The following is a 114,879-nucleotide window of genomic DNA, read 5'->3' on the forward strand; positions in this document are numbered from 1 at the left end:
CGATGGTACTGCAGGGGGGACCCTGTGGGAGAGTAGGACGCCGCCGAACAATCATTCACGAAGAACCCCCGCCGGGATATCCGGCGGGGGTTCTTCGCGTTTCCCGGACGGTTTCCCGGGCACCTGCGCCCGCTCCCCGGCGAGGGGCCGGGCGCCGTCAATATGCCGCTAAAACCGCGTGATCAGTGCACGGATCAGCGGAAATCCGCCGCTCACGCCGTAGTCTCGCAGGGAGGGGAACAGGTGTCCGGGGGTGGCTGCCGGGCAGGTCCGGATCAAGAATGGTGCTCATGGGACGAGGCAGGCTGCGCATCTACCTCGGGGCTGCCCCCGGGGTCGGCAAGACGTACGCCATGCTCGCCGAGGCGCACCGGCGCCGGCAGCGTGGCACGGACGTCGTGGTCGCCTTCGTGGAGGACCACGGCAGGCTGCGGACCGCGGAGCTCGTGGACGGGCTGGAGGTCGTGCCGCGGCGGCAGGTGGCGCACCGCGGGGCCGTGTTCACGGAGATGGACGTGGACGCCGTGCTGGCCCGCCGTCCGCAGGTGGCGCTGGTGGACGAGCTGCCGCACACCAACGTCCCCGGCTGCCGCCACGCGAAGCGCTGGCAGGACGTGGAGGAGCTGCTGGCGGCCGGCATCGACGTGATCTCCACCGTCAACATCCAGCACCTGGAGTCGCTGGGCGACGCCGTCGAGGGCATCACCGGGGTGCGCCAGCGGGAGACCGTGCCGGACGAGGTGGTCCGCCGGGCCGACCAGATCGAGCTGGTCGACATGTCCCCGCAGGCGCTGCGGCGCAGGCTGGCGCACGGCAACGTGTACGCGCCGGAGAAGATCGACGCCGCCCTGGCGAACTACTTCCGCCCCGGGAACCTGACCGCGCTGCGCGAACTGGCGCTGCTGTGGACGGCCGACCGGGTGGACGAGTACCTGCAGAAGTACCGGGCCGAGCAGGGCATCGAGGGGACCTGGCAGGCGCGGGAGCGGATCGTGGTCGGCCTGACCGGCGGTCCGGAGGGTGCGACGCTGATCCGCCGCGCGGCCCGGATCGCGGCGAGGGTCTCCGGGGGCGAGCTGCTCGCGGTCCACATCTCACGTTCGGACGGGCTCTCCGGGTCCGGGTCTCCGCAGGCGCTGATCGAGCAGCGGGCGCTGGTGGAGAGCCTCGGCGGGACGTTCCACGCGGTGCTGGGCGACGATCCGGCCGGCGGGCTGCTGGACTTCGCCCGGGGGGTGAACGCGACCCAGATCGTGCTGGGCACCAGCCGCCGGCCGGCCTGGCAGTACCTCTACGGGCCGGGCGTGGGCACCACGGTGACCCGGGAGGCCGGCGACATCGACGTCCACATGGTCACCCACGAGCACGCCGGGCACGGGCGCGGCCGGGTGCCGGTGCGCCGGATCACCGACCTGGGGCGGTCCCGGACGATCGCAGGCTGGCTGATCGGGCTCGCCGGCCCGCCGGTGCTGGCCCTGGTGCTGAACGCCGTCGGCGGGCTGGGCCTCTCCACCGACATGCTGCTGTTCCTGGCCCTGACGGTGTGCGCGGCGCTGGTCGGCGGGCTGCTGCCGGCGATCGCCTCGGCACTGGTCGGCTCGTCGGTGCTGAACTACTACTTCACGCCGCCGCTGCACACCTTCACGATCAACGAGCCGCAGAACATCATGGCGGTGGCGATATTCACGGTGGTCGGCATCTCGGTCGCCTCGGTGGTGGACCTGGCGGCCCGGCGCACCCACCAGGCGGCCCGCAGCCAGACGGAGGCACAGACGCTCAGCGCCCTGGCCGGGACGGTGCTGCGCGGTGCGCCGAACGGGGACGGCGTGCTGACCGCCCTGATGGAGCAGGTGCGGGAGACCTTCGGGCAGGAGAGCGCGGCGCTGCTGGAGCGCCCGGAGCCGCTCGCCCCCTGGGCGACGGTGGCGGCCGCGGGCCCGCGGCCGCCGGAGCGGCCGGAGGAGGCCGACGTGGACGTCCCCGTCGGGGACAGCCTGGCACTGGTGCTGCGCGGCCGGGTGCTGCCGGGGGCGGACCGGCGCCTGCTGGGCGCCTTCGCGGCGCAGGCCGCCGTGGTGCTGGAGCGTCGCCGGCTGGCGAGGGAGGCCGTCGCCGCGCGCCGGGAGGCGGAGGGCAACCGGATCCGCACCGCCCTGCTGGCCGCCGTCTCGCACGATCTGCGCACCCCGCTGGCCGGCATCAAGGCCTCCGTCAGCTCGCTGCGTTCGGCCGACGTGGAGTGGGACCCGGAGGACGAGGCGGAGCTGTTGGCCGGCATCGAGGCCGGGGCCGACCGGCTCGACCACCTGATCAACAACCTGCTGGACATGAGCCGGCTGCAGACCGGTACCGTCACCCCGCTGATCCAGGAGACCGACCTGGACGAGGTGGTGCCGTTCGCGCTCGGCGGGGTGCCGCCGGAGGCCGTGCGCCTGGACGTGCCCGAGACGCTGCCGATGATCCGGGCCGACGGCGGCCTGCTGGAGCGCTCGCTGGCGAACCTGGTCGAGAACGCCGTCAAGTACAGCCCGGACGGTGTGAAGGTCCTGGTCAAGGCCGACGCCCTGCAGCAGCCGGGCGGGCCGGGCCGGGTCGAGCTGCGGATCGTCGACCGCGGCCCTGGCGTGCCCGAGGACGCCAAGGAGCGGATCTTCGCGCCGTTCCAGCGCTACGGGGACGCGCCGCGCGGCGCCGGGGTGGGCCTCGGGCTGGCGGTGGCGCGCGGCTTCGTCGAGGCGATGGACGGCACCGTCACCGCCGAGGACACCCCGGGCGGCGGCCTGACCATGGTCGTCAGCCTGCCCGCCGCCGAGCGCCCGCCGGATCCGGCGGAGGCGGTCGGCGACGGCCGGGATCCGCTCTCGCGGCTGATCACGTGACCGCCGGCGCCGCACCCCGCGGCCCCTGCGTTCCGGTGCCCCCCGGAACCTCCGCAGCGCAGTACCCCAGTACCCCAGTCCCAAGTCCGACAGCCCCGAAAGGCGGAGCCCGCACATGACCCGGGTCCTCGTCGTGGACGACGAACCGCAGATCGTCCGCGCGCTGGTGATCAACCTCAAGGCCCGCAAGTACGAGGTCGACGCGGCCCATGACGGCGCGAGCGCCCTGGAGCTGGCCGCGGCGCGCCATCCGGACGTCGTCGTGCTCGACCTCGGCCTGCCCGACATGGACGGCGTCGAGGTGATCCGCGGTCTGCGCGGCTGGACCAGGGTGCCGATCATCGTGCTGTCGGCCCGGCACGCCTCGGACGAGAAGGTCGAGGCCCTGGACGCCGGCGCCGACGACTACGTCACCAAGCCGTTCGGCATGGACGAGCTGCTGGCCCGGATGCGCGCCGCGGTGCGCCGGGCCGAGCCGGTCGCCGGCGAGGACGACTCCCTGGTGGTCACCGAGAGCTTCACCGTCGACCTCGCGGCGAAGAAGGTCAACCGGGACGGCACCGACGTCCGCCTCACTCCGACCGAGTGGCACCTGCTGGAGGTGCTGGTCCGCAACGCCGGCCGGCTGGTCAGCCAGACCCAGCTGCTGCAGGAGGTGTGGGGCCCGGCCTACCGCACGGAGACCAACTACCTGCGGGTCTACCTCGCGCAGCTGCGCCGGAAGCTGGAGCGCGACCCCTCCCACCCGCGCCACTTCATCACCGAACCGGGCATGGGGTACCGGTTCGAGGGCTGACCACGGGCTCCCCCGGCGGCCGCACGGCCTGCCGCCGGGGGCACGGAAACCGGTACCCTTCCGACATGAGTGGTGACAACAGCAGCGACCAGCCGCAGGGGCGTTTCCGCCGCATGCTCAGCCGGCTGACCTCCTCGGCCGAGGAGCTGCAGGCCGAGGAGCTGCGCCAGGAGAGCGCGGCGGAATCGGGCTGCACGCCGATCGCCGGGTGCTCGGACCGCGAGCTGGTCACCGTGGCGGGCACGCTGCGCACGGTGACCCTGCGCCCGCGGGCGGGGGTGCCGGCCCTGGAGGCCGAACTCTTCGACGGCACCGAGGCGCTGGACGTGGTCTGGCTCGGCCGCCGCTCGATCGCGGGCATAGAGCCGGGCCGCCGGCTGGTCGCCAGCGGCCGGATCAGTCACGCACGCGGGCGCCGCGTGCTGTTCAACCCCCGCTACGAGCTGCGTCCGGTCGGACACGGGAGCGAATGAGCGTGAGCAACCAGCCCGGCGGCGAGTCCGCCGCCCAGCTCGACCTGGCCGCCGCCCACCACGCGTCGACCGCGCCGCACGGCGTGGACGAGGCGGGTGCGGCCGTCCGCGAGGCCGTCGTGCTCAGCGAGGCCGAGGAGGCGGCCCGCAAGGCCGCCGCCTCCAAGGAGGCCGCCGACACCGTCCTGCAGGCCTTCGGCGGCGTGCGCGGCATGATCGACATGACGCTGCCCGGCCTGGTCTTCATCGTCACGTACAACATCACCCACCAGGTCAGCTCCGCCGCCTGGGCGGCGCTGGCCCTGTGCGCGGTGTTCGTGGTGACCAGGCTGGCCCGGCGGGAGACCGTCCAGCACGCCTTCAGCGGGGTGTTCGGCGTCGCCCTGGGCGCCTGGATCGCGATGAAGAGCGGCCGCGCCGAGGACTTCTACCTGCCCGGCCTGCTGTGGAACGTCGCCTACTGCATCGCCCTGGCGGTCTCCGCCCTGGTGCGCTGGCCGATGATCGGCGTGATGCTCGGCCCGGTCACCGGCGAGATGTTCACCTGGCGCAAGGAGAACCCGGGCCGCTTCGCCGCCTACACCAAGGCGACCTGGGCCTGGGTGGTGATCATGGGCCTCAAGCCGGTGGTCCTGTTCCCGCTGTACTTCACCCACAACGTCAACCTGCTCGGCTGGCTGAAGGTCGCCCTCGGCATCCCGCCGATGCTGCTGGCGATGTACGTCACCTGGCAGATCCTGCTGAAGGCGCCGCCGCCGATCAAGGCGCAGCTGGACGACGACGAGGAGCCGGCCGGCTAGCCGGCGACGGACGGACCGAGGGCGAGGGCCCGCACCCACCGGGGTGCGGGCCCTCGCCCTCGTCGTGGTGGCCCTACTGGGCGCCGGAGGTCGCCGAGAGCAGGTCCTCGAGCTCCTCCTCGCGCTCCTGCGCGGCCACGAAGAGCAGCTCGTCGCCGCCCTCCAGGGTGTCGTCCTTGCCCGGCACCAGCACCCGGCCCTCGCGGATGATCGTCACCAGGGCGGTGTCCTGCGGCCAGGCCACGTCGCCCACCCGGGTGCCGACCAGCTCGGTGTCGGCCGCCAGGGTCAGCTCGACCAGGTTGGCGTTGCCCTGGCTGAAGCGCATCAGGCGGACCAGGTCGCCGACGCTGACCGCCTCCTCGACCAGGGCGGACATCAGGCGCGGGGTGGACACGGCGACGTCCACGCCCCAGGACTCGTTGAAGAGCCACTCGTTCTTCGGGTTGTTCACCCGGGCGACGACCCGCGGCACCGCGTACTCGGTCTTGGCGAGCAGCGAGACGACCAGGTTCACCTTGTCGTCGCCGGTCGCGGCGATCACCACGTGGCAGCGCTGCAGGGCGGCCTCGTCCAGCGAGGTGATCTCGCAGGCGTCGGCCAGCAGCCACTCGGCCATCGGCACCCGCTCCACCGAGATGGAGTTGGGGTTCTTGTCTATCAGCAGGACCTCGTGGCCGTTCTCCAGCAGCTCGCCCGCGATCGAGCGGCCCACGGCACCGGCCCCGGCAATGGCGACCCGCATCAGTGACCCTCCTCCTTCGGCCCCTGCGCGAACGCGGCCTCGACCGCCGTCAGGTCGCCCCGGCGCAGCATCACGTGCACCAGGTCGCCTTCCTGCACCACCATCTGGGGCGTGGGCAGCACGCCCTCGCCGAGCCGGGTGACGAACGCCACCCGGGCGCCCGAGGCCTCCTCCATGAGGCCGATGCGCCGGCCCACCCAGGCCGGGTCGTAGGCGACCTCGGCCAGCTGGACGCCACCGCTCGGGTCCTGCCACAGCGGCTCGGAGCCGCTCGGCAGCAGCCGGCGCAGCATCTGGTCGGCGGTCCAGCGGACCGTCGCCACGGTCGGGATGCCCAGCCGCTGGTAGACCTCGGCACGGCGGGGGTCGTAGATCCGGGCCGCGACGTTCTCGACGCCGAAGTTCTCCCGGGCCACCCGGGCCGCGATGATGTTGGAGTTGTCGCCGCTGGAGACCGCGGCGAACGCGCCGGCCTCCTCGATGCCCGCCTCGCGCAGGGTGTCCTGGTCGAAGCCGACGCCGGTCACCCGGCGCCCGTTGAAGCCGGCGCCCAGCCGACGGAACGCGGTCGGGTCCTGGTCGACGACGGCCACCGAGTGGCCCTGTTTCTCCAGAGCTCTCGCGAGGGCCGAGCCCACGCGGCCGCAGCCCATGATGACGATGTGCACCGGCGCTACCTCACCCGTCCCGTAGGGTTCTTGACCTGCGCAAACACCGTTCATCTCCCTTTCCCGCCCGGCATCCCGGGACGAGCGTTCTCGTGGGGCGCCGACCCCGCAACGCATGTGTTGCCCGTCGGCTCGTATCCGACACGCTAGCCGGTCCGTAGTACGCAGTCGCGACGAAGGGGGGGACAAACGGCGGAGCATTGCTCGGGAGCCCCTACGATTCCTTAACGTGCCTATGCCGACTGACCTACCGAAACGCATCCTGATCGGGCGCGCCCTGCGCAGCGACAAGCTGGGCGAAACGCTTCTGCCCAAGCGGATCGCGCTGCCCGTCTTCGCCTCGGACGCGCTCTCCTCGGTCGCGTACGCCCCCGAGGAAATCCTGCTCACGCTGTCCGTGGCGGGCGCCTCGGCGATCCACTTCTCGTGGCAGATCGGCCTCGTCGTCGCCATCGTGATGCTCGCCGTGGTCGCCTCCTACCGGCAGAACGTCCACGCCTATCCGAGTGGCGGCGGCGACTACGAGGTCGCCACCGTGAACCACGGGCCCAACTCCGGCCTCGTCGTCGCGAGCGCCCTGATGGTCGACTACGTGCTCACCGTGGCCGTCTCCACCACCTCGGGCGTCGCCAACGTCGTCTCCGCCGTGCCCTCACTGCGCGGCCACGAGCTGACCCTGTCGGTCGTCGTGGTCGTGATCCTGATGGGCATGAACCTGCGCGGTGTGCGCGAGTCCGGCTCCGCCTTCGCCGTCCCGACCTACGCCTTCATGGTCGGCGTGATCGGCATGGTCGGCTACGGGGTCTTCCGGCACTTCGTGCTGGGCCAGGACATGCCCGCCGAGAGCTCCGGCTTCCACCTCGCCGCGACCCCGGGCAACGACTCGCTGGCCGGCTTCGCGATGGTGTTCCTGCTGCTCAAGTCGTTCTCCTCCGGCTGCGCCGCGCTCACCGGCGTGGAGGCGATCTCCAACGGCGTCCCGGCCTTCCGCAAGCCGAAGAGCAAGAACGCCGCCACCACGCTGCTGATGATGGCCAGCATCGCCGTCGTGATGTTCATGGGCATCATCTGGCTGGCCCGCCTCACCGGCGTCCAGATGGCCGAGAACCCGGCCGAGCAGCTCGTCGGCTCCTCGGCCGACTACCACCAGAAGACCGCGCTCGCCCAGATCAGCGAAGCCGTCTTCAACAACTTCACGCCCGGCTTCTACTTCGTCGCCGCCGTCACCGGCCTGATCCTGGTGCTCGCCGCCAACACGGCCTTCAACGGCTTCCCGGTGCTCGGCTCGATCCTCGCCCAGGACCGCTACCTGCCGCGCCAGCTGCACACCCGCGGTGACCGGCTGGCCTTCTCCAACGGCATCATCCTGCTGGCGATCGCCGCGATCCTGTTCGTCATCGCCTTCAACGCCGAACCGAACCGGCTGATCCAGCTGTACATCGTCGGCGTCTTCGTGTCCTTCAACATGAGCCAGTCCGGCATGATCCGGCACTGGACCAGGCTGCTGCGCACCGAGACCGACCCGGCCAAGCGCCGCCACATGCAGCGCAGCCGGGCGATCAACACCTTCGGCCTGGTGATGACCATGGCCGTGCTGATCGTCGTCCTGGTCACCAAGATCAGCCACGCCTGGATCGCGATCGCGGCGATGGTCGTCCTGTTCGTGATGATGAAGGGCATCCGCCGCCACTACGACCGGGTCTCCCACGAGCTCACCGCCGCGGAGGAGCCCGACGACGTGGTGCTGCCCACCCGGGTGCACGCCATCGTGCTGGTCTCCAAGCTGCACAAGCCGGCGCTGCGCGCCCTGGCCTACGCCCGGCTCGCCCGTGCGCACACCCTGGAGGCCGTCTCGGTCAACGTCGACCCGGAGGACACCGCGGCGCTGCGCCGGGAGTGGGACGAGCGCGGCATCGAGGTGCCGCTCAAGGTGCTGGACTCGCCGTTCCGAGAGATCACCGGTCCGGTCCTGGACTACGTCAAGAACCTGCGCCGCAGCAGCCCGCGCGACGTGGTGTCGGTCTACATCCCCGAGTACGTCGTCGGCCACTGGTACGAGCACCTGCTGCACAACCAGAGCGCGCTTCGGCTCAAGGGGCGCCTGCTGTTCAAGCCCGGCGTGATGGTCACCTCGGTGCCGTGGCAGCTGGAGTCCTCCGAGCGGCGCAAGCCGCAGAAGGCCTGGTCCGCGCCGGGTGCCGTCCGCCGTGGCGAGCCGCGGGCGCCGAAGGCCGTACAGTCGAAGGATTCCGTCGCCTCCGGTCCGAGCACCGGGGCCCCCTCCGACCGCAGCAAGGACTCCTCCCAGTGACCCGCAACAATCCGCCCCGTTCCTCCGGCGGCTCCGGCAAGGGCGCCCGTCGGGGCGGCACCCAGCCCGGGCAGGCAGCCCGGCCGCGCTGGGGCAAGCCGTCCCGTCCGGAGGCCACCGACCGCGACGGGTACACCGCGCGCACCGCGCCGCTCGCCCCGGGCGAGCGGACGCAGGAGCCGTCGACGGGCCGTGGCGGCTCCGCTGCGGCCCCGGCCGCGGCGGGCAAGGGCTCCCCGGCGGCCGGCAAGGGCGCCTCGCCGCAGGGCGGGGGCCGGACGGCCGCGGGCAGGGACGCTGCAGGTAAGGCCTCCGCGGGCAAGGACGCGGCGGGCCGGTCGGCCGGCAAGGGCGGGTCGGGCAAGGCCCCGCGCAAGCAGGCCGTGCGGCCGCCGAAGGCGCTGCGCACCACCGCCCGGGCGGCCCGGCCCGAGACGCCGTCCGGTGACCCGCTCGTCGGGCAGCGCTACGAGGTCGAGGTCGGCCCGGTCGCGCACGGCGGCGGTCACTGCGTGGCCCGGCACGAGGGCCGGGTGCTGTTCGTCCGGCACACGCTGCCGGGCGAGAAGGTGGTCGCGCTGGTCACCGAGGGCACCACGACGTCCCGGTTCCTGCGCGCCGACGCCGTCGAGGTCCTGGAGCCCGCCAAGGAGCGGATCGCTCCGCCGTGCCCGTTCTCCGGGCCCGGCAAGTGCGGCGGCTGCGACTGGCAGCACGTCACCCCCGGCGGGCAGCGCAAGCTCAAGGGCCAGGTGCTCACCGAGCAGCTGGCCAAGCTGGCCGGGCTCACCCCGGCCGAGGCGGGCTGGGACGGCAGCGTCGAGCCGGTCGGCGGCAAGCTCCCGGCCGGGCAGGTTCCGGCCTGGCGCACCCGGGTGCAGTACGCGGTGGACGCGGAGACCGGCAAGGTCGGCCTGCGCAAGCACCGCTCGCACGAGGTGCAGCCGGTGGACCGCTGCCTGATCGCCGCCGAGGGCGTGACCGAGCTGGGCGTCGAGGGCCGGGACTGGCCGGGCGTCGCCTCGGTCGAGGTGTTCGCCGCGACCGGCTCCTCGGACCGCCAGGTCGTGCTGACCCCGCGCCCCGGCGCCCAGCTGCCGCTGGTCGAGCTGGACAAGCCGGTCTCGATCGCCCGGGTGGACGAGCAGGGCGACGTGCACCGCGTGCACGGGCGCTCCTTCGTCCGCGAGCGGGCGGCCGGGCGGACCTGGCGGGTCAGCAACGGCGGCTTCTGGCAGATCCACCCCGAGGCGCCGGACACCCTGGTCGACGCCGTCCTGGACGGCCTGGACCCGCAGTGGGGCGAGAACGCGCTCGACCTGTACTGCGGTGTGGGCCTGTTCGCGGGCGCGCTGGCCGACCGGGTCGGCGAGGAGGGCGCGGTGCTCGGCATCGAGTCCGCCAAGCAGGCCGTGGTCGACGCCCGGCACAACCTGGCCGCGCTGGACAACGTCCAGATCGAGTGCGACCGGGTGGAGACGCTGCTGCCGCGCACCGGCATCACCGCCACCGACCTGATCGTCCTGGACCCGCCGCGCTCCGGCGCCGGGCGGGAGACCGTCGCGCACCTGGTCGGCCTGGAGGCGCGCCGCATCGCGTACGTCGCCTGCGACCCCGCGGCGCTCGCCCGGGACCTGGCGTTCTTCCGCGAGGGCGGCTACCGGCCGGTGTCCCTGCGGGCCTTCGACCTGTTCCCGATGACGCACCACTTCGAGTGCGTCGCGATCCTGGAGCCGGCCGGGCAGTGACCCGCGGTCGGCGCGGTCCGACATGACGACGAGGCGGTGCCCGGGGTCCTCCGGGTGCCGCCTCCGTCCTTGTCGGGTGCCCTGCGCGGGATGCCGTCAGGGTTCGTTGCGTTCCTCCTCGTCGGCGCTGTGCGGGAGGTCGATCCCGTGCTGGGCGGCGAGCCGGAGCAGTCCGGCGATCCGGCCCTCGTAAGCGTCGACGCCGTCGGCGTCCTCTTCGGCCCGGGCCGCCGCGAGGTCCCGGCGGGCCTGGGCGAGCTGCTCGCGCAGCTCCTGGTCGAACATCGCTGTCATTGCCGGCCTCCACACCGGTCGGTGCCGCTCCGCGGAAAGCTCAGGAGAGTTCAGAGTCCCGGAAGATGAAGGACTCTTCAAGTCTCACTCGTCCTGGTGGGGGGCGTCGGGCGGTGCGGTGCGGTGCGGGGGCCGGGGCCGGGGCCGGGGCCGGGAGTCGGGGCGGGGGTCCGTGACGGCGCGCCGTCGGCGGGGTGCCGGGGGACGTGACCGGCCGGCGGCGGGCCGGAGGCCGACCGGGGCCGGTCAGAGGCCGGTCAGGGGCCGGTCAGGGGGACGCAATGCGCGGGTAAAGGCGACTGCCGGTGCGGCCGTCCGGGCCACGGCAGGGGCTTGACGTGGCGATTCGCGCGGGGCGAAGGTGAGCGGCCGACATGTCATGTGTGCTGTTGCACTGCCGTCCGCCGGGGCGCGAGGGGGAGGGTCATGGAGCTGGAACTGCGGCACCTGCGCGTGCTGTGCGCCATCGCCGACACCGGGAGCGTCGGCCGGGCCGCCGTCCTGCTCGGTGCCTCGCAGCCGGCCACCAGTACGCAGCTGCGCCGGATCGAGCGCCACCTGGGCGCCCCGCTGTTCGAGCGCACGGCCGCCGGCGTGGCACCGACCTGCTTCGGCGTCGAGGTGGTCGCCGCCGCGCGCGACCTGCTCACCCGCGCCGACTGCCTGGGCCGCCGCCCGACGGCCCCCGACGGGCCGGTCCGCCAGGAGCTGCGGCTGGCCGCGACGATCTCGCCGATCCTGCCCGGGCTGGTCACCCGGGCCCGGCACCAGCGGCCCGAGCAGCGCTTCACGCTGAGCTCCGTCTACCGCTCCTCCGACATCGTCGAGCTGCTGGAGCAGGGCGACGCCGAGGCCGCCGTCGCCGTCGACTACCCCGGCCGGGAGCTGCGGCACTCGCCGGCCGTCGCGCACCGCGGCATCGTCACCGAGCCGGCCTTCGTGGTGCTCCCGGCCGGCCACCGGCTGCGGCACCGCACCGAGATCGCGCTGGTGGACCTGGCCGAGGAGGACTGGTTCCTCACCCCCGACGACGGGGCCGGCTGGCACGCCGTCTTCTACGGCGCCTGCGCCGCGGCGGGCTTCACCCCGGTGACCGTGCACGAGTTCCTCGGCGGTCGGCTGGAGCTGCAGGAGATGATCGCCGCCGGGCTCGGCATCTCCGTCGTCCAGGCGACCACCCGCCCGCTGGCGGAGGTGCTGGTGAAGCCGCTCGCGGGGACCCCGATCTGGGTCCGCCACCTGCTGGCCTGGCGGGCCGCGGGGGTGAGCGGGGAGGTGGTGGAGACGCTGTTCGGTGCGGCGGCCGCGGCCTACCGGGACCTGATCTCCGGTTCGCCGACCTTCCAGGCCTGGGCGGCGCGGACGTACCGGCCGGTCCGGCCGTAGGCCGTCGCGGGCCCGGCGGGGCGTGCGGGTCGGTTCCGCGGGCGGTCCGGGCGGCGGGTCCTCGTTCCGGCGTCCCCCCGAACGCCCCTGGTGGGGCGGTGTTATGCCGGACGCGCCTCATGTCATATGACCTGTGACATTGTTCTGACGCGGCGCCCGATGGCAGGATCACGTCGACTTCCCCCATGCCTCGGCAGTAGTCCAGTCACCGCCCCCACGGAGAAGGACCCCAGAGTGCGCCTTCGCATACCCCTGCCCACGCTCATGGCCGGCGTCGTCGCCGGCTGTGCCACCGCCGCGACCCTGCTGCCGGTCCCCGCGCTCGCCGCGCCCGGGCCCTCGGCCCGGCCGTCCACCGCCGCACCGGCGGCGGGCACCGGCACCGGCGCCGCCACCGCCGTTCCCCAGCCGCTGGGCGCCTTCCTCACGGCCGACCCCGCTGAGTCCGTCGCGCCCGCCGTGGCGCCCGCCGCCGCACCGCTGCCGCCCGCGCTGCTCGGCCAGGCCGTGCTGGGCCAGCCGGCCGGCACCACCGTGCAGACCGCGCCCGCCCCGGGCCGCCCGCAGGCACCCGCGGCCGCCGCCCGCCACGCGAGCGGGGAGGCCGGCGCGTTGAAGGCGGCCGCCGCCGGCGCGGGAACGGCCGCTGCCGCGCAGACCTGCACCCCGGCCGACTTCGGCAGCCGCAGCGGCTCCGACCTGGTCTCCTTCCTCGAGAGCTCGACCACGGACTGCGTCAACACGCTGTTCAACGTCACCGGCGCCGACGCGGGCCGGATCTTCAAGGAACCGCAGATGCTCACCGTGGCCAAGGCCTACCAGGGCCTGGCGGCGACCTACGCCGGGAACAACTCCGCCGGCATCCTCCAGCTCGTGCTCTTCCTGCGGGCCGGCTACTACGTGCAGTCCAACAACGCGGGCGCGGTCGGGCCCTACGACGCCGCGCTCACCGCCGCCAGCAAGGCCGGACTCGACGCCTTCTTCGCGGGGCGGCACTGGACGGACGTCACCGACGACAACGGCGCGGTGCTCGCCGAGGTGCTGGTCCTCACCGACAGCGCCAACCTGCAGGGCTCCTACCTGGGCGTCTACAAGCAGGTGCTGAACGGCTACGACGCCTCGTACAACGCCTTCCCGAAGATGCTCAAGGCCGTCAACTCCGTGCTGTCCGCGCCACTGTGGCGGGGCAACTGGAACACCGACTTCGTCCGGGCCGTCAGCGCCGACCCGAGCATCGGCACCGCCCTGGGCTCCTTCGCGATCAACCACAAGGACCTGCTGGGCACCGCCAACGCCTACCTCGACGTCAACGCCGGCAACGACCTCGGCCGGATGGCCGGCGACGGCCCCGCCGTCGAGGCCGCCGTCAAGGGCCAGGTCAAGGCGGTGCTCGACGCCTCCCGGATCACCGGCCCCACCGGCCCGCTGTACGTCCACACCGCCTACCAGGCCAACGCCTTCGACCCCGGCCAGTGCTCCTACTACGGCACCTGCGACCTGCCGGCGAAGCTCACCGCGGCCGTGCTGCCCGCCCAACTGGTCTGCGACAACCGCACCATCCAGACCGAGGCGCTGTCGCCCGCCGACCTGGCCGCCGTCTGCGCCAGCCTGCGCGGTGAGGACACCTTCTTCCACAACCTGGTGAAGGACGGCGGGCCGGTCAACCCGTACGGCAAGGACCTCACCCTCGCGGTCTTCGCCAACCAGGCCGACTACCTGACCTACTCCTGGGCGATCTTCGGCAACTCCACCAACAACGGCGGCCAGACCGTCATGGACCCGACCGACCCGAACAACCGGGCCGTGTGCGTGATGTACCAGAAGTCGTGGAACGACGGCTTCACCGCCAACGTGTGGAACCTCAACCACGAGTACACGCACTACCTCGACGGCATCTACGACATGAAGGGCAACTTCTCCACGGAGATCTCCGTGCCCGACATCTGGTGGATCGAGGGCGTCGCCGAGTACGAGTCCTACGCCTACCGCGGCACCACCGACACCCAGGCGATGGCGGAGGCCGCCAAGCACACCTACAAGCTCAGCACCGTCTTCCAGAACACCTACGACAACTCGGACACGGTGCGCACCTACCCGTGGGGCTACCTCGCCGTCCGGTACATGGTGGAGAAGCACCCGGCGGACGTCCAGGCCATGCTCGGCCGCTTCCGCACCGGCGACTACCCGGGCGGCTACGCCGTCTACAACGGGATCGGCACCGGCTACGACGCCGACTTCGACGCCTGGCTCGACGCCTGCGCCGGCGGCGCCTGCTACGCGGCCGGCCCGACCGCGCTCTTCGACCAGAGCGTCAGCGGACCCACCGTCACGCTGACCGACCGGTCCGTGCAGACCGGCCCCGGCCGGATCACCGGCTGGCACTGGACCTTCGGCGACGGCACCTCGTCCGACCAGCGGAACCCGTCGCACGGCTACGCCGCCGCGGGCACCTACACCGTCGCGCTGACCGTCACCGACGACACCGGCCGGACCGCCAGCACCCCGGCCTCCGTCACCGTCACCACCGGGACCGGCACCACCACCCCGCCGGCCTGCACCGACCAGCGCGCCGACGCGCTCGGCCAGAACTGCTCGCGCGCCGGCCGCACCGCCACCGCCGGCAACCTCGACTACCTGTACGTCTACCTGCCGGCCGGCACCAGCACGCTGAAGGTCACCACGTCCGGCGGCACCGGCACCGCGTACCTGTACTACAACGCGGACACCTGGGCCTCGCCGAACGCCTTCACCGCCTCCTCGACCAACCCGGGCACCGCGCAGAGCATCACGGTGACCAACCCGACCGCGGGGTACCGCTACGTGAGCCTGTACGCCGCCACCGACTTCAGCGGGGTGACGGTCAGCACCCAGTTCTGATCCGGGCCCGGTTCTGATCCGGTTCCGGTTCCGGCTCCGGGTTCGACTCCGGTTCCGACTCCGGGCGGCCACGGCCGCGGCTCCTCGCCGCGGGCGTGGCCGTCGCGCGTTCAGGGGGTGCTCGGGCGGCCGGGGTCTCGGGGCCTACGGGGGTGCGGGGGTGCGGGGGTGCGGGGGGCTCGTTCGGGGCGTGCGGCGTCGGTGCGCGCGCCCTTGTTGTGCTAGCACTTCGGCGCTAGCTTGGGATTCATGGGTAAGAAGCAGCTGAACGTCCGGGTGGACGCCACGACCGCCGAGATGGCCCGGGAACGGGCGGAGCAGCAGGGGATCAGCATGAACCAGTACATCGAGCGCCTGGTCCAGCAGGACATGGGCGAGGCGGGGCGGGCCTTCGTCGACGCGGCGGCCCAGTTCATGAAGGAGTACGAGACGGCCTTCCTCGCCGAGTTCGGGGAGCCGGGCGACCTGCAGGACGTGCGCCGTTGAAACTGGAGGTCGACCTCTCGTGGCTGCTCATGACCGCCGAGCAGTACACCCCCGGTGACCCGCAGGTCACCGACTACGGATCACTGCTCGCGGCCGTCACCCGGCACCAGGCGGAGATCTTCGACATCGACGTCTACCCCGAACCGCAGGACCGCGCCGCCGCCCTGATGCACCAGCTGATCCGGGTGCCGGCCCTGGAGAAGACCAACGAACTCTTCGCGACGGCCGTCGCCTACGCCTACCTGGTCGCCAGCGGCTGCACCGTCGCCACCACCGCGCGCGAGGTGCGCAGCCTCGCCCGGGCCATCCGGGAGGGCCGGCTCGGGGTGTCCGGCGTCGCCGAGCGGCTGTCGGCGTGGGTGGTGGACGAGGCCGAGGGGGAGGGTGTCAGCGGGGCGGAGGACGAGGACGACGACTGACGGCCGTCCCCGTCGCCGTCCCCGCCCCGCCCCGTCCTTCCGCCGCCGCTTCGGTCCCCGTCCCGGCCGCCCCGCGCCCGGGGCGGTACCGCCCCGCCGGCCGTCCGACCGGCCCGTGCGGCCCGATCGACCTCTGCGGCCGCCGGGGCCGGGGAGGTCAGGATCCGGACCGCTCCGGGGCCGGTTCGGCGATCAGGGCCGTCGCGAACGGGCGGAACCCCGCCCGGCGGTAGATCCGGGCGACGTCCTCGTCGGCCGCGGACAGGAACACCGTCCGCACGCCGTTCGCCCGCGCGTGCGCGACCAGGGCGGCCGTCACCGCCAGGCCCAGCCCGCGCCGCCGCGCCGACGGCAGCGTTCCCACCCCGGCCACCTCCGTGACCGCGCCGACCGGATTGTGCTGGCCCGCGCAGAGCGCCGCACCGTCCGCCAGCGCGGCGGCCAGCACGGTGGTGCCGGCGGTGATCCGACCCGCGATCCGCTCCACCGCGCCCTCCGCGACCATCCGCTCGACGGCCTCGGCCAGCTCGGCCGCACCGGCGGTGCCCACCCCGGTGCCCGGGTCGCCGAACGCCAGGTGCGGGACGGTGACGGCGGACGCCAGCTCCGGCGCGTCCGCGGCCAGGACCCGCACCCGCGTCCCCTCCGGCAGCCCGGGCAGCGGGGCCGGCTCGTCCCCGGGGCCCAGCACCAGCAGCGGGTGCTCGTGCACCACCAGCCCGGCGGCCTCCACCGCGGCGCGCAGCGCGGGGTCGTGCTCGGCCACCCACTCGAACGCCTCCGGCAGCCCCAGCTCGCGCTGACGCCCCAGTACCCGCCGGACGTCCGCGGCGGTGGCGGCCGGGCCCCGGTGGCCGAGCGTGGGGCGGGCGTAGTAAGGCCAGCCCGCGCCCTCGCGGACGAACAGGGTCAGCGGGCCGAAGTCCTCGGCCCGTGCGGCGCTGCGCGGCACGGCGTCGTAGTAGCGCTCGATCGCGTCGAGCAGGGAACGGTCGGGATCATGATCGGCAGAAGTCACGGCGTGCATCCAAGCAGGGGGCCCGCCGGGGCCGCCACCGCTTTGTCCCCGGAGCCCGCCGCCGTCCGCACGCGTCTCCCGGACCGGCACCCGCCGCCCGGGACCGGGCCGGGAGCCCGATTGTTGCCGAACGCTTACCGGCTCGCAGCGATCTTGTGTGTACACCGCGTGGCATGCTGATGCCTTCACAACTGCCGGAGGGGGACGGCGGACGTCCGCACTCGGCAAGGCAAGGGGGGAAGACAGGCCCATGAGGCTCTGCTTTCTGGTGGAGGAGCACTACCGGCAGGACGGCATGCCGCTCGACGTGGTGCGCCGGCTCACCGAGTGGGGACACCACGTGGACGTGCTGCGCCCCGGTGACTCGCTGATGGCGATCTCCGAGGCGGTCCGGGCCGGCAGCCACGACGCCTGGGTGCTCAAGACGGTGTCCGGCGGTCCCGGGCTCACCCTGCTGGAGGCGGCGGCCGCCGTCGGCCTCACCACCGTCAACGACGTCCGCTCCATCCGGAGCGTCCGCGACAAGGCGCTCGCCTCCGTGATCGCCCGCACCCGCGGCCTGCCCGTCCCCGTGACCTACGCCGCCGCCCGCTGGGAGCGGCTCGCCGAGATCCCCGCCGCCGAGTACCCGCTCGTGGTGAAGCCCGCCGACGGCAGCTCCGGGCGCGCCGTCCGGCTCGTGACCAGCCCCGACCACCTGCTCGACCTCGGCCCCGAGCTCGCCGGCGAGGGGCTGCTGATCGCCCAGCCGTACGTGCCCAACTCCGGTACCGACCTCAAGGTGTACTGCGTCGACGGGGAGCTCTTCGCGACGGAACGTTCCTCCCCGATCCACCCCGGGCAGGGCGTCCGCGAACGACAGGTGCCGCTGCCCGCCGAGGTCGCCCGGATCACGGCGCAGGTCGGCGAGGTGTTCGGACTCGACCTGTACGGCGTCGACGTGCTGCTCGGACCGGACGGGCCGGTGGTCGTGGACATCAACGACTTCCCGAGCTTCCGCAAGGTGCCCGACGCGGTGTCCAGGGTCGCCCGGGCGGTGCTGCGGCTCGCGCGCAGCGGGACGGCCGTCTCGGCGCCCGCCCCGGCGCTGGTACCGGCCGGCGGCGGGTTCGGCGGGGTGGACCTCGGCGGCGGTGAGTTCGCGGGCCGGGACTTCGGCGGCGAGTTCGGTGGTGACTTCGGCGGCCGGGACTTCGGCGGTCGGGACTTCGGCGGGGCGATATGAGGATCGGGCTGATCACCGGCGACCCCGGGCACCCGGTGCTCGCGGCGACCGCCGCACTGCTGGGGCGCCGGCACGAGGTGCTGGCCGTCGACCCCGCCGGACCGGCGGACGCGTCGGCGGACGTCTACCTGCTCAAGGCCCGCACGCCGCAGGCACTCGCGCTCGCCCGGGAGCTGGAGCGCCGCGGTGCGCCCGTCGTCAACTCGGCCGCGGCGACCGAACTCTGCCAGGACCGGGTGCGGATGGCCGAGCTCGCGCGCGGCGCCGGGCTCCCCTTCGCGGCCACCGGTGACGCCGGCCGGCTGGCCGAACTCGTCGCCCCCGCCCACCCGTTCGTGGTCAAGAGCCGGCACAGCAGGCGGCACGACCTGGTCGCCCGGGTCGACGATCCCGACCGGCTGCGCGAACTCGCCGCGCGCTGGCCCGACGAGCCCGTCGTCACCCAGCCCTTCGTCCCGGGGACCGGCTGGGACCAGAAGCTGTGGGTGGTCGACCGGCAGGTCTTCGCGGCCCGCCGGCAGTCCGAACTCGCCTCCGGCTCGGGGAAGTCGGGGCCGGCCGAGGACTGGGAGCCGCCCGCCGACCGGGCCGCGCTCGCCCTGCGCGTCGGGGAGGTGTTCGGGCTCGACGTCTACGGCGTCGACCTGCTCGACGGCCCGGCGGAGCCCGTCATCGTCGACGTCAACGCCTTCCCCGGCATCCGCGGCCGGGCCGGTGCGCCCGAGGCGCTCGCCGCGCTCGCCCTGCGCGTCGCGGCGGAGCGGGGGCGGATCCCGGTCGGGTAGCCAGTCGGGTAGCCCGGTCGGGGAGCGGTCGGGGGAGCGGTGCCACGCTGTCGTCGCCCCGGGGCCGCCGGCGCCCCGGGCAGACGGAACCGGGGCGGGCAGGTGCGAGGGCACGGCTCCGGCCCGGTCGGCCCGGAGGGCCTAGGCTGGCTGCCCAGGGCCACCGGGCCAGCAGGACCCCGGGCGTCCGGGGACCCGTGGGTCCGCGGGTGCGCGGGGCGAACGGCGAGAGAAGACGGAACGTTGCTGCAGGACATCGAGCACTACCTGGCCTGCCCCCACTGCGCGCAGGCCCTCACCCGGCACGACCGCACCCTGCGCTGCCCCGCCGGACACAGCTTCGACCTCGCCAAGCAGGGCTACGTCAGCCTCCTCGCCGGCGACGCCCACACCGGCACCGGTGACACCGCGGAGATGGTCGCCGCCCGCGCCGACTTCCTCGCCGCCGGCCACTACCGGCCCATCGCCGAGGCCCTCGCGGAGGAGGCCGGGGCCGCCGACCCCGACGGCCTCGTCGCCGACCTGGGGGCCGGCACCGGCCACTACCTGGCCCACGTGCTCGACGCCCTGCCCGACCGCGCCGGCGCCGCCCTGGACATCTCCAAGTACGCGCTGCGCCGCGCGGCCAGGGCCCACCCCCGGATCGGCGCCGTGGTCTGCGACGCCTGGCGGCCGCTGCCGCTGCGGGACGCCTCCGCCGGGCTGATGCTCAACGTCTTCGCACCCCGCAACGGGCCCGAGATCCGCCGGGTGCTGCGCCCCGGCGCCACCCTGCTGCTGGTCTCGCCCACCTCGCGCCACCTGCGCGAACTCGTCGACGCGCTGGGGCTGCTGTCGGTCGACGAGGAGAAGCAGCGGCGGATCGACGAGAAGCTCAACCCCCACCTGACCCCGGCCGGGCAGCGGCAGGTCGAGTTCACCCTGCGGCTCGGCCCGGACGAGGTCCGCACCGTCGTCGGCATGGGTCCCAGCGCCTGGCACACCGACCCCGGCCGGCTCGCCGAGGCCCTCGCCGGGCTGCCCGACCCGGTCGAGGTCACCGCCTCGGTGACGGTGGCCGCCTACCGGCGCTGAGCGGTGCGGGGCCGGGACGCCGCGGCCGAGGCCTCCGGTGACGGCGCGGCCCACGCCGTCGATGACGGCGCAGGCGCAGGCGCAGGCGCTGGCGCTGGCGGTCGGCGGCCGCCCGGCGCTGCGCGGTCGGTCACCGGACCGGGCGGGTCCGCCACGTTGGGATGAATCTGCCGAGCAGGCACGTTTCTGCCGACCGGGCTGCGGCTAACGTCCGACGGGTGAACCGCGACGCCACCCGGCCCGCCGCGCCGGCCCACCTCCGACCGGGCGCCCCGGGGCCCGATCGGCCGCCCGTAACACGCCCCACGGTCGAGGAGCTCCGGCTCACCTCGTTCAAGTCCTACCGGCGGGCCGTCCTGCCGCTCGCCCCCCTCACCGTCCTGCACGGGCCCGCGGGGGTGGGCAAGTCCAACGCCCTCGACGCCCTCGCCGTGCTCTCCCGGCTCGCCCTCGGGGAGGAGGTCGCCGGCTCCCTCGACGGACTGCCGGACCGGACCGGCCCCCTCGCCAAGCCCGTCCGGGGCGGCCTCGCCGGCTGCGTCCCGCACGGGCGGGACGCGATCATCCTCGGCTGCACCGTCCGCTCCCCGCACGGCCGGATCCGGCTCGACGTCGTCGTGCGCACCGACGGCCCGGTCCGGATCGCCCGCGAATCGCTCACCCTGGACGGCCGCACCCTCGTCGACACCGGCGAGCAGGACGTCCGCAAGCGGCGCGTCAACGTCTGCTGGCACAACGACACCCGCCAGGGCGACATCCGGGCGCCCTTCCCCAGCGGCACCATGATCAGCGCGCAGCTCCCGCTGCGCGTCGCCGGCTCCTCCCCGGGCGAACGCCTGGTCCTGGCCGCCGCGGAGGACCTGCTCACCGCCCTGCGCGAGGTCTTCCCCGTCCACCCCGTCCCCGCCCTCATGCGGGGCTGGGCCCGCCCCGACCCGCAGGCCCGGCTGCGCAGCAACGCGGCCAACGTCTCCGCCGTCATCGCCCGGCTGGCCGGCGAGTGCCCGCGGCGCTACGGGCAGCTGCTGCGCGTCGTCCAGTCCGCCGCCCCGCACCCGCTGCTCGGGCTCGCCCTCGCGCACCGCGGCGAAGGGCCGGAACGGCGCGTCCTCGCGGTCTTCGACGAGGGCGTCCTCGGGCGCACCGGTGCCGACCAGGCCTCCGACGGGATGCTGCGCCACCTCGCCTTCGCCGCCGTGCTCCTCACCGGCGCCGGCGTGCTCGACCTCGACCCGGCCGCCGAGGTGCCCTGGGCGCACCGGCAGCTCACCGTGCTCGCCGAGGACCTCGGGGCCGGGCTCTCCACCGAGCAGACCGCCTCGCTGCTGCGGCTCGCACGGGAGATGTCGGGACGCAACCAGCTGCGGGTCCTGGCCGCGCTGCAGGAACCGGCGGCGGCGCGGGAGGCGCTGGGCGCGGCCGACCTGGGCGCGGGCGCGGCCGCGCTGGTCGAGTGCCGGCGCGACCCGGACTCCGGGCACACCGTGCTGCGGTCCGGGGCGGCCCGGGTGCCGGCCCAGTGCGGGCGGGGGGACGCGGCGGGAGCGGCGGCGGATGAGGTAGACCTGGACGGGTGAACGAACGAGTGACGGGGCCGGCGGGGCCGGCCGGGGCTGCGGGGGCCGGGGCTGCTGAGGCGGCCGGGGGTGCTGCGGGATCCGCGGCGTCGCCGGGGTTGCCGGGGTCCGCTGGATCGCCGGAGCCCGCGGGATCGCCGGGGGCGCCGGCGCCCTCGGGTCCGACGATGGAGGGCCTCCGGCAGCGGCTGTCGGACTTCGCGGCGGCCAGGCGGTGGGAGCCCTTCCACACCCCGAAGAACCTGGCGGCGGCCCTGAGCGTGGAGGCCGGGGAGCTGCTGGAGATCTTCCAGTGGCTGACGCCCGAGCAGGCGGCCGCGGTGATGTCCGACCCGGAGCGCGCCCACCGGGTGCGGGACGAGGTCGCGGACGTCCTCGCGTACCTGGTGCAGTTCTGCACGGTCGTCGGGGTGGACCCGTTGGAGGCACTCGCGGCCAAGATCGAGCGCAACGAATCCCGCTTCCCGGTGCCGACCGAGCCGTCGGACGTCAACCCGGACGTGGGCGACCAACCCTTGTGAGGGACGGAAGTCATCCACAACCCCGGAGTTTTCCACAGCTTCCGCATTCCTGGATGCGGGCCCGACGGCTTCGCCGCACGCTTTCGCCGTGACCGCACGACCGCCCCTCCGGCGGCCGCCGGTCCCACGGCGACAGCGAGCGAGGGGAGTGGCCGCCATGGAGGCGTTGCGACTGATCAGGAGGGCCCGGCACGCCCTGGCCGAGGCCAGGCACGTACCGGACGTCCTGGCCGAGGCGCGGCAGGCCGCGCTGCTCACCGAGGCGGTGGGAGCCCGGCTGGCGGAGCTGGAGGACGACGGGCTCACCGGTCTGGGCCAGCAGCTGTCCGAGGCCGGCGCGCACGCGGCGGTCTGCCTGGACCGCTCGGTGGTCAGGGCCGCGGTGCTGAACGGCGGGCGGGCCGGGCGCCTCACCGAACTGGGCGACCCGGCCACGGCCCTGGGGGAGCTCGACGGGCTCCTGCGGGACGTCGGGGAGACGCTGGTGGTGCTGGCCTGCGGCGCCGACACCGAGAGCCTCTACTGGACGTGCATCGACGGCGTCGACGCGGTGTCGGAGTGCAAGGACCTCACCGGGCTGCTGCGGAAGGCGGCGAGCCGGGCCGAGGAGGCGGCGCGTGCGGCAGGGCCGGGCCGGGGGGAGGCCGCGCCGGCCGGTCGCGGTTCACCGATACTCGTGGTCCGGCTCGGCCCGCCGGGTGAGGGCGGACCGGCGGAGGGGGTTCCGGACTACCGGGCGCCCGGCGCGGTCGGAGCGGCGGAGGTGTCCGTGCCGGCGGGGTAGCCGGCCGCGGTGGCGGACTGCAGCTCGGCGATGTCCGCGGTCACCGAGGCGAGCAGTTCCTGCATCTGCTCCAGCAGGCTCTTGGGCGCGGCGGGCCCGGCCGATGCGCCGGCGCCCGAGACCGTGGAGCTGCTCGGGAGCTGCGGCGTGGCAGAGGGTTCGGACATGACGGGACCTCTTCGGATCGGTAGTGCGGTGTGAAGCGGCCGGCGGTGGCCCGGCCGCGCGGCGGGGGTGGCAGACGCCTTGCCACCGGAGGCGCACGCCCCGCCGCAGCGCCCAACGAACCGTTCCGGCGGCCGGTCACCGCGCACCACCCGATGCGGTCCAACTCCGCTGGGCCGTAAGCCTCCCGGGTGAGCCGGGGTTGCCGCCGCGGAGCAGCCTGGGCTAAAGCGCGCCCCCTGGCATGCCCAGGGCGGGGCGGCTCCGGGCCGGCACCTGCGGGCTTCCGGCCCCGCCGACCCCGCGGCCCTCGCCACCCCGCGGGCCCGCTTCGGGCCTCCGGCGTGCGGCCTCCGACGTGCGGCGTCGGGTGTGGGGCGCCGCACGACCACCGAAAACGATCACGCCTCCATCGCTGGTAGCGTCGATCGGCCTTCGCGCCAACACGGCGCATTACCACCGCACATGAGAGAGGGTCACATGGCTCCCAAGACGATTCGCCGAGCCGTCATCCCGGCCGCCGGCCTTGGTTCCCGTCTGCTGCCCATGACCAAGGCGACCCCGAAGGAGATGCTCCCCGTCGGGGACAAGCCCGTCATCGAGCACACCGTCCGTGAGCTCGTCGACTCCGGGGTCACCGACATCACCATCGTCGTCTCGGGTGACAAGAGCCTGATCCAGGAACACTTCCGCCCCAACCCCGTCCTCGTGGAGCAGCTGCGCCGCGACGGCAAGGCCGCCTTCGCGGACGCGGTGGAGGAGATCGGGGAGCTGTCCCGCAAGGGGCACATCAGCTACCTGTACCAGCACGGCCCGTACGGCAACGGCACCCCGGTCCTCAATGCCGCCCGGCACTTCGGCGACGAGCCGTTCCTGGTGCTCTGGCCGGACGACGTCTTCGTCGCCGAGGTGCCCCGGGCGCAGCAGCTCATCCGGGCGTACGAGCAGACCAACGCGCCGGTCCTCGCGCTCATGCCGATGGCGCCCGAGGACTCCTACCGCTACGGCGTGCCGGTGGTGAAGGAGGACCTCGGGAACGGCTCGCTGCGGATCGCCGGCCTGGTCGAGAAGCCGAAGCCGGTCGACGCCCCCTCCTCCTTCGCGGCCATCGGCGGGTACGTGATCACCCCCGGCATCGTCGACGAGATCCGCGACCTCACCCGCCGGTGGCACGAGAAGCCGGAGGACGAGGTCTACCTGACCGACGCCATCAACGCGTACGCGGCCCGGCGCGCCGTCTACGGGCAGGTCATCGACGGCACCTGGTACGACACCGGCAACCCCGCCGCCTACCTGCGGGCCCAGTTCGCCGCCGCCCTGACCGACCCCGCGTACGGGCCGGAGCTGAGCAGGCTGGCCGCCGAGCTCGCCCCTGCACCGAGCGGCCCCACGGGCTGAGCCCGGCGGGGTCCGGGCTGCGCCGAGCAGGTCCGGAGCGTCCCCCGCGGCGCTCCGGTCCGGCCCCCACCCCCTCCGGGGCCGGTCCGGCTCCGCACGGCCGGCCCCGGAGGGGCTCACCGACCGAGACGACACCGGGAGTTGATCCTCGTTGAAGAAGCCGTACTGGCAGCCCTACTGGTACCGGCTGCTGTTCCGCGCGGACGGCGGGTCGGGGTGGGAGGTGATGGGGCCGCCACCGGTCAGCCGGGTGCCGAACGCCGCGTTGGCGAACGGATCCCTGGAAGCGTGGGTGCAGGCCCTACTGGCGGGAGCGGTCGAGGAGTTGGACGACCTGCGCGGCGAGCTGCTCCTCGAGTGCTTCGACGGGCCGGAGCCCGCGGAGGGCGCTGAGCCGGTCCACTCGGCGAGGATACGGCTCCCCGGGTCGGCCGCCGGGCCTTCGGCGCCGCGCCGACGGGCCCGGCGCCGTCCCGGTGCGGGCCGGTCCGGGTGAGGCCCGGGAAGGGCGGCGGCCGTCGGCGCGGGCGGTGCGTCAGGCTGCGTCGGGGTGTCGCTCGGGAGGGTGATTCGGCTGCCCCTCACCGGGGTCGAGGGGCCAGACTGGGGCGATGGACGAGGAGGAGCCGCTGGCCCAGTGGGCGGCGAGGCGGGAACAACGGCGGCGGCCCGTCGGGCAGTTGCGGGCCGTGGGGCTCGGAGTCACCGAAGGCGACGGCGGCCACGGCGGTACCCGCGACGGCATCCACGACAGCAGCCGCGGCGGCGGGGACGCGGGCCGGGGGCGCGGCGCGCACGTGGCGCCGGCGCAGCCGCGGCTGATCGTGCGCTGGGACGGCTACCAGTGGCTGCCCGAGGCCGTCGCCGAGGACTATGCGGCGGCGCAGCGGATCCTGCACGGCATCGAGGGTGACGGCGTGGTGCGGTCGGCCTGGCCGGCGCAGCCGCGCCGGGCGCCGGGGCGCCACCGCAAGCCCTGACGGCGCCGGGCCACGCGGAGGGGCCCGGAGCGGTCTCGGCTCCGGGCCCCCGACGGCGTGCGCCCGCGGGTCAGTTGTGGGCGTGCAGGTCGGCGTTCAGGCCGCCCCAGGAGCCGGAGCGGGCGATGACCTCGACGGCGCCGGTCTGCGAGTTGCGGCGGAACAGCAGGTTGTCCTGACCGGACAGTTCGACGGCCTTGGCCACCGTGCCGTCCGGGGTGGTGACCCGGGTGCCGGCGGTCACGTAGAGGCCGGCCTCGACGACGCAGTCGTTGCCGAGCGAGATGCCGATGCCGGCGTTGGCGCCGAGCAGGCAGCGCTGCCCGACCGAGACGACCTGCTTGCCGCCGCCGGAGAGGGTGCCCATGATCGAGGCGCCGCCGCCGATGTCGCTGTGGTCGCCCACGACGACACCCGCGCTGATCCGGCCCTCGACCATGGAGGTGCCGAGGGTGCCGGCGTTGAAGTTGACGAAGCCCTCGTGCATCACGGTGGTGCCGGCGGCCAGGTGGGCACCGAGGCGGACGCGGTCGGCGTGGGCGATGCGCACACCGCTCGGGGCGACGTAGTCGGTCATCCGCGGGAACTTGTCGATGCCGTACACGGCGAGCTGGCCGCCCTGGGCGCGCACCGCGAGACGGGCCTGCTCGACCTGGTCCACCGGGACGGGGCCGATGCTGGTCCAGGCCACGTTGGCGAGCAGACCGAAGATGCCGTCCAGGTTCTGGCCGTGGGGCTGGACCAGACGGTGGCTGAGCAGGTGCAGACGCAGGTAGACGTCGTGGGTGTCGAGCGGCTTCTCGTCGAGCGAGGCGATGGTGGTGCGCACGGCGACCACCTCGACGCCGCGGCGCGCGTCGGCGCGCAGCGCCTCGGCCGCGCCGGCGCCGAGCTCGGCCTCGGCCTGCTCGGCGGTCAGGCGGACGGTGCCGGCCGGGCCCGGCTCGGCGGCCAGGGCCGGGGCGGGGAACCAGGTGTCGAGGACGGTGCCGTCGGCGGCGATGGTGGCCAGACCTGCGGCGACGGCGCCGTTCGGGAGGGAGGTGGATTCAGCAGTCACATCGTGCACGTTAGCCAATGCGGGCCCGGGCTGCCGAACACGCCCATCGTGCGGACACGGCGCCCGGCGGGGGTCGCGGTGGTGCCCGACCGGCCCGACGGGCCGGTCCGGAGGCCGCCGACCAGGCCGCCCGGCGGGTGAAAACCCGGGTGCCGGGCCCCCGCGCGCTCGGCGATACTCGGGCGGGTGTTCATGTCGATCTCCACCACCGGCAGCGCCGGGAGCCCCGCGACCGATCTCGGTTTCCTGCTGCACAAGCACCCGGACAAGGTCCAGCGTTTCGCGACGTCGCACGGCGAGGCGCACGTCTTCTACCCCGAGGCGGGCGACGAGGTCTGCACGGCGGCGCTGCTGCTGGACGTCGACCCGATCGCGCTGGTCCGCCGGGGCCGGGGCAAGGGCCGCGGCGGCTCGCCCGACTTCGCGCTCGCCCAGTACGTCAACGACCGCCCCTACGCGGCGTCCTCGCTGCTCGCGGTGGCGCTGCGGACGGTGTTCCGGTCGGCGATGAAGGGCGACTGTCCGGCCCGGCCCGGGCTGGCGGACCGGCCGCGCCCGCTGCGGATCGAGCTGCCCGCGGTGCCGGCGAACGGTGCGGGGGAGGGCGGCGGCCCGGAGCTGGTGGCCCGGCTGTTCGAGCCGCTGGGCTGGCGGGTCGAGGCGCGGACCGTTCCCCTGGACGAGGCCTTCCCGCAGTGGGGCGGGTCCCGGTACGTGCGGCTCGCGCTGGCCTCGGAGTCGGTGCGGCTGGCCGACGCCCTGCAGCAGCTGTACGTCCTGCTGCCGGTGCTGGACGGTGCCAAGCACTACTGGGTCGCCCCGGACGAGGTGGACAAGCTGCTCGCCGCGGGCGAGGGCTGGCTGGCGGACCACCCGGAGCGCGCCCTGATCGCCCGCCGCTACCTGTCCCGGCGCTGGTCGCTGACCCGCGCGGCAATGGAGCGCCTGGAGCTGGCCCGGCTCGCGGAGGCGGACGACCGCACCCCCGAGGAGGTCGACAACGCGGTCGACGACCGCCCGCTGGAGGAGGACCGCCCGGACAGCGGGGAGCGGCCGGGGGGCCGCTTCGGGGAGCGGCCCGGGGTGTCCGGGCCCCTCACCGGCGAGGCCGTGGACCCGACCGTGGTGCCGGACGGCCCGAAGCCGCCGTCGCTCGCCGAGCAGCGGCGTGCCGCGATCCTGCTGGCCCTGCGCGAGACGGGCGCGACCAGGGTGGCGGACCTCGGCTGTGGCCAGGGCGAGCTGGTCGGCGAGCTGCTGAAGGACGCCCGCTTCACGGCGGTCCTCGGCCTGGACGTGTCCGCGCGGGCGCTGCAGGCGGCGGCCCGCCGCCTGCGGCTGGACCGGCTGCCGGAGCGGCAGGCCGCCCGGGTGACGCTGGAACAGGGCGCCCTGACCTACACGGACGCCCGGCTGAAGGGCTTCGACGCGGCGGTGCTGTGCGAGGTGATCGAGCACCTGGACCTGCCGCGGCTGCCCGCGCTGGAGTACGCGGTGTTCGGGGCGGCCCGGCCCGGTGCGGTGGTCGTGACGACGCCGAACGTCGAGTACAACGTGCGCTGGGAGAGCCTGCCGGCGGGCGCGGTCCGGCACGCCGACCACCGCTTCGAGTGGTCCAGGGCCGAGTTCCGCGGCTGGGCCGAGCGGGTCGCGGCCACGTACGGGTACGCGGTGGAGCTGCGCCCGGTCGGCCCGGAGGACGGGGAGGTCGGTGCGCCGACCCAGCTGGCGCTCTTCCGGATCGCCCCCGGCGCCCCCGACGCTCCCGCCCTGCCCGGCACCCCCGCCCTGCCCGGCACCCCCACCACGCCCGAAGGAGGCGATCCCCGATGACCGACGAAGCCACCGACGGAAGGACCGAAGGAGCCGGAGAGGGGACGGCCGCCCGCCGTCTCCCCGTCACCGACGTCTCCCTGGTCGTCCTGATCGGCACCAGCGGCTCGGGCAAGTCGACCTTCGCCCGGCGCCACTTCCTGCCCACGCAGGTGGTCTCCTCCGACTTCTGCCGCGGTCTGGTCGCCGACGACGAGAACGACCAGTCCGCCTCCGGCGACGCCTTCGACGTCCTCCACTACGTCGTCGGCAAGCGCCTCGCGGCCGGTCGGCTGACCGTGGTGGACGCCACCAACGTGCAGCCGGAGGCGCGGCGACGGCTGGTGCAGCTCGCCCGCGACCACGACGTGCTGCCGATCGCGATCGTGCTGGACGTCCCGCCCGGGGTGTGCGCGGAACGCAACCGCAGCCGTCCGGACCGCCGGCTGGCGGCGCACGTCGTCCCCCGCCAGCACCGCGAGCTGCGCCGCTCGCTCAAGGGTCTGGAGCGCGAGGGCTTCCGCAAGGTGCACGTCCTGCGCGGTGCGGCCGAGGTGGCGTCGGCCGGGATCGAGCTGGAGAAGCGCTACAACGACCTGCGCCACCTGACCGGCCCGTTCGACATCGTCGGCGACATCCACGGCTGCCGTTCCGAGCTGGAGACCCTGCTGACCCGTCTCGGCTACACGCTGACCCGGGACGCCCGGGGCCGCCCGGTGGACGCGGTGCCCCCGGCGGGCCGCACCGCCGTGTTCGTCGGGGACCTGGTCGACCGCGGCCCGGACACGCCGGGTGTGCTGCGCCTGGTGATGGGGATGGTCGCGGCCGGGCACGCGCTCTGCGTGCCCGGAAACCACGAGAACAAGCTGGGCCGCGCGCTGGACGGCAAGAAGGTCACCGTCGCCCACGGCCTGCAGGAGTCGCTGGACCAGCTGGCCGGGGAGTCCGAGGAGTTCCGGGCCGAGGTGCGGGAGTTCATGCGCGGTCTGGTCAGCCACTACCTGCTGGACGGCGGGGCGCTGGTGGTCTGCCACGCCGGTCTGCCGGAGCGCTACCACGGCCGCAACTCCGGCCGGGTCCGCTCGCACGCGCTGTACGGGGAGACCACCGGCGAGACCGACGAGTTCGGGCTGCCGGTGCGCTACCCCTGGGCGGAGGAGTACCGCGGCCGGGCGCTGGTGGTGTACGGCCACACCCCGGTGCCGACGGCGGGTTTCGTCAACAACACCCTCTGCCTGGACACCGGCTGCGTGTTCGGCGGCAGCCTGACGGCCCTGCGCTACCCCGAGCGCGAGGTGGTGGGCGTGCCGGCCGAGCGCGAGTGGTACGCGCCGGTGCGGCCGCTGGTGAGCGACGCGCCGGGCGCCCGCGACGGCCGTCCGCTGGACCTCGCCGACGTGGCGGGCCGGCGCAGCGTCGAGACCGCGCTGCACGGGCGGGTCGCGGTGCGGGAGGAGAACGCCGCCGCGGCGCTGGAGGTGATGAGCCGATTCGCGCTGGACCCGCGGCTGCTCGCCTACCTGCCGCCGACCATGGCGCCGAGCGCGGCCTCCCGCCGGGACGGCCACCTGGAGCACCCGTACGAGGCGTTCGCCGGCTACCGCGCGGACGGCGTGCGGCACCTCGTCTGCGAGGAGAAGCACATGGGCTCGCGCGCGGTGGTGCTGGTGTCGCGGGACGACGGGGAGCTGGAGCGGAGGTTCGGCGTGGCCGGCCCGGGCGCGGTCTGGACCAGGACGGGCCGGGCGTTCCTCGCCGACGAGGAGCTGACCGTCGCGGTGCTGGGCCGGGTGCGGGAGGCCGCCGAGCGGTCGGGTCTCTTCGACGAGCTGGGCACCGGCTGGCTGCTGCTGGACGCCGAGCTGATGCCGTGGTCGCTGAAGGCCGTCGAGCTGCTGCGCCGCCAGTACGCGGCGGTCGGTGCGGCGGCGGGCGCGGCGCTGCCGGAGGCGTTGGCCGCGCTGGAGCGGGCGGCCGGCCGAGGGCTGGACGTGGCGGAGCTGACCGGCCGCCAGCGCCGGCGGGCGGCGGACGCGGAGGCGTTCACCGAGGCGTACCGGCGCTACTGCTGGCCGACCGAGGGCCTGTCGGGCGTCCGGTTGGCGCCGTTCCAGGTGCTGGCCGCGGAGGGGGCTAACCTGGCGGTGCGTCCGCACGACGAGCACCTGGCCTGGATCGACCGGCTGGTGGACGCCGACGAGGCGGCCTGCGGGGACGCGTCCCGGGTGCCGGACGCCGCTGACGGCACCCGCGCGGGGGAGGCCGGGGGCGCCCACGCCGGGGAATCCCGGGAGCCGTTGCTGCGCCGCACCGGCCGCCTGCTGGTGGACACCGCGGACGAGGCCTCGCTGGCCGCCGCCACGGCCTGGTGGGAGGAGCTGACCGCGGCGGGCGGCGAGGGCATGGTGGTCAAGCCGCTGGCCTCGCTGGTGCGCACCGCGCGGGGCGAGGGCCGTCCGGGCGGGCTGGTGCAGCCGGGCGTGAAGGTGCGCGGCCGGGAGTACCTGCGGATCGTCTACGGCCCGGACTACACGGAGTACCTGGACCGCTTGCGCGAGCGGTCGGTGGGGCACAAGCGGTCGCTGGCGCTGCGCGAGTACGCGCTGGGTCTGGAGGCGCTGGACCGGCTGGCGGCCGGTGAGCCGTTGTGGCGGGTGCACGAGCCGGTGTTCGCGGTGCTGGCACTGGAGTCCGAGCCGGTGGATCCGCGCCTGTAGTCCGCCGACGGGGCCGTCCCGGGCGCGGACCGGGCGGACCGGGCGGACTGGTACCGAGGACTGGGCAGACTGGTACGAGGGGGGAGTCCGTCCGGTCTCCCCCCTCGTTCACCCTTGCTTTGTATAGAAATTCTGAACGTCGTATACACTTGCCGCTTTCCCGTACGTCCCGTCGTCCCAGGAGCCCGGTATGGCCTTCAACCTCCGGAACAGGCACTTCCTCAAGGAGCTCGACTTCACGCCCCAGGAGTTCCGCTTCCTGGTGAACCTCGCCGCCGGGCTCAAGGCGGCCAAGTATGCGGGCACCGAGCAGCCCCGGCTGCGCGGGAAGAACATCGCGCTGATCTTCGAGAAGACCTCGACCCGCACCCGCTGCGCCTTCGAGGTGGCCGCCCACGACCAGGGCGCCTCCACCACCTACCTCGACCCGGCCAGCTCGCAGATCGGCCACAAGGAGTCCATCCGGGACACCGCCCGGGTGCTCGGCCGGATGTTCGACGGCATCGAGTACCGCGGCCACGGCCAGGAGGTCGTCGAGGAGCTGGCCGCGCACGCCGGCGTCCCGGTCTGGAACGGCCTCACCGACGAGTGGCACCCGACCCAGATGCTCGCCGACGTGCTCACCATCACCGAGCACACCACCAAGCCGCTCACCGGGGTCGCCCTCGCCTACCTCGGCGACGCCCGCTCCAACATGGGCAACTCGCTGCTGGTCACCGGCGCCCTGCTGGGGATGGACATCCGGATCGTCGCCCCGCGCGCGCTGTGGCCGGCCGAGGAGGTCCGCAAGGCGGCCGAGGCGCTGGCCGGTTCCACCGGCGCCCGGATCACGCTCACCGAGGACGTGGCCGAGGGCGTGGCCGGCGCGGACTTCCTCTACACCGACGTCTGGGTGTCGATGGGCGAGCCCAAGGAGGTCTGGGCCGAGCGGATCGAGCTGCTCAAGCCGTACCAGGTCTCGATGGACACCGTCCGGGCCACCGGCAACCCGGCCGTGAAGTTCCTGCACTGCCTGCCCGCGTTCCACGACCTCGGCACGGTGGTCGGCCGGCAGATGTACGAGGCGACCGGCATGACCGAGCTGGAGTGCACCGACGAGCTGTTCGAGTCGGCGCACTCCGTCGTCTTCGACCAGGCCGAGAACCGCCTGCACACCATCAAGGCGGTCCTGGTCGCCACCCTCGGTTCCTGACGACGCTCAACCCCGCCCCCGCCCCCGGCCCTGGATCCCGTCCCGCCCCGGCCACCCCGGCCCGCGCACGGGCCCGGGGGCTACTTCTCCAGCCTGACGCAGGCCACCCGGTCGCCCGCCGCGTGCGGGCCGGCCGGGGTGCCCGCGTGCAGCACCAGCGAGCGGGCCTGGCCCGCCCGCGGCTGCCAGGCCACCGCGGCCGAGGCGGTGGCGTCGCCCCGCTCGTCGGTGCGCAGCACGAGCCGCAGCTCGTTGCGGTCGTTGGCGTAGGCCGGGTCGGTCGACGGTTGCACCGGGTCGACGGCGTCCTGGTAGTGCGGCCCGGACGAGGCCGGGTCGGCCCCGCAGGCGCCGGTGTGCAGGTGCGCCGGGAACTCGTGTCCGGGCGCGAGCCCGGTGACGGTCACGGTGAGCACGGTGCGTCCGGGCGCCGAGCGGTCGGTGACGACGGTCGCGTGCGAGCCGTACGGCACGAGGTCGTCCGCGTAGCTGACGGCGGCGGGCGGGACGAAGGCCGTCGCCGGGTCGAAGTCGGCCTCGACGAGGGAGACCGGCGACGCGGCGGGGGCGAGCAGGGCGAGCGGCAGCAGCGCGGCGGCGAATGGAGCGGGCATCGGGGGCCTCCCACGGGCAGGACGACGGACACCCTGCTAACGCGGCCGGGCCGCCGAGGGCACCGTCAGGCCCGGTCCGCGGCCCGCCGGATCCCCCGGATCTCGCAGCGCGGCCCGCTGGCGCGCATCAGCCGCAGGTCGGCGGTGACCAGCGGCACCCCGTGGAGCTCGGCGACGGCCACGTACGCGGCGTCGTCCGGGGTGAGGTTGTCCCTGAGCTCCCAGATCCGTGCGAGCAGCGGTGCCACCTCGACCTTGCGGATCGCCAGCCCGGCCAGTTCGCGGGTGAGCTCGGCGACCCGGTCGGCGGTCAGTTCCCTGGCGAGGTAGAGGCCGCGCAGCGACTGCATCACCTCGACGACGACGTGTTCGGGGGCCGTCCAGTCGGGGTCGGCGGCGAGTTCGGCCCGGGCGGCGGCCCCGCGCTCGCCCCCGTCGGCGAGTGCCAGCACCAGTGCGGATGCGTCCACCACGATCATCGGTCGGCCCCCGGCCCGTTCCAGCGCGTCTCCGCGGCTACCTGCGGTTCGACGGCCCACCGTACCGACACCCGGCGCCGCGGGCCCTACCGCCCGAGCAGCAGCCCGGCCAGGACGGAGGCGGCGTTGGCCGTGGCGGCGGCGACCCAGGGCAGCGGGCCGCGCACCGACGTCCCGGCGAGCGGCGCCAGCAGGGCGGCCTCGACCGCGCAGACGGCGGCCTCGCCGAGCCCGAAGGCCGTCCAGTACGCTGCGGCGGGCCCGGCGGAGAAGTGCCGCAGGGAGCTCCACAGCAGCGGGTGCGTCGCCAGGTTGACCAGGACGGCGGCGGCCGCCGCCCGGCCGGGGCGGATGCCGCCGGCCCGGGTGAGGGCGGCGGTGTAGACGGGGACCTCGACCAGCAGGGTGAGGCCCAGGGCGAGGGCGTAGGGCACGGCGGGGATCGTGCCACGGGGAGGGGACCATGGCCACCGACGTCGTACCGGGTGCGGGGCCGGCCGCGGTCCCGGCCGTCTGGCCCGCGCCGGGGGCCGCCGCCCGGTTGGGTGCGGCGCCGCTGACGGGTTTCGCGCTGGCGGCCGCCGCGGCGCTGGTGCTGGCGCTGCGGGCGCCGACCGGTCTGGCGGTGCTGGGTCTCGCGGCCTTCGGGCTGCTGCACAACGTCCTGGAGCTGCGCTACGTGGCGGGCCGTTTCGCCGCGGTGCTGGCCGGTCCGCTGCTGCGGCTGCTGCTGGCCCTGGTGACCGGGATCGTGGTCTGCCGCCTGTTGCCGCCCTCGCCGCTCGCGCAGCGGGCGGAGATCCTGCTGGCCTACGGGCTGTTGGCGGCGGCCTGCCAGTACGGGCTGCGCGGCCGGCGGCTGCCGCTGGCGGCGGCCGGGCTGGTGCTGGCGGTCGCGGCCTCGGCGTCGCTGGCGTTCCCGGCGTACCACTTCGTGGTGCTGGCGCACCTGCACAACGTGGTGCCGCTGCTGTTCCTGTGGGAGTGGTCGCGCCGGCTGACCCGGGGGCGCACGGCGTTCCTGGTGCTGCAGGCGGGGTGGGTGCTGGTGGTGCCGGCGCTGCTGCTGGGCGGGGTGCTGGACCGCTGGCTGGCGCGGGGCGCCCAGGGCTGGACGGGCCGGCTGGTGGCGGCCTACACCCCGCCGGCGTGGCTGACGCCGGGGGTGGGCCTGCGCTTCCTGGCGGTGTTCGCCTTCCTGCAGACGATGCACTACGTGGTCTGGGTGTGGTTCCTGCCGCGGTACGCGCCGGAGGCGGCGGAGGGGTTCGACGCCCGGGTGCCGGCGCTGCGCGGCGGGCGGCCCTGGGCGCTGGGCGCTGCGGCGGGCGGGCTGCTGGCGGTGCTCTTCGCGGTGGACTACGCGCAGGGCCGGGCGCTGTACGCGGCGGTGGCCAGTTACCACGCCTATCTGGAGTTCCCGGTGCTGCTGATGCTGGTGCTGGGTCCGGGGACCGTCCGCGGGGGCGGCCCGGTGCGGAACGAGGAGGAGATGGCATGACGACGATCCTGCTGGCCGATGTGGCCCCGTCGCCGACCGGCGGTTCCGGTGGTGAGCTGGTGGCGGTGCTGCTGGTGGCCGCCGCGGTGGTGGCGGGACTCGTCTGGCTGATCAGGCTGGAGCGCCGCCGCCGCGGTCCGGACGGCCGCTGAGCTGCACCGACGTCCGCCCGGGCATGCCTGCGGTGGTGAAGACGGCAGCATGCACTATGGTTTATCTCGACATCGAGATAACTGCCCCTTACGATATATCTCGATATCAAGATACTTACCGAGAGGCGCTCGCCGGCACAGCAGGCAAGGTAAGCCTAAGTAAGGCTGACCTTACCATCCTGACGGCCGGATATAGCACGAAGCACCCAGAAGGAGTCAGTCGTGTCCGCGAACAGCTTCGACGCCCGCAGCTCGCTGCAGGTGGGCGACGAGTCGTACGAGATCTTCAAGCTCTCCGCCGTCGAGGGTTCCGAGCGGCTGCCGTACAGCCTCAAGGTGCTGCTGGAGAACCTGCTCCGCACGGAGGACGGCGCGAACATCACCGCCGACCACATCCGCGCGCTCGGGAACTGGGACGCCGACGCCCAGCCGAGCCAGGAGATCCAGTTCACCCCGGCCCGCGTGATCATGCAGGACTTCACCGGTGTGCCGTGCGTGGTCGACCTCGCCACCATGCGTGAGGCCGTCAAGGAGCTGGGCGGCGACCCGGCCAAGATCAACCCGCTGGCCCCGGCCGAGCTGGTCATCGACCACTCGGTCATCGCCGACAAGTTCGGCACCCCGGACGCCTTCGTCCAGAACGTCGAGATCGAGTACGGCCGCAACAAGGAGCGCTACCAGTTCCTGCGCTGGGGCCAGACCGCGTTCGACGAGTTCAAGGTCGTCCCCCCGGGCACCGGCATCGTCCACCAGGTCAACATCGAGCACCTGGCCCGCACGGTCATGGTCCGCAACGGCCAGGCCTACCCGGACACCTGCGTCGGCACCGACTCGCACACCACCATGGTCAACGGCCTGGGCGTGCTGGGCTGGGGCGTCGGCGGCATCGAGGCCGAGGCCGCGATGCTCGGCCAGCCGGTCTCCATGCTGATCCCGCGCGTGGTGGGCTTCAAGCTGAACGGCCAGCTGCCGGCCGGCACCACCGCCACCGACCTCGTGCTCACCATCACCGAGATGCTGCGCAAGCACGGTGTGGTCGGCAAGTTCGTCGAGTTCTACGGCGAGGGCGTCACCGCGATCCCGCTGGCCAACCGCGCCACCATCGGCAACATGTCGCCGGAGTTCGGCTCGACCTGTGCGATCTTCCCGATCGACGCCGAGACCATCAACTACCTGAAGCTCACCGGCCGCGACGAGCAGCAGCTCGCCCTGGTCGAGGCGTACGCCAAGGAGCAGGGCCTCTGGCACGACCCGTCGGTCGAGCCGGTCTACTCCGAGTACCTGGAGCTGGACGTCTCCACCGTCGTCCCGTCGATCTCCGGCCCGAAGCGCCCGCAGGACCGCGTGATCCTGGCCGAGGCCGCCGCCCGGTTCGCCGAGGCGCTGCCGACCTACGCCGCCGAGGCCTCGAAGCCGACCGCCGTCACCGCCCCCGACGGCTCGACCTACGAGATCGACAACGGCGCGGTCGTGATCGCCTCGATCACCTCCTGCACCAACACCTCCAACCCCTCCGTCATGCTGGGCGCCGCCCTGCTGGCGAAGAAGGCCGTGGAGAAGGGCCTGCGCGTCAAGCCCTGGGTCAAGACCACCCTGGCGCCCGGCTCCAAGGTCGTCATGGACTACTACGAGAAGGCCGGCCTGCTCCCGTACATGGAGAAGCTGGGCTTCAACCTGGTCGGCTACGGCTGCGTCACCTGCATCGGCAACTCGGGCCCGCTGCCCGAGGAGGTCTCGGCCGCCGTCAACGAGGCCGACCTCGCCGTCGTCTCGGTGCTCTCCGGCAACCGCAACTTCGAGGGCCGGATCAACCCGGACGTCAAGATGAACTACCTGGCCTCCCCGCCGCTGGTGGTCGCCTACGCCCTCGCCGGCAACATGAACGTCGACATCACCCGCGACGCCCTGGGCCAGGACGCCGACGGCAACGACGTGTTCCTCGCCGACATCTGGCCGTCCGAGCAGGAGGTCGCCGAGGTCGTCGCCGGCTCCATCGACGAGGCCATGTTCGACAAGGGCTACCAGGACGTCTTCGCCGGCGACCACCGCTGGCAGTCGCTGCCCGTCCCGACCGGCAACACCTTCGAGTGGGACGCCGAGTCCACCTACGTCCGCAAGCCCCCGTACTTCGAGGGCATGGCCAAGACCCCGAGCCCGGTGACCGACATCGCCGGTGCCCGCGTCCTGGCCAAGCTGGGCGACTCGGTCACCACCGACCACATCTCCCCGGCCGGCAACATCAAGCCGGGCACCCCGGCGGCGCAGTACCTCACCGAGCACGGTGTGGAGAAGCGTGACTTCAACTCCTACGGCTCGCGCCGTGGCAACCACGAGGTCATGATCCGCGGCACCTTCGCCAACATCCGTCTGCGCAACCAGATCGCGGAGGGCACCGAGGGCGGCTACACCCGCGACTTCACCCAGGCCGACGCGCCGGTGTCGTTCATCTACGACGCCTCGCAGAACTACCAGGCCGCCGGCATCCCGCTGGTCGTGCTGGCGGGCAAGGAGTACGGCTCCGGCTCGTCCCGCGACTGGGCGGCCAAGGGCACCGCGCTGCTCGGCGTCAAGGCCGTCATCGCCGAGTCCTACGAGCGCATCCACCGCTCGAACCTGATCGGCATGGGCGTCCTCCCGCTGCAGTTCCCGGAGGGCCAGAACGCCGACAGCCTGGGCCTGACCGGCGAGGAGACGTTCTCCTTCACCGGCGTGACCGAGCTGAACGAGGGCCGCACCCCGAAGACCGTCCGGGTCACCGCCGGCGACGTCACCTTCGACGCGGTCGTCCGCATCGACACCCCCGGTGAGGCGGACTACTACCGCAACGGCGGCATCCTGCAGTACGTGCTGCGCTCGCTGATCGGCTGAGCACCCCGCCAGGCCTGAGGGGCCGGACCGCACCACGCGGTCCGGCCCCTTCTGCATGCCGCGTCTCCCGGCCCCGCCCCTTGTGCGGTGCGCCCGTCATGGACTAAACCTCTATGCCAGCTGGTCCAGACCAATTGACGCCGATTCAGAGAACAGGTCCGGTATGCCCACTCGCGCCTCAGCCCTGCTCGCCGCCGCCACCGTCGCCGCGCTGCTCGCCGCCCCCGCCACCGCCAACGCCGCCGAAGCCCACCAGGGCCCGAAGCTGAAGGGCCAGCGCGTCGGCTACTTCACGCAGTGGGGCGCCGACAGCTCCGCCAAGCGGGTCCAGGAGTCCGGCCAGGCCGGGAAGCTCACCGTCGTCAACTACGCCTTCGGCAACGTCTCCGCCGACGGCACCTGCTACGAGACCGACGCCCCCGGCCAGGGCGACGCCCACAACGACTACCAGCGCGCCTTCTCCGCCGCCGACTCGGTGGACGGCGTGGCCGACACCCCCGGCCAGCGGCTCAAGGGCCACTTCAACCAGCTGCGCAAGCTCAAGGCGAAGAACCCGCAGCTGCGCACCGTCATCTCGCTCGGCGGCTGGAGCTGGTCCAAGTACTTCTCCGACGCGGCCGCCACCGACGCCGCCCGCAAGAAGTTCGTCTCCTCCTGCATCGACCTCTACCTCAAGGGCGACCTGCCCGTCCTGCCGGGCTCCCCGGAGGGCGGCGCCGGCGCGGCCGCGGGCGTCTTCGACGGCATCGACATCGACTGGGAGTACCCCGGTGGCGGCGGGGACCCGGGCAACGTGGTCCGCCCCGAGGACGGGCGCAACTACACCCTGCTGATGCAGGAGTTCCGCCGCCAGCTCGACGAACTCGGCGCCAGGGGCGGCAAGCACGGCAAGCACTACCTGCTGACCGCCGCCGTCGCCGCCAACGAGACCGTCGCCGACCGGCTCGAACTGCCCGCGCTGAGCGACTCCGTGGACTGGCTCAACGTGATGACCTACGACCTGCACGGCCCCTGGGAGGGCACGGGCCCGGCCAACCACCAGGCCAACCTGTACTCCGACCCGACCGACCCCGAGCCGCGCCGGCGCAGCGCCGACGCCGCCGTCGTGCACTACCAGGAGCGCGGCCTGCCGTCCGAGCAGACGGTGCTCGGCGCCCCGCTGTACGGCCACGGCTGGACGGGCGTCGCGGCCGGCGCGCGCGGCGGCCTCTACCAGAGCGCCACCGCCGCCGCCCCCGACCGCTCCTACAAGGAGGTCAACGCCCTGCCCGGCAAGGTCTACTGGGACCGCGACCACGGCGCGTCGTGGAAGTACGACGGCTCCACCTTCTACAGCTACGACACCGCCGAGGTGCTCACCCAGAAGGCCCGGTACGTCCGCCGGAACGACCTGGGCGGCGTGATGGTCTGGTCGCTGGACGGCGACGACGCCCAGGGCAGCGCCATCGCCGCCCTGGACCGCGGCCTGCGCCGCGGCTGACCACGGGCCGGGGTGCGCGCAGGGGCCCGCCGTGCGGACACGGCGGGCCCCTCGCAGCTCCGTCAGGCGCGGTCGCAGGCCTGCGCCCGCAGGGCGCGGGCCAGGTCGTCGCGGCACTCCAGGACCAGGCGGCGCAGCGCCGGAGCGGCCTGCGGGTGGCCGTCCAGCCAGGCGTCCGCCTCGGCCAGGGTCGACTCGCCGGTCTGGGCCCGCGGGAAGAATCCGGCGACGATGCGCATCGCGATCTCGATGGTCCGCTCGGACCAGACCCGCTCCAGCAGCTTGAAGTAGGGCGCCGCGTACAGCGCGGTCAGGTCGCGGTGGGCGGCCACCGAGAAGCCCGCGATGTTGGCCTCGACCAGGGCGTTCGGCAGCTCGTCCGAGTCGACGACGGCCGACCAGGCGGCCGCCTTGGCCTCCGGGGTGGGCCGGGCGGCCAGGCACTGGGTGTACTGGCGCCGCCCGCTGGCGGTGTTGTCGGCGGCCAGCTCGCCGGCCAGCTCCTCGTCCCCGGCCTGGCCGGCGGCGGCCAGGGCCAGCCAGAGCGCCCAGCGCAGCTCCTGGTCGACGCCCAGGCCGTCGATCCGGGCGCTGCCGGCCAGCAGGCCGCGGACCAGTCCGAGGTGCTCGGCGCCGCCCGCGGTCTGGGCCAGGAAGCGGGCCCAGGCCAGCTGGTGGTCGCTGCCGGGGACGGCGGCGCGCAGCTCGTGCAGGGCGCCGTCGGCCAGCCGGCGGCCGCCCTCGGCCCGCCAGGCCGGGTCGGCGTAGAGGTCGACGGCGGTCTTCGCCTGGAGGTGCAGCGACTGCAGCACGCCGATGTTGCCCTCCCGGCCGGCGAAGCGCAGCACCAGGGCGACGTAGTCGCGGGCCGGCATCAGGCCGTCCCGGGTGAGGTTCCAGACGGCGGACCAGGCGAGCGCCCGGGCCAGGTCGTCGCGGATGTCGCCGAGACCGGCGCGCAGGGTCTCCAGCGAGTCGGGGTCGAAGCGGATCTTGCAGTAGGTGAGGTCGTCGTCGTTGAGCAGGACCAGAGCCGGGCGGGGGCGGCCGACGGCCTCGGCGACGACGGTGCGCGCGCCGGTGACGTCGAGCTCGATCCGCTCCGAGCGCACCAGGGCGCCGTCCGGGTCCCGGTCGTAGAGACCGACCGCGATCCGGTGCGGGCGCAGCACGTCGCCGTCCTGGACGACGGCGAGCTCGGTGATCCGGCCCGCGGCGTCGGTGGTGAGCTGCGGGGTGAGCGAGTTGACCCCGGCGGTCTGCAGCCAGGCGGCGGCCCAGGAACGCAGGTCGCGGCCGCTGGTCTCCTCCAGCACGTCCAGCAGGTCGGTGAGCTCGGTGTTGCCGAAGGCGTGGCGCTTGAAGTAGCGGCGGGCGCCCTCGAAGAAGGCCTTGGAACCGACGTAGGCCACCAGCTGCTTGAGGACGGAGGCGCCCTTGGCGTAGGTGATGCCGTCGAAGTTGAGCTTGGCGGCCTCGAGGTCGCGGATGTCGGCGGTGATCGGGTGGGTGGTGGGCAGCTGGTCCTGCCGGTACGCCCAGGCCTTGCGCTGGTTGGCGAAGGTCACCCAGGCCGAGGAGTACCGGGTGCGGGCGCCGATCAGGCCGTAGGAGCCCATGAAGTCCGCGAAGGACTCCTTCAGCCACAGGTCGTCCCACCAGCGCATGGTGACCAGGTCGCCGAACCACATGTGCGCCATCTCGTGCAGGATGACGTTGGCGCGGCTCTCGTAGGCGGCGTCGGTGACCTTCGAGCGGAAGACGAACTCCTCCTTGAAGGTCACGCAGCCCGGGTTCTCCATGGCGCCGATGTTGTACTCGGGGACGAACACCTGGTCGTACTTGCCGAAGGGGTACGGGTAGTCGAACTCCTCGTGGAAGAAGTCGAGTCCGAGCTTGGTGACGCCGAGGATCTCGTCCGCGTCGAAGTACTGGGCGAGGGACTTGCGGCACAGCGCGGCGAGCGGGACGTCCAGGGTGGTGCCGTCGGCGAGCTCGCGGCTGTAGTGGTCGGCGGCGACGTGGTACGGGCCGGCCACGACGGCGGTCAGGTAGGTGGAGATCGGCTTGGTCGGCGCGAACTCCCAGGTCCGGGCGGCGCCTTCGGCGGTGACGGTCTCGTGGACGGCGTTGGAGCGGACGTCCCAGGCGGCGGGGGCGGTCACCGTGAAGGTGAACGGGGCCTTCAGGTCGGGCTGCTCGAAGGTCGCGAACACCCGGCGGGCGTCGGCCGGCTCGTAGTGGGTGTAGAGGTACGTCTCGCCGTCCACCGGGTCGGTGAAGCGGTGCAGGCCCTCGCCGGTGCGGCTGTAGGCGCAGTCCGCCTCGACGGTGAGGACGTTCTCGGCGGCGAGGCCGTCGACGTGCACGCGGGCGCCGTCGTAGGCGGTGGCCGGGTCGATCGTGCGGCCGTTCAGGGTGATCGAGCGGACGGCGGGCGCGAGCAGGTCGAGGAAGGTGGCGGCGCCGGGCTCGGAGCAGCGGAAGGCGACCGTGGTGGTGGAGCGGAAGACGGCGGCCGCGGGATCGGGGGCGGAGGTCACGTCCAGCCGGACCCGGTAGCCGTCCACGGCCAGGATGCTGGCCCGCTGCTGGGCTTCGTCGCGGCTCAGGTTCTTGCCCGGCACGGCGGTACTCCTTTGTCCGGCTCGCACGGTGGTGCGTCTGTGGGTGGTGCGTCTGTGGGTGGTGCGGTCTCGGCACGCGGTGTCCGCGCCCCGCAGGGGCATCCTTTCACGCCCTCCGGCGCCGGTACCATTGCACAGCCGTGGTGGCGGGCCGGAATCAGCGGCGCCCGCGGGGTGTTGGGCTGCTCGGGGTGGAACACCTCCCCGATCCACTAGCACTCACGAAGGACGACCGCAGTGACGACTGCCGCTGAGCGCAAGACCGCCGACTTCTGGTTCGACCCGGCCTGCCCGTGGGCGTGGATGACGTCCCGCTGGCTGATCGAGGTGCAGCAGCTGCGCCCGGTGGACGTGAACTGGCACGTGATGAGCCTGTCGGTGCTGAACGAGCACCGCGACCTGCCGCAGAACTACCGCGAGCTGCTGGACAACGCCTGGGGAGCGGTGCGGGTCTGCATAGCGGCCGCCCAGCAGCACGGCGACGAGGTGCTCGGCCGGCTCTACACCGAGCTCGGCCTGCGCTTCCACAACCAGGGCCTGCCGCAGAACCGGGAGACCGTCCGGGCCGCCCTGGTGGCGGCCGGCCTGCCCGCCGAGCTGGCCGACGCGGCCGACACGGAGGAGTACGACGAGGCGCTGCGGGCCTCGCACAAGGAGGGCATCACCCTGGTCGGCGAGGACGTCGGCACCCCGGTGATCGCGGTCGAGGGCGCGGACGGCGAGCGGGTCGCCTTCTTCGGCCCGGTCGTCACCCCGGCCCCCAAGGGCGAGGCGGCGGCCCGGCTGTGGGACGGCACCCTGCTGGTGGCCTCCACCCCGGGCTTCTACGAGATCAAGCGGACCCGTACGGCGGGCCCGTCCTTCGAGTAGGCGACGCCCCTGCACGCCCGGAGGCCCGGTACCGCTGGTCGGTACCGGGCCTCCGGGCGTGCGTGCGGGCTCAGCGGGCGGCGGCGTCCCGGCGCTGCTTGACCAGGCCGGCGGCGATCAGCAGGACGACCAGCACCCCGGCCGCGTACAGCTGCTCCCGGTTGCCCTCGGTGGTGGTCATCAGGCCGAGGATGCCGACCACGGCGGCCATCGCCACCCAGGTCAGGTACGGGTAGCCCCACATCTTCACGGTGAGCAGCTCGGGCGCCTCGCGCTCCAGCCGGCGGCGCATCTTCAGCTGGACGATGCAGATGAACAGCCAGACCACCAGGATGGCCACACCGGTGGTGTTCATCAGCCAGGTGAACACGGTGTCGGGCCAGAACTTGGCGGCCAGCACGGCGCCGAAGCCGAACAGGCAGGAGACCAGCACCGCCCGGCGCGGCACGCCGCCGCTCACCTTGGCCAGCGCCTTGGGGCCCTGGCCGCGGCCGACCAGCGAGTAGGCCATCCGGGAGGCGCCGTAGATGTTGGCGTTCATCGCGGAGAGCAGCGCGATCAGCACCACCACCTCCATGATCGTCCCGGCGCCGGGCACGCCCAGGTGGCGCAGCACCGTCACGTACGGGCCGTCGGCGACGACCGCCGGGTCCTTCCAGGAGACCAGGGTGACGACCAGGGCCATCGAGCCGATGTAGAAGATCGCGATCCGCCACACCGCCGTGCGCACCGCGTTGGCGACGTTCTTCTTGGGGTCGTCGGACTCGGCCGCGGCGATGGTCACCGTCTCCAGGCCGCCGTAGGCGAAGACCGAGGCCAGCAGGCCGACGATCAGTCCGCTGACGCCGGTGGGCAGGAAGCCGCCCTGGCCGGTCAGGTTGTCGGTGCCGGGGGAGCCGGGGCCGAGCACCCCGGCCACGCCGAGCCCGCCGAGGACCAGGAAGGCGATGATCGCGGCGACCTTGATGGTGGCGAACCAGAACTCGAACTCGCCGAAGTTCTTCACGGCGGTGAGGTTGCTGGCGCAGAAGAAGACCATGAACAGGCCGACCCAGACCCAGGCGGAGACGCCCGGGACCCAGCCGTTGACGATCTTCCCGGCGGCGGTGGCCTCGGCCGCGACGCCGCAGCACAGCATCACCCAGTACATCCAGCCCGCGGTGATCCCGGCCCAGGGGCCGACCTCCTTCTCGGCGTGCACCGAGAACGAGCCGGAGGCGGGCCGGGCGGCGGACATCTCGCCGAGCATCCGCATGATCAGCATGACCAGCAGGCCGGAGAGGGTGAAGGCCAGGATGATCGCGGGGCCGGCGGCCGCGATGCCCGCGCCGGAGCCGACGAACAGGCCGGCGCCGATCACCCCGCCCAGCGCGATCATCGACAGGTGGCGCTGCTTGAGGCCGTGCGAGAGCTGCTGGCCGGAGGCCGGGGGAGCGCCGGTGTCGGTGGTCCCGGGCGCTGTGGGCGCGGAGGTGGGGGCCATAGGGTTGGTTCCAGACTGTGCGGAATGCGGCATGAGTTGTCCAATATCCGGGGACACCTCGGGTCATGCCAACGTGGTCGGCGCCGGGCCCACCATGTGGTCCGGACGGTCACCGGGTGCGACCGGGTGGTCACCCGCCGTCGGTTTGGGCCGGAATGGGCCGGACCCGACAACGGTCGAGGGCGGGGCTTTGTCCGAAACCGTGGCGGTGGCGGAGTGGATCACCACGTAGGTTCACAGGTGTTCACTCACCTGAGCACCCCCCCCGGAGGAGACCCCCGATGGCCACTGCCACCACCCCGATACCGCGCCGCGCCGTCCTCGCCGACCTGCTGCCGTCCGCGACCACCCGCCTCGGCGCCCAGGCCCGCGACCTGGCTCTGGTGGCCGGCGGCGCCGCACTGACCGGTGTGGCGGCCCAGCTGTCCGTCAACGTCCCCGGCTCCCCGGTGCCCGTCACCGGCCAGACCTTCGCCGCCCTGCTGGTCGGCACCGCGCTCGGCACCCGCCGCGGCGTCGCCTCGCTCGGCCTCTACCTGCTGGCCGGCATGGCGGGCATGCCCTGGTTCGCCGAGGGCACCTCCGGCTGGGCGATGCCCTCGCTCGGCTACGTGCTCGGCTTCGTCCTCGCCGCCGGCCTGACCGGCGCGCTGGCCCGCCGCGGCGCCGACCGCACCCCGGTCAACACCGCCGTCACGATGGTTCTCGGCAGCCTCGCCGTCTACGCGGTCGGCGTCCCGTACCTGGCCCTGTCGCTGCACGTCCCGCTCGCCCGGGCGGCCGAACTCGGCCTCTACCCCTACCTCGTCGGCGACGCCCTGAAGGCCGTCCTCGCCGCCGGCGCCCTCCCGCTCGCCTGGAAGCTCCTCGGCCGCCGCTGAGGCCCTTCCCGGCGAACCGGGCGTCAGGGGCGCCGGGCGCGCCCGGCCCTGTGCGGAGCCCGGGGCCAGGCGCATGCCACACTCATGGCATGCGCGTGTACCTGGGCTCCGACCATGCCGGATACGAACTGAAGAACCACCTCGTGGAGTGGCTCAAGGAGGCCGGCCACGAGCCGGTCGACTGCGGGCCGCACATCTACGACGCCGAGGACGACTACCCGCCGTTCTGCCTGCGCGCCGCCGAGCGCACCGCCGCCGACCCGGAGGCACTGGGCGTCGTGATCGGCGGCTCGGGCAACGGCGAGGCCATCGCCGCCAACAAGGTCAAGGGCGTGCGTGCGGCGCTGGCCTGGAGCGAGCAGACCGCCTCGCTCGGCCGCGAGCACAACAACGCCAACGTGATCTCCGTCGGCGGCCGGATGCACACCCTCGCGGAGGCCACGAAGTTCGTCGAGATCTTCCTCAACACCCCCTACAGCGGCGAGCCCCGGCACACCCGCCGGATCGAGATGCTGAGCGAGTACGAGACCACCGGCGAGCTCCCGCCGATCCCGGCCCACCACCCGCAGGGCTGATCCCTCCCCGTCCACCCTCCTCCGACGGCCGGTCGCACGTTCGCGTGCGGCCGGCCGTCGTCGTTCCTGTCGCCTGTCGCCCGCCGACGCTGCCCACCGCCGCGTCCGGCGGCCCGAGCGGCCCGAGCGGTCCGCGGCCCGGCCGGCCTGTGTCATCCGACACAGGTCCCCGGGCGTGCGATCGACGCCCCGCGCGGGGCGCGTGCGCCGCCCGTGTGGTTCGTACGCCCAACCGGCGCACGCCTCCTGACGTCGCGCCCGCCGCGGCGCCGATCGGCCGAAACCGGCTGACCGGCCCGCGCCACGGCGCATTCGCCACCGTCCGAGCCGTCGACGCCGGGCGGTACCCGTGGATAGGGTCGGGCCCCATGGCTGGCAGACCGCCGGGCGCACCGCCCCAGACGACTGCGACGAGGCCCGGCGCCGCCAAGGCGTCCGCGCCCGTGACGGCCCGGTTGCGCATGGTGCTCCGCCGGGCCCGCCGAAGGCTGCGCACGGCCGGGGTCGACTACTTCCGCGGCGGGGCCGCCGACTGGCCGGTGCTCTGCGCGCTCGCCCTGCTCGTGCCGCTGCTGATCGTGCTCAACGTCTGGATGCCCGCCTGGGCCCCGCCCACGGCCCTGGTCCTGCCGATCCTGGCCGGTGCGCTGCTGCTGCGCCCCGGCAGCCTGGTGGTGCTGTACGCGCTGGCCGCGCTCGGCCTCTCCGCGGAGTCCGTGATCCACACCGGCCAGCGGGTGGCCAGCGAGAACCCCGAGGCCTACACCTACGGCGTGACCCCGGGCGCGGCCCTGGTGGTCGGCGCCGCCGGGGTGGGCGGCCTGCTGCTGGCCCAGTTCCGGGCCCGGGTCGGGGTGCCCTGGTGGGGCGGCTCGACCATGCTGTTCGACCTGCGCGAGCGGCTGCGGGTGCAGAGCCGGGTGCCCGAGCTGCCGAGCGGGTGGCACGCGGACATGGCGCTGCGCCCGGCCGGCGGGCAGTCCTTCTCCGGGGACTTCGTGGTCGCCGCCCGGACCGGTCCGGGCCAGCGGCTGCTGGAGGTGGTCCTCGCGGACGTCTCGGGCAAGGGCATGGACGCCGGCTCCCGGGCACTGCTGCTGTCCGGGGCCTTCGGCGGCCTGGTCGGCTCGCTGCCCGCGCACGACTTCCTGCCCGCCGCCAACGGCTACCTGCTGCGCCAGTCGTGGGAGGAGGGCTTCGCCACCGCGGTGCACCTGGTGCTGGACCTGGACACCGGCGAGTACGAGCTGCTGTCGGCCGGGCACCTGCCCGGGATGCAGCGGCTGGCGGGCGCCGGGCACTGGGAGGTCAAGGAGGCGGAGGGCCCGCTGCTGGGGATCTACGACGGCGCCAAGTTCGACGGCGTGCGCGGCCGGCTGAACCGCGGCGACGTGCTGATGCTCTGCACCGACGGCATGGTCGAGGAGCCTGGCCGGGACCTCTCCGAGGGGATGGACCGGCTGATGGGGGAGGCGGACCGCCTGGTTCCCGGCAGCGGGCCGGGCGCGGGTGCGGGTGCGGCGGCGGCCCTGATCGAGACGGTGGCCCGGGACATCAACGACGACCGCGCCGTCCTGCTGCTCTGGCGCGACTAGGACGGGTCCGGGACGGGTCCGGGACGCGTCCCGTGGACCACTGCCGGACCGCCGGATCCGGCCCGGCCGCGGCGGCACATGCCGGGGGCAGGTGCTGTCAAGCCGGGCAGCTGATCTTCGGCCAAATCGGACGCCCCGTCGGCTGACCGGACCTGCCGCTTCCGTTACCCGCCGCCGGCCGCTTCCCGGCCGCTCAGCGCGGCCCCGCCGACGTTTCGTCAGAACGGCTCGGCTATCGTCCCGGTCGGCGGAAACTCGTCTCGCATCGCAGGATATCGGCGTTGGGCTGACTGTCAGACCTTTACGCAATCGGCACGGTCGACCACACTGAGTCCGGGCGGGACTGTTCAGGATTCGGGGGATTGGGGGCGTCACGTGCGGCACGGCAGACAACGTTCGACCGGACCGGGCCCCTTCGCCGGCGGCGTGCCGGTCGGTCCGGGATTCCGCCTCGGGACCGTCGGACAGGCCGGGGTCCGGCTTCGCAGGTGCCGCCGGGCGGCGGCACCACGCTATGAAACGAGGAAGTGAGTCCGGGTGGCACTCTCCGTCTCCGCGCTGGTCCTGTTCGCGATCCTGTGCATCATCTTCATCCGCAACAAGCAGATGAAGATCGCGCACGGCATCGTCGCCGCCCTGTTCGGCTTCATGCTGCACGAGACCACGGTCGCGGGCTCGATCAACTCCCTGCTGGCGAACCTCGCCCACAGCATCTCGAGCATCACCGGCGGCTGACCGGGCCGGGCCGTCCGCACCCCCGCGAGGGGATCACCGGCCGGCCCGTCTGGCCTCCCGCCAGCGGGCGAACGGCCCCCGGGGGCGGACCGCCGCCGGGGCCGGAGGACGCATCGGTGCGGGTGCCTCGGCACGCGCCGGCGCGGCCTCGACCGGTGCTGCCCGCTCGGCGGTGAGCAGGACGAACAGCCGCGCCCAGCAGAGTCGTTCGCCTCGCGGCCAGTCCAGCGCGCGCAGCGCCGCCGAGGCCGCCTCGGACACCTCGCCGTCGACCCGGACCTCGGCGACGTCGTCGCCGGCCTTCCCGCCCAGGAAGAGCTTCACCCCGACCGGCCCCGGCCCGGTCAACTGCGGCCGCAGCGCGGGCGCGAGGGCCGCCATCACCCGGTGCTCGGCGAGCCAGGCCGCCAGGTGCTCGTTGCCGAAGCCGAACACCGCCGCCGGCCCCTGCACGGCGTGCCAGCCCGGGAGTTCGGGGTGGTCCGCGTGGTCGGCGTAGACGCCGCGCCCGTCGGCCAGCTCGACCAGCACCGAGGCGGTGGTGGTCGCCCACATCCGCACCGCGTTGGCGAGCTTCTCCTCCTCGGTCTTGCCGAGGCCGGCCGCGCAGTCCCAGACCACCGGCCCGTCCGCGCGGCCCAGGTGCAGCACGTAGCCGAGGTCGACGTGGCCCGAGCCGTCGCCGCCGGGGTGCTCGCGCACCGCGACCGCCGTGGTCCCGGGGCCGCGCACCACCTCGCCGTCGGCGGTGAAGACGTGCCCGAGGCGTGCCATCTCCCGCGTCACGCAGCGCTGTATGACGGCCAGTCGCTCCTGGGGACGCACCGGGACTCCTCCACCTCGGAGCGCGGCGGGTGAGCTCGCGCTCGAACTGCGCTCGAACGCCGCCGAGGCTATCGGCCCGGAACCCAACCGGGAAACCGCCGGGGCCGTTCGGCCCTCCGGTCGCGGAAATGTCCTGAATGTTCCAGTTTGGAGAGCGTTGACCCCCCGGTTCTCGGGCCGGGGGCCGCCGTCCGGCTGGAGAGCCCCATGCCCCGCACCGACCTGACGCCCCCTCGACCCGTCCCGGCCCTCGCGCCGCCGTTCCCCGCCGGGCCGGAGGGCTCCGGACTGGTCGCCGAGATCGAGGCCTACCTCGCCTCGCTGCCCGGCCCCGCGCGCCGCCCGGTGCCGTACGTCTGCCCGTACGGCACCGCGCCGCAGCCGTGGCACGCCGGGTACCCGGAGCCCCGGGCCACCGTGGTCGACCGGGTGCTGCGACGCCCCGCCCGCCCGGTGCCGGTGACCGCGGCCGACCACCTGCGGCTCGCCTCCCGCTACATCGGGGCCGTCGGCTGGCTGCAGGGCGCGATGTGGGACGCGCGCGGCCGGGTCTGCCTGCTCGGCGCCCAGGCCGCCGTCCTCGGGCACGGCTACGGCACCCCGGCCACCGTCCGCACCGCCCGGGTGCAGCTGATGGAGGTACTGCACGCGACCGGCCGCCCGGTGAGCTCCCCGGACGAGTACAACGACCGGCCGACCACCCGGGAGGCCGACGTCCACCGGCTGCTCGACCGGGCCGCCGCCCGGGCCGGCCGGCTGGGGCTCTGAGGAGGGCGGCGGGAACGGTCGAGGGGGTGGGCCCGGGGGAGGGCCGCCGCGGAAACGACACCGGCCCCGGTGCGCGCAGGCGCACCGGGGCCGGTTCGAGGAGCGGGCGACGAGAATCGAACTCGCGTGACTAGTTTGGAAGACTAGGGCTCTACCATTGAGCTACGCCCGCGCGATCCCCCGGACGTCTCCGGCCGGAAGTTCGGGGAACAGCGTACCTGGTCCGGTCGCCTCCGCGCACACCGCATTTCCCGTCCACTCGCTTCCGGGTCCTTCCGAGTCCTTCCGGAGTCCGTCCGAAGTCCTTCCGGGCCGCCCGGAACAACTCGGCGAGCCGCCAGGGCCCGGCGTGTACGCTTCCTCTCGGCACCACGGGGTGTGGCGCAGTTTGGTAGCGCGTCCGCTTTGGGAGCGGAAGGCCGTCGGTTCGAATCCGGTCACCCCGACAGTGCGGCAGGGTCTCGTCCAGGGGGCGGGGCCCTGTTCTGTGTGGGTGACGAGGTGGCGTCTGGCGTCCGCCTTTCGTGGTACCGGTAGGATGGGGCGCTGGCGGTAGTCCCTGCGGTCCCAACCCAGGTCCACCGCCCGAGGGCGAGGAGTCAACCTCACCGTCCGACCCCCGCGGGAGATGCAGCTCCAACCGCCCATCGCCCGTCTCGCCCGACCCGCTCGTACGGCCCCGGCCGGCCGCATGGGGACGGCGGAGGCAACCTGACCGCAAGCCCATAGGAGACCTAACCGTGAAGAGCGCCGTCGAGACTCTGAACCCGACCCGGGTTCGACTCACCGTCGAGGTGCCCTTCGAGGAGCTCAAGCCCAGCCTCGACGCGGCGTACAAGAAGATCAACCAGCAGGTCACGGTTCCGGGCTTCCGCAAGGGCAAGATCCCGGCTCGCGTCATCGACCAGCGTTTCGGCCGTGGCGCCGTGCTGGAGGAGGCCGTCAACGACGCCCTGCCGCGCTTCTACACGCAGGCCGTCGACGAGGGCAAGATCGAGGTCCTCGGCCAGCCCGACATCACCAACATCGAGGGTGTCGAGAAGATCGCCGACGGCGGTGACCTGAAGTTCACCGCCGAGGTGGACATCCGCCCGGAGATCACCCTCCCCGACTTCGCCTCCATCGAGGTGACCGTCGACCCGATCGCCGTCTCCGACGAGGACGTCGAGAAGTCCCTGGAGCAGCTGCGCGAGCGCTTCTCCTCGGTCAAGGACGTCGAGCGCGCCGCGGCCGCCGGCGACATCGTGGTCGTCGACCTCGAGGCCAAGGTCGACGGTGAGGTGCCGGAGGACGGCACCGCCACCGGCGTCAGCTACGAGATCGGCTCGGGCCGTCTGATCGACGGCATCGACGAGGCCGTGACCGGCCTGGAGGCCGGTGGCACCGCCACCTTCGCCACCGAGCTCAAGGGCGGCACCCAGGCGGGCAAGACCTCCGAGGTCACCGTCACCGTCACCGCCGTCCAGGAGAAGGAGCTGCCGGAGCTGGACGACGAGTTCGCCCAGCTGGCGAGCGAGTTCGACACCCTGGAGGACCTGCGCGCCGACTCCCGCAAGCGCCTGGAGCGCATGAAGGAGTACGACCAGGCCACCCAGGCCCAGGAGAAGGTGCTGGACGCGCTGCTCGGCCTGGTCGAGATCGAGTTCCCCGAGAAGCTGCTCGCGGACGAGATCCAGACCCGCAAGCACAACCTCGAGCACCACCAGCTCGAGCCGATGGGCCTGAACATCGACTCCTACCTGGAGACCCAGGGCAAGACCCGCGAGGAGTGGGACGCGGAGATCGAGGAGCAGGCGAAGAAGGGCATCAAGACCCAGTTCGTCCTGGACCAGATCGTCGCCGACGAGGAGCTGGGTGTTAACCAGGAGGAGCTGACCGAGCACCTCATCCGCCGCGCCGCCGGCTCGGGCCTCACCCCGGACCAGTTCGCGCAGCAGGTCGTCCAGGGTGGCCAGGTGCCGCTGCTGGTCGGCGAGGTCGCCCGCGGCAAGGCGCTGGCCACCGTGGTCGAGGCCGCCAAGGTCGTCGACACCGAGGGCAACGAGATCAACTTCGACGACGAGGACGAGACGGCCGAGACCGTCGAGGCCGCCGCCGAGGAGACCTCCGCCGAGGAGAAGACCGAGGCCTGATCGCCCCGGTAGCCCCTGAGGCGCGCAGTGGGCCCGGACGCCGTACGGTGTCCGGGCCCGCTGTCATTCCGCGTCATTCCGCCCGGGGCGGGGCGCGCGACCCTGCGCTCACAGCGAACAGTTCTGCGTGAGGGATTCTGCGGCCCGGCCTGCGCGTTAGGGTCCTTGGACAGCAACAATCACGACGTGATACCCGGAAGCTGTGCGACACCGTGACGGTCGCGGAGCGACCGTCCAAATCGACTGAGCAGGTGGCTAAGTGACGTTCCCGCAGATGCAGATGCCTGGCCCGATGGCGCCGCACGCCGCCTCTGGTGACGTGCTCGGCGGCCTGGGCGACCAGGTGTACAACCGGCTGCTCAACGAGCGGATCATCTTCCTCGGCCAGCAGGTCGACGACGACATCGCCAACAAGATCACCGCCCAGCTGCTGCTGCTGGCCGCGGACCCGGAAAAGGACATCTTCCTCTACATCAACTCCCCGGGCGGCTCGATCTCCGCGGGCATGGCGATCTACGACACCATGCAGTACATCAAGAACGACGTCGTCACCATCGCGATGGGCATGGCGGCCTCGATGGGCCAGTTCCTGCTGACCGCGGGCGCCAAGGGCAAGCGCTTCTCGCTGCCGAACGCCAACATCCTGATGCACCAGCCCTCCGCCGGCCTCGGCGGCTCGGCCACCGACATCCGCATCCAGGCCGAGCAGCTGCTCCGCACCAAGAAGCGGATGTCCGAGCTGATCGCCTTCCACAGCGGCCAGTCCTTCGAGCAGATCACCCGGGACTCCGACCGCGACCGCTGGTTCACGCCGGAGGAGGCCCTGGAGTACGGCCTGATCGACGCGATCATGCACAGCGCCGCGGACGTCCCCGGCGGCGGCGGCACGGGCGCCTGAGCCTCGGCCCGGCCCACGACACCACAGCCACAACGCCCCGGAGGACAAGGACCCCCATGAACATCCCCAGCCTGTCGGCCGCCCAGGCCCGCGTCGAGGACATGCGTGCCGAGGGCCGTTACATCGTCCCGCGCTTCGTCGAGCGCACCACGCAGGGCATCCGCGAGTACGACCCGTACGCGAAGCTGTTCGAGGAGCGCATCATCTTCCTCGGCTCGCAGGTCGACGACGTCTCGGCGAACGACATCATGGCGCAGCTGCTCTGCCTCGAGTCGATGGACCCGGACCGCGAGATCCAGATGTACATCAACTCGCCCGGCGGCTCGTTCACGGCCCTGACGGCCATCTACGACACGATGCAGTACGTGAAGCCGGACATCACCACGGTCTGCATGGGCCAGGCGGCCTCCGCCGCGGCCGTGCTGCTCGCCGCCGGCACCCCCGGCAAGCGGATGGCGCTGCCGAACGCCCGTATCCTGATCCACCAGCCGTACACCGAGACCGGCCGCGGCCAGGTGTCCGACCTGGAGATCCAGGCCAAGGAGATCTTCCGGATGCGCGAGCAGCTGGAGGAGATGCTCTCCAAGCACTCCAGCAAGTCGGTCGAGCAGGTGCGCGAGGACATCGAGCGCGACAAGATCCTGACCGCCGAGGAGGCCGTCGAGTACGGCCTGATCGACCAGATCATCTCCACCCGCAAGACCTCGCTGACCTCCTGAGGCCGGCACCCTCCGGAGCGGGGCGCGCATCGAGTCCGCGCGCCCCGCTCCGGCTCATCGGCGGCCTCCGTCACGGCATCTGTTCGGTATCAATTCGCCCAGGGCGTAGGGCAGACCCGGCGAAGAGGACGGAATCAGGGGCCCGGCAGAGTACCGTCGGATAGCGAGACCGATCGCCGACGGCGTTGACGGTCCACAGCACCAGGCCCCGGAACCCCTGCGGGGCCCCTGGCGAAGGGGAAGCACCTCGTGGCACGCATCGGAGACGGTGGCGACCTGCTCAAGTGCTCGTTCTGCGGCAAGTCGCAGAAGCAGGTGAAGAAGCTGATCGCCGGCCCAGGCGTGTACATCTGCGACGAGTGCATCGACCTGTGCAACGAGATCATCGAGGAGGAACTCGCCGAGACCTCCGAGGTGCGCTTCGAGGAACTGCCGAAGCCGCGGGAGATCTACGAGTTCCTGGACCAGTACGTGGTCGGTCAGGACCTCGCCAAGAAGGCGCTGTCGGTCGCCGTCTACAACCACTACAAGCGGGTCCAGGCCGGTGAGGCGGGCCGCAGCGGCGGCAACGGCCGCGAGGACGCCATCGAGCTGGCCAAGTCGAACATCCTGCTGCTGGGCCCCACCGGCTCCGGCAAGACGCTGCTGGCGCAGACCCTCGCCCGGATGCTCAACGTGCCGTTCGCGATCGCGGACGCCACCGCGCTGACCGAGGCCGGGTACGTCGGCGAGGACGTCGAGAACATCCTGCTCAAGCTGATCCAGGCGGCCGACTACGACGTCAAGAAGGCCGAGACGGGGATCATCTACATCGACGAGATCGACAAGGTCGCCCGCAAGAGCGAGAACCCGTCGATCACCCGGGACGTCTCCGGCGAGGGCGTGCAGCAGGCGCTGCTGAAGATCCTGGAGGGCACCACCGCCTCGGTGCCGCCGCAGGGCGGGCGCAAGCACCCGCACCAGGAGTTCATCCAGATCGACACCACCAACGTGCTGTTCATCGTCGGCGGCGCGTTCGCCGGCCTGGAGCGGATCATCGAGGGCCGGGCCGGCGCCAAGGGCATCGGCTTCGGCGCCAACATCCGCTCCAAGCGGGAGTCGGACGCCAGCGACCACTTCCGTCAGGTGATGCCCGAGGACCTGGTGAAGTTCGGGATGATCCCCGAGTTCATCGGCCGTCTGCCGGTCATCACCAGCGTGCACAACCTGGACCGCGAGGCGCTCCTGCAGATCCTCACCGAGCCGAAGAACGCGCTGGTCAAGCAGTACCGCAAGCTCTTCGAACTGGACGGCGTGGAGCTGGAGTTCTCCCGCGACGCGCTGGAGGCGATCGCCGACCAGGCGATCCTGCGCGGGACCGGCGCGCGCGGTCTGCGGGCCATCATGGAGGAGGTGCTGATGTCCGTGATGTACGAGGTGCCCTCGCGTCAGGACGTCGCCCGCGTGGTGGTCACCGGGGACGTCGTCTCCAAGCACGCCATCCCCACCCTCGTCCCGCGCGACATGATCAAGCGCGAGCGGCGCGAGAAGAGCGCCTGACCCGCCCTCCGGACGGAGAGGGGCCCCGCACCGGACGGTGCGGGGCCCCTGCTCGTTCCGGGCCGGTGCGGCGTCGCCGCCGGCCGGCCCGGCGGGCTACTTGGCGACCTTCATCGCGTCGCGGATCGCCCGGGCCTTGTCGGCCGCCTGCGCCGGGGTGATCCCCTGCGCGCCGCCGGTCAGGCTGACCTTGCTGAAGGTGATCCGGCCGGTGGTGGAGTTGTCCGCCCACACGCAGATCGTCGGCCCGGCCTTGCCCGCGATGACGCTGACCACACCGCAGGCGAGCCGCGCCGAGGAGCTGTGGGCGTCCTGCGCCGGGTAGTCGGTCAGCGGGGTGGACCAGGTCGCGCCGCCGCTGTCCTTCTTGGAGTCGTCGATGACCTGCCCCGGGTCGCTGATGTCCCCGTAGACGCCGAGGATCGAGAGCGTGTCGAGCGGGTCCGAGCCCTTGGCGTAGCTGGTCGCCAGCGCGGTGAGGTTCTTGCCGAACTTCGCGGCCTCGGCCTTGCTCGGGTCGACGGCCTCCTCCTTGGAGGACTTCTGGACGTAGCCGTCCGGCAGCGACTGCGGCGCGGAGATCTTGTAGTTGCCGCCGGAGTCGCCGGCCATGAACTTCCACGCGGCGAAGCCGCCGCCGCCCAGCACCAGCGCACCGACCACCAGGCCGACCACCAGACCGGTCTTCCCCTTCTTCGGCGGGGCCGGGTAGCCCGGCTGGCCGTACGGGGCCTGCGGCGGCACGCCGTACGGCTGCTGCGGGGCGCCGTAGGGCTGCTGGGGCGCGCCGTACGGCTGGCCGCCCTGCGGCGGGTAGCCGTACTGGGGCTGCGGCGCGCCGTACGGCTGCTGCGGCTGCGGCGGGCCGTACGGGGGCTGTCCCCCGTACGGCTGCTGGGGCTGTCCCTGCGGATACTGCTGTCCCTGGCCGTACATCTGCGTCTGTGCTCCCCCGCCGCACCCGCGGCCTGTCATGGTGTGGATCTGCTCCGTACCCGTGCCGCAAACCGGACGAGTGTCCGGGAACGGTACCGCACGGCGCCCGGCGGCGACCCGTTCGGGCGGCTCGCGTCCGAGGGGCGAAAGCGGTTCGTAACACGTGCCCGCGGTTACGTAAACTGTGCGTCGTGACCGACACGACGAACCAGCGCCCCGTGAGCACCACCGGGGACGAAGCAGCAACCCTCCCGACGACCTACACCCCAGCGGACGTAGAGGGCGAGCTGTACGAGCGCTGGGTGGAGCGTGGCTACTTCGCCGCCGACGCGAAGAGCGACAAGCCCCCGTTCACCGTCGTCATCCCTCCGCCGAACGTCACCGGCAGCCTGCACCTGGGCCACGCCTTCGAGCACACGCTGATCGACGCGCTGGTCCGCCGCAAGCGGATGCAGGGCTTCGAGGCGCTGTGGCAGCCCGGCATGGACCACGCCGGCATCGCCACCCAGAACGTGGTCGAGCGCGAGCTCGCCAAGGAGGGCAAGTCCCGCCACGACCTGGGCCGGGAGGCCTTCGTCGAGCGCGTCTGGAAGTGGAAGGCGGAGTCCGGCGGCCAGATCTCCGGCCAGATGCGCCGCCTCGGGGACGGCGTGGACTGGTCCCGCGAGCGCTTCACCATGGACGAGGGCCTGTCCCAGGCCGTCCAGACCATCTTCAAGAAGCTCTTCGACGACGAGCTGATCTACCGCGCCGAGCGCATCATCAACTGGTGCCCGCGCTGCCTCACCGCCATCTCGGACATCGAGGTGGAGTACCAGGACGACGACGGCGAGCTGGTCTCGATCCGCTACGGCGAGGGCGACGCCTCGATCGTCGTGGCCACCACCCGCGCCGAGACGATGCTGGGCGACACGGCCGTGGCCGTCCACCCGGAGGACGAGCGCTACCGGCACCTGGTCGGCACCGAGATCGAGCTGCCGCTGACCGGCCGTCGCATCCCGGTCGTCGCCGACGCCCACGTCGACCCGGAGTTCGGCACCGGCGCCGTCAAGGTGACGCCCGCCCACGACCCGAACGACTTCGAGATCGGCCAGCGGCACGACCTGCCGAACATCGCCGTCATGGACGAGCACGCGGTCATCACCGTGCACGGCCCCTTCCTCGGCCTGGACCGCCTGGAGGCCCGCTCGGCGATCGTCGCCGCGCTGCGCGCCGAGGGCCGGATCGTCGCCGAGAAGCGCCCGTACGTCCACTCGGTCGGCCACTGCTCGCGCTGCAAGACCACCATCGAGCCGCGGCTGTCCATGCAGTGGTGGGTCAAGGTCGGCCCGCTCGCCAAGGCCGCGGGCGACGCGGTCCGCGACGGCAAGGTCAAGATCCACCCGCAGGAGATGGAGAAGCGCTACTTCGACTGGGTCGACAACCTGCACGACTGGTGCATCTCGCGCCAGCTGTGGTGGGGCCACCGGATCCCGGTCTGGTACGGCCCGAACGGCGAGGTCGTCTGCGTCGGACCGGACGAGCAGCCGCCCGCCGGCGAGGGCTGGCACCAGGACACCGACGTCCTGGACACCTGGTTCTCCTCCGGCCTGTGGCCGTTCTCCACGCTCGGCTGGCCCGAGCAGACCGAGAGCCTGGCGAAGTTCTACCCGAACTCCGTCCTGGTCACCGGGTACGACATCCTCTTCTTCTGGGTCGCCCGGATGATGATGTTCGGCCTCTACGCGATGGACGGCACCCCGCCGTTCCACACCATCGCGCTGCACGGCATGGTCCGTGACCAGAACGGCAAGAAGATGTCGAAGTCCTTCGGCAACGTCGTCAACCCGCTGGACTGGATGGACAAGTACGGCTCCGACGCGCTGCGCTTCACGCTGGCGCGCGGTGCCAACCCGGGCGTCGACGTCCCGATCGGCGAGGACTGGGTCCAGGCGGCCCGCAACTTCGCCAACAAGATCTGGAACGCCACCCGCTTCGCGCTGATGAACGGCGCCACCGTCGAGGGCCCGCTGCCCGCGCCGGAGGAGCTGACCGCGGCCGACCGCTGGATCCTGTCGCGGCTCAACAGCACCGTCGCCGAGGTGGACGGGCTGTACGAGGACTACCAGTTCTCCAAGCTGTCCGAGGCGCTCTACCACTTCGCGTGGGACGAGGTCTTCGACTGGTACGTCGAGCTCTCCAAGACCACCCTGGCCAAGGGCGGCCCGCAGGCCGACGCCGCGCGCCGGGTGCTCGGTGAGGTCCTGGACGTCACGCTGCGGCTGCTGCACCCGATCGTGCCCTTCGTCACCGAGACGCTGTGGACCACGCTCACCGGTGCGGAGTCCGTCGTCATCGCCGACTGGCCGACCGACAGCGGCTACCGCGACGCCGCGGCCGAGGCCGAGATCGCCACGCTGCAGCAGGTGGTCACCGAGGTCCGCAGGTTCGCCGTGAGCCAGGGCCTCAAGGACCGCCAGCGCGTCCCGGCGAAGCTGGAGCTGGACGGCACCGTGCTGGCCGTCCACGAGGACGCGATCCGCTCGCTGCTGCGGCTGACCGTCCCGGAGGAGGGCTTCGTGGCCACCGCCTCGCTGCCGGTCGCCGGCGCCACCGTCTCGCTCGACCTCTCGGGCACCATCGACGTCGCGGCGGAGCGCAAGCGCCTCGCCAAGGACCTCGCGGTCGCCGAGAAGGAGAAGGCGCAGACCACCGCCAAGCTCGGCAACGAGGCGTTCCTCGCCAAGGCGCCGGACGAGGTGGTCGCCAAGATCAAGGTCCGCCAGGAGGCCGCCGAGGCCGACATCGCCCGGATCACCGCCCAGCTCGCGGCGCTGCCGCAGGGCTGAGCCCGTACCGGCCGGTGAGGGGCCGCACTCCGCGACGCGCGGGGTGCGGCCCCTCGGCGTTCCCCGGCCCGGCGACCCGGCCGGATACCCGGCACGGATGCCCCGGCCGGGCCGCGGCCGTTCCCGTTACGCCTAATAGCGCAGCAACATTGCTCCCTTCCGGCGAATATTCATCCTGGACCGGGTGAGGTCTTATTCCGAGCGAATTCATTCCGGTCTTGCCCGCGCGGGTTCGCGGAAGTTTGCAGGTCGGATGTGTACGGTGTGCTCGGAGTTTCCGCTGAGCGTTTGTGCGGAGCGTTTCTGCTGAACGGACGGACGGGAGGGCATGGCGTGGTGGTGACCGAGGAGTTGGCCGACGAACTGCCTGCCGAGGCGGTCGAGGAGGCCAAGGTCAGGGCGGCGACCCTGCTGCTCGCCTTCCGGCACGGCAACCAGCTCGCTTTCGACCGCGAGCTGGACCAGCTGTTCGCCGAGCACGCCGGGCGCGAGGTGACCACCCTGCTCGCCTGGATCGCCGCCGAGGCCGTCCGCAAGGCGTACGCCCCCGAGGTCGGCGACCGGGTGCTGCGGGCGATGGCCCGGCGCGCCCCGGCCGACAGCGGTGCCGTCGCGGTGGACGAGGAGAGCGCGGACGCGGCCCGGCTGATCGAGGCGGTGGCGGCCGGCGAGGTGGCGGAGGTGCGCGGGCTGGTCGCCTCGACGGCCGACACCACCTTCCTGCTCGGCGGTCTGCTGCAGGGCGTGGCGATGATGCTGCCGCTGCTGCCCGAGGGCGAACTGGCCGAGATCACGGCCGAGCTGCGCCGCCGTCACGGGGGCGCGGTGCACGTCCCGGAGGCCCGGGCCGGGGTCTGAGGGCCCCGCCCCGGGCCCGCCGCCGTCAGGGCATGGCGTGCAGGTGCGCGCCGATGGTGGTGGCGACCGGGTTGCCCGCCCGGGCGTCCCAGTTGGTGGACCAGGTCATCGCCCCGCCGATGCCGGGCCAGGTGGTGTCCGGCCGGTAGCTGCCGCAGGCGGTGCCGGCCGCCAGGCAGTCCAGGGCGTTGGCGACGGTGCTCGCGGCGACGTACCCGCCGCCCGCCGCGCTGGTGGACGCGGGCACCCCGATCCCGACCTGGTCGGGCCGCAGCCCGCCCTTGAGCTGGATGCAGGCCAGGGCGGTGAGGAAGTTCTCGGTGCCCTGCGAGTAGACGTTCCCGTCGCAGCCGTTCATCGCGCCGGAGTTGTAGTACTGCATGTTGACGATGGTGAGGACGTCCTTCACGTTCAGCGCCAGCTTGAAGTACTCCGTGCCGGTCGACTGCATGTCGATCGTCTGCGGAGCCATGGTGAGGACGAATCCGGTGCCGGCCTTCGCCGCCAGGGCGTGCAGTGCCTGGCCCAGGTAGGCGGCGTTGACCCCGTTCTCCAGGTCGATGTCGATCCCGTCGAAGCCGTAGGACTGCATCAGCGCCCAGGCGGTGCTGGTGAAGGTCGCGGCGGAGGCCGCGTCGCCCACCCACACGGTGCCGTTCTGCCCGCCGACCGAGAGCACCACGCGCTTGCCGGCCGCCCGCTTGGCCGCGATGTCGGCCTTGAACTGGGCGTCGGTGTAGCCGCCGAGGCGGGTGGAGAGCGCGGGGTCGAGGGTGAAGCTCAGGCCGCCCCGGGTGGCGGTGGCGTCCGCGAAGGAGACCGCGATGACGTCGTAGGCCGCCGGGACGTCGCTGATCCGCTGGACGGTGGCGCCGTTGTCGAAGTTCTGCCAGTAGCCGGTGAGGATGTGCTTGGGCAGGCCGGGGGGCCGGCCGGTCGAGGTCGCGGTCGGGCTGCCGGTGGCGGTCGCGGTGGGGCTGCCACTGACGGTGCCGGTGGGGGAGGGGCTGCCGGTCGCGGTCGGGCTGGGGGACGTGGTGGTGGTCGGGCTCTGCGAGGGCTGCGGCCTGCCGGGGCCGATGAGTGACACGTCGTCGGCCAGGAAGGCGGGCTGCCCGTACCAGCCGTGCAGGTAGACGGTGACGCTGGTGGTGCTCGGGCCGGTGGTGAAGCCGGTGCTGAGCCGGCCCCAGCCCGCCGAGGTGGTCCAGGTGCTGGGGTCGGTGCCGCCGGTGCCGCGGGCGCCCAGGTAGACGTACGAGCCCTGGACCCAGGAGGCGAGGGTGTACGTCGAGGAGGGCTTCACGGCGACGGTCTGGGTGCACTCGCCGGTGTCGCCCGCCCCGGGGGTGGACTGCAGGGCGTAGCGGCCGGAGTGCACGGTGGTGCTCTGGACGGCGCCGCTGCCGCAGGTCCAGCCGGCCGGGGTGCCGGTCTCGAAGCCGCCGTTGGTGATCAGGTCGGGGTCGGCGGCGCGGGCGCCGGGGCCGGTGGCGAGGAGGAGCCCGGTCAGGCCCAGGGCCATGGCGCAGGCCCCGGCGAGCAGGGAGCGGCCGGCGCGTGGGCGCCGGTGTCGGAAAGGTGGCATGACTCCATCTCCGGTGGGGGAGGCCCGGCGGCGTCCCGGTGGTGGGGGTGGGATGCCGTCCGGGGTGTCGATGGTGCGCGTGTGGGAGCTACCGACAACTCAAGTCCCTGTCGGGGAAGGAGACTTGCCTCACAAGGTGGAGTAGACCAATCCGGCTGTCAAGAGGGCGCTACGCGGCCGCCAGCTGTACCGCGTCGTCGGCCGACTCGGCGGCGGCGGCGGTCAGCGCGGCGATCCGGGCCGACGCGAGGCCGTCGCCGTACGGGCTCGGGGTGGCCGCGAGCCGGGCGAGCCGTTCGGGGGTGTCGGCCAGCCAGGCCCGGGCCAGCTCGCCGAGCTCCTCGCCGGGGCCCACCAGCGCGGCGAAGCCCGCCGCGACCGCCTCCGGGCGCTCGGTCGAGCGGCGCACCACGAGCAGCGGGCGGCCGAGGACGGTGCACTCCTCCTGCACGCCGCCGGAGTCGGAGACGAGCAGCGCGGCGTGGCGCGCCAGGCCGAGGAAGTCGGCGTAGCGGACCGGCCCGGTGACGGCGAGCCGGTCCAGCAGCCGCTCCAGGCCGAAGCGTTCGACGGCGGCCCGGGTGCGCGGGTGCATCGGGAACAGCACCGGGGTGCCGGCCCGGGCGATCCGGTCCAGCTCGGCCAGCACGGCGCCGAGCGCCCCGGCGGTGTCGGTGTTCTCCGGGCGGTGCACGGTGGCCAGCACGTAGGCGTCCGGCCGCAGCCCGTGGGCGGCGAGCAGTGCGGCGCGGGTGGCGCCGTCCGGCAGCTGGCGGCGGACCACCTCGACGACGGTGTTGCCGGTGAGGGCGATCCGCTCCTCGGCGAGCGACTCGGCGCGCAGGTTGGCGACGTTGTCCCCGGTGGCGGCACAGAGCAGGTCGGCGACGTGGTCGACCATCACCCGGTTGTGCTCCTCGGGCATCGCCCGGTCGAAGCTGCGCAGCCCGGCCTCGACGTGCACCAGCGGGATCCCGCGGGCGTTGGCCGCCAGCGCCCCGGCGAGGGTGGCGTTGGTGTCGCCCTGGACGACCACGGCGGCGGGTCGGTCCTCGGCGAAGGCGGCGTCCAGCTGGCCGAGGGACTGGGCGATCTGGCCCGCCCGCGGGCGGCCGCCGACGCCGGTCAGCAGCTCCGGACGGGGCAGGTCCAGGTCGCGCAGGAAGCGGCCGGACATGGCCTCGTCCCAGTGCTGGCCGGTGTGCACCAGGCGGGTCGCGTCGCCCAGCTCGTGGATCAGCGGGGCGAGCTTGACCAGCTCGGGGCGGGTGCCGAGGACGACGGCGACGCTGGCGGGGGGAAGACAGGTGCTCATGGGGGAGGGCTCCGCGGGGGTCGGGGGCTCGGGGGGCCTGGCGGGGGCCGGGGCGGTGGGGCCGGCTCAGGACTCGAGTGCGGTGGGGGCGCCGAGGGCGACCTTCTCGGCGTTGCGCCGGGTCTTGGCCCAGCCGTTGCGGCCGAGCGCGATCCGGACGGCGGCCCGGGTGGCGACGACGAACAGGTGGTAGGCGTACAGCCAGACCAGGACGCCCCAGAGCAGCCCGGTGAGCCGGCTGCGGTCGGGGTGGACGAGCCGGCGGTAGGCGAAGCCCCAGAAGACCATCGGCAGGGTGGCGATCACGAAGGCCAGCAGCATGTACGGCCCGAACCGGAGCTGGAAGTCGGCGGTCTCCGCGGGGAAGAGCACCAGTCCGGCCGCCGTGATCGCGAGCGAGAGCGGGGTCAGCAGGACGAGCAGCACGCAGACCACCGGCTGCAGGAAGGTGTACAGCACCTCGGCCTTGCCGGCCGGGGTGTAGTGGGGGGAGCGCAGCACCCGGCCGGTGTACCGCAGGCACTGCATGTTGCCCTGGGCCCAGCGGGTGCGCTGGGTGAGGAAGCGGCGCAGCGAGACCAGGCCCTCCTGGGAGACCTGGGTCTCGGTGACGTGGGTGAGCCGCCAGCCGGCCAGCCGGAGGTCGAGGCCGGACTCGTAGTCCTCCAGCAGGGCGCGCTCGGGCCAGGGGCGGCCGGCCCGGCCCTCCTCGGCGGTGAGCGCGTCGAGCGCGGTGAGGCGGACGAACTGGCCGTTGCCGCCGAGGCCGACGCTGCCGGTGCGGCGGCGCAGCAGCTGCATGCCGGCGTTGTTGGCCTGGAACTCGACGTCCTGCATCCGGACCAGGGCGCGGGCGAGCGCGTTGGCGGCGCGGCCGCGGCCGGGCAGCGGGAGTTCGTCGTCGGCGTTGCGCATGCGCACGCCGATCTGGACGGCGCCGGTGTCGGGGCGGCCGAGCGCCTTGGCGTTGCAGACCCGGGCGAGGGTGCCGGGGTCGAGCCGCCCGTCGGCGTCGACGACGCCGATCACCACGCGCGAGCGGTCGGCCGAGGCGGGGAGCCGGGCGGAGATCTCGCGGTAGGCGGCGTTGAGGGCGGCGCCCTTGCCGATCCGGGCGTGCGGGCGGCGGCGCTGGACGAGGTGGACGCGGTCGTCGTGGGCCGCGGCGGCGAGCACCAGCTCGCGGGTGGCGTCCTCGCTGTCGTCGTCGATCACCCAGAGGTGGGCCTCGGGTGCGCTCTCGCGCAGTCCGGCCAGGGTCTGGGCGACCACGGCCTCCTCGTCGCGGCAGGGGATCACCAGGTGCCACTGGAAGGCCGCGGGGTCGCCGGGCTCGGCGGGCCGGTCGTGCCGGAAGGCGTGCCGGGAGCCGGCCCAGTACACGAGGAAGCGCGCGAAGACGAAGGCCATGTAGCCGACGAGGGCCAGCGAGACGAGTCCGGCTAACCAGACCACGGAGTCCTGGCGGAGCACGATCCAGTCGTGCAGGGCGTCGGGCATGGCGCGGTTCTCCTCGTGAATCAAAGGCGGAGTGACTCCTCGGGGTGCGAATCGATGCTTCGTTGCGGATCAAATCGCCAAATCAATAGTAAAGGGGGCAAACTGGAAACACCGCCCAAAGTGGCCGTTCTCACCCCGTGAGGACCGCCCGCCACCGCTCCGTAGACTGTGGTCGTGAGCGACAAGGCCGACCCGAACCCGTACACCCTCCGCCCCGCCGACGGCGACACCGGCGACGCCCTGCGCGACGTCGAGGTGGAGCTCTCCAAGCGCTGGCCGGAGAACAAGCTGGAGCCCTCGCTCGACCGGATCGAGGCGCTGATGGACATCCTGGGCCAGCCCCAGCGGTCCTTCCCCTCCATCCACATCACCGGCACCAACGGCAAGACCTCCACCGCCCGGATGATCGAGCAGCTGCTCAACACCTTCGAGCTGCGCACCGGCCGCTACACCAGCCCGCACGTGGAGACCGTCACCGAGCGGATCAGTCTCGACGGCGCCCCGATCACCCCCGAGCGTTTCGTCGAGGTCTACCGCGACATCGAGCCCTACGTGCAGATGGTCGACGCCCAGCAGCCCGTGCCGATGTCCTTCTTCGAGGTGCTGACCGGCATGGCCTACGCCGCCTTCGCCGACGCCCCGGTGGACGTCGCCGTGGTCGAGGTCGGCATGGGCGGCTCCTGGGACGCCACCAACGTCATCGACTCCGCCGTCGCCGTGATCACCCCGATCGGGCTGGACCACACCGACAAGCTCGGCGGGACCACCGGCGAGATCGCGGTCGAGAAGTCCGGGATCATCAAGTCGGGGGCCGTCGCCGTCGTCGCCCAGCAGCAGCTGGACGCCGCCCAGAACATCCTGCGGCGCGCCGTCGAGGTGGACGCCACCGTCGCCCGCGAGGGCATGGAGTTCGGCGTGATCCGCCGTGAGCTCGCCATCGGCGGGCAGCTGGTGACGCTGCGTGGGCTCGGCGGCGAGGAGTACGAGGACGTCTTCATCCCGCTGCACGGCGAGCACCAGGCGCACAACGCGGCGCTGGCGCTGGCGGCGGTCGAGGCCTTCTTCGGCGTCGGCGGCGCCCGCGGCGGGCAGCTCGACCCCGACAAGATCCGCCAGGGCTTCTCCGGCGTCTCCTCGCCGGGCCGCCTGGAGGTCGTCCGGCGCAGCCCCACGATCATCCTGGACGCCGCGCACAACCCGCACGGCGCCCGCGCCACCGTCGCCGCCCTCGGCGAGTCCTTCGGCTTCACCCGGCTCGTCGGCGTGATCGGCACCTCCGGCGACAAGGACGTGGCCGGCGTGCTGGAGGCCTTCGAGCCGATCCTCGCCGAGGTCGTCATCACCCAGAACTCCACCCACCGCGCGATGGACGTCGACGCGCTGGCCGCCCTCGCCGTCGAGGTCTTCGGCGAGGACCGCGTCCAGGTCGAGCCGCGGCTCGACGACGCCATCGCCGCCGCCGTCACCCTCGCCGAGGAGGAGGGCGACCTCGGCGGTGCCGGGGTGCTGGTCACCGGTTCGGTCATCACGGTGGGCGAGGCCCGCCTGCTGCTCGGGAGGAAGTGACATGAGGACGCTCTGTTCCTCGACGCTGATCGGCGAGGCGCTGCTGATCATGTTCGCCGCGCTGGTCGCGATGCAGCTCTCCGACGTCTCCACCGCCACCGTGTGGATCGTCAGCGGCATCGCGATGGCGCTGTGCGTGCTGCTCTGCGGCATGATCAACCGGCCCGGTGCGGTCCAGATCGGCTGGGCGCTCCAGATCGGACTGGTCGCCAGCGGCCTCGTCCTGCCGACGATGTTCGTGCTCGGCCTGGTCTTCGCCGGCCTGTGGTGGTGCTCGGTGCACTACGGCCGCAAGGTGGACGCGTTCAAGGCCGCCCGCGCGGCCGCGGAGGCGGCCGTCGCCGGCGTCTGAAGGTCCGGACCAGCGGGCGGACCCGCCGCTCACGCAAGGTAACCTCTGGCGTGTCGGCCCCCGCTCGTCGAACCGACTTCCGCCGAACCGAATCCCCAGGAGACGCACCGTGTCCCAGCGCACTCTGGTCCTGCTCAAGCCCGACGCCGTCCGCCGCGGCCTGGCCGGCGAGATCATCAGCCGCATCGAGCGCAAGGCCGGCTGGCGGCTCACCGCGGCCGAGCTGCGCACCTTCGACCGGGCGACGCTGGAGCAGCACTACGAGGAGCACGTCGGGCGCCCGTTCTACGAGCCGCTGCTGGAGTTCATGACCTCCGGCCCGTCGATCGCCCTGATCGTCGAGGGCGAGGAGGTCGTGAAGGGCATCCGGATGCTGGCCGGTGCGACCAACCCGCTGGAGGCCGGCGCCGGTACCATCCGCGGCGACTACGCGACGATCACCCGCGAGAACCTGATCCACGCCTCGGACTCCCCGGAGTCGGCCGAGCGCGAGATCAAGATCTTCTTCCCGGCCCACGCCTGAGCCGGTCCGGGCGACACGCCCGGGGACCTCGGGGCTGCCCCGGTCGGGACCATTGGCCCGGCCGGGGCATTCTTATCGTGAAATAAGCAACCAGGGGCGCCGACACGGCGTCCCAATGCTCGGAGAAGCGATCACGCTCCGGACAATGGACGGTATGCCCCACGTCGACGTCCGTACCGCGCGGCGTGACTACGATGGACGCGACTCAAGGGCCCGGTAAGGCAGCTCAGCTGGTCTCCGCCCCCGTGCGGGCGCGCGCTCTCGTCCACCCCCCATGAACTCCGAGCCCGGGAAGGCACCTCACCCCATGGCGAGCAACCTGTCGTTCATCGGCCGCGACTTGGCGATCGACCTTGGAACTGCCAACACGCTGGTGTACGTCCGGGGCAAGGGGATCGTCCTCAACGAGCCGTCCGTCGTCGCGGTGAACACCAACACCGGCGGCATCCTCGCGGTCGGCGCCGAGGCCAAGAAGATGATCGGCCGCACCCCGGGCAACATCGTCGCCATCCGCCCGCTCAAGGACGGCGTGATCGCCGACTTCGAGATCACCGAGCGGATGCTCCGCTACTTCATCCTCAAGATCCACCGCCGCCGCTACCTCGCCCGCCCGCGGGTCGTGGTCTGCGTCCCCTCCGGCATCACCGGCGTCGAGCGCCGCGCCGTCATCGAGGCCTCCTCCCAGGCCGGCGCCCGCCAGGTCCACATCATCGAGGAACCGATGGCCGCCGCCATCGGCGCAGGCCTGCCCGTCCACGAGGCCACCGGCAACATGGTCGTCGACATCGGCGGCGGCACCACCGAGGTCGCCGTCATCTCCCTCGGCGGCATCGTCACCGCCCAGTCCATCCGGGTCGCCGGCGACGAACTGGACAACGCGATCGTCCAGCACATCAAGAAGGAGTACTCGCTGCTCCTCGGCGAGCGCAGCGCCGAGCAGATCAAGATGAGCATCGGCAGCGCCTTCGGCCTGGAGGGCGAGAAGGACGAGCACGCCGAGATCCGCGGCCGCGACCTCGTCAGCGGCCTGCCCAAGACCGTGGTCATCTCCGCCGCCGAGGTCCGCGAGGCCATCGACGAACCGGTCAACTCGATCATCGACGCGGTGAAGACCACCCTCGACCAGTGCCCGCCCGAGCTGGCCGGCGACGTCATGGACCGCGGCATCGTGCTCACCGGCGGCGGCGCCCTGCTGCGCGGCCTCGACGAGCGGCTGCGCCGCGAGACCGGCATGCCGATCCACATCGCCGAGAACCCGCTCGACTCCGTCGCGCTCGGCTCCGGCAAGTGCGTCGAGGAGTTCGAGGCGCTCCAGCAGGTACTGGACGCCCAGCCGCGCCGTTAGCACCGACGAGACATCCGACACTCAACTGAACGGGCCGCCGCCCGAGCCCCACAGCCCGGGCGGCCGGCCAGGTACGAAGGGGCAGTACCAGCACCGTGAGGGACACACGAGAGAGCCGGCTGCTGCTCATCCTGCTGGTGGCGGTCGCCTTCGCACTCATCACCGTGGACATCAAGGGCGGTGAGGACTCCCCGCTCGGCGGCGCCCGGCACGCCGCCGCCAGCGTCCTCGGCCCGGTCGAACGGGGCGCCGCCACCGTCGTCGACCCCGTCGCCGACACCGTCCGCGCCTTCCGCGACGCCGCCACCGACAGCGGCCGCACCGACCAGCTCGCCCGCGAGAACACCGAACTGCGGCAGAAGCTGGCCTCCTCCGACATGGCCACCGGGCGCACCAAGCAGCTCGACGACCTGCTGCGCACCGCCGGTACCGGCGGCTACACCGTCAAGGCCGCCCAGGTCATCGCGATCGGCCCGGCCCAGGGCTTCTCCTGGACCATCACCATCGACGCCGGCAGCGACGACGGACTCGCCCGCGACATGACCGTCATCAACGGACAGGGCCTGGTCGGCCGGATCACCACCGTCGCCCCGACCACCGCCACCGTGCTGCTCGCCTCCGACCCCGGCTTCTCGGCCGGCACCCGGCTGGAGGGCAGCGGCGAGATCGGCTTCGCCTCCGGCGGCGGCACCAGCCCGATGAAGGTCTCGCTGCTCAACGGCAAGGCCCAGGTCAAGAACGGCGACCGGCTGGTCACCTTCGGCTCGCAGAGCGGCCGCCCCTTCGTGCCCGGCGTGCCGGTCGGCAAGGTGGTCGAAGTCGAGGCCACCCCGGGCCAGCTGACCAAGACCATCATGGTCGAGCCCTTCGTCCAGTTCACCCGGCTGGACCTGGTCGGCGTGGTGGTCGTACCGCCGCGCACCGACCCGCGCGACGGCGTCCTGCCGCCGGCCCAGGCCCAGAGCCCGGCCGCCGCACCCGCCCAGGGACAGGCCCCGGCCGCCTCCGCCGCCCCGCCCGCCAAGCCCACTGGGGGGAACTGAGCCATGCGCCTCGCCCGCATCCCCGTCTCCGCCGTCCTGATCCTGCTCGGCCTGATCCTGCAGGTCAGCGTCTTCGGGCGGCTCCAGCTGCCGGGGGCCACCCCGGACATACTGCTGCTCGTCGTGGTCGGCCTCGCCATGGTCTACGGGCCGTCCGGCGGCTGCCTGGTCGGCTTCTCGGCCGGCCTGCTGGCCGACCTCGCCCCGCCCTCCGACCACGCGATCGGCCGCTACGCCCTGGTGCTCTGCCTGATGGGCTACGCCGCCGGGCTGCTGCGCCCGGAGCACGGCCGCCAGCGGTCCGTCTCCAGCGCGCTGCTGGTGGTGGCCGCCGCGGCGGTCGCCTCCACCCTGCTCTACGCGATGGTCGGCGCCCTCGTCGGCGACACCGCCGCCCGGCACGTCGGCCTCGGCGGCCTGGTGATCAGCGCCCTGCTGTACGACCTGCTGCTGGCGCCCTTCGTGGTGCCGCTGGTCATGCTCGTCGGCCGCCGCTTCGGGCGCGACCCGGTGACCGCCGCCAGCGGCGACGACGAGGGCGGCCCCGGCCTGGGCACGCTGGCCCGCTACCGCACCACGCGCGAGGTCTCGACCGGCCCGTCCTACAAGAAGCGCCGCGTGCCCGGCTTCGCCAAGCGCCCGTAACCGGCCCCGCCCCGGCCCCCGACCTCCCGACTTCCCGCACCCAGGAGCGCACGAGACGTGAGCAACATCCCCGAGACCGGCCGTACCCGGCGGGTGACGATCCGTCTGGTGGTGCTGCAGATCCTGGTGCTGTCGCTGCTCGCCACCCTCGGCGGACGGCTCTGGTACCTGCAGATCCGCAACGCCAGCGTCTACACCGCCAAGGCGACCGGCAACCACATCCGCGAGGTCGTCGAACCGGCCGTCCGCGGCGAGATCCTGGACGCCTCCGGGCGGATCCTGGCCGGCAACGAGACCCGGCTGGTGGTCTCCGTCAGCCGCACCTCGCTGCTGCAGCAGAAGGACGGCGGCAAGGCCGTGCTCACCCGGCTCGCCGAGGTGCTGGGCATGCCCGCCAAGGACGTGCAGGAGAAGGTCCGGCTCTGCGACGCCAAGACCCCGCAGCCCTGCTGGAACGGCTCGCCCTACCAGCCGATCCCGGTCACCAAGGAGGCGACCACCCAGCAGGCGATGCAGATAATGGAGCGCCGCGAGGACTTCCCCGGGATCACCGCGCAGCCCACCGCCGTGCGCCGCTACACCGGTGCCGAGGGCGCCAACATGGCCCAGGTGCTGGGCTACCTCTCGCCGGTCACCGACGAGGAGGTCAGCAAGACCGCCGACAAGACCGGCCTGGACCGCTACCTGCCGGCCGACCAGATCGGCCGGGCCGGCCTGGAGTCGGTCTACGACCGCGACCTGCGCGGCACCGCCGGCATCACCCAGCTCGAGGTGGACAACCTCGGCCGGGTCATCGGCACCGCCGGCACCGCGGCCCCGCAGACCGGCAACAACCTGGTCACCAGCATCGACGCCCGGGTGCAGAAGGTGGTCGAGGACAACCTGGCCCAGGCGATGGCCGACGCCCGGAAGACCTTCGACAAGGTCACCAACCGCAACTACGAGGCCGACTCCGGCGCCGCCGTCGTGATGGACGTGCACACCGGGCGGATCGTCGCGATGGCCAGCGCACCGACCTACGACCCCAACCTCTGGGTCGGCGGCATCACCGGCAAGGACTACCAGTCGCTGACCAGCAAGGACTCCAACTTCCCGCTGCTGAACCGGGCCATACAGGGTCAGTCCGCCCCCGGCTCGACCTTCAAGGTCATCTCCACCACCGCCGCCGTGCAGGCCGGCTACTCGCTCGACGGCCGGTACGACTGCCCGAAGAGCATGACCATCGGCGGCCGCGAGTTCAAGAACTTCGAGAGCGAGAACTTCGGCGCGATCTCCCTGGAGAAGGCCCTGGAGGTCTCCTGCGACACCGTCTTCTACGGCCTCGCCTACGACCAGTGGATGAAGGACGGCGGCATCAAGCCGAAGAAGGACCCGGGCGACTGGTTCTTCAAGACCGCCCACCAGTTCGGCCTCGGCGCCAAGACCGGCATCGACCTGCCCAGCGAGGTCACCGGACGGGTGCCGGACCGGCAGTGGAAGCAGTCCTTCTTCGACAACAACAAGGACGCCTGGTGCAAGCAGGCGGAGAAGGGCGGCACCAGCTTCTCCGACCAGATCGCCCGGGAGAACTGCGTCGACGGCTACCAGATGCGCGCCGGTGACGCCGTCAACTTCGCGATCGGCCAGGGCGACACGCTCGTCACCCCGGTCCAGATGGCCCGGATCTACTCGGCGCTGGCCAACGGCGGCACCTTCTACCGGCCGACCGTCGCCAAGGCCGTGATAAGCCCGAGCGGGGATCTCGTCCGCGAGATCGCCCCGCACGAGGACGCCAAGTTCCCCGGCGACCAGAAGCTGCTGAGCTACATCGACCAGGCCACCGCGGGCGTCATCACCAGCGGCACCGCGGCCTGGAAGTTCGCCGGGGCCGGCTGGCCGCAGAACAAGATCGAGCTGCACGCCAAGACCGGCACCGCCGAGGTCGAGGGCAAGCAGACCACCTCCTGGCTGACCACGTACAGCAAGGACTACGCGGTCGTCATGACGATAAGCCAGGGCGGCACGGGCTCCGGCGGCTCGGGTGACGCGATCCGACGGATCTACCAGGCCCTCTACGGCGTCGACGACAAGGGCAACATCGACAACGGCAAGGCGCTGCTGCCCGCGCCGCAGACCGAGCTGCCGAAGTTCAACCCGGACGGCACCGCCGTCATCAAGCCCGCCGCGTACACCGTCACCGCCGACCCCGCGCGCGGCACCGCCGCCGACCCGGCCCTGCCGGGCGCCGCGCAGGCCGCTCCCGCGCCGCTGACCCTGTCGGCCGTGCAGGACCTGCCGGCCGCGGCCCCGGCCTTCCTCGACCCGCCGCAGCCGGCCGACCGGCCCGTCCTCGGCACCGCGGCCGGCGCCGCACTCGAACCGAACCGCGGCCCGGGAAGGGGGCGGGCATGACCTCCTACGGCTCGTACCGGCAGCTGCGGCTGGCCCCGCAGCGCAGCGGGGTCTCCAAGGCCCTCGCCAAGGACTCCCCGCTCTGGCGGCTGGACTGGATACTGCTGCTGGCCGCGCTGGCCCTCTCGCTCGGCAGCTCGCTGCTGGTCTGGTCCGCCACCCGCGGACGCGACTCGCTCACCCACGGCGACCCGCAGTACTTCCTGTACCGGCACCTCACCAACCTGGTGGTCGGGCTGGTCCTGTGCGCGGTGGTGATAGGCATAGGGAGTCGGCGCTTCCGCACGCTGGTGCCGTTCCTGTACGTCGGCGTGATCCTCATGCTGCTCGCCACGCTCAGCCCGCTCGGCTCGACCATCAACGGAGCGCACTCCTGGATCCAGCTGGGCGGCGGCTTCTCGATCCAGCCCGCCGAGTTCGCGAAGCTGGCGATCGTGCTCGCGATGGCGGTCGTGCTGTCGGACCAGGTGGACGCCGGGGAGCGGGAGTACCCCTCGCACCGGGCGGTGTTCCGCGGCCTGGTCTGGGCCTGCCTGCCGATGTGCATAGTGCTGCTGATGCCGGACGCCGGCTCGGTGATGGTGATGGCCGCGATCGTGCTGGGCATCCTGCTCGGCTCGGGCGCCGCCAACCGCTGGGTGCTCGGGCTGCTCCTGGCCGGCGCGGGCGGCTGCGTGGCCATCTGGAAGCTCGGCGTGCTCAGCAAGTACCAGATCGACCGCTTCGCCGCCTTCGCCAACCCGCAGCTGGACCCGTCCGGCGTGGGCTACAACACCGCGCAGGCAAGGATCGCGATCGGCTCGGGCGGCCTGACCGGCAAGGGGCTCTTCCACGGGACGCAGACCACCGGGCAGTTCGTCCCGGAGCAGCAGACCGACTTCGTGTTCACGGTGGCCGGCGAGGAGCTCGGCTTCGTCGGCGCGCTGGCGATCATCGTGCTGGTCGGCGTGGTGCTGTGGCGGGCCTGCCGGATCGCCCGCCAGGCGACCGACCTGTACGGGACGATCGTGGCGGCCGGGATCATCGCCTGGTTCTCCTTCCAGGCCTTCGAGAACATCGGGATGTGCCTGGGCATCATGCCGGTGGCCGGCATCCCGCTGCCCTTCGTCTCCTACGGCGGGTCGTCGATGTTCGCGGTCTGGCTCGCGGTCGGGCTGTTGCAGGCGGTGCGCAGCCAGCGGCCGATAGCGGCCTGACCGGCACGTCGGCCCGCCGGCGCGGCCGGCCCGTTCACCGGGGCCGGTCCGGGAGTCCTCCCGGGCCGGCCCTCGGCGTTCCCGCCCGGTCGTGCGCCCCGACGGGGGCTGGCGGCAGGGCGGGCGCGGTCAGAGCAGGCAGTCGGCGGCCGCCAGCACCGTCCTGGTCTGGTGGGCGACCTGTGTGCGCACCGGCACCCACTGCGCGCCGAACCCGGCCCGCAGCCGGTCCAGGCTCTCGGCGGCCACCGCCCCGGCGCGGACCCGGGCCGCCTCCACCGCCGGACCGCCGGTGTCCGCCAGCAACCGCAGCAGCATCGACGCCACCCGCAGCGGGATCCGGGCCGCCACGATCCCGGCCGCCGTCACCCGGGACACCGTGAGCGGCTCCGCGCACCAGCGCGCCACCCACTCGTCCGCCACCGCCGGGCAGACCTCCAGGGTGAACTCCGCCGCGCGCACCAGCTCGCCGTGCGCCGCCCGGGCGTGCGGGGGCACCAGCGCCAGCAGGCCGGACAGCTCCTCGGCGCGCTCGCGCAGCGTGCGGGCCGCGTCGCCGACCGTCCGCTCCACCGCCGGGTGCGGTCGGCCGTCGGCGACCGCCTCGACGGCCCACATCGGCACCTCCAGCACGGCCGTCACCCCGCCGTGGCGCCCGGCGTAGGACCAGGTGGACAGCTCCGGGCGGTCCGGCAGCGCCCTGGATCGGTCGGCGCCGTCGGCCGAGGGCATCAGGTAGGTGCCCGGCGAGGGGCTGGCCCAGCCGATCGCGTCGAAGGAGTCGACGTCCGGCGGGATGCCCGCGCGGCGCACCGAGCAGGCGAACTGCTCGGGCAACCCCGGCACCGGAGCCGTCAGTTGGACGAAGGCACCACCGAAGTCCACGCCGTGCAGCGAGCACTGCAGGAACGGGCGCAGCTCGTCGATCAGGCCGGTCAGCACCAGGCTCTCCGGCATCGGCGGGAGGCCGGAGCCGGGGGCCGGCAGCAGTTCGGGCTGCTCGGTGAAGGAGGGGCGGAAGAAGTGCTCGTAGTGCCGGTCCATGGTGAGCGGGCCGTCCAGCCAGCCCGCGTTGAGCGCGGCGCCGTCCGGGTCCAGGCAGAGCAGCAGGTGCCAGGAGACGCCCGGCCGGGCCGGGCGGTCCAGCAGCAGCCCGGCCAGCCGCAGCGCGCTGGCCGTCCCCACCGGCTCGTTCGGGTGCGGCCCGCCGACTACCAGGACCGCGCGCGGCCCCCGGTCGACGGAGAGCAGCAGCAGCGGGCGCCCGGCCCGGGAGCGGCCCGCCTCGCGCAGCCGGCACCGCTCGGGGTGGCGCAGCGCGAGCCGCCGTGCCGCGGCCTCCGTCTGTGCCGCGGTGGGGTAGCGGGCCGGCCGGGTGTCGAGGGGCCGGGAGGGACGGATCCGCCGGTCGGTGTCGGTCATGGTTCTCCTTGGGCGTCCTTCCGGTGCACCCGCGGGCCCCGGTCGCCGGGCCGCCGGGGAGCGGGCCGCACCGCCGGACGCGGCCTGCGCAGCCGGGAACGGGGGCGCTGCGGGCCGGGAACGGGTCGCCGGGGTGAGGGAGTCGGCGAGGGCCTGAGCGTACGGCCCAACTCCCCTGTCCGGAAGGGGTGCAGAGGTCTCTGACGGCGCCCTGTCAGTACCGCACGGGCGCTCCGGACATGTCAACGGCGGACGGCGCGGGCCGGCGGGCGCGCACTGCGCGTGCCGGGGGCGGGCGCCCGCGGGGAGGGTCGCGCCGGAGCGCGGGCGGGGCTCCGGCGCGGGAGCGGGGCGGGAGCGGGGCGCGGTGTGCGGCCGGAAGGCCGTTCCCCGGATTGGGCTACCCTTGAGGGTCACCCCTCCCAGCCGTCGCCTGTCGATGCGCGCGGCACCGAATCACGTCGTAAGGGTTCCTAGTACATGACTGTCGAATCGGTCTTCCCACGCCTGGAGGCCCTCCTCCCGCACGTCCAGAAGCCGATCCAGTACGTCGGCGGCGAGCTGAACTCGACCGTCAAGGACTGGGACGCCTGCGACGTCCGCTGGGCGCTGATGTACCCCGACGCCTACGAGGTCGGCCTGCCCAACCAGGGCGTCATGATCCTCTACGAGGTGCTCAACGAGCGCGAGGGCGTGCTCGCCGAGCGCACCTACAGCGTGTGGCCCGACCTCGAGGCGCTGATGCGCGAGCACCGGGTCCCGCAGTTCACCGTGGACGCGCACCGCCCGGTCAAGGCCTTCGACGTCTTCGGGCTGTCGTTCTCCACCGAGCTCGGCTACACCAACATGCTGACCGCGCTCGACCTGGCCGGCATCCCGCTGGAGTCCAGGGACCGCACCGACGAGGACCCGATCGTCCTGGCGGGCGGCCACGCGGCCTTCAACCCCGAGCCGATCGCGGACTTCATCGACTGCGCGGTCGTCGGCGACGGCGAGCAGGCCGTGCTCGACATCACCGACATCGTGCGCGCCTGGAAGGCCGAGGGCCGCCCCGGCGGGCGCGACGAGGTGCTGCTGCGCCTGGCCCGCACCGGTGCGGTCTACGTGCCGCGGTTCTACGACGTGGAGTACCTGGCCGACGGCCGGATCGGCCGCGTCGTGCCGAACGCCCCGGGCGTGCCGTGGCGGGTGTCCAAGCACACCGTGATGGACCTCGACGAGTGGCCCTACCCGAAGCAGCCGCTCGTCCCGCTCGCCGAGACCGTCCACGAGCGGATGTCCGTGGAGATCTTCCGCGGCTGCACCCGCGGCTGCCGCTTCTGCCAGGCCGGCATGATCACGCGCCCCGTGCGGGAGCGAAGCATCACCGGCATCGGCGAGATGGTCGAGCGCGGGCTCAAGGCGACCGGCTTCGAGGAGGTCGGCCTGCTGTCGCTGTCCAGCGCCGACCACACCGAGATCGGCGACATCGCCAAGGGCCTGGCCGACCGCTACACCGACGACAAGATCGGCCTGTCGCTGCCGTCCACCCGCGTCGACGCCTTCAACATCGACCTCGCCAACGAGCTGTCCCGCAACGGTCGCCGTTCGGGCCTCACCTTCGCCCCCGAGGGCGGCAGCGAGCGCATGCGCAAGGTGATCAACAAGATGGTGTCGGAGGAGGACCTGATCCGCACCGTCGCCACCGCCTACGGCAACGGGTGGCGCCAGGTGAAGCTGTACTTCATGTGCGGCCTGCCCACCGAGACCGACGAGGACGTGCTCCAGATCGGCGAGATGGCGAAGAACGTCATCCAGAAGGGCCGCGAGGTCACCGGCCAGAACGACATCCGCTGCACCGTCTCCATCGGCGGGTTCGTGCCCAAGCCGCACACCCCGTTCCAGTGGGCCCCGCAGCTGTCCGCCGAGGACACCGACGCCCGCCTGGCCAAGCTGCGCGACTCGATCCGCGGTGACCGCAAGTACGGCAAGAACATCGGCTACCGCTACCACGACGGCAAGCCGGGCATCATCGAGGGCCTGCTCTCCCGCGGCGACCGCCGGGTCGGCGGCGTCATCCGTGCGGTCTACGAGGACGGCGGCCGCTTCGACGGCTGGCGCGAGCACTTCTCCTACGACCGCTGGATCGCCTGCGCCGAGAAGGGCCTGGCCGGCACCGGCGTCGACGTCGACTGGTACACCACCCGCGAGCGGACCTACGAGGAGGTGCTGCCCTGGGACCACCTGGACAGCGGCCTCGACAAGGACTGGCTGTGGGAGGACTGGCAGGACGCCCTGGAGGAGGTCGAGGTCGACGACTGCCGCTGGACCCCGTGCTTCGACTGCGGCGTGTGCCCCCAGATGCAGACGGCTATACAAATCGGCCCGACGGGCAAGAAGCTGCTCCCGCTGACGGTCGTCAACGCCGCTGAGCAGCAGAAATAGCCCGCAGCATGGGTGACACGGTGGACGAGCTGTGTGACTTACTTCACAGCCTTCCGGAGGGTGAGCGGGAGCTCGTCCTGGGCGCGCTCGGCATGATGCGCGCCCCGGACGGGCCCGCCCACTCCAGGAAGGCCCGGCAAGGCGGCCAGAGAACCCCTCTGCCCGCCGCCCGGAGTGCCCCGGGCATCGAGTCCTCGATCGAGTGGGTATGAGCCCCTCACGGCCTGGCAGTGCGCGATCGTCGTCAACTCTGCTGCCCGTCGGAGCTAGCCAGCATGGGCGACATGCGGGTGATCGACGTGACGACTGGACTCGGATAGCACGCCGCCCCCTGGTAGGAGCCAGGGGGCGGTCAGGGCTTCGGCCTAGTCGGACGGCGTCCGGTTTGTGATCATGAGTCGAGCATGGGGGGCGGAGAGTCCGCTCAGCCGGCGGGCGGTTGGGCGGCTGAGACAGTGACCCGGTCGCCGAAGCGGCTACGCAGGTCTGCCTGGGCGCTGGACAGATTTCCGCTGACGCCGACCTCCACCACGCCGTGGGCGAAGCTCACCTCCGAGCCGTCGCCCACCATGACGATGCTGTAGTCGCTCGTGTGCCCTATCAGTGCCGTGACCTGGGTGCGGGTGGCGGCCAGCTCGCTGATCGAGCGCGGAGCATCGCGCAGGTCGATACGCACGCTCAGACCCAGGTGAGCGAGGGCGGCGTCGAAGCTGCCACCGCCCGGCTTCCGGTAGACGATGACGCAACCATCCGGAACATCCACCACCAGGCCTGTGAAGACATCCTGGTAGGAGCTACTGAGGTGTGAGACCGCGTCCGCGGCCGTGTCCAGCTGCTGCTGGTCCGGTCGGCCTGAGCTCGGCGTAGAGCTTACGGTGACGCTCGGCGTAGGGCTTACGGCGACGGCAGACGGGGCGGCACTCGTCGGCACAGGAGCGGACGGCGTGACATTGGTCTGTCCAGCACAGGCTGCGCATGCCAGCAGAGCGGTCAAGGCCAGGGTGCCAGCGGTCAAGCGTATCGGCGTTGGGGTGCGGGGCATCGATCCAGCCTTACTTTATCGGCGACGGTTGGTGATCGTAAGCGGGCGCGAAGCAACATGAGTAAAAGGTGGGCACGGCTTCCAAGATCATGGAGTTCTCTGCGCCGCGTGACCTGAGGGAGACTCCAGCCTGCCGAGGCATCACCCCCGATTCCGGCCGCCCCTAGCAGCCTGGGGCGGCTGCTAGGAAGTGCCTTGCCCGCTAGAGCGGCTGACCCAGGTACCGGACTCCCGTGATTCGCGTGGAGTGCGGTATGCGCTGGCCATGGTCCTCGTCCTGACAAGCGTGCGCGGTGCTGATCGGGTCGACCTTGCTGTCGGCGGTCGGTGGGTTTCAGCTCGGCCACCGCGCTGACTCACGAGTGGTGCAGGCCCTCGGCCACTCGTAGCAGCTCCTCATCGGAGAGCGACGCTGGCCGACCGCTGGAGACGGTGTAGGTATAGGTTCCGTCCGACCAAATGATCGAACGCGGCCCAGAGGTCGGTGAGCCGCTGACGTATGTGGCAGGGTGCCCGCCAACTGTGGCCTGCGCCTGTCCCTGGCCTGAGGTCTCGTCCCCTCGGGTTTGGGTGATGAGCAGACGGGAGCCTGCTTGCGCTCCTGTCCCGTGCTGGTATCCAGTGGTCCAGGTGGGCACGCCGGCGGGGGGCTGGGCCAGACCAGGGAGGTAGGGCACGGGGTCCGTGTCGGGATGGTCGTAGCCGGGGGGCAGGTAGGTCGGCTTTGCCAGCTCTTGGCCGTCGAGGTACGCAACGGGCTGGTTCGTTACCGCGTCTATCAGTGGCCGTGATGCCAGGGGTGCACTGAGGTGGGTGCTGATCCGAGAAGAGCCGCCTTCGGGGCACTGATACGTCGGTCCCTTGAAGCCCTTGCGGTGCAGCAGAATCTCGACCCGGTCGTTGCTCTGGCGCGTTACGAGGTCTGGTTCCTGCTCGCACTGCCATTCAACGGCCAACGTGATCGTCTGGCCGTCCGCGCTCACCAGCATTCGACCCGTCGCCGCGGCATCGTAGGTGTGCCACTTCGCGGGCAGCCACCACGTTTCAAGGGCCAACTCGAAGCCCACGACTGCCAGTACGGCTATGACGATGAAGCGTGTGCGCCTCGATAGGCGCGGCATCCAGTTAGCTCGCCTCAAGGCGCCTCCTCATAGATCAACCGCAATGCTGTCGGGCCGACGCTCACCACGTCAAGCGAGTCATCGGGGTGCCTACTAACGGACCCTGAATCCCTCAATGCACTGCCGCAGTCGGGAATATCAGATCAAACGCCTCAAACTAGACATTTTCCTGATATCTAAAAAATGGACCCAGCGTGTGGAGTATGTGAAGTTCTGTGGCAAATATATGGCATGCAGACTGCAGCTTCAATCCGTTAGGATGCGGTCGCCTGCTGCAAGATTGAGCAGGGAAGACGGCTACTGGGGGGAAGAATGAGTCCTCGAAACTTTAAGGTGCGAGGCAGAGTAGGATTGGCTGCAGCCGTTGCGCTGTCAGTGTCGATCGCTGTACCCGCCTTCGCCGCATCCGCGAGTGCGGCAGGCTCGGGTAAGGACAAGAAGCCTGTCGTCGGCACACCTGCGGCCAGCCCGCAGGTCATTGAGCTGATGAAGAAGCAGCAGGTCCTGGACAAGGTCGTAGACCAGATGACCGGCGGGCTTTCCTCTGTTGACCGGGAGAAGATACCGGGATTCTCAGAGGTTGAGGTAGACCCGGCCACGAACCACATCCGAGTCCACTGGAAGGGCACCGTTCCGAATTCGGTGCAGGGAGTCCTGAACAACCTGCCCGCAGGTGTGACGGCTGAGGTCATTCCGGCGAAGTACACCAAGGCCGAGCTGCATCAGGCGCGCGCCAAGCTGCTGAAGAACGGGAAGCCCCAGCAGCTGGCATCCAGTGTCACCGCGGCCCCGACCCGTATCACGAGCATCGCGCCGGCGGTTGACGGCAGCGGCCTGGTTGTCGGCTACGACGAAGAGCCAGTCGCCAATCGCGCCAGCGCCTTCACTCTCTCGGGGCAGCCCCCGGTGAGCGATGTGAAGCGTGATGCCAAGACCCGCGAGGTCAAGGCTGCCACCGACAGCCTTACCGGCGTTGAAACGCTGGCGAACTACGCGCCGATCGCCACCGATGCCACCCGAGGAGAGGACTCGTCTCCCTGGTGGGGTGGGGACGGGCTCCAGACTCCCGGTGGCACCATCTGCTCTAGCGGATTCGGTGTTACCCGTTCTGACGGTACGCCGCTCCTCACCACGGCTTATCACTGCGGTGACGGCACGTTCCACAACTGGTACAACGGAAATTTCGTCGGATCGACGGAGCAGCAGGACCGGCTTGATGTCGACGACATCGAAGGCATCAACACCGGGAACGCCGTAGGCAATGCTGTCTATGAAGGTCCCTGGAATCAGTCGAACGACAATGCGCGATACGTTTCCGGGTGGGGGCACAACAACGTCGGTGACTGGATCTGCCAGTCGGGCGCCAATGGCGGAACCCACTGTGGCATCAAGATTGATAAGACCGACTATTCCTTCCTAGGGAACAACATGGTCTGGCGTACGGTGGCCGACCACGCATACCAGACCGATCCCAATGACATTGCCGCGGTCAACGGCGACAGTGGAGCTCCGGTTTACTCCTACGATTCTGCCGGGAAGATTGTCGCGCGCGGCTCGCTCACCGCTCTGGACAACACCGTTAATTGCAACGGTCGGACGGTTTCCGATGGCGGATCCCGGGCGCCCTGGTGCTTCAGCGCCATGATGTATGTCCCGATCTACCAGATCCTCCACGACAAGGGTTGGACGATTAACACCGGCTGACCTGAGTTGCACCATAACAGCCCGTTGGCATAGGTCAACGGGCTGTTTGGTTTGACCTTACAAAGCTGATGCCAAGCGCCTCTAGAATTCCGTGCGAACGCGGTTCAAGCTGTCGTAGCGCTACTACGGTGCTTCGTGAACAGTGACAGGTGCGCGGCGGCTGACTTGGACAGGCTCTCAAGGACGGCTTTGCCCTTCTCGGCTGTACCGAGCGAGGGGCGGCCGATGATGCCGTTCCGGGTGTAGCCGGCCATGCCCAGGGTGAGGAGGTGGGGGCGCTCCGGGGCGTCGTGGTCGTCGCCCTCGATACCGTCGCGGACGAGGTGGGGAGCGCCGTGCAGGAGCAGGGATACCTCCAGTTCGCCGCCGTGCATGTCCTCGGCGCCTGAGCTCTCCAGGGCGGCGGCTTCGCGGGCCTGGTGCCAGTCCTCCCGAACGGGGAAGAGGGCTACGCGCGGGCCGTCGGTGTTGGCCTCCTGGACGACGTTCGAGAGGACGTAGTTGCCGCCGTGGCCGTTCACGATCAGGAGGCCGGGGGCTCCGGATGCCTGGAGCGACCTCCAGATGTCGTTGATCACGGCGTAGAGCGTGGCGGCGCTGATGCTGACGGTGCCGGGCATGTGCGCGTGCTCGTGGGAGCAGGACAGCGTGATGGGCGGCAGGAGGAACAGGTCGTAGTCGGCGGCGATCTGCTGGGCGATCAAGCTGGCCACGACCGTGTCCGTGATGAGCGGCAAGTGGTCGCCGTGCTGCTCGAAGCTGCCGACTGGCAGTACGGCGACCTTGGAGCCGCGTCGGCGTTCGTCTGCGGAAGTGGCGGCCGTGATCAGTGCGTCCATGGGCTCAGCCTCTCTCATCAGGTCGTCAGCGGTCGAGAGGAGGCGTTGTGCTCATCAGGGTCAAGCGGCCGGTGAAGGTGGCTACTTCGGGTACGGCGTGCCAGCGTTGAAGGGCCTTGCCCGCTGCGGACAGTTCGGACATCGCTCGGGCGGATTCGGTGTCGATGGCGATCGAGAGGGCCCGGCCGGCTGCGGCAGCGGCCTGTTCCGGCTCGCCGGACACTGCGTAGGCGCGCGCCAGTCGGGAGAGGTACACGCCTTGGTCGTTGCGGTAGATCGGCGGCAGCGACCGGAGTTCCGACTCGAACATGCCCACGGCGGTGCTCGGGTCGCCGAAGTCGATCAGGCAGTTCGCCCGCTGCATCTCGATGTAGGTCGGCGTGCAGTATGCGAGATCAAGCGCGTCGTCTGCGTGTGAGTCATCCGGCGCGGCGGCGAGTTCGTGAGCCTCGTCGAACTTGGCCTGGGCGAAGCGCGGGTTGCTCATGAGGGCGTGGCCCTGGGCCTCCTGCTGCGCGGCCAGGGCGCGGATACGGTGCGTGGCCCCGGCCGATCGCTGGGCGGCTCGGGCGAGACTGACGGCCTTCTGAGCGTTGCGCTGAGCGGTGGCCTGGTTGCTCTTCCGGAAGAGAACGTAAGCGGCCATGACGTCGTCGCCGCTCTCTTGGGCCCATTCCATGGCGCGGTCCGACCAGTAGAGAGCTTGGTCGAAATCCCCGAGATCTTGGTTCAGCCAGCCCAGGAACTCGGCGGTGCGGGCGCCGATCGTCAGGAGTTCGTCTCGAACACGGCCGCCGGCGTGTTGCTGAAGACGGTCGAGCAGTCCAACGTGTCGGGTCACCGCGTCGAGCGCGTGGCGGGAGCCGAGTAAGTTGGCGGCCCTGTAGTGGCCAGGCATGACCGTGCGGAGATGGCTGACGAAGAACTCCGGGTCGATCGGGGCGTTGAGGCCCTGGCCCTGAATGGCCGGCGCCGGAGCGTGGCGTCGGGGCTGCGCTGGCGCCGCCTCCTGCTCCCACGCCCGAGAAGCGAGTCCGAGCATGCGGCCAGGGATGTGCAGTCCGTCCGCGATGCGCTCGACGAGATCGATCTTCTCGATTTTGCGCTTGCCTGCCATGACCTCGCCGACCCGACTCGGCGTCATGTCACAGGCACGGGCAATGAGCGATGGGTAGATCCCGGACAGTTTGAGCAGTCGGAACACGGCGGCGAAGTCACGTGTTCGGCATGCGGTGATCATCTCTGGGTTGGACAGCAGGACCGCTGGGAGCCGGTCCGGTACGCGCGCCTCGGTCACCTCTGCCCCCGCTGTTGATCGAAGCTGCTGCACGGAAGTTGATTGCCTGTGAGTTTACCCACATTGGGTAATCAGCTTGGGTACGAAGTCCGCATTCCCTCTCGGCAGTCTGGTGTCAAGGGCCGGAACGTCCAGGTTCGGGCCTCCCATTGGGCACCGGGAGGGTGGTGCGCGTGATCAGCTCGGGTGAACCCCATGTCGGTAGTGGGGCCGGTCAGCTGGCCGTTGGGATGTCGGCGTTCGAGGCGACGCTTCCGCGCCATCGGCTGTCGGTGCACACGGCCCGCTTGCTGCTGCGGGACTTCCTGATCGGCGTTCCCGGAGCGTCTGAGCTCCTGTCCGGCGGTCTGCTCGTGCTGTCAGAGCTGATGACCAACGCCGTGGTCCACGCCCGCGTGCCCAAGGGGCGGCGTATCGCCATCCGGTTCGAGTTGGTCTGTGACCACCTTCGGATCGAGGTACACGACGCGAGCAGCGAGAAGCCGGTGATCCGACGGTCGACCGGTCCGGATGACAACTCGGGGCGTGGGTTGTGCCTGGTGGAGGCGTTGTCCGCGGAGTGGGGCTGCTGCCCCCGGCCGGAAGGTATTGGGAAGATCGTTTGGGCTCTCGTGGGCCCGGAGGGTGGTGCGCGATGAGGTTCGGGAGGGCGTCCGGAGTGACGGGGACGCGGTGCTTCTACTGCGGTGCGGGGCTGCGGAAAGCGCTGGCGCGGTTCATCGTCGTCAACGGTCAGGCGGTGGGTGTCCACAGGTGGCACCCGCGCCGCGCGGGGGAGGTGGCGGCGTGACGGACCTTCCCGCGGAGCCTGGCGCCGGGGCGGGGCCCCGTCCGGCCGACCGGTTCCCGCACCTGGCGTTCAGCCTCGGGCAGTGGCGGGTGGATGAGGCGTACTGGGCCGTCGAGAAGATCAAGGACGGGGTGCCGCTGGAGGAGATGGGGCACGCGGAGCTGCTGTCCACCGCCCGGGGCGCGCTGCTGTACGTGGAGTCCCTGGTCAGGTTGCTGGAGGCGGTGGAGCGCGCGTTGCCCATCGACCAGCCGGCGACGCTGGGCGAGGCGATCGAGCCGATCATCAGCTACCTGAGGTGGGCGCTGGACACGGGTGAGCCGCTGCGGGGCGGCAAGACGGTGTTCTTCGAGGAAGTGCGGCGGACGCGCCAGCCGTCGGTGCGGGTCCGGGTGGAGCTGGAAGTGATGGAGCGCAAGCTCACCGTTCCGGCGTGCAAGCGCCGTGCGCGTAGGAAGGCGAGGTCATGACCGGAACCGGGCACACCGCCCAGTTGAGTGCGCCGTATCCGTTCCCGGTGGCGGTGGAGGTCCGGGGGGTCACTGAGCCCGCGCGGTTCTCCCAGCTGTCGGACGCGCTGACGGCGCTGCTCGGTTCGCTGCGGGCGCTGCCGCTGGACGCGGAGCAGTGGAAGTACTTCGACGACCTGTTCGGGCCGGAGGCGGTGCCCTCGATTGGGCACCGGCTCGCGATGTACGGCCAGGTGCGGGCGCTCGCGTTCGTCGGGGTCACGCCGTACGTCATCAAGCTGTACCCGGCGGATCCGGCGGTGCGCCCGTGATCCGGCACGACCCTCGGACCTGGTGGGGCCGGGTCGTGTGGTGGTGGTCCCTGCGTGGCCAGTTCTCGTGGCCGGTGCGGGCCGTCTCCCCGAGCCGGCGTGCGGCCTACCGCGACGTAAGGGAGTGGTTCGCCGAGATCCAGTACGCCGACACCTCCCGCGCGCAGTTGGCGCGGCAGATCTGGCAGGAGCGCATGGGGGCTGATGATCCGCTGGCCGGCCTGGACGAAGCGGAGCTGTTCCGGCGGATCTTCGGCCGTGACCCCGACGAGAGCGAGGCTGCGAAGTAGGGCCCCTGACCTGAGCAGGGACAACTGAAGACGTACCGGACCACCCCGTGACCTTGGCGGGACCGTGGGGTGGTCCGGTGGGTCGGAACCCGGTGCCGATGGTATCGGGCTCCTCGGCATGTGTGCGCACGGTTGGCCGGTTCGGTTGTTGACCAGGGGAGTTGAGGGACTGTTGTACGGGGACGACGACTTCGGTGCGGAGTTGGCGGCGGGCCTCGATCCGGACTCGTGGGTGTGGCTGCCGGGCGTGGACTACGCCGCCGGGTGGCGGGTCGCGCGCGATGCGGCGGATGAGCTGAACGCGCTGCTGGCGGCCGGTGGCGTGCAGCGGTCACAGCTGCGAGCGATCGCCGACACCGACGCCCAGGGCGGGCCGGTGGTGCGCCTGGAGGGTGTGGCGGCGGGCTGGCTGCGCCTGGAGGAACTGCTGCGCCTGGCCGCGTTCGTGCGCCGTGAGTCGGCCTGAGTGGCCCCGGTGGGCGGGGAGCCGGTGCGCGTGGCCGGTTGGGGGAGGCTTTGGGCGGTGTCCTTGCCGGGTTGGGGTCGGGCATGGTCGGGGGGCCGTAAGCTGTTGCGACTCGGTCAGGGCTTTTGGGCCTGACCGCAATGTGGCCGAGTGGCCCCCCGTCCTTGCCCGACGCGGGCCCCGACGTGGCAAGGTGCGTAAAGCCTCCATCGGCCGGTCACCCCAGCCACCCCGGCGGTGGCCAGGTCCCCTATGCCGCTGCTGGGTTGAAGGGCCAGCAGTGTAGTGGTTCTTACGAGGCCGATGCTCAGTTGACTCGGCTTTGTCGGGGCATGGCCAGCCATCGTGATCGATAGGCGCGGAAAGGGCCGTCAAGGCCCAGGTCCGGCGGCAGCCGGACTTCCGCGACTGGCGCAGTAGTCCCGACCCCGTTCCGACGACCCGGCTGCGTGGAAGCCTAGCCCGGGCGGCGGCAGCGGCATGGGCAGCCAGTCAGCCGGGGGCGAGCGGCGGATAGTTGCGATGGGATCGGATGAAGAGTAGTGGCCGCGATGTCTGCCAGATCGGTATACGTGCACCCAACAGAGAGTCAGATACTACGTGGCACTCGGTGTGACTGGGTCCGCTTCGGGCGCTCCCGAGGTGAAGGGACCGGAATAGCCCTGTGGGGAGACCAAGCGCTCGATGATGGCCAGGACCTCAGTGATGCTAATTTCGTCAAGGCTCGCAGTCTCGGTGTGCCCCTTGTAGGGCATGAGTTCCCTGTCGACTTGAGTCGTTGCGCCGCGGGCGCGCACGGCTTGCCTAATTGAATTCTCCACAATAGAGGCAGTCAAGCCGATTTTGAATGGCCATCGCCCCTTTTCCTTATCGAATCCCTGGCGCGCGTGCTCCTGAAGTCGATTATTCAGCTTGTTGGTTTTGCCCCATTTTAGGAATCGGATATTGTTGTTGACGACGAGATAAATGTGCGCTGGCTCCGTCTGTTTGAAGCCGGTGACCGCACAGCTCGTGCATCCGCCCTGCCCACCATTGCGGACGTCGTTGAGTCGCGGTCCAGGGCGGATCTCCGTCTGGCACACCAGGCAGGTGCACGGCCAGTGGAGATCCGTGCTGCCGGGGTAGGGGACATCCGGCCTGAGCTTTGCCTGCAGCATGCTTTCGATAGCCTCAACCTCACTCAGGCGACGGGAATCAGCCTGCCGGGCGCGGCCGCATGGCTCGCAGACGTGACCGAGCCTCTTTATGGCGCTGTAGGTCGTCTTTTTTCCTGTGTGGCCGCATCTGCCACATTGAAGTGGCCACGGGTCGTCCGCTCCCGTGTATGGAGCAAGGGGGATAAGGTCATTGGCTTTGGCGAAGATGGCAGCTTGCTCGGCATCACCCCAATTGCTGTCACCGATCCGGTTGCGTTTGCACTGCTTATCACATAATCCCACCCCTTCACGCATGGCGTTCGTGTACGTTGGATGAACGAGGGCTCCACACTTGAGGCAAATGCACTCGATTCCCTCCCGATTGTTCTCGTAATCCCCGACGACGATGACACCCTTTGCCTCTAAGGCACGCACCACGTCGGCCAGAGGCAGGCGCAGGGCCTCCTTCATCTTTTCTCGTCCGCACGGCCCACATGGGCCCTGGCGCTTGGCGTTGCTCAACGTGGGTGAGCCTGGTTGCTTGCACGTTTGGCAGATGCCAGGCCACGGGGTGTCGACTGTTCCGGGGTATGGAACGGTCGGGTCCATCCCATAGCTGATCATCCGACGCCGTGCGACCTCGGCGCTGAGCCGTGCTACCACTCTGCACTCCCTGCTGCTTGGTCGGTCCACCGTATTGGTGGCTACTGACAAAACGCAGCAAGTGTCAACATGCTGACTTGATAGGAAAGAACGGGGCCGCTTGCGTCCGGTTTTGAGCAGGCTGTGTCTTGCGGGCGGGCCAGGCGCCCGGCCGGGACCGGCCGGCAGGCCGCAGCCCGGCCGAGGCGGCTGGGCCCGCCCGGCGGCGCGGAGGCGCCGCCGCTTGAGTAAGTGAAGGCAAGTTGCGACAGTGTCGTGTCCGAGCGCCCACACCTGGGGTGTATTAGACAGGTGTCTTAAGAGCCGGTGGGTAGTGAGATCGGGAGCCCACGGTTTGGGCAACGAGTTGAGAGCCGCCTGGGCTGAGGGTGCGACACACCGCGCTCGGAGTAATGTCGTCGACTGCTCCGGTTCGCCGCGACAGGCTGTGGTCCTTGATTACGGTCATGTCAGGGGGTCGGGGTGGCTTTGCTATGCGAGGTGCTTTTCGAGAAGACCCGGCGGGCGCCCCAGCAGGACCCGACAGTCTCGGGTCGGCGGCTGGCTCTGCGGTTCAAAGTGAGCCAGGCGCAGCGCTCGCCGGTGCTGAGGACGCGCAAGAAGCCGGAGCAGCGGGGGTCGGTGTTGGAGCCGGTGAAGGTCTGGATCGACGAGATGCTGTGGACCGATCTGGAGGTGCCGCGCAAGCAGCGGCACACGATCGAGCGGATCAAAGCCCGACTGGCGGTCACCGATGCCCGGCTCTGCGCGGCCATTGTCGACAGGCTGACCTTCCACTTCATCCTGATCGAGACCGGCACCGAGTCCTTCTGTCTCCAGGCTGCCGAGGCCGAGCACCATGGCACCCGCTGACGCGCCGCTTGGCCGGGCCGGCGTCCGCACGCTCGCCACGGTCGAGGCCGTCGCCGCCCGCCTCGCTGCCCTGCCCGGTCTGCTGACCGCCGAGGAGCTGGGAAGCCTGGCGGCCCTCGAATGGGTCGCTGGCCACCGCTCCTTCGGCCCCGTCAGCGGCTTCGACACGATGGAGCGCCCGAACGACGCCATCATCAGGGCCGAGGAACGGGCCGCGCGCCGGAAAAGTACCCACGAGGACCGCGACGGCAGCGTCCGCCGCTTCGCCGCCGGCGTCGCCAGCGCGCTCGCCTGGGTCCTCGGCGAAACCGACGAACAGCCCTGAGGCGGAGCAGGGACATCGCGCTGGCCGTGCCCTGAGTCGGGGCCGCTCGTTGAACCGGACACCTGTCGGCGCAGGACGGAGGCGCACGGGTTCACATTCCCCCGGGCCCGTGCGCCGCCGGGCCGCGCCGACAGGCTGGGCAGCGGGATTTGCCCGGTGCGCTGGCGCGGTGTTGCCGGGTTGAGCGGCTGGCTCCGGCAGGCCGGCCCGGGTGGAAAACGCCGCCGTGAAAGCGGGAGGATCGAAGGCGGACAGCCTCCCAGCCGGAAGGGAGCCCGCTCATGTACGCCCGGCACGCTCCCCGCCTGCGGATCACGACCTCAGGCACTCCCGAGACCGCCCTCGTCCTGCACCTGGACGGGCAGGTCGACCAGGGCGAGCACGTTCTTCTGGACGCTGGCCTCGCCCGCGCGGTCAAGGAGCGCCCGCCCCGGCTGGTCATCGATCTTGCGGGCCTGACCTTCTGCGACTCCACCGGCCTCAACGCCCTGCTCAGGACCCGCCTGGAGGCCCTCGCCACCGGCGTCGAGCTGGTCCTCGCCAGCCCTCCGCCTCAGGTCAAACGCCTGCTGGAGCTCACCGGAACCGACGGGGTCTTCACCATCCGCGACGACGTCCCAGCCGCTCTCACCGGCCCCATCACCCCCGACCGCGGGTGAAGAACGCCGGTCGACCGCCACCAAAATGCAGGCGGACCCCCGAGGGTGGTGTCTGCCAGGGACCTCGCCTGGACAGTCCCTCCTCGGCACGAACCGGGCAACCTGGCTCTTGATCTCGCTGCCGGAATGGCTCTCGTCAACTTGTCGAGAACACCTGGGGGGCTTTGCCGCCGTCAGCGCTCATGTTGGATCCTGGATCGATCGCAATTAGCGAGTGATCTTGGGGCGGGTGGCGCGCTTGGGCTTGGTGGCCTCGATGTCATAGGTCACGGCGCTGGTCTCGGCGCCGAGCCTGGTCTCTTCGAGTAGCAGCGGCAGACCCGACGGTCGGTCGTAGGTGACACGGTGGACGACCAGCAGGACGGCGGCCTCGGACAGGTGGAGGGCTTCCCGTTCGTCGGGCTGGGGGATGCGGGCGCTGACCCGCTCGCGCCAGGTGGGTTCGTGCCCGGCGGCGGCGAGCGTCGCGTAGGCCTCGGCCGGTGCCACTCCGGGCTCTTTAGCCAGGGGGGTGCCCGTGATGCGCTCCATCGGGAGCAACAGGCGGTGAAGGGCGCGGCCATTGCCGGCAGGGTCGGTGATCAGGCGGTCGCATGCGAACATCGCCTCGCCCTCGTCCATGTCCAGAAGTGGCGCCGTGATCGCGTCGGTGCGGGTGCGGTAGACGGTCGGCTCCTCGCCGTGGCCGAACCACGCGTCGACAGGCGTCTCGTACTGACTGCCCCGGAGGGTGACGGTGCGCTCCATGGTGTCAGCGGGGCCGTGGACGGTGGGGCGGACGAAGGTGCCTCGTCCCTGCTTGACGTCCAACTGACCTTCACCGCGTAGGGCGGCGACGGCGAGCCTGACGGTTGGTCGGGAGACGCCGTACTTCTCGGCGAGATCGGTCTCCGTGGGCAGCTGCGTGCCAGGGGGCCATTCGCCGGCGGCGATCGCCTGTCGCATCGCCGCCGCTACCTGCTTGTGCAGTGCCTCGTTCCGGATGATCGCCATCGTGTCGAACCCCTTGGTGCGGGCGCCGGGGAAGGCCCGCTTCGCGCGTGTCGTGTGGTTATCGAGTCGTTATCTGTGATCGTTTGCCCAGCTCGGGCCGCATGTGCATGTCTGTCATCAGTCGCTAGCCGTTAAACGTAAGCATGAATCGCTTGCGCCGGGGCGTCAAGGCGGCGCATCATTTAAGCGCAAAGGTAAGTACGTTTGACGACCGACGTTAAACGGCCTTTGCGTCATTGGAGTGTGCGCTCATGCAGTCCATTCCCGTGGACGGAACCCGGCTCGGCACGATGACCTGCATCGTCGCCCCCGAGGTGCGGATCGCCAACCGCGAGACCGGTGAAGTCCGTAAGGACCGTGAGGGGCAGACCGTCTACACGGTCGGTGTCGCGGTGCGGCAGGACGGCCGGCGGGCCTCGATCATCGAGATCAGCGTGTCCGGCGAACCGGTCGGCGTCGTGGAGGGCGTGCGGGTGCACGTCACCGGCCTGACCGCCTTCTCCTGGGCGATGGGGGACCGGCACGGCCTGTCCTTCCGCGCCGACGCCATCACCCCCGTCCCCGCCCCGGCGTCGGCCTCGCGCAAGGGTGGTGACGCCTGATGAGCACCGTCACCCGCGCCCGGCTCCGTCGTCTCCTGTGCGAACTCGGCGACCTGGCCGACGAGGTCAACCCGTTCGCCGCCGACAGCAGCGGCGCCCAGCTCTTCGACCACATCGCCACCCTCGCCGACAAGGCCGCCGGCCAGGCCCGCGACCTGGAGACCGAAGCCCACAACACCGCCATGGAGAACGGGGAGCGGCCGTGATCCTCGCCCAACTCCTGTGGGTGGCGCTGCTCGCCACGGTGCTCATCCTCATCGCGACCGCTCCCGGGCTGCGGCGCTCCTACCCCTACATCTGGTGGTGCCTACTCGGCTACCCCGTCACCGTGATCAGGGTCCGGCTCACCTGGCGGCGGCTGACCACGAACCTCGGCCTCGCCGTCGCCAAGCGCCCCAGTCGGGCCCTGCTCGGTGACCTGGTGGTGCGGGGTGATCCCCTCAAGCCGGTCCCGCCCCGCCTCGGCGCGCCGAAGCTGCGGCGCGGCGGCCTGGACGTGGCGGTGCGGATGCACCCGGGGCAGGTCCCGGACCACTTCCTGTCCGCCGTGGAAGCACTCACGCACGCCTGGCGGGTCCACGCCGTCCGGCTGTTCTCCGACGAGCGCGGATTCGTCACCCTCTCCGCGCTGGCCTGGGACCCGCTGCGGGCGCCCGTCGTGCCGTACCAGCTGAAACAGCGCGCGCTGCGGGCGGTGGTCGGGCTGCTGGAGGACGGCCGCGCGTGGGTGATCGACTTCCGGCGCACCCCGCACTGGCTGATCGTCGGCGCCACCCGCTCCGGCAAGTCCACCCTCATCGCCTCCCTGGTGAAGGAACTCGCCCCGCAACGCGTCGCCCTGTTCGGCATCGACCTCAAGGGCGGCATGGAACTCTCGCTCTTCGAGGACCGGCTCTCGGCCCTGGCCTCCACCCGGGCCGAGGCTGCGAGGCTCCTGGCCGAACTCGTCGCCGAGACGGAAGCACGCATGCAGTTGTGCCGCTCGGTCGGTGCCCGCTCGATCTGGGACCTGCCCGCCAAGCTCCGGGTGCTGCCCGTCGTCCTCATCGTCGACGAGGTCGCCGAGCTGTACCTGATGGCCACGCGGGAGGACAAGGCGGAAGTCGGGGAGATCTCCACCAACCTCCTGCGCCTGGCCCAGCTCGGCGCCGCCCTCGGGATTCACCTGGTGATCGCCGGTCAGCGGGTCGGCTCCGACCTCGGCCCCGGCGTCACCGCGCTGCGGGCGCAGCTGGCCGGCCGGATCTGCCACCGGGTCAGCGACGCGGGAACGGCGGAGATGGCGCTCGGCGACCTCAACAAGGACGCCCTCGCCGCAGCGCAGCGCATCACGCTCGCCGAACAGGGCGTCGCCATCACCGCGGACACCGACGGCCAGTGGCTCCGGGCCCGCTCGATCCACGTCGCCCCCGACCAGGCCCGCCGCGTCGCGGGCAAGTACGCCCGTCTCGCCCCCACCTGGCCCGGCCTGCACGTCGACGAGCCGAGTGAAGGGGTCTACCTCTGATGGGCAACGGCCCGGCCCTCGTCCTGATCGCCTTCCTCGCCCTGGCCACCTTCCTCCTGGTGCGCTCCGGCGAAATCAAGGCCTGGCACGTCGCCCTCGTCGGCGTCCTCGCCATCTACCTCGACCGCATCGGCTGGACCGACCCGATCGTCTACGCCGTGACCTGGATCGTCCAAGGCCTCACCCACACCACCACCTGAAAGCGAGTGATCACCGTGCCAGCCAGCCCAGCCCCCACCGGCGGACCGACCCCGATCCGCCGGACCCCCTCCACCCGCCCCCACGCCACCCCCGGCCGCGCCACACACAGTTTGGCCCGGCCGGGGCCCGGCAACCCCTGGCCCTGGAGACACCCCCCATGACCGCCCCCAACCCGTACACCGACCCCACCGCACGCCGCGCCTACCTCTCCCGGGAGGCGCGGCTGCGCCAACTACCCTCCATAGACCGGGACTTGGTCCGCCTCGGTGAGATGCCGGACCTGAACCGCTGGATCGAACAGATCCGCGCCACCGGCGGCTGCGCGGAACCGGTCTACCTCACCGGACACACCACCACCCTGGACGCCGACACCGGTGAAGTCCTGCGGCACTACTCGACCGCCACCGAACCCGGCGGCCGGCTCGCCGTCCGCTGCCGCAACCGCCGCGCCACCCGGTGCCCGTCCTGCTCGCGCGAGCACAGCGGCGACACCTTCCACCTGGTCCGCTCCGGCCTCACCGGCGGCAAAGGCGTCCCGGAGACGGTGCGCACGCACCCGCGGCTGTTCGTCACCCTCACCGCGCCCTCGTTCGGCCCGGTCCACCGCGCCGGCGAATGCCACCGGGCCCGGCGCCGGCGCTGCGAACACGGAGGCCGGCACGGCTGCGGCCGGACCCACTCCGACACGGACCCGCTCATCGGACAGCCGCTCTGCGCGGACTGCTACGACTACCCGGGCCACGTCCTGTGGAACGCGATGGCCCCGGCGTTGTGGAAGGCCTTCCGGGACAACCTGTACCACCACGTCGCCACTCGGGCCGGCGTCGGCCGCACGGCCGTCCGCAAGCTGATCCGGGTCTCGGCCGCGAAGGTCGCCGAGTACCAGAAGCGCGGCGCGGTCCACTTCCACGCCGTCGTCCGCTTCGACGGACCCACGGGACCCACCGACCCGCCCCCGCCCTGGGCAACCGCAGACCTCCTCATGGACACGGTGCGCTCCGCGGCTGCCGCCGTCGCCCTGCCGCGCCCCGAATCGGCCGCATTCGGCGACGGACGGCTCCGCTTCGGTACCCAGCTCGACGCCCACCCCCTCACCGGCGGCGACGGCGCACGCCTCACCGACGACGCGGTAGCCGCCTACGTCGCCAAGTACACGAGCAAGAGCGTGGAAGCGGCCGGCGCCGTCGACCGCCGCATCGAATCCATCGACGAGATACGAGCCCTGCACGTCACCCCACATATCCGGGCCCTCATCGCCACCGCCTGGCGCCTCGGCGAACTGCCCGAACTACGCCACCTGCGCCTTCGCACCTGGGCCCACATGCTCGGCTACAGGGGCCACTGCCTCACCAAAACCCACGTCTACTCCACCACCTACGGCCAACTCCGAGCCGACCGCACCGAACACGCCCGCACCCTCGCCGGCGCCCCCGCCCTGTACATCGACTGGGACACCGACACCACCACCGAATCCGCCTGGCGCTTCGCCGGAACCGGCCACACCCCCGCCGAAGCACTCATCGCCGCCGGCATCGCCGAAGACCTCGCCACCAACCGGGAGATGGCCCGTGAAGAGGCGAGATGCTCCGGCGCTAATAGGGAGGCGCTGTGATCACCCGTCCTGGCGCGCGAGATGCGACGCCCACTGTCGTCGGTCCTGCCGAGTGGGCAGAGCCGTTGAGACGGACTCAGTGGCAGGCCATCAAGAGCGAGATCGTCATCGTCGACGAGGACGGGAACGAGGAGCCATACGACCCGGCCAAGCACTGACGACGACAGGCCCCGACACTGCTGCCGGGGCCTGTCGCATGCCGTTCGGCCTTCGGGCCGGCTGTTGCGTCAGAGCTTGCTTGCGAAGTCGTCTTCCTTGACGATCAGCCGGTCGCGGTAGTCCTTGGGGATCATGAGGCGCAGCTTGATCGCGGGGGCCCGCTGACCCTTGACCTTGGTTCGGGTGACTTCACAGCGGATACCCACCCTCACGAGGTCTGCGGCCATGGCCTCGGTGCCGCCTTCCTCCCACTGCTGCCGGAACGTCTTTCCGTTGGCCACGTTCACCCACCGGTCTTCGGTGGTCTCGGGGTCGATCTCTCCGAGTTCGGTGATCAGCTTGTCCAGCGTCTCCTCCGCCTGCTCGCGTGTGAACCGGGTCTTGGCGTACCGGCCGCCGGGCTCCAGCTCCTTCATGTAGTAGGCGATGGACTCCTCAAGCTGCGCCACATGGGCACGAGCCTCGGCGCCCCGTGCGTACTCGCGCACCTGCACCGGCTCGTCACCAAGGACGGACAGCACGTCGAGGACGAGCTTGGCGTTGATCACATCGGGGTTGGGAGCGCCAGGTCCCCCACCGCGGCAGCCCTGGCAGCGCAGGTACTCGTACACCCGACCGTTGACGCGGCTCCGCTGTTCCACCATGTGCGTCTTGCAGTCGGCGCAGATGAAGACTCCGAGGAACTTCGTGGCGCCACCGGGCCGGCGTTGAGGCTGGTTCTTGCTGCGCTTGTCGAGATCCGCTTGGAGCTCGTTGAACTCCTCGTCGGCGAAAATGGCCTCCGCGACCCTGATGGGCTTCCCGGCCTTGTCCAGGACGAGCTTGGACCGGCGAGCGCCGCCCTTCTTCTCCTCTTCTACGCGGTAGCCCATCAAGGCAGGGTTGCGGAGCTGGCGCAGGAGGGTCGAAACCGTGAGGCCGTCGCTGCCGAGGCCCGCGCGCTTCAGCAGCTTGACCATGCGGGTCGCGGAGACGCCTCGACGAGCCATGCGTCGGCACCAGTGCAGGGCCTTGTGGGCGTCGGCCTCAATAACAAGGACGACGTTCCCGTTCTCGTCCTCGGCGGTGGTGTACCCGAAGGCCGGCTTGCCGACCAGCCAGGCGGACTGCGTCTTCGCGTAGTCCCAGAGGCTCGCGACGCGCGTGCTCGTGTTGGTGGCCTCGATCTCCGCGATGCCGCCGATCAGTGTGACCAGGATCTTCCCGACGACCGTGGTCAGGTCGATCGAGTCGTGCCTGGAGACCAGGTTCTTCCCGTACTTCAACGCCCAGTCGATCATCGTGTTCAGGTCGGACAGACGGCGGATGAACCGGTCGAGCTTCCAGAACAGCAACACGTCGAACTCCGGCGCCCGGTTGTTCAGCCAGTCGCCCAGCTGCTTGCGCTTCCACGGGGGCACTTTCGTGGCGGACACGTTGAGGTCGCTGGCGACGCCGACCACGCGGCAGCCCCGGTTCAGCGCCTCACGGCGGAGGTCGAGCTCCTGGCGGACGGGGGAGGTGGTGTCTTCCGTGAGCACGGACAGCCGGACCGACAGCAGAGCTCGGGGCGCCTCTGCCGGAAGGGCGGCCTCGGCTCTCTTCAGGTCCTCCAGCAGTGCCAGATCTGAGGCGGTCCACTCAGCTTCGACCGTGTACATCTTCTGCTGCGCGGCACGGGCCGTGCGGCTGCGCTTCGCCATGTCGGAGACCCCCCTCGACGGTTTTGGACGTGTCTCCATATAGCCCCAGATGCAGACGGAGATCCAGATCGGCCCGACCGGCAAGAAGCTGCTGCCGCTGAGCGTCGTCAACAAGTAGTCCCCGGGTCCGACGACCCCCGGCCGGAACGCTCCGGCCGGGGGTCGTCGGCGTACGGCTGACCAGGGGCGGAGCGAGGGGGGCGGCGGGGCGCGTACCCTTTGAGGTGACAGAGTCCGGACCGTGGCGGCAGTTCGCCGCGCCGGACGGGGACAACTGACTAAGGACTGAGCGACCCTGGCACGCCGTACGCCCGACGGTCCGCCGCCCGCGCCGACGGTGCAGCGGATCCGTCTCCGCTACACCAAGCGCGGCCGGCTCCGCTTCACCAGCCACCGCGACTTCCAGCGCGCCTTCGAGCGCGCCCTTCGCCGGTCCGCCGTGCCGATGGCCTATTCGGCCGGCTTCACCCCGCACCCGAAGGTCTCCTACGCCAACGCGGCCCCGACCGGGGTGGCGAGCGAGGCGGAGTACCTGGAGATCGGTCTGGCCGCCCTGCGCGACCCCGAGGAGCTGCGGGCGCAGCTGGACGAGTCGCTGCCGCCCGGCCTGGACGTGATCGACGCGGTCGAGGTGCGGACGCCGAACTTCGTGGAGCGCCTGGAGGCCTCCGAGTGGCTGGTCCGGCTGGACGGCGTCGAGCCGGACGAGGCGGCCGGCGCGGTCAAGGCGTTCCTGGCCGAGGAGCGGGTCGAGGTCGAACGCACGACCAAGAACGGCGTGCGGGTCTTCGACGCGCGCGGCGCCGTGGCGGCGCTGGACCTCGTCCCGCCGCAGGTCGACGGCGGTGCGGACACGGCCGCCGGAGCGGACCACGATGTTCGGACCGGCCGTCCCTGTGCGATACTGCGGCTGGTAGTACGACACGCCACACCCGCCGTACGACCCGACGACGTATTGTCCGGTCTCCGTGCGACGGCCGACCTGGCGCCGCCGGTCCCCGCAGAGGTGACCAGGCTGGCGCAGGGGCCGCTCGACGAGGAGACCGGCACGGTGACCGACCCGCTGGCGCTCGACCGCGCCGCGGCCCCGGCCGGCTGACGGCCGCCGGGGTGCGCGGGGCCGCGTCCGCCTGACGGGCGGAGGCCGGGCCCAGTGCCTCACTGGGCCCGACGGTCCTCCAGGTTCCCGCGGCTCCCCAGGGGAGCGAGCGTCGTCGCAGCACAGGCCGGCCACCTGCGGCCCGCCGACCAGGACGGTCGGTGGGCCCGGGAACCCCGTCCGGGAGCCACCCGGGGTTGGGGGACGGCGCAGCTTGGGAAAACCTCAGAAGACTGGTCAGACCAGAAGACTTTCGACACCCCGCCGAGGGCGGGGCGCCGAGCGAGACTACGAGCCCCTGTGCGGCCTCGCGTCCGCGCGGCGGCACCGTGAATGGGTCCGGCCCGAGCATCGTCGCGATGCCGGCCGGCCGCCCGTGCCGTGCCGTGCCCGGATGCGGAGCCCGGGGGCCTGACGGGAGATCCACCCGCATGCTCGATAACACCGATCCGCAGCAGACCGCGGCCACGGAACAGAACGAAACCGCCCCGACCGGCGGCGAGGGCGCGTCCGCGGCGCCGCCGCGCCGCCGCCGTCGCGCGGTGTCCCGCCCCGCGGGGACCCCGCAGGGTGCGGCCACCGAGGCCGCCGAGACGGTCGTCCCGGCCGAGGCGCCCGCCGCCGAGGCCGCGGCGGCCGAGGCCGCTCCGGCCGCCGAGCCGGTGGCCGAGAAGCCCGTCCGGGCCCGTCGCACCCGCAAGCGTGCCGAGGCCCCCGCAGGGACCCCGGAGGCGGCCGAGGCCGTCGCCGCCGAGCCGACCGCGGCGAAGGCGGCCAAGGCGGCCGAGAAGGCCGTCGAGGAGCCCGCCGAGGCCGCTCCGGCCGCCGAGCCGGTGGCCGAGAAGCCCGTCCGGGCCCGTCGCACCCGCAAGCGTGCCGAGGCCCCCGCCGGTACGCCGGCCGCCGCCGAGACCCCGGCCGAGGAGCCCGTCGCCGCCCCGGCGCAGGCCGAGGAGCCCGCCGCCGAGGCCGAGGAGGCCCCTGCGGCTCCGGCCCGCCGGGCCCGTCGCCGCCGCGTGGTCGAGGCCGCGCCGGTCGTCGAGGCGCCGGTCGAGGAGCCCGCCGCCGAGGAGCCCGCCGCCGAGGAGCCCGTCGAGGAGGAGTCGGTCGAGGAGGCCGCGGCCGTCGAGCCCGAGCCCGAGCCCGCCCCGGCGCCGGTCGCCGAGCCGACCGGCCGGGTGCGCCGCCGTGCCGTCCGCCCGTCCACCGCGATCTTCCAGGCCCCGGTGTTCCAGGAGCCGGCCCCGTACGTCGCGCAGCCCGCGGCCCAGCCGCAGCAGCCGGCCGCCGCCGCCCCGGCCCAGGCCGAGGAGCCGGCCGTCGCCGAGCGCGAGGAGGACGAGTTCGAGTACAGCGGCGTCGGCCGCCGCCGTCGCGTGCGCACCTCGGTGCGGGTGCAGCCGCCGGCCCGCTCCAAGGGCGGGCGGGCCGTGAAGGCCGCCGAGCGCGCCGCCGAGAAGGCCGAGCGGGCCGAGCGCGCCGCGGAGAAGGCCGCCGAGAAGGCCGCCGAGGCTCCGGTCGAGACGCCGGCCGTCGAGGCGCCCGTCGTCGAGGCCCCCGTCGCCGGTCCGGAGACCGAGGGCGACTGGGAGGAGGACGGCCGTCCGTCGCGCCGTCGCCGCCGGGGTGGCCGCCGCCGTCGCCGCGGCGAGTCCGAGGACTTCGAGAACGAGGCCCTCGAGACCGAGCAGCCCGCCGCCGAGGAGCCGGCCGAGGCCGCCGACGAGGAGGGCGACGAGGACGACGACCTGGCCGCCGGCCTGTCCTCCTCCCGCCGCCGTCGCCGCCGTCGCCGCCGCAGCGGCGAGGCCGGTGCCGTCGAGACCGCCGAGACCACCGAGGACGGCGTCCGCACGGTCGTGAAGGTGCGCGAGCCGCGCCGCCGCTCCACCGAGCCGTCCTTCGACCCGGACGAGGTGCAGTCCATCAAGGGCTCGACCCGTCTGGAGGCCAAGAAGCAGCGCCGCCGCGAGGGCCGCGAGCTGGGCCGCCGCCGGGTGCCGATCATCACCGAGGCCGAGTTCCTGGCCCGCCGGGAGTCCGTCGAGCGCGTCATGGTGGTGCGCCAGAACGGCCAGCGGACCCAGATCGGCGTCCTCGAGGACGGCGTGCTGGTCGAGCACTACGTGAACAAGGAGCAGGCCACCTCGTACGTCGGCAACGTCTACCTGGGCAAGGTCCAGAACGTGCTGCCGTCGATGGAGGCCGCGTTCGTCGACATCGGCAAGGGCCGCAACGCGGTGCTGTACGCCGGTGAGGTCAACTTCGGCGCGCTGGGCGGCCACGGCGGCCCGCGCCGGATCGAGTCGGTGCTGAAGTCCGGCCAGTCCGTGCTGGTGCAGGTCTCCAAGGACCCGATCGGCCACAAGGGCGCCCGCCTGACCAGCCAGATCTCGCTGCCCGGCCGCTACCTGGTGTACGTGCCCGAGGGCTCGATGACCGGCATCTCGCGCAAGTTGCCCGAGAACGAGCGCGCCCGCCTGAAGCAGATCCTCAAGAAGATCGTCCCGGACGACGCGGGCGTCATCGTGCGCACCGCCGCCGAGGGCGCCTCCGAGGAGGAGCTGACCCGCGACGTCCAGCGACTGCAGCAGCAGTGGGAGGACATCCAGAAGAGGGCCGCGACCGGCAACGCCCCCGCTCTGCTGTACGGCGAGCCGGACATGACCGTCCGGGTCGTCCGCGACATCTTCAACGAGGACTTCACCAAGGTCATCGTCTCCGGCGACGAGGCGTGGAACACCATCCACGACTACGTCTCCAACGTGGCCCCGGACCTCGCCGAGCGGCTCCAGCGGTGGACCTCCGAGGTGGACGTGTTCGCCACCTACCGGATCGACGAGCAGCTGATGAAGGCGCTGGACCGCAAGGTCTGGCTGCCCAGCGGCGGGTCGCTGGTGATCGACCGCACCGAGGCGATGGTCGTCATCGACGTCAACACCGGGAAGTTCGTCGGCCAGGGCGGCAACCTGGAGGAGACGGTCACCCGGAACAACATCGAGGCGGCCGAGGAGATCGTGCGCCAGCTGCGGCTGCGCGACCTCGGCGGCATCATCGTGATCGACTTCATCGACATGGTGCTGGAGTCCAACCGCGACCTGGTGCTGCGCCGCCTGCTGGAGTGCCTGGGCCGGGACCGGACCAAGCACCAGGTGGCCGAGGTCACCTCGCTGGGCCTGGTCCAGATGACCCGCAAGCGGGTCGGCCAGGGCCTGCTGGAGTCCTTCTCCGAGCCGTGCGTGCACTGCAACGGCCGCGGCGTGATCGTCCACATGGAGCAGCCGAGCACCCACGTCCACACCCCGGCCGCGCCGGCCGTCGAGCCGGCCGCGGGCAGCGGCAAGCGCCGCCGCCGGGGCAAGGGCGGGGCGGCCCACGAGGAGCCGCAGGCCGTCGAGGCCGCCGTGACCGAGGCCGAGGTCGAGGCCGATGCCGAGCTCGCGGTCGAGCCGGTGCGCGAGGAGATCGAGGGCCAGCTGGCCCTGGAGGTCCCGGGCACCGAGGAGTCGGCCGAGGCCCCGGCGGCCCAGCCGGACCTGGTCGAGATCCCGGCCGTCACGGCGGCCCCGGCCGGCCGCACCCGCCGCCGCGCGGTGCGCAAGGCGACGGCTCCGGCCGGTACGCCGGGCGGTGCCGAGATCGTGGTGCTGCAGGCGCGGGCCGACGCGGCGCTGGAGGCGGCCCTGGAGGCCGCCGCCCCGGCCGCCGAGCCCGTCGAGGCCCCCGCGGCCGAGACCCCCGCCGCCGAGGAGCCGCAGGCCGTCGAGGTCGCGGAGACCGAGGCCGGGGCCGTCGCGGAGACGGAGGCCGTCGAGGCCCCCGCCGCGGAGGCCGCGGTCGAGGGGTCCGCGGTCGAGGAGTCCGCGGAGGAGGCGCCGGCGCCCAAGAAGCGGGCCGCCCGCAAGACCGCCGCGAAGAAGACCGCCGCCAAGAAGACGACCGCGGCGGCCAAGAAGACCACCGCCCGCAAGACCGCCACCAAGCGGACGAGCGCGGCGGCCAAGAAGGCCGCGGCGGCCGAAGGTGATACGGCCGCCGAGTAGTGCCCCGGCCCGGGGCGGGACCCTTCCCGCCCCGGGCCGTACGGGCCGGTTTGCCCCCCGGGCGGGCGGTCCGTATTCTTGACCCTCGGCGTGTCTACGCCACGCTCCCGAGCACATCACCTTCCCGAGGTGACCGCGTCCGCGCGGTTCCGAGGGGAGAGGCCTCTGTGTCCGTACCCAGGTGGCTGGCGTCGGGAGTTCCGACCGAGCAAGGAAAGCAGGTACCGCATGTACGCGATCGTTCGCGCAGGCGGCCGCCAGCACAAGGTCGCCGTCGGCGACGTGCTGGAGATCGACCGTATCGAGGCCAAGCCGGGTGACTCGGTCGAGCTCTCGACCATCCTGGTCGTCGACGGCGAGGCCGTCACCTCCGACCCGTGGGTCCTCGCCGGCGTGAAGGCCCACGCCGAGGTGGTCGACCAGACCAAGGGTGACAAGATCGTCATCCTGCGCTACAAGAACAAGACCGGCTACCGCCGTCGCCAGGGTCACCGTCAGAAGCACACCGCGGTGCGCATCACCAGCATCGACTCGGTCAGCAAGTAAGGGGATAGCCGAAAATGGCACACAAGAAGGGCGCAAGCTCTACCCGTAACGGCCGTGACTCGAACGCCCAGCGCCTCGGCGTGAAGCGCTTCGGCGGCCAGGTCGTCTCCGCCGGCGAGATCCTCGTCCGCCAGCGCGGCACCCACTTCCACCCGGGTGCGGGCGTCGGCCGTGGCGGCGACGACACGCTGTTCGCGCTGACCGCCGGTGCGGTGCAGTTCGGCACCCGTCGCGGCCGCAAGGTCGTCAACATCGTGGCCTCCGAGGCCTGAGTCACACCAGACTCACAATGAAGGGTGGGCCGGAATGTTCCGGTCCACCCTTCATGCTTTACGCAGGTAGAAGCAGACTCATCCGTACTGGAGGCACACCCATGACCACCTTCGTGGACCGCGTCGAACTTCACGTCGCCGCGGGTAACGGGGGCCACGGCTGCGCCTCCGTGCACCGCGAGAAGTTCAAGCCGCTCGGCGGCCCGGACGGCGGCAACGGCGGGGAGGGCGGCAGCGTCATCCTCACCGTGGACGCTCAGATCACCACCCTGCTCGAGTACCACCACTCGCCCAAGCGCAAGGCCACCAACGGCAAGCCCGGCGCGGGCGGCAACCGCACCGGCGCGGACGGCGAGGACCTCGTCCTGCTGGTGCCGGACGGCACCGTGGTGCTGGACCGCAGCGGCAACGTGCTCGCCGACCTGGTCGGCCACGGCACCAGCTTCGTCGCCGCCCAGGGCGGCCGCGGCGGCCTCGGCAACGCCGCGCTCGCCTCGGCCCGCCGCAAGGCGCCCGGCTTCGCGCTGCTCGGCGAGCCCGGCGAGGCCCGTGACATCGTCATGGAGCTCAAGTCCGTCGCCGACGTGGCCCTGGTGGGGTACCCGAGCGCCGGCAAGTCCTCGCTGATCTCGGTGCTCTCCGCCGCCAAGCCGAAGATCGCGGACTACCCGTTCACCACCCTGATCCCCAACCTGGGCGTGGTCACCGCCGGCGACACGGTCTACACCATCGCCGACGTGCCCGGCCTGATCCCCGGCGCCAGCCAGGGCCGCGGGCTCGGCCTGGAGTTCCTGCGGCACGTCGAGCGCTGCTCGGTGCTGGTGCACGTGCTGGACTGCGCCACCCTGGAGCCGGGCCGCGACCCGCTGACCGACCTGGAGACCATCGAGGCCGAGCTGGCCCAGTACGGCGGTCTCGAGGACCGGCCGCGCCTGGTCGCGCTCAACAAGGTGGACGTGCCGGACGGCCAGGACATCGCCGACCTCACCCGGGCGTCCCTGGAGGAGCGCGGCTACCGCGTCTTCGAGGTCTCCGCGGCCTCCCGCAAGGGCCTGCGCGAGCTGAGCTTCGCGCTGGCCCAGATCGTCGCCGAGGCGCGGGCCGCCAAGCCCGTCGAGGAGTCGACCCGGATCGTGCTGCGGCCCGTCGCCGTGGACGACGCCGGCTTCACCATCACCGAGGAGGACGGCGCCTACCGCATCCGCGGCAGCAAGCCGGAGCGCTGGGTCCGCCAGACCGACTTCTCCAACGACGAGGCCGTCGGCTACCTGGCGGACCGGCTGGCCCGCCTCGGCGTCGAGGACCGGCTCTGGAAGGTCGGCGCCCACGAGGGCGACACCGTCATCATCGGCCCGGACGACAACGCCGTGGTCTTCGACTGGGAGCCGACCATGGCCGCCGGCGCCGAGATGCTCGGCCGCCGCGGCGAGGACCACCGCTTCGAGAACCCGCGCCCGGCCGTCGACCGCCGCCGCGAGAAGCAGAAGGGCCGGGACGCGGCCGAGGCCGAGTTCCTCGCCTTCGAGGCGCTCTCCAGCGGCCGCCAGGCCGCCATCGAGGGCGACGACGAGGACTGAGTCCGCGCAGCCGCGAGCGGCCCCCGCCACCCGTCCGGGTGGCGGGGGCCGCTCGCGTGTTCAGCGCCGGCGGGACGTCACTTCGTCCAGGCCGCCTGGACCTTGGTGATGTCGGTCGAGTCGCCGTAGCCGACCATCGCCGGGACGCCGCCGGCCGGGAAGCTGACGATGTCGCAGCCCTTGAACTCGACGCCCTTGGTGGCACCCGAGAAGCTCGGGGTGGTGCACTTGGCCACGGGGGTGGAGCCGGTCGGGTTGGCGAAGCTGGCGGTGCCGCCCGAGGCGTCGTAGACCTTGAACTTGGAGTTGGGCGCCGCGAAGGTCAGCTTGGAGTCCCCGAGGTTCTTCATCGTCCAGCTGACGTAGTAGATCGCCCGGCCGTCCAGGCCCGTGGTGGGGGCCTTGGCGTCCTGGAAGTCCTTGAGCGAGCCGGGGGTCACGCCGGTGACGGTGATCTCCAGCTTGGCCGCGGCGTTGAAGGTCTTGTCGGCGAAGTCGACGGTGGCGGGCTGGCCGAACTTCACCGCGGTGCCGGCCTGCGGCAGCTTGCCGCCGCCCGCGCCGCCGCCGGTGGCCGCGCCACCGGTCGCGCCGGCCGTGGCCGCCCCGCCCGTGGCCGCCCCGCCCGTGGCACCGGCGGTGGCCGCCCCGCCCGTGGCCGCGCCGCCGGTCGCGCCGGTCGGGGCCGCGGTCGAGCCGCCGGCCGCGCCGCCCGTGGCGGCACCCCCGGTCGCGGCACCGCCGGTGGCCGCGCCGCCGGTCGCCGCGCCGGTCTGGGCCGGGGCCGCGCCCGTGGCGCCGCCCGTCCCCGCCGGGGTGTCCGCGTTGTCCGGGCCGCAGGCCGCGAGCGACAGCGCGGTGGCCGCCGCCAGGGCGGCGACGGTGAGCTTGGTGGTGTACGTACGCATGGTGCGCTTTCCTGGGCGCGCGACCGCGAACCGTTGCCGGCCTGCCCATTGCGGTGCCGCCCGATGACACGAGAGTCGAAGACGAATGGGTTCAGCGGGCAAGAAGCCGTCCCCCGATCTGGCTTGCGGTCAGGGACCATACCAGCCATCCGGATTGTCGGCCGCGCTGTGGCGAGGCCGTGACCGGGACGGGTCCAGCCGGTGAAACAACCGGAGGGCGACCTGTGCGGATCGCGTAGATTTCGGGGGCGACGGCCGGGCCCGGCCCGCCGCACCAGCACCACACCGGAAGGGCGTACAGCGAGATGAGCGAGGACTCACTGCGGCAGGAGGTGCTGACCGCGCGGCGGATCGTCGTCAAGGTCGGCTCCTCCTCACTCACCACGGCGGCCGGCGGCCTGGACGCCGACCGGGTCGACGCCCTGGTGGACGCGCTGGCCAAGGTGCGGGCCCGCCCGGACGCGCCCGAGGTGGTCCTCGTCTCCTCCGGCGCCATCGCCGCCGGGCTCGCGCCGCTCGGCCTCGACAAGCGCCCCAAGGACCTCGCCCGCCAGCAGGCCGCCGCCAGCGTCGGTCAGGGCCTGCTGGTCGCCCGTTACACCGCCTCCTTCGCCCGCTACGGCATCCGGGTCGGCCAGGTCCTGCTCACCGCCGAGGACGCCAGCCGGCGCGCCCACTACCGCAACGCCTACCGCACCCTCGACCAGCTGCTCGCGATGGGCGCGATGCCGGTCGTCAACGAGAACGACACCGTCGCCACCGCCGAAATCAAGTTCGGCGACAACGACCGGCTCGCGGCCCTGGTCGCCCACCTCGTCCGGGCCGACCTGCTGGTGCTGCTCTCCGACGTCGACGGGCTCTACGACGGCGACCCCTCCCGGCCCGGCACCAGCCGGATCGACCGGGTGAGCGGCCCGCACGACCTCGACGGCATCGAGATCGGCAGCGCGGGCAAGGCGGGCGTCGGCACCGGCGGCATGGTCACCAAGGTCGAGGCGGCCCGGATCGCCACCGGAGCGGGCATCCCGGTGGTGCTCACCGCCGCCAGCCACGCCGCCGACGCGCTGGCCGGCCGGCCCACCGGCACCCTGTTCCTGCGCACCGGCAGCCGCACCTCCGACCGGATGCTCTGGCTCGCCCACGCGAGCAGCCCGCGCGGGGCCCTGCACCTGGACGCGGGCGCCGTCACGGCGGTCGTCTCGGGCGGCGCCTCCCTGCTGCCGGCCGGGGTCACCAAGGTCGACGGGGAGTTCGCCGCGGGTGATCCGGTGGACCTTCTTGCCGAAAACGGCCACATCGTGGCTCGTGGACTGGTCAACTTTGATGCGAGGGAGTTGCCCCGCCTGCTCGGCCGGTCCACCCGCGACCTGGCCCAGGAGTTCGGCGCCGCGTACGAGCGCGAGGTCGTCCACCGCGACGACCTGGTCGTTCTGCGCGGCTGACCGGCCCACGCGCCGGCACCGGCCGGCCGGCGGAGCGCGGTCGGCGGGCCGCTCCGCAGGGGGAGCGGCCCGGCCGCGGGCGAGGAGGGGTGCAGCCGGACCGGTCGGCCGAGGGCCGGCGGGACCGGTGCGGGGGGACGACACGACATCGCCGAACAGGAGGCCGCCGGTGGAACGCAGGCGCGAGACGGCGCTGACCGCGGGGACCGCGGGCCGGCGGCTCACCAGCATCGACGGCGGACGCGGGGACGCCCCCGCGCAGCCGGCCGGTCCGCCGCCGCAGGGGCCCCGAGGGGTGCGCAGGCCGCCGGCGCAGCGCGCCGACGAGGGGGAGCCGCCCACCGTGCCGGAGCAGGCCCGGCTCTGGCACGTGGTGCTGAGCGTGTCCGGGCAGGTGACCCCGCTGTCCTCGCTGCGGGCCTCGCTGGAGCGGCTGGCGCACGACCACTCGTTCTTCCTGACCGCGCGCTACGCCGCCGACCACGCGGAGATCCGGTACTGGGAGCAGGCCCGGGACCTGCACGACGCGGCGGCGATCGCGCTGCGGCTGTGGGGCGAGCACAAGCTCACCGCCAACCTGCCGCCGTGGGAGATCGTCGGCCTGGAGGTGGTCGACCGGGCGACGTACCACAAGCGGGTGGCGGAGGGCTTCGGCGACCCGTCGCCGCACCTGGGGGGCGTGCACCCGTACTGAGCGCCGGGCGGGCGGCGGGTGCGGTGGGTCCGGGCGCGGTGCGTCCGGGCGGGGTGATCGCGCGGCCCGGCCGGTGCGCGCGGGCCGGCTGCGGCGGGGTGCGTCCGGCCCGGCGTTCGGATGGCGAAACGGCGGACCGGCACGGCCGGCGCAGTCGCTACCCTGGGCGCATGACCAGCGACCTCGCCACCGCCGACAGCCCCGTCCTCGCCGTAGCGCGCCGAGCCCGGGAGGCCGCCGCCGCGATCGCCCCGCTGCCGCGCCGGGCGAAGGACGCCGCGCTGCTGGCGATCGCGGACGCGCTGGTGGCCCGCAGCGCCGAGATCACCGCGGCCAACGCCGAGGACGTGGCCCGGGCCCGTGAGGCCGGCACCGCCGAGTCGGTGATCGACCGGCTGAGCCTCGACCACGAGCGGATCGCCGCGATCGCCGCCGACGTGCGCCAGGTCGTCGGCCTGCCCGACCCGGTTGGCGAGGTGCTGCGCGGCTACACGCTGCCCAACGGCCTGGACGTGCGCCAGGTACGGGTGCCGCTCGGCGTGGTCGGCATCATCTACGAGGCCCGGCCGAACGTGACCGTGGACGCCGCGGCCCTCTGCCTCAAGTCCGGCAACGCCGTACTGCTGCGCGGCTCGGCCTCCGCCTACCGCTCCAACACCGCGCTGGTCGCCGTCCTGCGGGACGCCGTCGCCGCCGCCGGACTGCCCGCCGACGCCGTCCAGCTGGTGCCGGGAGAGAGCCGCGAGTCCGTCCAGGAGCTGATGCGCGCCCGGGGCCTCGTCGACGTGCTCATCCCGCGCGGCGGCGCCTCGCTGATCCGCGCCGTGGTCGAGGGCTCGACCGTCCCCGTGATCGAGACCGGCACCGGCAACTGCCACGTCTACGTGGACGCGCGGACCGACCTGGCGATGGCCGTCGGCATCCTGCTGAACTCCAAGGCGCAGCGGGTCAGCGTCTGCAACTCCGCCGAGACGCTGCTGGTCCACCAGGACGTCGCGGACGCCTTCCTGCCGCTCGCGCTGGCCGCCCTCGCCGAGGCCGGGGTCACCGTGCACGGCGACGACGCGGTGCTCAAGGCCGCCGAGGGCACCGGCGTCACCGCGGTGCCCGCCACCGACGAGGACTGGGGCACCGAGTACCTCTCCTACGACCTGGCGGCGGCCGTGGTGCCCTCGCTGGACGCCGCGGTGGAGCACATCCGCCGCTGGTCCTCCGGCCACACCGAGGCCATCGTCACCACCTCGCAGGCCGCCGCCCGGCGGTTCACCCAGCTGGTCGACTCGACCACCGTCGCCGTCAACGCCTCCACCCGCTTCACCGACGGCGGTGAGTTCGGCTTCGGCGCGGAGATCGGGATCTCCACCCAGAAGCTGCACGCCCGCGGCCCGATGGGCCTGCCGGAGCTGACCAGCACCAAGTACATCGTCACTGGTGACGGGCACGTGCGGGGCGAGGCGACGCAGACCGTCGGCGGGGCCGCGGACGCCGGCTGACCCGGCCCGGAGCGCCCCGCGTCACACGGGCGACGGACCAACTGCGAGGAGCCACAGACAAATCGCCCGCCCGGTAATACGCTGAATCCGTGGCTGAGGATGTGGGGGGCTTGCCGTACCCCGACGGCGCCGACCACGGTGGTGCGGACGACGAGTTCGCCACCGTGGTCTTCGATGAGGCCTTCGTCCGGTCCGCCGCCGTGCACGAGCCGACGGCCAAGGAGCGGCAGCTCGCCGCCGCCGAGGCCCGGTTCGAGCCGGACTCCGCGGGCCCGGGCTGGGGGTATGACGTCACGGCCGGGGACGGGCTGCCGCTGGAGCTGCGCCCGTACCCGAGCGGACTCGACGACGACCACCACTACCCCGACCCCTGGTCGGGCCCGGGCCGGGCGACCGGCCGCCAGGGCCGCCGCCGGGGCGGGCGGGGTGCCGACCCGCTGCGCGGGCGCGGACGGTACGTGGCGCAGCAGCGCTGGCACCGGCCGGTGGCCTGGATCCTCGCCGTGATCATGGGCGTGAGCCTGGTGGCGGTCGCCGTCGCGGCGATCTACCAGGGCGTGGGCGGGCCGGCCGGCCCGCCCCGGCGCCCCGAGTCCGGCAGCAGCAGCGCCGGGACGGACCCGCGACCCGCGCCGGCCGAGCCGTCGCTCGTGGTCACCGCACCCGCGGGGTGACGTCGTAGCGGCGGTGCGGGTCGGGGCGGGTGGTCACGGAGCGCTCCCGGGAATCTGTGTGAGCGCCCTCGTGGAGCGGCCCGGATCCGGCTTACCCTGGTGTCATGGGTGACCCGCGAGAACCTCCGGAGGGTACGCCCGACGGTGGTTCCGGCAACGAGGACGAATACCGGTCCGTCGTTTTCGACGAATCGTTCGTCCGGGCTGCCCGGATCCAGGAGCTGTCCGCCCGGGAGCGGCTGGCCGGGTCCTTCGGGAAGGCCACCCGGGCCCGGGTGCGGCTCGGTCCGCTGGGCACCGTCCCGCGGCAGGCGCTCGCCCTGCTGCTGCTCATCCTGCTGGCCTTCGGGGCTGCGGTGTACTTCGGGGTCAGCTCGCCGAACCGGATCTCGGCCCGGCCCGAGGGCAGTCAACTGACCGTCAGTCTGGTCGCGTTGAGCCCCGCCGCGGCGGTCAAACCGGTCGCCGACCCGGCCGATCCGTTCGCCGCGCTGCCGGTCGGCTACAGCGACGGTGCGATCGGCCTGGGCACCCCGAGCGGGGCCGCCACCGAGCACTTCAGCCGGGTCGAGGTCACCAAGGCGCTCGACACCGTCCAGCGCTACCTGGTCGCCTCGTCGCTCGCTCCGGGCACCCTCGTCCAGGGCGCCACCGACGACGTGCGGGCCTTCGTGACCCCGGGGGAGCAGGCCCAGTTCGACACCAGCGTTGCCCAGCCCGTCGACGACCGGCACCACGCGCTCACCGGCTGGCTGGTCCGCTTCGACCCGGCACAGGTCGCGCTCGCCGCGGACTCCGTCAAGGTGACCGGCGCGATGCGGATCGACGAGGCGGACAGCGGCACCCTGCAGATCACCACCGACCACACCTTCGTCTACGCGCTGAAGGCGGCCGGAGCCCCGGCCGGCGCGCCGGTGACCCTGGAGACCGTGCGGCGGCAGCTGACCTTCCAGTTCGACCGGGTCGACCTCGCCTCGGCGCAGCTGCGGCTGGTGGACTCGGTCATCCAGGCCGGCCCCCAGCCCTGCAGCGGTTCGATGGCCGGGTTCCTGCAGCCGGTGCTCGCGACCGCGCAGGGCACCCAGGTCCCGGCGCCGGCGGCGATCGACCCGGGCAACCACGCGCACCCGGCGTGGCAGGTCTGCGGGGTGCTGGCGGGCGGCTGAGGCACGGCTCCGGGGGTTTTCCCCCGGCGTCCGGGGGGCTTCGCGCCGCCCGTGGCCGGGGCTTCCTCGCCGCCGCGGCGGGGTCCGGGCTTCCTCCCCGCCCGGGTACGGGGCTTCCTCCCCGCCCGGGTACGGGGTCTCCTCTCCGCCCGGGTACGGCGACGGCCGGTGCCCCGGGGCGGGGCACCGGCCGTCGACGGGCGGGCGGGTCAGCCCTTGCCGCGGTCCTCGCCGTCCTCGCGCGGGGCGGCGGACGGGCGGGCGGCGCCCGTGAAGGTGTCGCGGAGCTTGCCGCCGACGTTCGCGGCACCGCCGGCGACGTCCCGGATCAGGCCCATCAGTGGGTCCTTGCTGTCCTTCACCGAGGACGTGTAGTGGTCGGCGGCGGCCTTCCACTGCTCGCCGACCGAGGTGTTCGGGTCGTCCGCCCGGCGCGGGTAGGCGCCGGCCAGGATCGAGCGGTAGTCCTCGCTCTCGGCCCACTTCTTCAGCTGGGCGACCCGGACCACCGCGAACGGGTGGCTCTGCGGCAGCACCTGGAGCAGCTTGAGCACGCCGTCGCGCAGGTCCCCGGCCTTCTCGTACTCCTCGGCCTGCTCCAGGAAGGCGTCGACGTTCAGCTCGGCCAGGTCGTGCCCGCCGGCCAGCTTCATCAGGGCCCGCATGGACGCCTGGAGGTCCTGCCCGGCGAGCAGGCCCGCGCGGTCGCTGGACAGCTCCGCCTTGCGGAACCACTCCTTGAGCGCGGTGACGACCGCCATGATCGCCAGGTTGCCGAGCGGCACCCAGGCGACCCGGGTGGCGATGTTGGTGAGGATCATCAGCATCGTCCGGTAGACGGCGTGGCCGGACATCGCGTGGCCGACCTCGTGGCCGATGACCGAGCGCAGCTCCTCCTCGTCCATCAGGTCGACCAGGCCGCTGGTGATCACGATGACCGGGGAGTCGATGCCGATGCAGTACGCGTTGACCGTCGGGTCCTGGGTCACGTACAGGTCCGGGACCTTCTCCAGGTCGAGCACGTAGGCCGCGTCGCGCACCATGTCGTACAGCTCGGGGAACTGGCGCTCGGAGGTCTTCACGGCGGTGGCCAGGAACATCAGCCGGATCGAGCGCTCGGAGACCAGCCCGGCGAGCTTCTTCAGCACGTCGTCGAAGCCGGTCAGCTTGCGCAGGGCGACCAGGGCGGACCGGTCCGCCGGGTGCTCCCATGCACGGGTGGAGATGCCGGCGAAGCGCTGGCGGCGCCGGCTGGGGGTCTTCACGGTCGGGTCGGTCATGGTCCGGGTACCTCCTGGTCGACGGCGGCCCCGGCCCGGCGGCCGGCCCCCCGCTGCTGTGCTCCTTCAACGACTGAATCTGCAACGTCCGTGGTTGCGTACTCGTCCCCGGGCGGGCACGCGTACCCGGGCCGGGCGGGCACCAGGACCCGGGCCGGCCGCGCCGCGGGGGCCGGTGGGGGCCGCCGGTGTGAGGCCGGTTTACCCTGAATGCCCTGGAGAACCGAGACCGGACCCGGCCGCGGTACCGAGCAGTTCGAGGAGCCCGCAGATGTCCACCGACGCGCTTGTCAGCCTGGCCACGCCCATCTCGAACGAGGCCGGCCCGGGTATCTTCCTGCGGATCATCGTGGTGGCGTCGTTCGTCGGCGTCGGCCTGCTGGTCTGGATCATGGCGCGCGCCTTCCGCGGCAACTGAGGCCCCGCGGGGCCCCGCCCGGGGCGCGTCGCACCTGCTGCCCGCCCCGGCGGGGCTCACCCCCGGTCAGCGGCGGTGGGCCGCCGAGCGGTTGCGGTGTGACCCCCCGTACGATGACGGGTGGGCCCTCACCGGCCCGGAAGAACCCCAGGTCCGTTCACCCGAGCCGAGAAGGTCACGCCGACCATGAACACTGCCGCCGCACTCCCCGTCCTGAACCTGCTCGCCGAGGGCGAGGGGGGCAACCACGACAGCCTCAACCCGTACCTGACGGGTGGCGCCGCACTGTTCATCCTGCTGCTCCTGCTCTTCGTCACCACCCGCTTCAACCGGGACCGCTGAGCCCGTCCCGACGCCGCCCGGGGGGCGTCCGGCCCGTGCGCCGGACGCTCCCCGAGGCGTCTGCGGAGGACCCCCACCCAGGCGTTCCCGCACCGTAACGGGCGTCGCGTAAGGTGTGGCGGCATGGGAGAGCAGGCCGGGAATCCCGGCGGACCGGAACCGGTGAAGAAGCGCCTCGGCGTGATGGGCGGAACCTTCGACCCGATCCACCACGGCCACCTGGTCGCCGCCAGCGAGGTGGCGAGCGCGTTCCACCTGGACGAGGTGGTCTTCGTCCCGACCGGGCAGCCGTGGCAGAAGAGCGACCGCCAGGTCACCCCGGCCGAGGACCGCTACCTGATGACGGTCATCGCCACCGCCGAGAACCCGCAGTTCTCGGTCAGCCGGATCGACATCGACCGCGAGGGCCCGACGTACACCGTCGACACCCTGCGCGACCTGCACGCCATGCACCCGGACGCCGACCTCTTCTTCATCACCGGTGCCGACGCGCTCGCCCAGATCCTGTCCTGGCGCGACTCCGAGGAGCTCTTCTCGCTCGCCCACTTCATCGGATGCACCCGCCCGGGGCACACTCTGTCGGACGCCGGGCTTCCGGTGGGCGGGGTCTCCCTGGTGGAGGTCCCGGCGCTGGCCATCTCCTCCACGGACTGCCGCAACCGGGTCGCCAAGGGCGAACCGGTCTGGTACCTCGTCCCGGACGGCGTGGTCCGCTACATCGACAAGCGGGCGCTGTACGCGCCGCACCGGACCTGACCAGGAGCGGGCGTGAGTGATCGCAGCGGCGGCCAGCAGCACCAGCAGCCGGAGGAGTGGTCGACGGGGCAGTACCAGCAGCCGTACCAGGCGTACCAGCAGCCGCAGCAGCCGCAGCAGTACGACCAGTACGGGCAGCCGGTGTACTCCCAGGACGCCTACGGCTACCAGGAGCAGCAGCCCTACCAGCAGCAGCCGTACCAGGCGTACCAGCAGCAGCCGCAGCAGTACGACCAGTACGAGCAGCAGTACGACCCGTACGGGCAGCCCGTGCAGCCGGGACAGGCCGGCCAGGCGTACCAGCAGCAGGGCGGCTACGGCTACCAGGACCAGCAGTACGGCTACGACGGCTACCAGCAGCAGGCCTACCCGGCCGCCCCGTCGGTGGCCGAGCCCGAGCCCGGGGCCCGGTCCGGGCAGCGACCCGGACCGGCCGTCACCGCCGAGCCCCCGGCCCCCGCGCCGCCGCGCCCGCGCGCGCCCAAGCCCGCCGCGGCCCCGGCCAAGCCCGAGCAGCCGTCCGAGATGGTCGGCGGGGCCCGGGCCGGCAAGGCCGGCTCGAAGGCGTCCAAGGACGACTACCCCACGGGCGAGTTCACCTTCGTCGACGAGGAGGCGGAGGAGACCGAGGACGTCATCGACTGGCTGAAGTTCGCCGAGTCCCGCAGCGAGGTGCGCGCCGAGCGCCGCCGCAAGCTGCGCAACCGGCTGATCGGCCTCGGCGTGGTGGTGGCCCTCGCGGCGGCCGGCACCGGCGGCTACCTCTGGTTCACCGGCGACAAGCAGACCGCGGCGAGCGCGGCCGGCCCGCGCCAGGTCAACGTGGTGCACCTGCGCGACCTGCAGGGCAAGGTCTCCAGCGCGCTGCTGGTCAACGACGTCACCGGCAAGAAGGGCACCGTCCTGCTGCTGCCCGACACCCTGCGGCTGCCCGGCCCCGGCGACCCGCCGGTCACCACCGTCGGCCAGGCCATGGACAGCATGGGCGCCTCGGCCACCCGCGACGGCCTGTCCACCGTGCTCGGGGCCCCGGTCGCCGGCACCTGGCGCCTGGACACCCCGTACCTGGAGATGCTGGTCTCCCAGCTCGGCGGAGTCCGCGTGGACACCAACGCCGAGACCCACGAGGGCGGCAAGCCGGACGGCAAGCTGCTCTCCGCGGCGGGCAAGAACACCATGCTCAACGGAAAGGCCGCGGTCGCCTACGCCACCCTGCAGGCGCAGGGGGAGAACCGCGACGCCCAGCTGGCCCGTTTCGGACAGGTGATGGACGCGGTCCTGCGCACCATGCCCACCGAGCTGAAGGACGCCAAGGACGACGTGCACCGGATGAACGCGGTGCTCGACCCCTCGCTGCCCGAGGACGCCCTCGCCGGGGTGCTCGCCCAGCTCGCCCAGCAGGCGAAGGACGGCCACCTCGGCACCACCGCGCTGACCGTCAAGCCGGACGGCGGCCTGGACGAGGCCACCGCGGGCAAGCAGGTCAAGGACGTGCTCGGCGGCACCGTGAAGTCCGCGGCCTCCGGCGAGGCCCCGGCCCGGGTCTCGATCCAGGACGCCACCGGGAACGACCAGGCGGCCGCCGCCGCACAGGTCCAGGTGGTCAACTCCGGCCTGACCTTCATCCCCGGCGGCTCCAGGACCGCCCCGCAGGCCACCAGTGAGATCCGCTACACCGACGACGCCCGGCAGGCCGCGGCGAAGTCGCTGGCGACCAGTCTCGGCCTGCCGGACACCGCGGCGAAGAAGGTCGGGGACGCCCAGAACGCGGACCTCGTGGTGGTGCTCGGCAAGGACTACCAGCCGCCGAAGAACCAGTAGGGCGGGGACGCCCGGGCCGGACCCGGCCCCGGGCCCCGGCCCGGGCGGGCCCGGCGGGCGGCGGCGCGGCCCCGGAAAAGCGTTCCGGGGCCGCCTCGGCGGCGTGAGATCCTGGAAGGCACCCCCGGCCGAGCGCCGGGGGCACCCAAGCCGCCGAGCCGGAAGAACACCGTGACCGTCACCGACCACAGCCAGCAGCTCATCACCGTCGCCGCGCAGGCGGCGGCCGACAAGCTCGCGCACAACATCATCGCCTTCGACGTCAGCGAGGTGCTGTCGATCACCGACGCCTTCCTGATCGCCTCCGCCGGCAACGACCGCCAGGTCCGGGCCATCGCCGAGGAGATCGAGGACCAGCTGCGCGAGCAGCTGGACATCAAGCCGGTGCGCCGCGAGGGCGAGCGCGAGGGCCGCTGGATCCTGCTCGACTACCTGGACATCGTCGTCCACGTCCAGCACTCCGAGGAGCGTTCCTTCTACTCGCTGGACCGCCTCTGGAAGGACTGCCCCGAGCTGCCCCTGCCCGAGGACGCCGTCGCCTCGCGCAACCGCCCCGACGCCCACACCGACGGGGCCGGCAACGCCGTCGCCCCGGCGGACGACTTCGGCAAGCCCGAGGACCTGCACTGAGCCGGGACGCGCGGGGCCCGCGCATCGTCTTCTGGCGGCACGGTCAGACCTCCTGGAACCTCGAGTCCCGCTTCCAGGGCACCACGGACATCGAGCTGACCGGGCAGGGCGTCCTGCAGGCCCAGCGGGCGGCC

Annotated in this window: 102 protein-coding genes and 2 tRNA genes (1 of these 104 only partly in view); 77 read left to right on the forward strand and 27 right to left on the reverse strand. The window is 72.4% G+C overall.

The window, feature by feature from the left end; translation table 11 throughout:
- The first annotated feature begins 290 nt into the window (after positions 1-290).
- From AB0N04_RS18375 to AB0N04_RS18390, 4 genes are all read left to right on the forward strand, one after another.
- Positions 291-2,879 (forward strand): sensor histidine kinase KdpD, encoded by a 2,589-nt coding sequence (locus AB0N04_RS18375; RefSeq protein ID WP_360211661.1) that lies wholly within the window; start codon positions 291-293, stop codon positions 2,877-2,879.
- A 115-nt stretch (positions 2,880-2,994) separates the two neighbouring features.
- The gene (locus AB0N04_RS18380) at positions 2,995-3,675 is read left to right on the forward strand and encodes a response regulator (RefSeq protein WP_350749961.1); all 681 of its coding nucleotides are present in this window, start codon (positions 2,995-2,997) and stop codon (positions 3,673-3,675) included.
- Positions 3,676-3,740: 65 nt separating this feature from the next.
- Positions 3,741-4,148 carry an OB-fold nucleic acid binding domain-containing protein gene (locus AB0N04_RS18385; RefSeq protein ID WP_360211659.1) on the forward strand — a complete coding sequence of 136 codons (408 nt, stop codon included), beginning with the start codon at positions 3,741-3,743 and terminating at the stop codon, positions 4,146-4,148.
- A gap of 2 nt (positions 4,149-4,150) precedes the next feature.
- Positions 4,151-4,948: a DUF3159 domain-containing protein gene (locus AB0N04_RS18390; RefSeq protein WP_360211657.1), complete on the forward strand. Its 798-nt coding sequence runs from the start codon at positions 4,151-4,153 to the stop codon at positions 4,946-4,948.
- A 73-nt stretch (positions 4,949-5,021) separates the two neighbouring features.
- Here the strand turns inward: AB0N04_RS18390 and AB0N04_RS18395 are convergent, their stop codons facing one another.
- Positions 5,022-5,693 (reverse strand): TrkA family potassium uptake protein, encoded by a 672-nt coding sequence (locus AB0N04_RS18395; RefSeq protein ID WP_218206906.1) that lies wholly within the window; start codon positions 5,691-5,693, stop codon positions 5,022-5,024.
- Complete coding sequence (locus AB0N04_RS18400; RefSeq protein ID WP_360211655.1) at positions 5,693-6,361, reverse strand: TrkA family potassium uptake protein; 669 nt, start codon at positions 6,359-6,361, stop codon at positions 5,693-5,695. Before AB0N04_RS18400 ends, AB0N04_RS18395 begins: the two co-directional genes overlap by 1 nt.
- Positions 6,362-6,590: 229 nt before the next feature.
- Here AB0N04_RS18400 and AB0N04_RS18405 point away from each other — a divergent pair, with 229 nt between their 5' ends.
- Positions 6,591-8,672, forward strand: a complete 2,082-nt coding sequence (locus AB0N04_RS18405; protein WP_360211653.1) for an APC family permease — start codon at positions 6,591-6,593, stop codon at positions 8,670-8,672.
- 401 nt (positions 8,673-9,073) lie between these two features.
- Positions 9,074-10,420: a class I SAM-dependent RNA methyltransferase gene (locus AB0N04_RS18410; RefSeq protein ID WP_360211669.1), complete on the forward strand. Its 1,347-nt coding sequence runs from the start codon at positions 9,074-9,076 to the stop codon at positions 10,418-10,420.
- Between the two features lie 96 nt (positions 10,421-10,516).
- On the opposite strand, the gene AB0N04_RS18415 is transcribed toward AB0N04_RS18410, so the two are convergent.
- Positions 10,517-10,714 (reverse strand): hypothetical protein, encoded by a 198-nt coding sequence (locus AB0N04_RS18415; RefSeq protein ID WP_360211651.1) that lies wholly within the window; start codon positions 10,712-10,714, stop codon positions 10,517-10,519.
- Positions 10,715-11,140: 426 nt separating this feature from the next.
- Between AB0N04_RS18415 and AB0N04_RS18420 the strand changes: the two genes are divergently transcribed.
- The 4 genes from AB0N04_RS18420 to AB0N04_RS18435 all read left to right on the forward strand — a co-directional run bounded on the left by AB0N04_RS18420 (position 11,141) and on the right by AB0N04_RS18435 (position 15,882).
- Positions 11,141-12,100 (forward strand): LysR family transcriptional regulator, encoded by a 960-nt coding sequence (locus AB0N04_RS18420; RefSeq protein WP_360211649.1) that lies wholly within the window; start codon positions 11,141-11,143, stop codon positions 12,098-12,100.
- A 234-nt stretch (positions 12,101-12,334) separates the two neighbouring features.
- Complete coding sequence (locus AB0N04_RS18425; protein ID WP_360211647.1) at positions 12,335-14,977, forward strand: collagenase; 2,643 nt, start codon at positions 12,335-12,337, stop codon at positions 14,975-14,977.
- Positions 14,978-15,226: 249 nt separating this feature from the next.
- Entirely contained in the window at positions 15,227-15,463 is a 237-nt protein-coding gene (locus tag AB0N04_RS18430; protein ID WP_360211645.1) for a toxin-antitoxin system HicB family antitoxin, read from the forward strand.
- A complete protein-coding gene (locus tag AB0N04_RS18435) occupies positions 15,460-15,882 on the forward strand; it encodes a fic family toxin-antitoxin system, toxin component (protein WP_360211643.1) in 423 nt (140 codons plus the stop codon). The genes AB0N04_RS18430 and AB0N04_RS18435 overlap by 4 nt, the downstream gene beginning before the upstream one ends.
- Positions 15,883-16,039: 157 nt before the next feature.
- Here AB0N04_RS18435 and AB0N04_RS18440 read toward each other — a convergent pair whose 3' ends face one another.
- Positions 16,040-16,900: a GNAT family N-acetyltransferase gene (locus AB0N04_RS18440; RefSeq protein WP_360211641.1), complete on the reverse strand. Its 861-nt coding sequence runs from the start codon at positions 16,898-16,900 to the stop codon at positions 16,040-16,042.
- A gap of 250 nt (positions 16,901-17,150) precedes the next feature.
- On the opposite strand from AB0N04_RS18440, the gene AB0N04_RS18445 reads away from it, so the two are divergent.
- The 6 genes from AB0N04_RS18445 (at position 17,151) to AB0N04_RS18470 (ending at position 22,866) form a co-directional block, all read left to right on the forward strand.
- Entirely contained in the window at positions 17,151-18,125 is a 975-nt protein-coding gene (locus AB0N04_RS18445) for an ATP-grasp domain-containing protein (RefSeq protein ID WP_360211639.1), read from the forward strand.
- Entirely contained in the window at positions 18,122-18,910 is a 789-nt protein-coding gene (locus tag AB0N04_RS18450; protein ID WP_360211637.1) for an alpha-L-glutamate ligase, read from the forward strand. Before AB0N04_RS18445 ends, AB0N04_RS18450 begins: the two co-directional genes overlap by 4 nt.
- Before the next feature lie 243 nt (positions 18,911-19,153).
- Positions 19,154-19,984 (forward strand): putative RNA methyltransferase, encoded by an 831-nt coding sequence (locus tag AB0N04_RS18455; protein ID WP_360211636.1) that lies wholly within the window; start codon positions 19,154-19,156, stop codon positions 19,982-19,984.
- 218 nt (positions 19,985-20,202) lie between these two features.
- Complete coding sequence (locus tag AB0N04_RS18460) at positions 20,203-21,561, forward strand: ATP-binding protein (RefSeq protein ID WP_360211634.1); 1,359 nt, start codon at positions 20,203-20,205, stop codon at positions 21,559-21,561.
- A 167-nt stretch (positions 21,562-21,728) separates the two neighbouring features.
- The gene (locus tag AB0N04_RS18465; protein ID WP_360211632.1) at positions 21,729-22,082 is read left to right on the forward strand and encodes a nucleotide pyrophosphohydrolase; all 354 of its coding nucleotides are present in this window, start codon (positions 21,729-21,731) and stop codon (positions 22,080-22,082) included.
- A 157-nt stretch (positions 22,083-22,239) separates the two neighbouring features.
- Positions 22,240-22,866 (forward strand): DUF6099 family protein, encoded by a 627-nt coding sequence (locus AB0N04_RS18470; protein WP_360211630.1) that lies wholly within the window; start codon positions 22,240-22,242, stop codon positions 22,864-22,866.
- Here AB0N04_RS18470 and AB0N04_RS18475 read toward each other — a convergent pair.
- Positions 22,812-23,033 carry a hypothetical protein gene (locus AB0N04_RS18475; RefSeq protein ID WP_360211628.1) on the reverse strand — a complete coding sequence of 74 codons (222 nt, stop codon included), beginning with the start codon at positions 23,031-23,033 and terminating at the stop codon, positions 22,812-22,814. The two genes, AB0N04_RS18470 and AB0N04_RS18475, sit on opposite strands and share 55 nt — an antisense overlap.
- Before the next feature lie 478 nt (positions 23,034-23,511).
- On the opposite strand from AB0N04_RS18475, the gene AB0N04_RS18480 reads away from it, so the two are divergent.
- Both AB0N04_RS18480 and AB0N04_RS18485 read left to right on the forward strand, forming a co-directional pair.
- A complete protein-coding gene (locus AB0N04_RS18480; RefSeq protein ID WP_360211626.1) occupies positions 23,512-24,429 on the forward strand; it encodes a UTP--glucose-1-phosphate uridylyltransferase in 918 nt (305 codons plus the stop codon).
- Between the two features lie 611 nt (positions 24,430-25,040).
- Positions 25,041-25,409, forward strand: a complete 369-nt coding sequence (locus tag AB0N04_RS18485) for a DUF6087 family protein (protein WP_360211624.1) — start codon at positions 25,041-25,043, stop codon at positions 25,407-25,409.
- Positions 25,410-25,479: 70 nt separating this feature from the next.
- Here the strand turns inward: AB0N04_RS18485 and dapD are convergent, their stop codons facing one another.
- A complete protein-coding gene (gene dapD / locus AB0N04_RS18490; protein WP_360211622.1) occupies positions 25,480-26,478 on the reverse strand; it encodes a 2,3,4,5-tetrahydropyridine-2,6-dicarboxylate N-succinyltransferase in 999 nt (332 codons plus the stop codon).
- Between the two features lie 177 nt (positions 26,479-26,655).
- On the opposite strand from dapD, the gene AB0N04_RS18495 reads away from it, so the two are divergent.
- The 3 genes from AB0N04_RS18495 (at position 26,656) to argF (ending at position 32,190) form a co-directional block, all read left to right on the forward strand.
- Positions 26,656-28,302, forward strand: a complete 1,647-nt coding sequence (locus AB0N04_RS18495) for a 3' terminal RNA ribose 2'-O-methyltransferase Hen1 (RefSeq protein ID WP_360211620.1) — start codon at positions 26,656-26,658, stop codon at positions 28,300-28,302.
- Positions 28,299-30,998: a polynucleotide kinase-phosphatase gene (locus tag AB0N04_RS18500; RefSeq protein ID WP_360211618.1), complete on the forward strand. Its 2,700-nt coding sequence runs from the start codon at positions 28,299-28,301 to the stop codon at positions 30,996-30,998. The genes AB0N04_RS18495 and AB0N04_RS18500 overlap by 4 nt, the downstream gene beginning before the upstream one ends.
- Before the next feature lie 190 nt (positions 30,999-31,188).
- On the forward strand, positions 31,189-32,190 hold the full coding sequence (gene argF / locus AB0N04_RS18505; protein ID WP_360211616.1) for an ornithine carbamoyltransferase: 1,002 nt from the start codon (positions 31,189-31,191) through the stop codon (positions 32,188-32,190).
- 80 nt (positions 32,191-32,270) lie between these two features.
- Here the strand turns inward: argF and AB0N04_RS18510 are convergent, their stop codons facing one another.
- The 3 genes from AB0N04_RS18510 to AB0N04_RS18520 all read right to left on the reverse strand — a co-directional run bounded on the left by AB0N04_RS18510 (position 32,271) and on the right by AB0N04_RS18520 (position 33,717).
- Positions 32,271-32,804, reverse strand: coding sequence for a superoxide dismutase family protein (locus tag AB0N04_RS18510; RefSeq protein WP_360211614.1), 534 nt, complete (start codon positions 32,802-32,804; stop codon positions 32,271-32,273).
- Positions 32,805-32,869: 65 nt separating this feature from the next.
- On the reverse strand, positions 32,870-33,274 hold the full coding sequence (locus AB0N04_RS18515) for a type II toxin-antitoxin system VapC family toxin (RefSeq protein WP_360211612.1): 405 nt from the start codon (positions 33,272-33,274) through the stop codon (positions 32,870-32,872).
- A gap of 95 nt (positions 33,275-33,369) precedes the next feature.
- Complete coding sequence (locus AB0N04_RS18520; RefSeq protein ID WP_360211610.1) at positions 33,370-33,717, reverse strand: hypothetical protein; 348 nt, start codon at positions 33,715-33,717, stop codon at positions 33,370-33,372.
- Positions 33,718-33,746: 29 nt separating this feature from the next.
- On the opposite strand from AB0N04_RS18520, the gene AB0N04_RS18525 reads away from it, so the two are divergent.
- The 4 genes from AB0N04_RS18525 to AB0N04_RS18540 all read left to right on the forward strand — a co-directional run bounded on the left by AB0N04_RS18525 (position 33,747) and on the right by AB0N04_RS18540 (position 39,284).
- Positions 33,747-34,784 (forward strand): hypothetical protein, encoded by a 1,038-nt coding sequence (locus AB0N04_RS18525; RefSeq protein ID WP_360211608.1) that lies wholly within the window; start codon positions 33,747-33,749, stop codon positions 34,782-34,784.
- Entirely contained in the window at positions 34,781-34,936 is a 156-nt protein-coding gene (locus tag AB0N04_RS18530) for a hypothetical protein (RefSeq protein ID WP_360211606.1), read from the forward strand. Before AB0N04_RS18525 ends, AB0N04_RS18530 begins: the two co-directional genes overlap by 4 nt.
- 222 nt (positions 34,937-35,158) lie before the next feature.
- Positions 35,159-37,804: an aconitate hydratase AcnA gene (gene acnA / locus AB0N04_RS18535; RefSeq protein ID WP_360211604.1), complete on the forward strand. Its 2,646-nt coding sequence runs from the start codon at positions 35,159-35,161 to the stop codon at positions 37,802-37,804.
- A gap of 163 nt (positions 37,805-37,967) precedes the next feature.
- A complete protein-coding gene (locus AB0N04_RS18540; protein ID WP_360211602.1) occupies positions 37,968-39,284 on the forward strand; it encodes a glycoside hydrolase family 18 protein in 1,317 nt (438 codons plus the stop codon).
- A gap of 62 nt (positions 39,285-39,346) precedes the next feature.
- On the opposite strand, the gene pepN is transcribed toward AB0N04_RS18540, so the two are convergent.
- Complete coding sequence (gene pepN, locus AB0N04_RS18545) at positions 39,347-41,911, reverse strand: aminopeptidase N (RefSeq protein ID WP_360211600.1); 2,565 nt, start codon at positions 41,909-41,911, stop codon at positions 39,347-39,349.
- Positions 41,912-42,148: 237 nt separating this feature from the next.
- On the opposite strand from pepN, the gene AB0N04_RS18550 reads away from it, so the two are divergent.
- A complete protein-coding gene (locus AB0N04_RS18550) occupies positions 42,149-42,781 on the forward strand; it encodes a DsbA family protein (RefSeq protein WP_360211598.1) in 633 nt (210 codons plus the stop codon).
- A 70-nt stretch (positions 42,782-42,851) separates the two neighbouring features.
- Here AB0N04_RS18550 and AB0N04_RS18555 read toward each other — a convergent pair whose 3' ends face one another.
- A complete protein-coding gene (locus AB0N04_RS18555) occupies positions 42,852-44,264 on the reverse strand; it encodes an amino acid permease (RefSeq protein WP_360211596.1) in 1,413 nt (470 codons plus the stop codon).
- Between the two features lie 281 nt (positions 44,265-44,545).
- On the opposite strand from AB0N04_RS18555, the gene AB0N04_RS18560 reads away from it, so the two are divergent.
- The 4 genes from AB0N04_RS18560 to AB0N04_RS18575 all read left to right on the forward strand — a co-directional run bounded on the left by AB0N04_RS18560 (position 44,546) and on the right by AB0N04_RS18575 (position 48,050).
- Positions 44,546-45,145, forward strand: coding sequence for a biotin transporter BioY (locus AB0N04_RS18560; protein ID WP_360211594.1), 600 nt, complete (start codon positions 44,546-44,548; stop codon positions 45,143-45,145).
- A gap of 89 nt (positions 45,146-45,234) precedes the next feature.
- The gene (locus tag AB0N04_RS18565; protein ID WP_360211592.1) at positions 45,235-45,720 is read left to right on the forward strand and encodes a ribose-5-phosphate isomerase; all 486 of its coding nucleotides are present in this window, start codon (positions 45,235-45,237) and stop codon (positions 45,718-45,720) included.
- Positions 45,721-46,088: 368 nt separating this feature from the next.
- Complete coding sequence (locus AB0N04_RS18570) at positions 46,089-47,315, forward strand: PP2C family protein-serine/threonine phosphatase (RefSeq protein ID WP_360211590.1); 1,227 nt, start codon at positions 46,089-46,091, stop codon at positions 47,313-47,315.
- Between the two features lie 537 nt (positions 47,316-47,852).
- On the forward strand, positions 47,853-48,050 hold the full coding sequence (locus tag AB0N04_RS18575; protein ID WP_360211588.1) for a hypothetical protein: 198 nt from the start codon (positions 47,853-47,855) through the stop codon (positions 48,048-48,050).
- 33 nt (positions 48,051-48,083) lie between these two features.
- On the opposite strand, the gene AB0N04_RS18580 is transcribed toward AB0N04_RS18575, so the two are convergent.
- The gene (locus AB0N04_RS18580) at positions 48,084-48,836 is read right to left on the reverse strand and encodes a DUF6348 family protein (protein WP_360211586.1); all 753 of its coding nucleotides are present in this window, start codon (positions 48,834-48,836) and stop codon (positions 48,084-48,086) included.
- A 246-nt stretch (positions 48,837-49,082) separates the two neighbouring features.
- Between AB0N04_RS18580 and AB0N04_RS18585 the strand changes: the two genes are divergently transcribed.
- Entirely contained in the window at positions 49,083-49,643 is a 561-nt protein-coding gene (locus tag AB0N04_RS18585) for a hypothetical protein (protein WP_360211584.1), read from the forward strand.
- 101 nt (positions 49,644-49,744) lie between these two features.
- Here the strand turns inward: AB0N04_RS18585 and AB0N04_RS18590 are convergent.
- Positions 49,745-49,815 (reverse strand) — tRNA-Gly (locus AB0N04_RS18590).
- A gap of 200 nt (positions 49,816-50,015) precedes the next feature.
- Here AB0N04_RS18590 and AB0N04_RS18595 point away from each other — a divergent pair.
- From AB0N04_RS18595 to clpX, 5 genes are all read left to right on the forward strand, one after another.
- Positions 50,016-50,089: transfer RNA gene (locus AB0N04_RS18595), tRNA-Pro, on the forward strand.
- A gap of 294 nt (positions 50,090-50,383) precedes the next feature.
- Positions 50,384-51,775, forward strand: a complete 1,392-nt coding sequence (gene tig, locus AB0N04_RS18600; RefSeq protein WP_360211582.1) for a trigger factor — start codon at positions 50,384-50,386, stop codon at positions 51,773-51,775.
- 280 nt (positions 51,776-52,055) lie between these two features.
- On the forward strand, positions 52,056-52,673 hold the full coding sequence (locus tag AB0N04_RS18605) for an ATP-dependent Clp protease proteolytic subunit (protein WP_360211667.1): 618 nt from the start codon (positions 52,056-52,058) through the stop codon (positions 52,671-52,673).
- Positions 52,674-52,729: 56 nt separating this feature from the next.
- Entirely contained in the window at positions 52,730-53,392 is a 663-nt protein-coding gene (locus AB0N04_RS18610; RefSeq protein ID WP_359975274.1) for an ATP-dependent Clp protease proteolytic subunit, read from the forward strand.
- A gap of 249 nt (positions 53,393-53,641) precedes the next feature.
- Positions 53,642-54,931, forward strand: a complete 1,290-nt coding sequence (gene clpX / locus AB0N04_RS18615; RefSeq protein ID WP_063347569.1) for an ATP-dependent Clp protease ATP-binding subunit ClpX — start codon at positions 53,642-53,644, stop codon at positions 54,929-54,931.
- A 96-nt stretch (positions 54,932-55,027) separates the two neighbouring features.
- Here clpX and AB0N04_RS18620 read toward each other — a convergent pair whose 3' ends face one another.
- Entirely contained in the window at positions 55,028-55,867 is an 840-nt protein-coding gene (locus AB0N04_RS18620) for a hypothetical protein (protein WP_360211580.1), read from the reverse strand.
- 191 nt (positions 55,868-56,058) lie between these two features.
- Here AB0N04_RS18620 and AB0N04_RS18625 point away from each other — a divergent pair, with 191 nt between their 5' ends.
- Entirely contained in the window at positions 56,059-58,695 is a 2,637-nt protein-coding gene (locus tag AB0N04_RS18625; RefSeq protein ID WP_360211578.1) for a valine--tRNA ligase, read from the forward strand.
- Positions 58,696-59,028: 333 nt separating this feature from the next.
- Positions 59,029-59,553 carry a hypothetical protein gene (locus AB0N04_RS18630; protein WP_360211576.1) on the forward strand — a complete coding sequence of 175 codons (525 nt, stop codon included), beginning with the start codon at positions 59,029-59,031 and terminating at the stop codon, positions 59,551-59,553.
- A gap of 25 nt (positions 59,554-59,578) precedes the next feature.
- Here the strand turns inward: AB0N04_RS18630 and AB0N04_RS18635 are convergent, their stop codons facing one another.
- The 3 genes from AB0N04_RS18635 to AB0N04_RS18645 form a co-directional block, all read right to left on the reverse strand.
- Complete coding sequence (locus AB0N04_RS18635) at positions 59,579-61,141, reverse strand: glycosyl hydrolase family 18 protein (RefSeq protein WP_360211574.1); 1,563 nt, start codon at positions 61,139-61,141, stop codon at positions 59,579-59,581.
- 169 nt (positions 61,142-61,310) lie between these two features.
- The gene (gene wecB, locus AB0N04_RS18640; RefSeq protein ID WP_360211572.1) at positions 61,311-62,456 is read right to left on the reverse strand and encodes a UDP-N-acetylglucosamine 2-epimerase (non-hydrolyzing); all 1,146 of its coding nucleotides are present in this window, start codon (positions 62,454-62,456) and stop codon (positions 61,311-61,313) included.
- A gap of 66 nt (positions 62,457-62,522) precedes the next feature.
- Positions 62,523-63,956: a glycosyltransferase family 2 protein gene (locus AB0N04_RS18645; protein ID WP_360211570.1), complete on the reverse strand. Its 1,434-nt coding sequence runs from the start codon at positions 63,954-63,956 to the stop codon at positions 62,523-62,525.
- A 174-nt stretch (positions 63,957-64,130) separates the two neighbouring features.
- Here AB0N04_RS18645 and AB0N04_RS18650 point away from each other — a divergent pair, with 174 nt between their 5' ends.
- From AB0N04_RS18650 to rodA, 8 genes are all read left to right on the forward strand, one after another.
- On the forward strand, positions 64,131-65,522 hold the full coding sequence (locus tag AB0N04_RS18650) for a folylpolyglutamate synthase/dihydrofolate synthase family protein (RefSeq protein WP_360211568.1): 1,392 nt from the start codon (positions 64,131-64,133) through the stop codon (positions 65,520-65,522).
- A 1-nt stretch (position 65,523) separates the two neighbouring features.
- Positions 65,524-65,874, forward strand: coding sequence for a DUF4233 domain-containing protein (locus AB0N04_RS18655; protein WP_360211566.1), 351 nt, complete (start codon positions 65,524-65,526; stop codon positions 65,872-65,874).
- 109 nt (positions 65,875-65,983) lie between these two features.
- A complete protein-coding gene (gene ndk, locus AB0N04_RS18660; protein ID WP_360211564.1) occupies positions 65,984-66,397 on the forward strand; it encodes a nucleoside-diphosphate kinase in 414 nt (137 codons plus the stop codon).
- A 319-nt stretch (positions 66,398-66,716) separates the two neighbouring features.
- Positions 66,717-67,742: a rod shape-determining protein gene (locus tag AB0N04_RS18665; RefSeq protein ID WP_030256393.1), complete on the forward strand. Its 1,026-nt coding sequence runs from the start codon at positions 66,717-66,719 to the stop codon at positions 67,740-67,742.
- A gap of 95 nt (positions 67,743-67,837) precedes the next feature.
- A complete protein-coding gene (mreC, locus tag AB0N04_RS18670) occupies positions 67,838-68,785 on the forward strand; it encodes a rod shape-determining protein MreC (RefSeq protein ID WP_360211562.1) in 948 nt (315 codons plus the stop codon).
- Between the two features lie 3 nt (positions 68,786-68,788).
- Positions 68,789-69,430 carry a rod shape-determining protein MreD gene (mreD, locus tag AB0N04_RS18675; protein ID WP_360211560.1) on the forward strand — a complete coding sequence of 214 codons (642 nt, stop codon included), beginning with the start codon at positions 68,789-68,791 and terminating at the stop codon, positions 69,428-69,430.
- 57 nt (positions 69,431-69,487) lie between these two features.
- The gene (gene mrdA, locus AB0N04_RS18680; RefSeq protein ID WP_360211558.1) at positions 69,488-71,821 is read left to right on the forward strand and encodes a penicillin-binding protein 2; all 2,334 of its coding nucleotides are present in this window, start codon (positions 69,488-69,490) and stop codon (positions 71,819-71,821) included.
- Entirely contained in the window at positions 71,818-73,017 is a 1,200-nt protein-coding gene (gene rodA, locus AB0N04_RS18685; RefSeq protein ID WP_360211556.1) for a rod shape-determining protein RodA, read from the forward strand. The genes mrdA and rodA overlap by 4 nt, the downstream gene beginning before the upstream one ends.
- Before the next feature lie 129 nt (positions 73,018-73,146).
- On the opposite strand, the gene AB0N04_RS18690 is transcribed toward rodA, so the two are convergent.
- Complete coding sequence (locus AB0N04_RS18690) at positions 73,147-74,439, reverse strand: M14 family zinc carboxypeptidase (RefSeq protein ID WP_360211554.1); 1,293 nt, start codon at positions 74,437-74,439, stop codon at positions 73,147-73,149.
- 480 nt (positions 74,440-74,919) lie between these two features.
- Between AB0N04_RS18690 and AB0N04_RS18695 the strand changes: the two genes are divergently transcribed.
- Positions 74,920-76,863, forward strand: coding sequence for a TIGR03960 family B12-binding radical SAM protein (locus AB0N04_RS18695; RefSeq protein WP_360211552.1), 1,944 nt, complete (start codon positions 74,920-74,922; stop codon positions 76,861-76,863).
- A 424-nt stretch (positions 76,864-77,287) separates the two neighbouring features.
- Here the strand turns inward: AB0N04_RS18695 and AB0N04_RS18700 are convergent, their stop codons facing one another.
- Positions 77,288-77,629, reverse strand: a complete 342-nt coding sequence (locus AB0N04_RS18700) for a hypothetical protein (RefSeq protein WP_360211550.1) — start codon at positions 77,627-77,629, stop codon at positions 77,288-77,290.
- A 632-nt stretch (positions 77,630-78,261) separates the two neighbouring features.
- Complete coding sequence (locus AB0N04_RS18705; RefSeq protein ID WP_360211548.1) at positions 78,262-78,972, reverse strand: hypothetical protein; 711 nt, start codon at positions 78,970-78,972, stop codon at positions 78,262-78,264.
- 405 nt (positions 78,973-79,377) lie between these two features.
- Here AB0N04_RS18705 and AB0N04_RS18710 point away from each other — a divergent pair, with 405 nt between their 5' ends.
- Positions 79,378-80,730 carry a hypothetical protein gene (locus AB0N04_RS18710; RefSeq protein ID WP_360211546.1) on the forward strand — a complete coding sequence of 451 codons (1,353 nt, stop codon included), beginning with the start codon at positions 79,378-79,380 and terminating at the stop codon, positions 80,728-80,730.
- 104 nt (positions 80,731-80,834) lie between these two features.
- On the opposite strand, the gene AB0N04_RS18715 is transcribed toward AB0N04_RS18710, so the two are convergent.
- The gene (locus AB0N04_RS18715; protein ID WP_360211544.1) at positions 80,835-81,569 is read right to left on the reverse strand and encodes a creatininase family protein; all 735 of its coding nucleotides are present in this window, start codon (positions 81,567-81,569) and stop codon (positions 80,835-80,837) included.
- 25 nt (positions 81,570-81,594) lie between these two features.
- Positions 81,595-82,866, reverse strand: a complete 1,272-nt coding sequence (locus AB0N04_RS18720; RefSeq protein ID WP_360211542.1) for a hypothetical protein — start codon at positions 82,864-82,866, stop codon at positions 81,595-81,597.
- A 167-nt stretch (positions 82,867-83,033) separates the two neighbouring features.
- Between AB0N04_RS18720 and AB0N04_RS18725 the strand changes: the two genes are divergently transcribed.
- The 5 genes from AB0N04_RS18725 to AB0N04_RS18745 all read left to right on the forward strand — a co-directional run bounded on the left by AB0N04_RS18725 (position 83,034) and on the right by AB0N04_RS18745 (position 85,193).
- On the forward strand, positions 83,034-83,504 hold the full coding sequence (locus AB0N04_RS18725; RefSeq protein ID WP_360211540.1) for an ATP-binding protein: 471 nt from the start codon (positions 83,034-83,036) through the stop codon (positions 83,502-83,504).
- 148 nt (positions 83,505-83,652) lie between these two features.
- Entirely contained in the window at positions 83,653-84,126 is a 474-nt protein-coding gene (locus tag AB0N04_RS18730) for a hypothetical protein (RefSeq protein WP_360211538.1), read from the forward strand.
- On the forward strand, positions 84,123-84,437 hold the full coding sequence (locus tag AB0N04_RS18735; RefSeq protein ID WP_360211536.1) for a hypothetical protein: 315 nt from the start codon (positions 84,123-84,125) through the stop codon (positions 84,435-84,437). Before AB0N04_RS18730 ends, AB0N04_RS18735 begins: the two co-directional genes overlap by 4 nt.
- The gene (locus tag AB0N04_RS18740; protein WP_360211534.1) at positions 84,434-84,727 is read left to right on the forward strand and encodes a hypothetical protein; all 294 of its coding nucleotides are present in this window, start codon (positions 84,434-84,436) and stop codon (positions 84,725-84,727) included. The genes AB0N04_RS18735 and AB0N04_RS18740 overlap by 4 nt, the downstream gene beginning before the upstream one ends.
- 172 nt (positions 84,728-84,899) lie before the next feature.
- Positions 84,900-85,193 carry a hypothetical protein gene (locus AB0N04_RS18745; protein WP_360211532.1) on the forward strand — a complete coding sequence of 98 codons (294 nt, stop codon included), beginning with the start codon at positions 84,900-84,902 and terminating at the stop codon, positions 85,191-85,193.
- A 596-nt stretch (positions 85,194-85,789) separates the two neighbouring features.
- Here AB0N04_RS18745 and AB0N04_RS18750 read toward each other — a convergent pair.
- Positions 85,790-86,800 carry a hypothetical protein gene (locus AB0N04_RS18750; protein ID WP_360211530.1) on the reverse strand — a complete coding sequence of 337 codons (1,011 nt, stop codon included), beginning with the start codon at positions 86,798-86,800 and terminating at the stop codon, positions 85,790-85,792.
- Positions 86,801-87,472: 672 nt separating this feature from the next.
- Here AB0N04_RS18750 and AB0N04_RS18755 point away from each other — a divergent pair.
- From AB0N04_RS18755 to AB0N04_RS18765, 3 genes are all read left to right on the forward strand, one after another.
- Complete coding sequence (locus AB0N04_RS18755) at positions 87,473-87,844, forward strand: hypothetical protein (protein WP_360211671.1); 372 nt, start codon at positions 87,473-87,475, stop codon at positions 87,842-87,844.
- Positions 87,831-88,169 carry a hypothetical protein gene (locus AB0N04_RS18760; RefSeq protein WP_360211528.1) on the forward strand — a complete coding sequence of 113 codons (339 nt, stop codon included), beginning with the start codon at positions 87,831-87,833 and terminating at the stop codon, positions 88,167-88,169. Before AB0N04_RS18755 ends, AB0N04_RS18760 begins: the two co-directional genes overlap by 14 nt.
- Before the next feature lie 281 nt (positions 88,170-88,450).
- Positions 88,451-88,828, forward strand: coding sequence for an STAS domain-containing protein (locus AB0N04_RS18765; protein ID WP_360211526.1), 378 nt, complete (start codon positions 88,451-88,453; stop codon positions 88,826-88,828).
- A gap of 207 nt (positions 88,829-89,035) precedes the next feature.
- Here AB0N04_RS18765 and AB0N04_RS18770 read toward each other — a convergent pair whose 3' ends face one another.
- Complete coding sequence (locus AB0N04_RS18770; protein WP_360211524.1) at positions 89,036-89,821, reverse strand: GntR family transcriptional regulator; 786 nt, start codon at positions 89,819-89,821, stop codon at positions 89,036-89,038.
- Positions 89,822-90,072: 251 nt separating this feature from the next.
- On the opposite strand from AB0N04_RS18770, the gene AB0N04_RS18775 reads away from it, so the two are divergent.
- The 5 genes from AB0N04_RS18775 to AB0N04_RS18795 all read left to right on the forward strand — a co-directional run bounded on the left by AB0N04_RS18775 (position 90,073) and on the right by AB0N04_RS18795 (position 93,743).
- Positions 90,073-90,423 carry a hypothetical protein gene (locus tag AB0N04_RS18775; protein WP_360211522.1) on the forward strand — a complete coding sequence of 117 codons (351 nt, stop codon included), beginning with the start codon at positions 90,073-90,075 and terminating at the stop codon, positions 90,421-90,423.
- Positions 90,423-90,629 carry a hypothetical protein gene (locus AB0N04_RS18780; RefSeq protein ID WP_360211520.1) on the forward strand — a complete coding sequence of 69 codons (207 nt, stop codon included), beginning with the start codon at positions 90,423-90,425 and terminating at the stop codon, positions 90,627-90,629. The genes AB0N04_RS18775 and AB0N04_RS18780 overlap by 1 nt, the downstream gene beginning before the upstream one ends.
- Positions 90,630-90,667: 38 nt before the next feature.
- Positions 90,668-91,930: an FtsK/SpoIIIE domain-containing protein gene (locus AB0N04_RS18785; RefSeq protein ID WP_360211665.1), complete on the forward strand. Its 1,263-nt coding sequence runs from the start codon at positions 90,668-90,670 to the stop codon at positions 91,928-91,930.
- Complete coding sequence (locus AB0N04_RS18790; protein ID WP_360211518.1) at positions 91,930-92,130, forward strand: hypothetical protein; 201 nt, start codon at positions 91,930-91,932, stop codon at positions 92,128-92,130. Before AB0N04_RS18785 ends, AB0N04_RS18790 begins: the two co-directional genes overlap by 1 nt.
- 158 nt (positions 92,131-92,288) lie before the next feature.
- Positions 92,289-93,743, forward strand: a complete 1,455-nt coding sequence (locus AB0N04_RS18795) for a replication initiator (RefSeq protein WP_360211516.1) — start codon at positions 92,289-92,291, stop codon at positions 93,741-93,743.
- A 227-nt stretch (positions 93,744-93,970) separates the two neighbouring features.
- On the opposite strand, the gene AB0N04_RS18800 is transcribed toward AB0N04_RS18795, so the two are convergent.
- Complete coding sequence (locus AB0N04_RS18800) at positions 93,971-95,584, reverse strand: recombinase family protein (RefSeq protein WP_360211663.1); 1,614 nt, start codon at positions 95,582-95,584, stop codon at positions 93,971-93,973.
- A gap of 337 nt (positions 95,585-95,921) precedes the next feature.
- Between AB0N04_RS18800 and AB0N04_RS18805 the strand changes: the two genes are divergently transcribed.
- From AB0N04_RS18805 to obgE, 5 genes are all read left to right on the forward strand, one after another.
- Positions 95,922-96,683, forward strand: coding sequence for a TIGR03936 family radical SAM-associated protein (locus AB0N04_RS18805; RefSeq protein WP_360211514.1), 762 nt, complete (start codon positions 95,922-95,924; stop codon positions 96,681-96,683).
- A gap of 431 nt (positions 96,684-97,114) precedes the next feature.
- Entirely contained in the window at positions 97,115-100,726 is a 3,612-nt protein-coding gene (locus tag AB0N04_RS18810) for an Rne/Rng family ribonuclease (RefSeq protein ID WP_360211512.1), read from the forward strand.
- A 228-nt stretch (positions 100,727-100,954) separates the two neighbouring features.
- Entirely contained in the window at positions 100,955-101,272 is a 318-nt protein-coding gene (gene rplU, locus AB0N04_RS18815; RefSeq protein ID WP_188307842.1) for a 50S ribosomal protein L21, read from the forward strand.
- Positions 101,273-101,286: 14 nt separating this feature from the next.
- Complete coding sequence (rpmA, locus tag AB0N04_RS18820) at positions 101,287-101,544, forward strand: 50S ribosomal protein L27 (protein WP_360211510.1); 258 nt, start codon at positions 101,287-101,289, stop codon at positions 101,542-101,544.
- A gap of 101 nt (positions 101,545-101,645) precedes the next feature.
- Complete coding sequence (gene obgE / locus AB0N04_RS18825; RefSeq protein ID WP_360211508.1) at positions 101,646-103,121, forward strand: GTPase ObgE; 1,476 nt, start codon at positions 101,646-101,648, stop codon at positions 103,119-103,121.
- A gap of 77 nt (positions 103,122-103,198) precedes the next feature.
- Here the strand turns inward: obgE and AB0N04_RS18830 are convergent, their stop codons facing one another.
- Positions 103,199-104,029, reverse strand: a complete 831-nt coding sequence (locus tag AB0N04_RS18830; protein WP_360221825.1) for a hypothetical protein — start codon at positions 104,027-104,029, stop codon at positions 103,199-103,201.
- 305 nt (positions 104,030-104,334) lie between these two features.
- Here AB0N04_RS18830 and proB point away from each other — a divergent pair, with 305 nt between their 5' ends.
- From proB to AB0N04_RS18855, 5 genes are all read left to right on the forward strand, one after another.
- A complete protein-coding gene (gene proB, locus AB0N04_RS18835) occupies positions 104,335-105,471 on the forward strand; it encodes a glutamate 5-kinase (RefSeq protein WP_360221823.1) in 1,137 nt (378 codons plus the stop codon).
- 169 nt (positions 105,472-105,640) lie between these two features.
- Complete coding sequence (locus AB0N04_RS18840; protein WP_360221820.1) at positions 105,641-106,165, forward strand: hypothetical protein; 525 nt, start codon at positions 105,641-105,643, stop codon at positions 106,163-106,165.
- A 170-nt stretch (positions 106,166-106,335) separates the two neighbouring features.
- Entirely contained in the window at positions 106,336-107,658 is a 1,323-nt protein-coding gene (locus tag AB0N04_RS18845; RefSeq protein ID WP_360221817.1) for a glutamate-5-semialdehyde dehydrogenase, read from the forward strand.
- Between the two features lie 89 nt (positions 107,659-107,747).
- On the forward strand, positions 107,748-108,332 hold the full coding sequence (locus AB0N04_RS18850; protein WP_360221814.1) for a hypothetical protein: 585 nt from the start codon (positions 107,748-107,750) through the stop codon (positions 108,330-108,332).
- Between the two features lie 104 nt (positions 108,333-108,436).
- Complete coding sequence (locus AB0N04_RS18855) at positions 108,437-109,498, forward strand: hypothetical protein (protein ID WP_360221811.1); 1,062 nt, start codon at positions 108,437-108,439, stop codon at positions 109,496-109,498.
- Positions 109,499-109,707: 209 nt separating this feature from the next.
- On the opposite strand, the gene AB0N04_RS18860 is transcribed toward AB0N04_RS18855, so the two are convergent.
- Positions 109,708-110,778: a M48 family metallopeptidase gene (locus AB0N04_RS18860; RefSeq protein WP_360221808.1), complete on the reverse strand. Its 1,071-nt coding sequence runs from the start codon at positions 110,776-110,778 to the stop codon at positions 109,708-109,710.
- A gap of 271 nt (positions 110,779-111,049) precedes the next feature.
- Between AB0N04_RS18860 and AB0N04_RS18865 the strand changes: the two genes are divergently transcribed.
- The 6 genes from AB0N04_RS18865 to AB0N04_RS18890 form a co-directional block, all read left to right on the forward strand.
- Positions 111,050-111,196 (forward strand): hypothetical protein, encoded by a 147-nt coding sequence (locus AB0N04_RS18865; RefSeq protein ID WP_360221805.1) that lies wholly within the window; start codon positions 111,050-111,052, stop codon positions 111,194-111,196.
- Positions 111,197-111,382: 186 nt separating this feature from the next.
- Entirely contained in the window at positions 111,383-111,538 is a 156-nt protein-coding gene (locus AB0N04_RS18870; RefSeq protein ID WP_360221802.1) for a hypothetical protein, read from the forward strand.
- 123 nt (positions 111,539-111,661) lie between these two features.
- Complete coding sequence (gene nadD, locus AB0N04_RS18875) at positions 111,662-112,294, forward strand: nicotinate-nucleotide adenylyltransferase (RefSeq protein WP_360221799.1); 633 nt, start codon at positions 111,662-111,664, stop codon at positions 112,292-112,294.
- Positions 112,295-112,306: 12 nt separating this feature from the next.
- A complete protein-coding gene (locus tag AB0N04_RS18880; protein WP_360221796.1) occupies positions 112,307-114,115 on the forward strand; it encodes a LytR C-terminal domain-containing protein in 1,809 nt (602 codons plus the stop codon).
- Positions 114,116-114,286: 171 nt separating this feature from the next.
- The gene (rsfS, locus tag AB0N04_RS18885; RefSeq protein ID WP_360221793.1) at positions 114,287-114,745 is read left to right on the forward strand and encodes a ribosome silencing factor; all 459 of its coding nucleotides are present in this window, start codon (positions 114,287-114,289) and stop codon (positions 114,743-114,745) included.
- Positions 114,742-114,879: the beginning of a histidine phosphatase family protein gene (locus AB0N04_RS18890; RefSeq protein WP_360221827.1), read on the forward strand. The gene runs 510 nt beyond the window's last position; the window shows 138 of its 648 coding nt (coding positions 1-138); it begins with the start codon at positions 114,742-114,744; its stop codon lies off the right edge, out of view. The genes rsfS and AB0N04_RS18890 overlap by 4 nt, the downstream gene beginning before the upstream one ends.

The organism is Kitasatospora sp. NPDC051702 (assembly GCF_040681575.1).
Taxonomy (GTDB): domain Bacteria; phylum Actinomycetota; class Actinomycetes; order Streptomycetales; family Streptomycetaceae; genus Kitasatospora.

Coding starts and splice junctions, on each gene's coding strand:
- AB0N04_RS18375 (WP_360211661.1), top strand. CDS start 291: ATGGGACGAGGCAGGCTGCGCATCTACCTCGGGGCTGCCCCCGGGGTC.
- AB0N04_RS18380 (WP_350749961.1), top strand. CDS start 2,995: ATGACCCGGGTCCTCGTCGTGGACGACGAACCGCAGATCGTCCGCGCG.
- AB0N04_RS18385 (WP_360211659.1), top strand. CDS start 3,741: ATGAGTGGTGACAACAGCAGCGACCAGCCGCAGGGGCGTTTCCGCCGC.
- AB0N04_RS18395 (WP_218206906.1), bottom strand. CDS start 5,693: ATGCGGGTCGCCATTGCCGGGGCCGGTGCCGTGGGCCGCTCGATCGCG.
- AB0N04_RS18415 (WP_360211651.1), bottom strand. CDS start 10,714: ATGACAGCGATGTTCGACCAGGAGCTGCGCGAGCAGCTCGCCCAGGCC.
- AB0N04_RS18420 (WP_360211649.1), top strand. CDS start 11,141: ATGGAGCTGGAACTGCGGCACCTGCGCGTGCTGTGCGCCATCGCCGAC.
- AB0N04_RS18430 (WP_360211645.1), top strand. CDS start 15,227: ATGGGTAAGAAGCAGCTGAACGTCCGGGTGGACGCCACGACCGCCGAG.
- AB0N04_RS18445 (WP_360211639.1), top strand. CDS start 17,151: ATGAGGCTCTGCTTTCTGGTGGAGGAGCACTACCGGCAGGACGGCATG.
- AB0N04_RS18450 (WP_360211637.1), top strand. CDS start 18,122: ATGAGGATCGGGCTGATCACCGGCGACCCCGGGCACCCGGTGCTCGCG.
- AB0N04_RS18465 (WP_360211632.1), top strand. CDS start 21,729: ATGGAGGGCCTCCGGCAGCGGCTGTCGGACTTCGCGGCGGCCAGGCGG.
- AB0N04_RS18470 (WP_360211630.1), top strand. CDS start 22,240: ATGGAGGCGTTGCGACTGATCAGGAGGGCCCGGCACGCCCTGGCCGAG.
- AB0N04_RS18475 (WP_360211628.1), bottom strand. CDS start 23,033: ATGTCCGAACCCTCTGCCACGCCGCAGCTCCCGAGCAGCTCCACGGTC.
- AB0N04_RS18480 (WP_360211626.1), top strand. CDS start 23,512: ATGGCTCCCAAGACGATTCGCCGAGCCGTCATCCCGGCCGCCGGCCTT.
- AB0N04_RS18485 (WP_360211624.1), top strand. CDS start 25,041: ATGGACGAGGAGGAGCCGCTGGCCCAGTGGGCGGCGAGGCGGGAACAA.
- AB0N04_RS18500 (WP_360211618.1), top strand. CDS start 28,299: ATGACCGACGAAGCCACCGACGGAAGGACCGAAGGAGCCGGAGAGGGG.
- argF (WP_360211616.1), top strand. CDS start 31,189: ATGGCCTTCAACCTCCGGAACAGGCACTTCCTCAAGGAGCTCGACTTC.
- AB0N04_RS18510 (WP_360211614.1), bottom strand. CDS start 32,804: ATGCCCGCTCCATTCGCCGCCGCGCTGCTGCCGCTCGCCCTGCTCGCC.
- AB0N04_RS18525 (WP_360211608.1), top strand. CDS start 33,747: ATGGCCACCGACGTCGTACCGGGTGCGGGGCCGGCCGCGGTCCCGGCC.
- AB0N04_RS18530 (WP_360211606.1), top strand. CDS start 34,781: ATGACGACGATCCTGCTGGCCGATGTGGCCCCGTCGCCGACCGGCGGT.
- AB0N04_RS18540 (WP_360211602.1), top strand. CDS start 37,968: ATGCCCACTCGCGCCTCAGCCCTGCTCGCCGCCGCCACCGTCGCCGCG.
- AB0N04_RS18555 (WP_360211596.1), bottom strand. CDS start 44,264: ATGGCCCCCACCTCCGCGCCCACAGCGCCCGGGACCACCGACACCGGC.
- AB0N04_RS18560 (WP_360211594.1), top strand. CDS start 44,546: ATGGCCACTGCCACCACCCCGATACCGCGCCGCGCCGTCCTCGCCGAC.
- AB0N04_RS18565 (WP_360211592.1), top strand. CDS start 45,235: ATGCGCGTGTACCTGGGCTCCGACCATGCCGGATACGAACTGAAGAAC.
- AB0N04_RS18570 (WP_360211590.1), top strand. CDS start 46,089: ATGGCTGGCAGACCGCCGGGCGCACCGCCCCAGACGACTGCGACGAGG.
- AB0N04_RS18585 (WP_360211584.1), top strand. CDS start 49,083: ATGCCCCGCACCGACCTGACGCCCCCTCGACCCGTCCCGGCCCTCGCG.
- AB0N04_RS18605 (WP_360211667.1), top strand. CDS start 52,056: ATGCCTGGCCCGATGGCGCCGCACGCCGCCTCTGGTGACGTGCTCGGC.
- AB0N04_RS18610 (WP_359975274.1), top strand. CDS start 52,730: ATGAACATCCCCAGCCTGTCGGCCGCCCAGGCCCGCGTCGAGGACATG.
- AB0N04_RS18620 (WP_360211580.1), bottom strand. CDS start 55,867: ATGTACGGCCAGGGACAGCAGTATCCGCAGGGACAGCCCCAGCAGCCG.
- AB0N04_RS18635 (WP_360211574.1), bottom strand. CDS start 61,141: ATGCCACCTTTCCGACACCGGCGCCCACGCGCCGGCCGCTCCCTGCTC.
- wecB (WP_360211572.1), bottom strand. CDS start 62,456: ATGAGCACCTGTCTTCCCCCCGCCAGCGTCGCCGTCGTCCTCGGCACC.
- AB0N04_RS18645 (WP_360211570.1), bottom strand. CDS start 63,956: ATGCCCGACGCCCTGCACGACTGGATCGTGCTCCGCCAGGACTCCGTG.
- AB0N04_RS18655 (WP_360211566.1), top strand. CDS start 65,524: ATGAGGACGCTCTGTTCCTCGACGCTGATCGGCGAGGCGCTGCTGATC.
- mreD (WP_360211560.1), top strand. CDS start 68,789: ATGCGCCTCGCCCGCATCCCCGTCTCCGCCGTCCTGATCCTGCTCGGC.
- rodA (WP_360211556.1), top strand. CDS start 71,818: ATGACCTCCTACGGCTCGTACCGGCAGCTGCGGCTGGCCCCGCAGCGC.
- AB0N04_RS18690 (WP_360211554.1), bottom strand. CDS start 74,439: ATGACCGACACCGACCGGCGGATCCGTCCCTCCCGGCCCCTCGACACC.
- AB0N04_RS18695 (WP_360211552.1), top strand. CDS start 74,920: ATGACTGTCGAATCGGTCTTCCCACGCCTGGAGGCCCTCCTCCCGCAC.
- AB0N04_RS18715 (WP_360211544.1), bottom strand. CDS start 81,569: ATGGACGCACTGATCACGGCCGCCACTTCCGCAGACGAACGCCGACGC.
- AB0N04_RS18735 (WP_360211536.1), top strand. CDS start 84,123: ATGACCGGAACCGGGCACACCGCCCAGTTGAGTGCGCCGTATCCGTTC.
- AB0N04_RS18750 (WP_360211530.1), bottom strand. CDS start 86,800: ATGAAGGAGGCCCTGCGCCTGCCTCTGGCCGACGTGGTGCGTGCCTTA.
- AB0N04_RS18760 (WP_360211528.1), top strand. CDS start 87,831: ATGGCACCCGCTGACGCGCCGCTTGGCCGGGCCGGCGTCCGCACGCTC.
- AB0N04_RS18765 (WP_360211526.1), top strand. CDS start 88,451: ATGTACGCCCGGCACGCTCCCCGCCTGCGGATCACGACCTCAGGCACT.
- AB0N04_RS18770 (WP_360211524.1), bottom strand. CDS start 89,821: ATGGCGATCATCCGGAACGAGGCACTGCACAAGCAGGTAGCGGCGGCG.
- AB0N04_RS18775 (WP_360211522.1), top strand. CDS start 90,073: ATGCAGTCCATTCCCGTGGACGGAACCCGGCTCGGCACGATGACCTGC.
- AB0N04_RS18780 (WP_360211520.1), top strand. CDS start 90,423: ATGAGCACCGTCACCCGCGCCCGGCTCCGTCGTCTCCTGTGCGAACTC.
- AB0N04_RS18790 (WP_360211518.1), top strand. CDS start 91,930: ATGGGCAACGGCCCGGCCCTCGTCCTGATCGCCTTCCTCGCCCTGGCC.
- AB0N04_RS18795 (WP_360211516.1), top strand. CDS start 92,289: ATGACCGCCCCCAACCCGTACACCGACCCCACCGCACGCCGCGCCTAC.
- AB0N04_RS18800 (WP_360211663.1), bottom strand. CDS start 95,584: ATGGCGAAGCGCAGCCGCACGGCCCGTGCCGCGCAGCAGAAGATGTAC.
- AB0N04_RS18810 (WP_360211512.1), top strand. CDS start 97,115: ATGCTCGATAACACCGATCCGCAGCAGACCGCGGCCACGGAACAGAAC.
- rplU (WP_188307842.1), top strand. CDS start 100,955: ATGTACGCGATCGTTCGCGCAGGCGGCCGCCAGCACAAGGTCGCCGTC.
- rpmA (WP_360211510.1), top strand. CDS start 101,287: ATGGCACACAAGAAGGGCGCAAGCTCTACCCGTAACGGCCGTGACTCG.
- obgE (WP_360211508.1), top strand. CDS start 101,646: ATGACCACCTTCGTGGACCGCGTCGAACTTCACGTCGCCGCGGGTAAC.
- AB0N04_RS18830 (WP_360221825.1), bottom strand. CDS start 104,029: ATGCGTACGTACACCACCAAGCTCACCGTCGCCGCCCTGGCGGCGGCC.
- proB (WP_360221823.1), top strand. CDS start 104,335: ATGAGCGAGGACTCACTGCGGCAGGAGGTGCTGACCGCGCGGCGGATC.
- AB0N04_RS18845 (WP_360221817.1), top strand. CDS start 106,336: ATGACCAGCGACCTCGCCACCGCCGACAGCCCCGTCCTCGCCGTAGCG.
- AB0N04_RS18855 (WP_360221811.1), top strand. CDS start 108,437: ATGGGTGACCCGCGAGAACCTCCGGAGGGTACGCCCGACGGTGGTTCC.
- AB0N04_RS18860 (WP_360221808.1), bottom strand. CDS start 110,778: ATGACCGACCCGACCGTGAAGACCCCCAGCCGGCGCCGCCAGCGCTTC.
- AB0N04_RS18865 (WP_360221805.1), top strand. CDS start 111,050: ATGTCCACCGACGCGCTTGTCAGCCTGGCCACGCCCATCTCGAACGAG.
- AB0N04_RS18870 (WP_360221802.1), top strand. CDS start 111,383: ATGAACACTGCCGCCGCACTCCCCGTCCTGAACCTGCTCGCCGAGGGC.
- nadD (WP_360221799.1), top strand. CDS start 111,662: ATGGGAGAGCAGGCCGGGAATCCCGGCGGACCGGAACCGGTGAAGAAG.